The organism is Variovorax boronicumulans (genome assembly GCF_029892485.1).
Taxonomy (GTDB): Bacteria; Pseudomonadota; Gammaproteobacteria; order Burkholderiales; family Burkholderiaceae_C; genus Variovorax; species Variovorax boronicumulans_B.
Window position 1 is genome coordinate 1 of record NZ_JARXVG010000015.1, and the last position, 112961, is coordinate 112961.

The window sequence follows — 112961 nt, forward strand, 5'->3', positions numbered from 1 at the left end:
AGCGCCAGGTTGTTGCCGACGTTCAGGCGGCCCTGCTTGAGCGCGGTGCCGCCGGCGTAGCTGTTGGCGGCGGTGAGCGTCGTGGTGCCGGCGCCCTGCTTGACGAGCGAGCCGGTGCCGCTGATCGTGCCCGACAGCACGAGCGCATCCGAGCGGTTGATGGCGAGGGTCGCGTTGTTCAGAACGTTACCCACGATGCTGCCGGTGGTGCCGCCGTTGCCGAGCTGCAGCGTGCCGGCGCTGATGACGGTGCCGCCCGCGTAGCTGTTGTCGCCGGTGAGAATCGTCGTGCCCGTGCCGGCCTGTACAAGTGCGCCGGTGCCACTGATGGCGCCCGACAGCGTCAGCGCGTTCGAGCGCTGGACGGTCAACGTTGCGTTGTCGACGATGTCGCCTTGTACCGAGCCGGTGGTGCCGCCATTGCCCAACTGCAGCGTTCCGGCGCTGATGGTGGTGAGGCCGGTGAAGGCCTGGTCCTGCGTGAGCGTGAGCGTGCCCGCACCGGTCTTCTCGATGCCGCCCGTGCCGCTCACCAGGCCCGCGTAGCTTGCGTTGTCGGGCTGGGCGAAACGCACGAGTCCGTTGTCGGCGATGGCGGCCGGCGCGAACTGCGCGCTGCTCTGCAGCACACCGCCCGAGGCGACGGTCATGCTGCCCGTGTAGGCGCTGTTGTCGGCGCCCAGGATCAGCGTGCCGCCGTTGACTGTGGTGCTCTTGATGCCTGCAGGCTCCAGCGCCACATTGAAGGACCAAATCCCGGCATTGCTCTGCAGCGTCTGGAATCCGGCCAGGGAGAGCGGCGCAAAGGTCGCCGCGGCACCGTCCCCGCTTTCGAGGGTGAGAAGGTTGGCGCCGCCTCCGCCACTGATGTTGCCGGTGATCGAGGATCCCGTGTAGACATGCAGTGCATCGTTGCCGTTGGCGAACAGGAGCGATCCGATGACGCTGCCCTGGTTCGTGAAGTCGACGGCCGAGGTACCGTTCGCACCGAACACCGCCGCCGTGCCCGGATTGCTGCTGCCGGCCACATAGCCCGCTTCCATCGTGCCGGTGTTGAGAATGGTGTTGTTGCCGGAGTTGGCCTGGAACCAGATCGCCGCATGGGTCGATCGCACGGTGCCGTGATTGATGATCGTATTGCCGCTGCCGACGGGGTTGACGGCCTCCGAATTGCCGGCAGTTCCATCAGCGAAGACATTCGCGTTCTGCTCGATGGTGAGGGTGCTGTTGCTGTTGAATTCGATCGTATTGGCGCCGATGCCACCCGGGTACGGACTGTTGCCGCCGGTGGAGCTGTTCTGGACCGTGGCGCCGTTGCGAACCGTGATGGCGGCATTGTTGCCAAGGCTGATCGCGGTGCTGTTGCCCGTGCTGACCAATGCACCCGACTGGACATCCACCGAGGTGTTGTCAGCCGTGGCCGGCCCCGTTCCGACGGTCGTCTCTTGCGTTCCCCCTGCCGAACTGCAGGCGATGGCCGCACCTGTGGCCACGCAATCCGCCGCGGCCGGCATTGACACGGCGGCCAGGGCCAGTGCCACCGCTGTGCCTGCCGCGCTGGCAGTGGCGCGTGCCTTCATATGCCCGCGGCCGAGTTCGGAGGTGGCGACCCAAAGGGCGAGAGCGTCGTTCCAAACAACGCGAAATATCTTGTTCATGTCTGTCCTGGCTTCCTGGTATTCGATTGGCGCAATCAACGATTGCGTTGCGGCACTGGTGCGACCGGTGCTCTGCTGCTCCCTTGAAGGGGCGGACTCTAGTGCAACCAATTGCAATCTTTTGGTTGCGAAAGCGGAGGTTTTTGACTTTCGTGAACAATTGCAAAATCGTTCACGGTTCGCGATTTACTTGTGATATCAAAACTGAGAATGAGCATCTCGTTTTTGGCATCGGTCGCTCGCGCGAGTTCAGGATTGCAATTCAAGTTGCGCAAGCGGTGCCTTGATCGCGGCGCAAGAGGTGAGGACGTCAGCAACGACGCCACCTACAAACGGGATGGGACATGTCGCGCGAGGCCACGACATACCCAGGCGTCTTTTGTCGCGCGTGACGCTGGGGAATGCGGCGAGCGTGCCGGACAAGCCGAGCCGTCTGCCCTCGACTGCGAACGGATGGTGCTGCCACCGATGATGGCTACCAGGGAAGACGGATCCGAGCCGACCTAAGGACTTGGATCGACGTGCAGGACCCCGAATTCATCGGTTGGAATTCGTGTGGCGCTTGAATTTTCCTGAATGCGCCTTGCGATTTCCCGTTGCGAAGAGATCAGTCCGCGCACCTCCGAGGCGGGTACCGGTCGCGCGAACAAATAGCCCTGTGCTTCGTCGAAGCCCTCGAGGTTCACTGCATCCCGCTGCTCCGCTGTCTCGACGCCCTCGACGGTCGTGGTGATTCCGAGGCTCTTGCCGATCCCCGCGACGGCCCTCACGATGGCCAGCGATTCCCTTCCGTTCGGAAGGTCGGAGACGAAGCTGCGATCCACCTTGATTTTGTCGAAGGGAAAGCTGCGCAGGTAACCCAATGAGGAGTAGCCCGTTCCGAAATCGTCCATGGCGATCTTCACGCCGAGCTGGCGAATCTGCCTCAGGGTTTGCAGGTTTCTTTCGTTTTCGTCGAGGAGAACGGATTCGGTGATTTCGAGTTGCAGGCGTGACGCGCTGATCCCCGCTGCGTCGAAGGCCTGCCTGACCGCCTCGACCAGATCGGGCTTTCTGAATTGCACGGGCGACAAATTCACGGCGACGCTGACGTCGTCTGGCCAGCTTGCCGCCTGGCGACAGGCTTCATCGAGAACCCATTGGCCGATCTGCACGATCAGGCCGGTTTCCTCGGCGATCGGGATGAAGTCGTCAGGAGATATGAGTCCCCTGTCGGGATGCCTCCAGCGCAGCAGCGCCTCACAAGCAGTGACCTGGTTGGATCGGAGGCTGACAAGCGGCTGGTAGTGCACTTCGAATTCGCCTCGGGCCAGCGCATCGCGAAGAGACAGCTTCAACGCCAAGCGCGCCTGCAGCTGCGCATCCATGCCTTCGACGTACCTGAAATAGGTTCCCTTCCCAGCGGCCTTGGCTCGATACATTGCCGCATCCGATGCCTTGGTGATCTGATCGGCGCTGTTGCCGTCGTCTGGTGCGAAGGAGATTCCGACGCTGGTTCCGATGGCCACGCTCGGTCCATCCAACTCGAAAGGATGTGAGAGCGCGGCGATCAAGCGCCGTGCCGTCTCCTCGGCCTCGTCGCGTTGATGCAGCCCGGGCAAGCCGACAACGAACTCGTCGCCTCCAAGCCGCGCAACAAAATCGGTTTCCCGGACGCAATTGCGCAAACGCTCGGCGACCTGGCGCAGCAGAGTGTCGCCGGCGTGATGGCCATAGGTGTCATTGACCGCTTTGAAATCATCCAGGTCCACGGTCAGCAAGGCGAGTGCGGAGTCGCTCGTCGCGCAGCGCAAGTGTTCCTCCAGGGCCTCGAGAAAAGCCATGCGGTTGGGCAGCCCGGTCAACACGTCGTGTCGGGACATGTGAAACACCTGCTTCTGTGCCTGGAAGCGTTCTTGCTCGGCCGCTCGACGCGCCGAGGTATCGCGGAAAAATATGGAGAGCCCGTCCGGTGTCGGCGACGCATGGACTTCGAGCCACACGCCCAAGCTTGCCAAGTAGTCCTCGAAGGACACAGGCTTGCCGCTCGCCAGTGCCCGCTGGCAATTGTCCGCGAAAGGTCCGTTCAGTTCGGTGGGAAACAGATCCTGCAGCCTACATCCGAGCGCCGCTGCATTCAGCGCGTTGAACTTCCGTGCGTTCTGGTTCATGTAGGTGATTCGCGACGAGTGATCAGTCGCCAGGACGCAGTCCATGGTGGCCTCCAGGGCCGCCGACAGCCGCCCCGCCGCATCTTCGGCTTGTCGACGCGCCACGTCCGCATCATCTTGCGCCGCCTTGGCGGCGGTGATGTCGCGCCAGATGGTCACTATCCGACTCGGCGCGCCGCTGGCACTGAAGACGGGCGCTGCGATCACGTCCACGCAGCGCTGGTTGCCGTGGGCGTCGCTGACACTTGCCTCGAATCTCGATGTCCCACCTTGCCGGACACTTTCAAGTGTGGTGCGCAATTTGGGCATCTCGCCCTCGGCAAGAATTTCGTTCCATCCTCGGCTCTCTATGCTGTCCGTCGCACGCAGCCCCAGAAGCTCCCGGCCCGCCTTGTTCATGAGCAGCGGACTGCCATCCATGTCCGTCAGGCAGATGCCATCCGGGCTGCTGTCGAAGATGCTTCTTACGGATGCCTCGCTCTCCTGCAGTGCCAGTTCGGCCACTCGCCTGTCCGTGATGTCAAGGATTGAACCGGCATAGCCAAGCAACTCGCCACTGGGCGAGAGCCGGGGCGCGCCGGTGTCGATGACCCACGCCCAGCTTCCGTCCGATCGCCGCAACCTGTATTCCAGCCTGACAAAGGCATTTTGGGCCAGGTCCCTGGCGAACCGGTCCTGCACGGACGCAAGATCGTCGGGATGCACGGCGCGGCTCCAGCCCGCTCCAAGGGCCTCGGTTTCGCTCTGCCCCGTCAATTCGAGCCAACGCCTGCTGTGGTACGTGGCCTGGCCATTCTGGTCGGTGAGCCACATCATCACGGGGACACTGTCGGCGATGCCCCGGAAGAGTTCCTCGCTCTCGCGCAAGGCGTCGATGGCGAGTCGTTGCCGATGCACATCCTCCAGCAGGCCATACCACTGCACGACGTTGCCGGCTTCGTCGCGACGGGGAGCCGCGCGATTTCTGAACCATCGGTATTGACCGCCGGAAGGGCTCAATATCCTGCATTCGACATCCAGTGCCTGCCCTCCGCGCACGGATGCAATCCACGCGGCGCGAATGTGCTCCAGATCGTCCGGGTGTACGGATTTCTCCCAGCCTGAGCCGAGTGCATTCTGAGGCTGTATGCCCGAGACCTGCCGCCACTTCGGGCCTATTTCGGTCACCGAACCACGCGCATCGGCAGTCCAGGGCGTCTGGGGATGCAATTCCACGAACGAGCGGTAGTGCTCTTCGGTCGCTCGCAGAATGCGCTCGGCATGACGCAGGTCCGTGACATCGGAGACGACGACCACAAGCAGCTTGCCAGACGCAGTCCCCGAAACCACGACGCACTGCTTCTTTGTCACCAAACTTCTGACAGTGCCGTTCTTCTGAGTGACTTCTTCCTCGAAGGTGTGGCTCTGACCGCTGCCAAGCACATCCAGGTCCGCTTGCCTGAGCCGGTCGGCCTGCTCTCTCGCCAGGAAGTCGTGATCTGTCTTGCCCCTTAAATCATCAAGCGAGGTGCAAAGGAGAGCGCAGGCCGCCGCGTTCGCGTGCACGAACCGCAATGCTTCGTCCTTGACGATGACAGCCTGCCCAACCGCGTCCAGGACAAGGGCCAATGGCGGAAGGCCCTGCGCGAGATCACCGCGCGCTGTGGAGGAACTCATTTGGATCCCTTGAGGCGTTGCTCAAAAACCCGTGAAACCTGCTTGCCGGATAGCACGGACAACAACCCGGGCAGGGACCAACGTTCCAGTGCTATTTCGAACACGAGTTCGTTGCCGGCCGTGCTCAGCGCGGTCTGGGGTGGATCGCCCACTCCCACCTTGTAGGGCGGATTCTTTGTTCATGCCGACCATCATCGGTGTAGGCCGACAGCCCGAGGAGCATGATGCGCGCCTACATCCGACGCGCCAGGCAAGATGGGATGGTCAGACGCTTGCTCCGTTTTGGCGATGATTGCCAGGCTATTCGCAACAGTTTTCGATGCAGATTTTTCCGCTACTCAGCTGCATCGCCTGGGGACGGAAAGTTCACCGGCAGCGTGACATGAAATGTCGCCCCGGCATGACTGCCGCCACTTTCCACCTGGATCGTCCCGCCGTGGTGCTCGACGATATGGCGGGCAATGGAAAGACCCAGGCCCAGCCCTTGGGCGTTCGCTTTGAGCTGCTTCGTGAACGGTGTGAAAACATGAGGAAGCAGCGCCGCTTCGATGCCGCTGCCCGTGTCCGTCACCGAGACGGTGTACGTCTGCGCAGCGCACTGCAGCCGCATGTCGATGCGCCCGGCCGCCGGCGTGAACTTGACTGCGTTGGACAAAAGATTCCAGAACACCTGCTGCAGACGATGCGGGTCGGCAATGAGCGGCAACGGGCCAAGTTCGTCCAGCTCCGGAATCACGACGGAAATCTGCTTGGCTTCTGCATGCGGCACCACGGCTGAGACTGCTGCCTTGAGGATGTCGCGAAGCGACGCAGGATGCATGTCGATGCGCAGTTGGCCCGTGCGAGTTCTCGCCGCCTCGATGAGATCCTCCACCAGCCGTGCTTCGGTATTCACGTGGTGCTTCATGTCGATCAGAGAGGTCCTGATGGCCTCCGGATCGGCGAGCGCCCCGCGCAGCAAGATCTCGATTCGCATTCCGAGCACGGACAGCGGCGTTCGAAGTTCATGCGAGACGCTGGCAAGAAACACCTCACGCAGCCGGCTGAGTTCTTGAAGGCGCTCGACCGCCTCGGCATGACGGACCGTGGACTCGATCATGGTCTCGAGCAGTTCGGTGTACACCGTCATGCGCGACTCGGGAACGGGCGACTCCAGCCGGACCTCCGCCCAAAGTCGTGCACCGTCGACACCGAGCTGGCGCGCGATGCGCTCGCATCCCAGCGGCGTCCCGAAGGTGTGGAATGCCCATCCGTAAGCGATCACGCCACGCACCTGGCCTCCGATCAACAACGGGACTGCCTGCAGGCGCAGCTCGCCGCCTACGCTGGCGTTCCCGGGTGCACCCGTTTCGAGGACCTGCGCGGCGAGGTCTCGTTCGATCCTGTCGCCCAAGCGGCCCTCGTTCCATACACCTGCAGTTGCCAGCAGGCGCGCGACCTTCGAAGAGGCAAATGGCCCGGCCTGCCTTTCGCAGTTCACGTCGTAGGCGCTGACGCAAAGTCCGGTCGCCGCGGCGAAACGCGCCAAGGCGCGACGCCAGCCTTCCCAGTCCAACTCCATCGGACGGCTCTCAGGGCTCTGGCCGCCGGCGCTGGCGTTCACTTGGTCGTCTCGGGCGGCAGCTCCGGCGAATCCGGCAACGCCTTGCCATGCGCGACAGCGTCTTCGATCACCGGGCTCTTGCGCGACGGCGAGCGCGCCAGCAGCCCATAGTAGGAAGAGAAAGGCAATTGCGGCACGGGTGCAGCGTCTTCTCCCTCGGCCTGCGACTCGTCGAGCAACGAGATGCCGCCTGCGCCGATCACATACTCGCGCGTCGTCTGGATGTTCTTGCTCCCGCGCACCTTCGGCACTGCGATCGCGCGGCGCAGGCGCGTGGAGATTTCCACGTAGCTCAGCAGAATGATGTTGTCGACGAGATGCGAGCCCTTGAGCTCCTGGCTGATCTGCGAGACGCCCAGGAGCTCGGGACTTTCGTAGTTGAAGAACGCCGTCGCGAGCCGACCCTTGACGAAATCGGCCAGCGCATAGAGAAAGTCGGAAGCCTGGTCGGGACTCGCCATCTCGTAGACGGCCACCGAGTCGAAGACGATGCAGTCGATGCCCTCCTTCTCCACCAGCTTCGTCACCCGGTCGAAGTGCACGTCCAGTTCCAGTTCCAGCGGCGATTCGTAGTGGATGAAGAGCGAGCCCTGCCGCACGAGGCCCTCGAGGTCGAAGCCGAGGCTCGCAGCGTTGCGGATCAGCTGGCGCGGATGCTCATCCAGGGTCACCAGCAGCGCCCGCCGCCCGGCCTGTACGGCCGAGGTAAGAAACTGCACGCCCAGAACCGTTTTGCCGGTCCCGGAGATGCCGGTGACCATGGTGATCGAGCCCTCGTAAAGCCCGCCGGCCATCATCACGTCGAGCGCGGCGCATCCCACGGACACGCGTTCGCTCGATGTGGGTTGGTCCTCGTCGATCTTGGGGCGCGACTGGGCTCGCCGGTACACGTGAATGCCGGCGCCGGCCTCGATGCGCATCGAATGGCTTCCGCTGATGAAGTCCTGGCCGCGCGACTTGACGACCGCCAGGGTCCTGTGGACCCGTCGACGCACTTCGGTGCGGGTCAGCGAGATGATGGTGTCGAACACGAACCGCTCGTGGGCATGCGCCTCGAACTTCGTTTCGGCGCGTTCCGCGGTGACGAGTGTCGTGACGCCGAGCCGGGCGAGCCCTTCGACGAGCAAGTGAACATCCTCGCGAAACGGCTTGTCGTTGGTCTCGGCATAGAGGCGAAGCGGCGTCAGGCCATCGATCATCAACCGGCGCGCGCCGATGGAGGCCAGCTCTGCGGTGAACGCGCCGTCGGCGGAGCGGAATTCATTGAGCAGCACCGCCGGCGAGGTCTGGATGATCTTGACCTTGTGCTCGTCGATGAGCCGTTGCAAATCCCAGTTGAACCCCTTGGCATCCCGCAACAGTTTCTCGGGATCGAGCTCGAAGGAGACGATCACGCCGGGTTCGTCGTAAAGGGCCGCGCCAGCGTGAATGAAAGCCAGTCCCAGGGTGGTCTTCCCGGCGCCGGGCGCGCCTTCGACCAGGATGTTGTTGTTCCGCTGAACGCCTCCCAGAAGCACCTCGTCCAACCCTGGAATCCCGGTGCGCACGGGGTCTTGCTTCATCTAAGTCCTTTGGATCATGGTCTTGGGGATTCGAACTTTACTCTGCAGAAGCCCGTTTTCGATCTGGGGCGCGAGCCGCGCTTTGTCCTGGCGGTGGCCCATCAGTTCGCCTGCTCGAGGAGCGCGGTGCAATCGCGACCGCGCGCGCAGCCTCAGCCTCCGGCATCGGCCCCACGTAGCGTCCGCGCGGGCGGATGACTTGCGGCACGCCCAACTGCTCCAGGCTGTGCGCCAGCAGGCCGACGCTGCGCGCGGTGGCGAACAGTCCGAAGGCCGCGTCGGCGGGCATCCGATAGTGCGCCACCAGCGCAGCCAGCGCCACGTCGATGTTGGGCTGCAGCCCGGTCAGCGCCGTTACCTTCTCGATGAAGCGCACGATGACATCGGGCGGTTCGAACAGCGCCAGCAACGCGGCCGCGCGCGGATCGCCGTCGGGATAGAGGTGGTGACCGAAGCCCGCCAGGGGCAGACCGGTCGACAGGTAATGCGCGACCACCTTGTCATCGCCAAGCCGTTCCACTTCGCTGAACAACGACTGCACGCGGCCCGAGGCATCGCCGTGCAGCGGGCCGGACAGCGTGGTCAGCCCTGCGAGCAGGCAGGCAGGCAACGAGGCACCGGTCGAGGCCGCGATGCGCGCGACGAAGGCCGAGCTTGTCAGTTCGTGGTCGGCCAGCAGCACCATCGCCGTGCGAAGCAGCTCGGCCACCTCGGGCGGCTGCTTCCAGCCCTTCGCGAAGCGCAGATGCAGCGGCTGGCGCCCCGGCTGCGCACCGAAGGCCGTAGCCAGCTGTCCGACCAGGCCCTGGGCCTCGTGATGCAGTACGCGGGTCAGCCGCCCGCGGGTCGAATGCCCTCCGGCGGACAAGCTGGCCAGCACCGTGAAGCCCGCAATGCGGCCCGGTTTGCCAGAGCGCGCCGTTGGCGATGACGCCGCGTCGGAAAAGTCGGCCGGCTGCTCTGCATCCCACAGAAGCTGCGCGGCGTCTTCGAGCGTGGCCGTGCGGGCCAGGTTCACGGCGTCCTGGCCACGGTAGTGCGGGCGCCCGCGAAAGAACGAGCACAGCGCCGTCGGAATGCTCGGCTCCGACCCGAACAGGGTGTTGGCGGCCAACGTCTCGTGCTTGCGGCCGGCCTGCTTGCGCTTGGCGAGCCCGGCGACGTCTTCGGCACGGTACAGGCTGCGCCGCGTGTCGACGGGGTCGGGCATGACCTCCAGCTTGCCGCGGCTCACGTAGGCGTACACGGTCTGGGGCTGAACCCCGAGAAGGCGGCATGCCTCGTCCATTGAAATCCAGGAAGCCATGGTGGGATGCGAAGAGTTATATATTGATTTTACTAGTCAATATTGACGATTTCATCAATCCATTTCTAACATGCATCCACCCTGACGACCGACCCCGAACGAACCGACATGAAGCCCCGCGTCCTGCAACTCAATCCGATCCTGATCCCCGCGATCAACGACCAGCTCGCATCGCTCTACACCGTGCACAGGTACTTCGAGATGACAGACCGCGAGGCTTGGCTGCGCGAACATGGCGGCGCCGTCGACGCGGTGATCACCGGCGGCCACACCGGCATCTCGCAGGCGATGCTGGCGCAGTTGCCGGCGCTCAAGGTGGTGGCCGTCAACGGCGTCGGCACCGACGCGGTGGACCTCGCGTACTGCCGCGAACGCCGCCTGCCGGTGACCGCCACATTGGGCGCGCTGACCGAAGACGTGGCGGACCTGGCCATCGGCCTGCTGATCGCGGCCTGCCGCAACCTGTGCGCCGGCGATCGTTTCGTGCGCGCCGGCCAGTGGGCGCTGCACCCGCAACCCAGCGCCTTGCCGCTGGCGCGCCGGTTCAGCGGCATGCGCGTGGGCATTGTCGGCATGGGACGCGTCGGGCGCGCGGTATCGGTTCGGGCGTCGGCCTTCGGCTGCACGATCCGCTACACCGACCTGCACCGCATGGACGACCTCCCGCACACCTTCGTGCCGGACCTGGCCGAGCTCGCCCGCGACGTCGACGCGCTCGTGCTGTGCGCCGCGGCGGACAAGGCCGAGGGCATCGTCGACGCCCGGGTGCTCGATGCGCTCGGCCCGCGCGGCTTCCTGGTCAACGTCGCACGTGGCCGGCTGGTCAACGAGGCCGACCTGACGGCGGCGCTGGTCGACGGACGCATTGCTGGCGCGGGGTTGGACGTGTTCGTCGACGAGCCGCACGTGCCCGCCGCGCTGCGCCAGTCCGAGCACGCCACGCTCCAGGCCCACCGCGCCAGCGCCACCTGGGAGACGCGCACCGCAATGGGCCAGATGGTGCTCGACAGCATTGCCCAGGCGCTGGCCGGGGAGCGCCCGGCGATGAGCCTGACGACCTGAGCCCACAGCCCATCCCCACGCCATGACGGACTTCGTCGTCCCACCTCGCGCGCCGAACACCCTGCCGGTGGTCGGCAGCACTGCGCTCTTTCCCATCGGCCGCGTGTTCTGCATCGGCCGCAACTACCGATGGACCTCCGACGAGGCGCCGCCGGCAGAGATGCCCGCCTGGTTCATGAAGCCCGCCAACACGGTCCTGCTGGCGCAAGGGAGCCTGCCCTACCCGCCGGGCACCGCCGACTTCTGCCACGAGATCGAACTCGTGGTGGCGCTCGGCCGCGGCGGCCGCGACATCGACCCGGCACAGGTGGAGCCGGATCACATCTGGGGCTATGCCGCAGGCCTGGACCTCACGCGGCGCGACCTGCAGCAGCAGGCCAAGCGCGCCGGCGGCCCCTGGGAGCCCGCCAAGGCCTTCGACCATTCCGCACCGTGCACGCCACTGGTACCGGCCCGGGCATGCGGCCACCCCCCGAGAAGGCGCGCTGTGGCTCGCGGTCAATGGCGTCGAGCGGCAGCGCGCCGACGTGGCCGATCTGCTGTGGCCGGTGCCCGCGCTGGTGGCAATGCTGTCGCGATCGGTGGCGCTCGCGCCCGGCGACCTGATCTACACAGGCACGCCCGCTGGCGTGGGCGCGCTGCAGCCGGGCGACGTCGTCAGCGGCGGCGTCGCGGGCATCGGCACGTTCACGATGACCGTCAGAGGCGCTCTTTGACTACCAGCACGCAACCAAAGATCGCGCTGGTCACCGGTGCCGGAAGCGGCATCGGCCGCACGCGGCTGAGCACCAGACACGCACCCGCTGGCGCTTTGCGACGATCGATCAACAACCAAAGGAGACAAAGATGAAACTCAACCCACTGCTCAAGGCCCTCGCCGTCTCTGCCGCCCTGGCCGTGCTGCCGCACGCGGCATCGGCCCAGGCCTACCCCACCCGTGCCATCAAGATCATCGTGCCGGCCCCGCCGGGCGGCGCCATCGACACCATCGCTCGCGTGGTCGGGGACAAGCTCGCCATGTCGATGGGACAGCCGGTGGTCGTCGACAACCGGCCGGGTGCGTCCAACAACCTCGGCACCGACGTGCTCGCCAAGTCGGTGCCCGACGGCTACACCATCGGCATCGTCGGCGGCAGCCACAACACCAACAAGTTCCTGTTCAAGAACCTGGGCTGGGACCCCGAGAAGAGCTTCGAGCCGATCGTCTACACCCACGAGGTGCCGCTGGTGTTCGCGATCTACCCGCAGATTCCGGCCAGGACGCTGCCCGAATTCATCGCCTGGATGAAGGCCAACCCGGACCAGGCCAAGGTCGCCACATCGGGCCGCGGCAGCGCACAGGAAATGGCGGCCGAGATGTTCCGCATGGCGAGCGGCGCGCCGATGCTGCTGGTGCCCTACAAGGGATCGTCAGCCGCGCACTCGGACCTGCTGGCCGGACGCACCGCGCTCTTCATCGACACCATCAGCGCCATCCAGGCACAGGCCAAGGCCGGGAACGTGCGCGCCATCGCGGTGTCCACTCGCAAGCGGGCTTCGTCCCTGCCGGAAGTGCCGACCGCGGACGAGCAGGGTCTGAAGGGCTACGACGCCAACACCAACGGTGGTTTCCTGGCGCCGGCCGGCACGCCCAAGGCCATCATCGACAAGCTCAACACCGAGATCAACGCGGCACTGAAGCTGCCCGATGTGCGCGCCAAGCTGGAGGCGGCGGGCATCGATATCCGGGGCGGCACGCCGCAGGCCTACGCCGCTCTGATCAAGTCGGACCTCGCCAAGTGGGGCAAGGTCGTGAAGGACGCCGGCATTGCGGCGGAGTGACGGGCGCGAAAGCCTGAACGGAAGACGTGGAGTGACAGGTGGGCAGTGATTGGAATTTCGAGGCACACATGGGCGCGGAGACCCTGCGAGGCCGCGAGCAAGGTCCGTCCCGGCTGGCGCCAAGCGTCGCCCGTGTTCGCAGCGCGACCGGTGGAACGGGCATTACCGAGCCTTATCCGGTTCATGAGGCGTTTCTTGTCGTCCTGCGGCTCCAACCCTATCGCGTGGCAGATCTGTGGGTCGACAACAGGAGGGTGTCTCACGATGCCGTGAGCACGGGAACGCTGTCGATCTACGATCTTGATCGCCTCTGGATGGCGAACATGGATGCACCATTCGACTGCCTGCAATTTCATGTTTCGCAGGACGACGTTGATCGGGTGGCAGACGAGATCGGTGAGCGGCCGGGGCAGCGATTGCACTGCCCGCCGGAGAGCAGCGTCATCGATCCGGTGGTACATCATCTCGGCCTCGTGATGGCGCCGGCGCTCGAGGCCCCTGTCGAATTTCCGCGGCTCTTCATCGATCATCTGACGCTGGCCATTCATGCCCACCTGATCGATCGCTACGCGACGGTCGCGTCGCGCAGACGCGTCACGAACGTGCAGCTCGCACCCTGGCAGAAACGCCGCGCCGTCGACTTCCTGGGGTCCAGGCTGGCGAAAGACGTGTCCATCGAAGACGTGGCCCGTGAATGCAGGCTTTCGCGGAGTCACTTCATCAAGGCGTTCAAGGCCAGCGTAGGACTGCCGCCGCATCAGTGGGTTCTTCTGCAGCGCGTTGAACGCGCAAAGCAGCTGATGCAGGGCACCGCCATGACGCTTGCGGATATTGCCGTGGAGGTTGGGTTCAACGACCAAAGCCATTTGACCCGCCGCTTCCGCCAGGCAGTTGGTACGGCGCCGGCGGCTTGGAAAAGATCGCGGTAGTTGCGTCTAAAAGAGCGTCCTTGCGCGCGGAAAGACGGTCCCCGACAGGGGGTGCAAAGCAGCCAATTTTTCTTTGTGTTCGCTCATCATCGCCTCGAAGCGCGCGTCCGCCGCGATACGCAACGCGGAAACAACGTCCAACTCTGCCCGTAGCTCGGCAGCGCTGCCTGTGAACCCGCCTCGGCATAGGACCCGATGTGCCGATAAAGCTTTGGCCTCGGCTTCGATCCAGGCGACATAGCCATCGCTGTACACCGACATGTCAGATTCCTCATTTCGAAGATTGATCTTTTGGCCGTCATGGCAAGCGTCATCCTGCTCGGCGCAGACCACGATAGCTCATGCGGGAGGACTGCGTCGCATGTACCAGCTCAGCCTCTTCCAGGTGAACAGCGCGAGATAGACGGCCATGACGTCAGCTGAGAAACTGCGTTTCACCAACCGGGGATGCATCTTCATCGTCGCCCGCGACGCGAGGCCCGATCCGCTCGTCTGATGCGAGACGCTCCAACGCCCCCATGCCCGCCTGGAGCGCGTCGAGCCAAATGTCGTAGCCTTCGCCGGCAGATTGGAGTTCGACCCAGTGGCTCGCGTCGTCGCCTTCTTCCATGAGCACCCAATGGAAGTGCCCCGGGTCCGGCTCGTCGACGTGCACAGAAATGCGCCGGATCTTGCTCATCAGCGCCTCCCGCCCAGGTACTCGCGCACGGCTTCTGCCGAGTTGCCCACGGCCTTCACCGCATCGCGCAACTGAGTCTCCGAGCATTTGAGAGACTCGGTCCACGAACGCACCTCGTGCGGTTCGTCGATCGCAATCAGCTTCCGGTCCAGGCCGGTCTTTTTCGTATCGTCTGCCATGTCGGCCTCCAGTCTGCGCGCGGAAGAGCCCGTGCGAACCCAAGCTGACAGGATCGCAGGCACGAAGCCATGCCGGTTTGCCGCGTTTTGCTGACGGTGGTTCTCCTACGCGCAGCCCACCTTGCGGCTCACTCGCCAATCTAGCCGGCTGCATGGGTGGTGCCTTGTCGGACGGTGCCGCTCGTCTCACTTGTTGGCTCTGCGCGTTCCTACAAGACTTGGTCGACAGGTAGGTAGCCTTTGGGCAAAGGCCCCTTGGGGGTCGACAGATTGCCTGCCATGCCTGTAACCGCATTCCTCGTCGAAGACAACAAGGTCATCAGAGACAACCTCATTCCTGCCATCGAGAGCTTGTCGGCCGCCCGCGTGGAAGGCGTTGCGGAAACCGCTGACGACGCCGTCGCCTGGCTGATCTCCCATGATGGCCATTGGGACGTGGCCGTGGTGGATCTCTTCCTTCGGAAAGGATCTGGGCTCAACGTCGTCGAGCGTTGCCGAGACAGGGAGCCACACCAGCGTGTGGTGGTCCTTTCCAACTACGCGACGCCTGAAATGCGGCGTCAGGCGTTGCTGCTCGGCGCAGATGCGGTGTTCGACAAATCTACGGAGACCGATGCCTTGATCGACTTTCTGGAAACGCTCAATGGCCCACCCTAGGAGGGCCGCAATCTTTTTTCGTTCTGGCGCGACACACCCTGCGGGAGCGATCCGGATCACGATGGCGGCTTCCGGACATCGCAACGCGTACGAACTTAGGCCGCGCCAGGCAGAAGTCCCAGGTGTCCATTCGCACATTCAGCCTGCGGCTGGAGCTCACTCGCTATGCTCGCGCGCGTAGAGCCGGAGACCGTCGACGTTCAACACGTCGATGCTTCCGTAGCGGATGTGAAGCAGGCCCGCTTCCTCTAACTCGTGCAGGGCGCGATGGGCGACCTGGCGGGAAATGCCGGCCAACCGCCCAATCTCCTCCTGCGATATATGCAGCACTGGATGGGTCTGGGGATTGAGTTGGGGATTGAAGAGTTCAGCCAGGCAGCTCGCCACACGCGAATTGATGTCGTGCATCCGATAGCTCTCGGCAAGCGCAATGAACTGGCCGAGCCTTGCGTTGAGCTGGTCGATCATGAAATGGCAGAAGCTCAGGCTGTTGGCGATCAGGTAGTGGAAGGTCTGGCTCGGCATCAATGCAATGCGACTGTCGCGCAACGCGACAACACCGTAGGGACGCAGTTCCCCCTTCAGCACAGCGCCCTCCCCGAGCCACCCGCCATTGGATACGCCAGTCAAGGTGGTGCTACGGCCGTCCGCCGAAAGCACGTCGACCTTGACCATGCCTTCGACGACGCCGATCCAGTGCGTTGCGAAGCTCGATTTTTGACAGACGATTTCGCCCGCTGAATAGAAACGCTCCTGCGTTTCCAACTCGACACGCAGAAGTTGCTCTTGCGACAGGCCGCGAGCCCAAGCAGCCGCTCGCAACATTGCAATGGTCTGCACGTGGTTTGTCATTAGAAAGACTTTCTTCCTCTGCCTTACTGCCTAGCATGCGCTGCGCAGGCGCCGGTCCGAGTCGCCTGAGTTTATGTGGCACTACGAACAGGAGACAAATCATGAAAAACCCTCTCTCGATGGCAGGTTGCGCGCTTCTGAGCATCCCTATCCTGCTGTCGGCCTGCGGCGGTGGCGGTGGCGGCGGGAGCGGCTTTCCGGCGTTGTTCCCGACACCGGCGCCGACGCCAACTCAGACCCCACCACCGACACCGGCCCCGGTTGCATCGGCGCAGGAGAAGTGCACGGTTTTCGCGGGTGCTTCGCTGGCCGGTGCAACGCTGAAGGACGCCAAGCTCGTTCCAGCGGCGGCGGGGGCTGCGGAGTACTGCAAGGTGACGGGCACCCTTCACGGCACGCTCAACTTCGAAGTGCATCTCCCCTCGGAGTGGAACAACAAGCTCCTGTATTCCGGAGGCGGCGGTTGGGACGGAAGCATCAACATCACGCCCATATCGCCAAGCGGTTCAACCGCAGGCTACGTGCTCGTGGCCTCGGATGGCGGGCGCCAGGGGGATGGTCTGGACGCATCGGTCTTCCTGAACAATCCCACGGCCCAGGCGGACTTCGGCTATCTCTCCATTCACTCGGTCAATGAAGTCACAAAGGAGATCGTTCGCAAGCGCTACGGCTCGGACGCCGAGTTCAGCTATTTCGAAGGTTGCTCCAACGGCGGCAGGGAGGCGTTGATCCAGGCCACGCGCTTTCCCAACGACTTCGACGGCATCGTGGTGCGTGCGCCGGCCTATTCGTTCACCGAGTTGTTCCAGGCTTTCGTCGCAAACGGGAAGGCGCTCGCCGCGCCGGGCGGACAACTCAGCGATGCGAAGGTCTCGCTCATCGGCAAGACCATCACCGCGCAGTGCGATGCCCTGGACGGTGTTGCCGACGGCATCGTGAGCAATCAGGAAGCCTGCACGTTCAATCCGGCTGTATTGCGCTGCACGGCAGGCGACGCCGACACATGCCTGACCGACCCACAGATAGCAACCGCCGACGCGATCTACGCTGAGCTCAAACGGGCGGACGGAACAACCATCTATCCCGGCTGGGGACCTGGCGGCGAAGACCAGGGCTGGCCCCTGTGGGTAACCGGCTCCGCCATCGGCGGCACCGGACTTCAGTTCCAGTTCGGAAGCGGCCTGGTGAAGTACTGGATCACGGGCGACCCGGCCTTCAACGTGCTTGGTTTTGATCCGGAGTTCTACTCCCCGGGACTGAGGCTTGCAGCCACCACGCTCGATGCGACGCCGGACCTTCGCTCCTTCTTCGGGCAAGGCGGCAAGATGATCCTTGCCCACGGAACGAACGACTGGGCGATCAGCTACAAGGGCTCGATCAAGTACTTCAACGATGTCGCGACCACGGTCGGCGGTGCATCCACGCGGGATGCCTCGATGGAATTCTTCCTCCAGCCGGGCGTCCAGCATTGCGCCGGCGGCGTCGGTCCTGACACTGTCGACCTTGTGAACGCCGTGGCGAAGTGGCGGGAGGCAGGTGCGAAGCCCTCCACGCAAAACATCGTCGCGACGAAACTTGATTTGACGACCAAGGCGCCTGTGCTGGCGCGCCCCTTGTGCAAGTACCCGACCTTTCCGAAATACAAAGGCAGCGGCGACCTGAACTCTGCTGACAGCTTCAGCTGCCAAAGCTCCTGACCAACCAACGGCTGCATTCACGCGATCGCGGCTAGGCAGGGCGCCCGCACACGCCGTGCTGTGCCGACGCTGGAGATACACGGCCGACAGCGCGCGTGACGTCGACCAACTGAAGCATCGGCCATGAGCTTGATCACGATCGACGCATGGCAAGACTGTCGCCGTCATCTCGACACGCTTCAGGATCCCGGGCGGGCGTCGCGCCTGAGTGACTGAGGCGGCTTGCCGAAGCCCCGCATGAACGCCTCGCGAAGATGGCGCCGATCGCGAAAGCCCGTTTCGCGCGCAACCACCTCCAGCGGATGGCGGCTGCGCTCGATCATCAAGCGCGCTGCCTCCACGCGCAGACGCTCTACCGCCTTGGCTGGCGACTGGCCGGTCTCCGCCGTGAACACACGGCTGAACTGGCGCGGGCTGAGGTTCGCGGCCGCAGCGAGTTCTTCCACGCTCAGCGACTGCGCCAGGTGGCCGCGGGCATGCTCCAGCGCCCGCGCGATGCGGTCCGAGCGCGGCGCGAGATTCAGGATCTCCGAATGCTGCGACTGGCCGCCCGAACGGCGCTGATGCATGACCAGCCGGTGCGCCACCGATCGCGCCACGTCGTCGCCCAGGTCCTTCTCGACGAGACCGACTGCCAGATCCAGTTCGGCCGTCATGCCGGCCGAGGTCCAGATCGGGTCATCGGCGATGAAGATGCGGTCCGGTTCGACCTGGACATCGGGATGCCGCTGTTGCAGTGCGTCCGCATAGGCCCAGTGCGTCGTGGCGCGTCGCCCTGCCAGCAGGCCGGCCTCGGCCAGTACGAAGGCTCCGGTGCACAGCCCTACGGTCCGACGTGCCCGAGCGCTGCACTTTCGCAGCGCATGCAGCAGTTGGGATGGTGAGGGTGTGACCAACGGGTCGATCACGCCCACCACCATCCATGTGTCGGCCGTGCTGCGTGCGGTGAAGGGACGCGTCTGCAGGGCCGTGCCTAGCGATGTCTTCACGCTGCCGCCGGGCATCGAGTGGCAAGTCACCTCGTAGAACGGCTCGCCCGCCACGACGTTGGCGAACTCGAAGACCGCCTGCGTGGCCAGCGCCATCACCTGGAAGCCGGCCGGCAGGACGTAGCCGATTCTGTGCATTTTCTATCTCCGGAGCAGATGGCATAAAAAGTGACTATACGCGTCATTTACGCCATACGCCGGACGGCACAACATACGCACCATCGCAACCACAAACGGAACACCACCATGACGCAGACGAACCCGGGCACCGCCCTCATCACCGGAGCCTCCTCCGGCATCGGGGCCCTGTACGCCGACCGCCTGGCGCGGCGCGGCTACGACCTCATCCTCGTCGCCCGCGACCGCGAGCGTTTGAACCCGCTGGCGGGGGACATCAGCAGCCGGCACGGGCGCGCAGTGGAGGTCTTCCCCGCCGACCTGAACAACCCGGCGGCGCTGCGCAGTGTGGAGAACAAGCTCAAGCACGATGCCAGCATCACCCTGCTGGTCAACAACGCCGGCATCGGCACGCACACCTCGCTTCTGGAGAGCGACGTGGACCAGATGGCGCGCATGATCGACCTCAACGTCACGGCGCTGACCCGGCTGAGCTACGCGGCGGTGCCCGGCTTCGTGGCACGCGGCAACGGTGCGTTGATCAACATCGCCTCCATCGCGGCCGTCTCGCCGGAAACCTTGAATGGCGTGTATGGCGGCAGCAAGGCTTTCGTGTTGGCCTTCAGTCAATCGCTGCAGCACGAGCTGGCCGGCAAGGGCGTGCGGGTGCAAGCGGTGCTGCCGGGTGCGACGGCCACCGAGTTCTGGGCACGCGGCGGCCTTCCCGTGGAGCACCTGCCGGCGCAGATCGTGATGCGTGCCGAAGACCTGGTGGATGCCGCCTTGCAGGGCTTCGAGCGCGGCGAGTCGGTGACGCTTCCCGCGCTGCATGACGGCGCCCTCTGGGACGCCTATGAAAGCGCGCGCAAGGCGATGGCGCCCCACCTGTCGAGCAACGAAGTGGCGTCGCGCTACCAGCCCCTGCGCTGAGTGGCCGCATCGCATCCGGCCTGCGCGCCGCTCTGAAATCAGCTGAAGGCGCATCGAGTGCGCCAGCAAGCATGCATCCATCCATGGCCCCGGGCCACGCCGCCCGAAAATTCAAGGAAACCCTCCGTGCCACCAACCAGCAGTGATTCACTTTCCGCAATCAAGATCCCCGGAACCGGGGAGTACCTTCTCGATCCGCTCGGATCAAGCGAGGGAAGCCAGGGGCGATTGCGCTATCTCTCCGGTGGAATGGGGCCGCCGTTGGTCTTGCTGCACACCGTGCGCACCCAGGCCGAGCACTTCCGTCACCTCATCCCGCTGGTACGGGAGCGGTACACGGTGTATGCCCTCGATCTCCCCGGAATGGGCTACTCGCAGATCGTGCCCGGCGCCTCCTATGAGGAGCCGGCCATGCGCGAGGCGGTCAAGAGCCTCATCACCCGACTCGACCTGCGGGACGTAACACTGCTCGGCGAGTCGATGGGCGCGACGCTCGCCCTCACCACCGCGGCCGATCTGCCCGAGAGAGTGCGGCGTGTCGTGGCGATCAATGCCTATGACTACGCGGGCGGCATCGCGCGGTCCAGCCTGCTGGCCCGGTTCATCGTGACCGGCGTGCTTGCGCCGGGTATCGGCCAGACCATTGCCGGGGTCGAACCCAAGCCGATCGTGCGCGCCGTGCTCCGCGGGGGGCTCGGCAACACGGCCGCCCTGCGCGATGACTACCTCGATGAACTGTTGAAGGTCGGACGTCGGTCTGGCTATCCGGTCGTCGCCCGCGCGGTGTACGGCAACCTGCCCAGCCTCATCGCGGCCCGCGCCCGCTACCCCGAGGTCAGCGCCCCCGTTCATCTCATCTACGGAGAGAAGGATTGGTCAAGACCCTCCGACCGACAAGCCAACAAGCATCTCCTCCCCGCGGCCGGGTTTGTCCAGGTGCCTGGCGCCGGTCACTTCATGGTTCTCGAGAGGCCGGATGTGCCCGCCAAGGTATTGAACGACGCAATGCGACTCGAGAGCGTTCCGAAGGCCGCGGCCTGATGCCGCTCGACGCGAAATCCCCTTCCTCAACCCGAGACGCAAAGGAGCAGGCATGCTCGGCACTCGACCTCGGGCAGTTCAAAGACGCATACGCCGCGTCGTCGGGATCCGGGACGTTGTCGTAGCCGCGGAGAATCCTCGAATGCGCAGATTGCACCCGCCCAAACAAGTCTCGGCTTGTGCCTGAAGGGCGCCGGGTCGCGCAGCCAGCGCGCGGCCGCGCGCCCGGGCGCCCGGGCGCCACGATGTCGCCCGCCAAGATGGGCACGTCGTAGTCCAGCCCTTCGGCACTCGAAGGACTCGAACTGTGCATGCAGGAAGCTGCCCTATGCCTGGGCCGCGCCTGACCTCCCCGCCATTTAAGCCTCAAACTCCAGGCGCGTTCGCTTACCGGGACTAACTAGGATGTTTGGAGGCGGGTTTGCTAAGCTGACTGGTCATTGGTACTGCGTCGCGCGCAGCAAAACCCCAACCGGGTACAGCGCTGGGTACAAACCAAAAAACGCGATAAACGCAAAATAAATTCAATAAAATCAATAACTTACAGCATCTATGAAAATTGCCACCTGGAACGTCAACTCCCTCACGGCACGCCTGCAGCACGTGCTCGACTGGCTGATCGCCAACCCGGTCGACGTGCTCTGCCTGCAGGAGCTCAAGATGACCGACGACAAGTTCCCGCTGGAGGTGCTCAAGTCGGCCGGCTACGAGGCCGCGGTGTTCGGGCAGAAGACCTACAACGGCGTCGCCATCCTCAGCCTCGCGCCGGTGCGAGACGTGGTGAAGAACATCGGCGGCTTCACGGACGACCAGTCGCGCGTGATCGCGGCCACCGTCGAAACGCCGGCGGGCCCGCTGCGCGTGGTCAACGGCTACTTCGTGAACGGCCAGGCGCCGGGCAGCGACAAGTTCGAATACAAGATGAAGTGGCTGGACGCCCTGCGCGAATGGCTGCGGCAGGAATTGGTGGCGCACCCGAACCTGGTGCTGCTGGGCGACTTCAACATCGTGCTCGAAGACCGCGACAGCTTCGATCCGGTGGGCCTGAAGGAAACGATCCACCACACGACCGAGGAGCGCAACCACTTCAAGGCGCTTCTCGAGTTGGGCCTGACCGACAGCTTCCGCATGTTCGAGCAGCCCGAGAAGAGCTTTTCGTGGTGGGACTACCGCATGCTCGGCTACCAGAAGAACCGCGGCCTGCGCATCGACCACGTGCTGGTGAGCCAGCCGCTGGTGCCGCGCGTGAAGGGCTGCGTCATCGACCGGGTGCCGCGCAAATGGGAGAAACCGAGCGACCACGCCCCTGTGGTGCTCGACCTGGACCAGGACGCCTGAGCTTCATGACACACCACCCGCTTCTTCGCACCGGCCGCACCCTTGCGGTCCTCGCCATCGCGCTGGCCCTGGGCGCCTGCTCGATCCTCAAGCCCGCCGAGAAGACGGACGACGGCAAGGCCGCCACCGCGCCGACGGATGAAGCGGCGCCCGGCAAGAGCGACGTGCCGACGGTGCGGCTGATCACCGCGCAGACGCCCGTCGTGCGCGCCTACCGCAAGACAGGCGCGCGCCACATCTACAAGGCGTACGCGAGCCGGATCTACAAGGGGAAGATTCCGCCGCTGGTCTACGCGGTGGTGGTGGTCGAGACGGACATCGACGCGGAAGGCAAGGTCACCAACGTGAGCTTCAGCCGCGTCCCGAGCCATGCACCGGAAGTGCCGCCGATGATTGCCGAGCTGATCAAGGCGACGTCGCCGCTGCCTTCACCGGGCAAGCTGGGCGGGCATACCTACATCGATACCTGGCTCTGGGACAAGAGCGGCAAGTTCCAGCTCGATTCGCTGACGCTGGGCCAGCGAAGCCGATAGGCCGCCGAGGCATCGCTGCCTCGGGCCGGCGTTCACTCGATGCCGAGTTCCTGGATCTTCCGGGTGATGGTGTTGCGCCCGATGCCCAGCTTCTGAGCGGCCTCGATGCGGCGGCCACGGGTGTTGGCCAGCGCGGTGAGGATCAGGCGCGATTCGAAGCGGCGCGAGAGCGCATCCCAGACGTCGGTGCGGCCAGCGGCCAGCAGCGCCTGGGCTTCGAGCTCCAGGCCGCTTTCCCAGCTGCTCACGCCGACAGGCGCTTCCAAGGCCTCGGGAACAGCGGAGGCCGACACCGATTCGCGTTCGATGCCCGGCAGCGGCGCCGCCAACGGCTGCACAACGGCAGCCACCGGTGCAGCGACCTCGACCGCATGCGTGTCCAGGCCGACGGCCATCACCTCGGGCGGCAGGTCCTTGGTTTCGATCAGCTGCGCGGGCGCCATCACGGTCAGCCAGTGGCAGATGTTTTCGAGCTGGCGCACGTTGCCCGGAAAGCCGAAGGTGGCGAGCTTGGCGAGCGCCGCATCGGAAATCCGCTTGGGCTCGACGCCGAGCTGGCGCGCGCTCTGCTGCAGGAAATGGCGGGTGAGCGCGGGCACGTCCTCGCCGCGCTCGCGCAGTGCGGGCAGGCGCAGGCGGATCACGTTGAGGCGATGGAACAGGTCTTCGCGGAAGCCGCCCAGCTTGACGCGCTGCTCCAGGTCCTGGTGGGTCGCGGCGATCACGCGCACGTTGGCCTTGACCGAGTTGTGGCCGCCCACGCGGTAGAAGTGGCCGTCACTGAGCACGCGCAGGAGGCGCGTCTGCAGGTCGAAGGGCATGTCGCCGATCTCGTCGAGGAAGAGCGTGCCGCCCTCGGCCTGTTCGAAGCGGCCGCGCCGCATGGTCTGCGCGCCGGTGAAGGCGCCGCGCTCGTGGCCAAAGAGTTCGCTCTCGAGCAGGTCCTTCGGGATCGCCGCGGTGTTGATGGCCACGAAGGGCCCGTTGGCGCGCGGCGAGTGCTTGTGCAGCGCACGCGCCACCAGTTCCTTGCCCGAACCAGATTCGCCGGTGATCAGCACCGTGACATTGCTCTGCGAGAGCCGGCCGATGGCACGGAACACGTCCTGCATCGCGGGCGCCTGGCCGAGCATTTCGGGGGCGGCGACCATGCGCTCTTCGGAGACTTCCTCGCGCTGGCTTTCATCGACAGCGCGGCGGATGAGCTCGACCGCGCGCGGCAGGTCGAAGGGCTTGGGCAGATATTCGAACGCGCCGCCCTGGAAGGCCGAGACGGCGCTGTCGAGGTCGGAGAACGCCGTCATGATGATGACCGGCAGGCCGGGGTGCTTGGCCTTGATCTTGTCGAGCAGGTCGAGCCCGGAGCCGCCGGGCATGCGGATGTCGCTCACCAGGACCTGGGGACCCTGTTGCTCGTCCTCGTCGGCCTGCTCGAGCGCCGCGAGCACTTCGCGCGTGTTGGTGAAACTGCGCGTGGGCAAGTCTTCGCGCAGCAAGGCCTTCTCGAGCACGAAGCGGATCGATTGGTCGTCATCAACTATCCAGATCGGCTTCATGCATCTCCTTGTTGCCGTGCTGCGCTAGGGCAGCGGTATCAGTATCTTGAAATCGGTCCGGCCCGGGACGCTGTCGCACTCGATCACGCCGTGATGCTGTTGCACAAAAGTCTGTGCAAGGGTCAGCCCGAGGCCTGTTCCGCCTTCCCTTCCCGATACGAGCGGAAAGAAGATGCGGTCCTTGATCGTGTCCGGCACACCCGGTCCATTGTCGATGACATGCAATTCCAATGCCAATCGATACCACTGCTTGTTGAATATCACCTGGCGGGCGATGCGGGTCTTGAAAGTGATCTGCGCATCGCCTGCCGCGCGCCTTTCGGCGAGGGCCTGCGCGGCGTTGTGCACGATGTTGAGGGTGGCCTGGATCAGCTGCTCGCGGTCGCCGCGGAACTCGGGGATCGAGACGTCGAAGTCGCGCTCGATGTGCAGGTCTCGCGGAAACTCCGCGAGGATGACCGAGCGCACGCGCTCGCAGACTTCATGGATGTTCACGTCGCCCACCACGTGCGGCCGGCGGTGCGGTGCCAGGAGGCGGTCGACCAGTGTCTGCAGCCGGTCGGCCTCATGGATGATGACCTGGGTGTATTCGATGAGATCGCGCGACTCGACCTCCATCTGCAGCAGCTGCGCCGCGCCGCGGATGCCGCCGAGCGGGTTCTTGATCTCGTGCGCGAGGTTGCGGATGAGTTCCTTGTTCGCCTGCGCCTGGTCGATGAGCCGCTCTTCGCGGTCCTGTCGCACCTGGTGCTCCAGCGGCGACATCTCGATGACGAGCTCGCCCTTCTTGTCGCCGTGCGCGAGGGTGACCTGCACCGGCATGAGCTCGTGGTTGACGCGGCGCAGGAACGCCTCGTAGCGCAGCGTGGCGAAGTCGTTGCTGCTGGCGCCGTCGAGTGCGGTGCGAAGCACCTGCGGCTCATGAAAGCAGGCGCCGAACTGCGAACCCTCGAGCGTGCGGCGCGAGGTGCCCAGGGCGTCTTCGAGGCCCGCGTTGGCGAACAGCACCGACCCGTCGCTGTTGACCACCGCGATCAGCGTGGACAGCAGGTCGAAGGATTGAAAGCGCACGTTGGCGCCGACCGCCTTCTTCCCGAATGCCATGTGATGCTTGCTTATTGGGGCTGCTTGTTGGGCAGGCGGCCGATTTCACGGCGAATGCCTGCGATGTCGCTCTCGTTGCGCGCGAGTTCGGCCTTCATTTCGGCCACGCGGTCGAGGTACTTCTGGTAGTTGCGGCCTTCGCTGCCCTGCTTTTCGGGCTCGCCATTGTTGTATTCCTTCTGCAGCTCGGCCTGGCGGGCCTCAGCCTTCTTGAGCTCGGACTCGAGCACCGAGCGGGCTTCGCCGTCGCGGGCGCGCTGGTCGACGCCTTCGACACGCGGGCTGCCGGCCGGCGCACGGGCGGCGGACGAACCCGAGCCGCCGGAACTGCCCGACGACTTCGTCGTGCCACCGCCGCCCTGGACGACGGTGACATTGCCGCCCTCCATGACCTTGCAGCCCTTCTGCTGGGCGATGGTGGCGTTGTTGGTGTATTCATTGCCGCAGCGCCACACGCGCTCCTGCGAGAAAGCAGGCAGGGCCGCCAGCAATGAACCGGCCAGGAATATGAGAGAAGCAGTCTTCATGAGAATCGGTGGATGGCGCGACAAAGGCGCATTTTCCTGCAATTCGGCGCCACCGGTGACAAGATGTTGCGCGCCAAGGAAAAAGGACGGCCGGGGCCGTCCTTTTGTCTTACTTCCCCGTCAACGGGGTCGTTGTGGTCAATGCGCTTACAGCGAGTAGTACATGTCGAACTCGACCGGATGGGTCGCCATGCGGAAGCGCGTGACTTCCTGCATCTTCAGCTCGATGTACGCGTCGATGTACGAATCGGTGAACACGCCGCCCTTGGTGAGGAACGCACGGTCCTTGTCGAGATATTCCAGGGCCTGGTCGAGGCTGTGGCACACGGTCGGGATCAGCGCGTCTTCTTCCGGCGGCAGGTGGTACAGGTCCTTGCTGGCGGCTTCGCCCGGGTGGATCTTGTTTTCCACGCCGTCGAGACCGGCCATCAGCAGCGCAGCGAAACCGAGGTACGGGTTCATCAGCGGATCGGGGAAGCGCGCTTCGACGCGGCGGCCCTTCGGGTTGGCAACGAACGGGATGCGGATCGAGGCCGAGCGGTTCTTGGCCGAGTAGGCCAGCTTCACCGGGGCTTCGAAGCCGGGCACCAGGCGCTTGTAGCTGTTGGTGCCGGGGTTCGTGATGGCGTTCAGGGCACGGGCGTGCTTGATGATGCCGCCGATGTAGTGCAGCGCGAAGTCCGACAGGCCTGCATAGCCGTCGCCGGCGAACAGGTTCTTGCCGTCCTTCCAGACCGACTGGTGAACGTGCATGCCGGAGCCGTTGTCGCCGACGATGGGCTTGGGCATGAAGGTGGCGGTCTTGCCGTAGGCGTGGGCCACGTTGTGGATCACGTACTTCTGCAGCTGGACCCAGTCGGCGCGCTGGACCAGCGTGCTGAACTTGGTGCCCAGTTCCATCTGGCCGGCGTTGGCCACTTCATGGTGATGCACTTCGACCGGGATGCCCAGCGATTCGAGCACCAGGCACATTTCCGAGCGCATGTCCTGGAAGCTGTCGACCGGGGGAACCGGGAAGTAGCCGCCCTTGACCGCCGGACGGTGGCCGGTGTTGCCGTGCTCGTATTCCTTGTCGGTGTTCCAAGAGGCTTCTTCGGAATCGATCTTCACGAAGCAGCCCGACATGTCGTTCTTCCAGCGAACGCCATCGAACACGAAGAATTCAGGTTCCGGACCGAAGAAGGCGGTGTCGCCCAGGCCCGAAGCCTTCATGTACGCCTCGGCGCGCTTGGCGAGCGAACGCGGATCGCGCTCGTAGGCCTTGCCGTCTGCCGGGTCGATCACGTCGCAGGTCAGGATCAGCGTCGTTTCTTCGAAGAAGGGGTCGATGTTGGCGGTGTTGGGGTCGGGCATGAGCTGCATGTCCGAAGCTTCGATCCCCTTCCAGCCAGCGATGGAGGAACCGTCGAACGCGTGGCCCGAGGTGAATTTGTCTTCATCGAAAGCCGAGACCGGCACGGTGACGTGCTGCTCTTTGCCACGGGTGTCGGTGAAGCGGAAGTCGATGAACTTGACCTCGTTTTCCTTGACGAGCTTGAGTACATCGGCGACGGTCTTTGCCATCAGTTTCTCCTGAGTTGGATGGTGGTTTGGAATACGGGAACGAAGGATGCAGTTTCTGTGCCATTGTCGCCTCACCGAATGAGGCTTTCTTGGCGGATGCACCGCTTAAATACAACTGGAACTTCACCAATTTGGTGCAATGACTCTCAACGCACCAATTCTGGGCCCAGCTTGGCATCGAAAGTGTGCAACCCTTCGATCAGCTGGGTATAAGCCGCATCGAGCCGGCCAGGGTCGCCTTTGACGCCCAACTCGATGTGGCGGCCGTACTGGGGGTGATCCACGCTGGGCAGGCTGAACACCTTGATGCCCGCGTGGGCCTCCTCGATGGCCTGCATCAGCGGCGTGAGGGTGGCTTCCATCGCACCGAAAACGATCACCGACTTCTCGGCGATGGTGTTGCGGGCGAAGAGATCGGCGTAGCGGCTGTCGAGCACCGATTCGATCATCGGCCAGGCCATGACCGGGAAGCCCGGCACGAAATGCACATGCTCGACGCTGAAGCCGGGAATCTTGTTGTACGGGTTGCGGATGATCGACGCGCCCTGCGGGAACACGCCCATGTTCAGGCGGTGGATGTTGTCGGGCCGGTCGGGCTCGTAGACCACGCCCTGCTCCTTCGCGGTGTCCTGCATGCGCTCGCGGATCAACACTTCGGCTTCGGGATGCAGCGCGAGCGGCACGCGCAGCGCCTTGGCGGCGCATTGGCGGGTGTGGTCGTCGGGCGTGGCGCCGATGCCGCCGGTCGAGAACACGATGTCGCCCGAGGCGAAGGCGCGCATGAGCGCCGCAGTGATGCGCGTGGGCTCGTCGCCCACGTATTCCGCCCAACCCAGTTGCAGGCCGCGCGCGGCGAGCAGCTCGATGACCTTGGGCATGTGCTTGTCGGCGCGCTTGCCGGAGAGGATCTCGTCGCCGACGACGATGAGACCGAATGCGCGTGTCATGGTGAACCCCATTGAGAAAGAGCGGCCTGGTTCGCTTCGGCCGCCTCGATGGCGGGCGTGCCGCCTTCGGCCGAAGCCAGCGCCGCGGCGCGCTGCATGCGCAGCTGGGCCAGGGCATCGAGGCAATAGTGTGCGAACCAGAGCGCCGAGAAGGCGAAGACCAGCGTGTAGATCCAGATGGCGATCGGCACCAGCACGAAGAAGGCGGCGGCGAACAGCAGGCCCGAGGCCCAGACGATGCTCGGCGCGGCGCCGAGATAACCGCACAGCACGCCGATGCACAGGAGCGGCAGCCGGTGCGTGCGCAGCAGCGTGGCGCGCTCCTCGGGGCTCGCATGCTCGGCCAGCGCGTCGAAGCTCATGACCCGGTAGGTGAGCCAGCCCCAGATGAGCGGCGGAAGAATCAGCACCAGCGGCGGAATGAGCCAGAGCGGCATCGAAACCACCAGCGCCAGCAGCGCGAGGAGGGTCACGCCCAGCGAACGGGCCACGCTGCCGATGAAGGAGGCGCCCTTCTTCTGCTCCAGCGAGGGAAAGCGGCGTTCGCCCACCAGCTTGGTCAGCGCCGGGGACATCAGACCTGCGACGATGAGCAGCGACACCACGACGATCAGCGGCGTGGCCGCGAAAACCACCACCAGTGAGGCCAGCACGAAGGTCACGTCCCCCGAGAAAAGCCGCCCGATCCAGGCCCAGAAGCTCGCGAGCAACGGCCAGGCGTCGAGTGCGCCGCGCGTCCAGGTCACCGCGGAATCCCAGTAGAAATAACCAAGCCCCGCGGCCAGCAGCACCATCAGGCCCAGCGGCAGCAGCGAGAGCACGATCACGCGCGGCAGCATGCAGTAGGCGACCGCGCGCCAGAAGGAGTCGAGGAGCAGGCGCATGAGGCAGTGAGGATAACGCCTCGGATCGGCCCCGCGGCGATTCAGCCGCGGCCGACCATGCGCTTGAGGCCCAGCCACTGCTGCGCCCAGAAACCCCGGCCGTAGTCGCGCGTGCGGCCGTGCGCGTCGGGCTCGACCTGGTCGCGGATGCCGGTCGGGTCGTAGCGGTCCTCGAAGTTCGCGGTGCGGAACAGCATGTCCCACCAGGGCAGCAGCACCCCGAAGTTGTGGCCACCCAGCGTGCTCTTGCCATGCGACTCGTGGCCAAGGCCGATGCTGTGGTGCAGCCGGTGGAAGCGCGGGCTGATCCAGAGCCGCTCGCCGATGGCGCCGAAGCTGAGCTTCAGGTTCGCGTGCTGCAGGCTTTCGCTCAGCTGCGTGAAGGCGACGAAGGCGATGAACTGCCCCGGCGCCACGCCGATCAGCTGCGCCACGATGACGATGAGCGTGTCGTGGACGATGTCGTCGAGCAGGTGGTTGCGGTCGTCGCTCCACATCGTCATCTGGCGCTGCGAGTGGTGCAGGGAATGCAGGCCCCACCACCAGTTGAACTGGTGCTGGCCGCGGTGGATCCAGTAGCCGACGAAGTCGAGCACCACGAGGTAGATGGCAAAGGCCACCACCGGCACGTCGGTCACGCCGGGCCAGACTTCGTCGAGGTGGAAGGTGCCCCACCCCGCCGTGCGCAGGCTCCCGAGCGCATCGTCGAAGAAGGGCTGCAGCGTGAAGAAGAGCGCGAGGCGGAACAGCCCGAGCCGGTGGATCAGCGTGTAGAGCACGTCGATGCGGATCGCGTGGCGGTCGACCACCGGCTCCACCGAGCGCCAGCGCTGCAGCGGCCCGATCACCGCGAGCAGCACGACGATCTGGATGAAGCCGACCAGCAGCCAGCCGGTCGCGTCGAAGGCGTCTTCCGTCCAGCCGCCCAAGCCGACGGCGTACACCAGCGGCTGTACCGCCGTCTCGAAGAACCAGCCCTGCAGGGCGGAGAAAAGGTCCGTCAACCAGTCGATCACGGTAGCCGCCTCAGGAGTGAGATGCGATCCAGGCGCGGTAGTCGGGATGCTGGCGCAGGGTCTGGAAGCAGAAGCCCTTGGCCTTCAGGCCGACGATCAGCGGCTCGAGGTTGGCCGGCGCCCACGGGTCCTTGCGCGACCAGATGCCCAGGTGCGCAAGCAGGATGTCGCCGGGGCGGATGGTGTCCAGCGCCTGCGTCAAAAGCTTCTCGTTGCTGAACTTCTCGCTCGGCAGTTCGTCGCCGAGGAAGCCGGCGGGCGCCCACCCCACGTGCTCGAAGCCGCAGGCCTTGGCGGCCGCGAGGAGCTTGGGCGAGGTCTTTCCGCCCGGCGCGCGGTACAGCGGCAGCGGCTTCTTGCCGGTGATGAGCGCCAGCCGATCGGAGGCCTTGCTGATGTTGGCGCAGTACTCGGCGGCGGTCCAGGTGAACTCGCGGCCGGCGAACGCGCCCGCCGAGGGCTTCACGCGGAAGGTCGGCGTGGTGCCCTTCAGATCGGCGCGCCAGTAGGTGTGGTCGTAGGTGTGCGAGGCGAACTCGTTGCCCTCGGCCGCCCTCGCCTTCCACCAGGGTGCCCAATGGTTGTCGAGGCTGTCGCCGTCTGTGGTGGTGCGCTCGGCGGCGGCAAAGAAAGTGACGCGCACGTCCTGCCGCTTGAGCACCTCGGCCACCAGCGGGGCGATGCCCATGTGGCCGGTGTCGAAGGTCAGGTAGACCGGCTTTTCGCACGTGCCGCCCTGCGCCCAGGCGGCAGGGACGATGGCGACGGCCAGCGCCAGCGCGACGGCCCGGCTAGATGCGCTTGGCATGGTCGAGGGTCCAGACGCCGTGGGGCGAGCGGCCGACATTCACCTGGCGCACCACCTTCTGCGTCGCCAGGTCGATCACGCTGAGCTTCTTGGCCCAGCGCGAGGTGACGTACAGCGTCTTGCCATCGGCCGACACGTCCATGCAATCGGGGCCGCCGGGCACCGCGTAGGTCGCGACGACCTTCAGCGTCGCGATGTCGATGCGGCTGATGGTGTTGGCCACGCGGTTGCTCACGAACACGCTCTTGCCGTCGCTCGCGGAGCGGAAAGCGTGGGCGCCTTTGCCGGTGGGGATCTTGCCGACCAGCTTGGGCTCGGTGCCCGCCACGTCGAACACCTGCACGCCGTCGCTGCCGGTCAGGCCCACGAGCAGGGTCTTGTCGTTGTGGATGCCGAAGATGTCGGCCGGCATGGCGCCTGTGGCCACGCGCCAGCGGATGGCCTGCGTGGGCAGGTCGACGGCGATCATCTCGTCGCTGTCCTGCATGGTCACGTAGGCGATGGTGCTGGTGTTGTCGATCCAGATGTGGCTGGGCGTCTTGCCCGTCGCGATGCGCTTGGCGAGCTTGAGGTCCTTGCCGTCCCAGCGGTACACATCCACGTGGTTCAGCCGGTTGCCCGCGGTGACGAACCACTTCATGTCGCGCGAGAACTGCAGCTGGTAAGGATCGATGATGCCGTAGACCACCCGCTGCACTTCCGCCGTCTTCGGGTTCAGGAAAGTGAGTGAATCGCCCGCCGAGTTGGCCACGATGACCGACTTTTCGTCCGGCGTCATGTAGATGTGGTGCGGTTCCTTGCCGGTGGGAATGCGCAGCTTCTCGGTCCAGTCGACCGGGTTGATCACGCTGACGTTGGCGTCCAGCGAGTTGAGCACGAAGATGGGGGGAGGTTCGGCCGGCGCGGCGATGGCGGGGTGGGCCACCAGGGCGGTCAGGCAAGAGAACAGGAAGGCCGCAACGCGGCCGTTCGGGCAGGCAGGGAGTCGCAAGGGGAAGGTTCCGGGAAAGAGCTGAGGATCTTAACGGCCAGCCCTGAAGGCTGGCTGACCGTCTCGGTGCTCTTTCTCTTCCCTACTTCGGTGGTTTGGCCGGCTTGGTCGGCGCACGCAGCGCCGCGACCTCTTCGGCCGTCAGCCAGCGCCACTGTCCCGGCGCCAGCTCCTCGGGCAGCGCCAGGTCGCCGATGCGCGAACGATGCAGCCCCTCGACCCGGTTGCCCACCGCGGCCAGCATGCGCTTGACCTGGTGGTATTTGCCTTCGGTGAGCGTGAGCCGCAGGTGCAGCGGGCTGTCGGATTCGCAGGCGGCCGCGCGCACCGGCTTCGGATCGTCGTCGAGCACCACGCCGGCCAGCAGTTTCGCGATCTGCGCCTCGTCCACCGGGTGCTTGGCCGTCACCTCGTAGACCTTGGGCACGTGGTGCTTGGGCGAGCCCATCTTGTGGATGAACTGGCCGTCGTCGGTCATGAGCAACAGGCCGGTGGTGTCCTGGTCGAGCCGGCCGATGGCCTGCACGCCCTGCACCGCGCCCTTGTTGGGCCGAAGGCGCAGCGGCGACGGCAGCAGCGTGTAGATGCTCGGGTAGGTCGAGGGCTTCTGCGAGCACTCGGTGCCCGCCGGCTTGTGCAGCATCAGGTAGGCCTTCTCGTGGTAGGCCCACGGCGCGCCCTGCACGGTGTAGAGCAGGCCTTCGGGGTCGAGGTCTTCGAAGGGGTCCGTCACGGCTTTGCCGCCGATGGTGACGTGGCCTTGCTGGACCAGCCCCGCGCACACGCGTCGCGTGCCGAAGCCTTGGGTATAGAGGATGTCTTGCAGATGCATGGGAAATGAAAAAGGCGGCCGTGCCAGCGTGGCACGACCGCCCTGAGTTTGCAGGATCAGTATCCGGCTGCCAGGCCGGTGTTGCGGCGGGGGTCGTTCGCGCCGTAGAAACGGTTCGCACCGACCGGCTTGCCGCCCAGCGAAGGCGCGCCCACGATGATCGCCGCGAGGTGGTTGGCCGGCTGCGGCACACCGAGGTTGTGGCCCATGTCGGTCAGGATCTTGCGGGTGTCCGGGCTGATCGCAAAGGTCTCGACGTTGGTGACGTCAGGCAGCCATTGCTGGTGGAAGCGCGGCGCATCGACGGCCTCCTGCACGTTCATGCCGTAGTCGACCACGTTCAGGATCGTGTGCAGCACCGCCGTGATGATGCGGCTGCCGCCGGGCGTGCCGACCACGAACACCGGCTTGCCGTCCTTGGAGACGATGGTTGGGCTCATCGAGCTCAGCGGGCGCTTGCCCGGGGCGATGGCGTTGGCCTCGCCCTGCACCAGGCCGTACATGTTGGGCACGCCGATCTTGGAGGTGAAGTCGTCCATCTCGTTGTTCAGCAGCACGCCGGTCTTGTCGGCCGTGACCTTGGCGCCGAACCAGTCGTTCAGCGTGTAGGTGACCGAGACCGCATTGCCCCACTGGTCGGTGATCGAGTAGTGGGTGGTGTTGCTGCCTTCGTGCGGCGCGACGCCGGGCTTGATGTCCTTGGAGACGCCAGCCTTCTTCGGGTCGATGGCCGCGCGGATCTTCTCGGCGTAGCCCTTGTCGAGCAGGCGGTCGAGCGGGTTCTTCACGAAGTCGGGGTCGCCCAGGTAGCTGTTGCGGTCCACGTAGGCGTGGCGCATGGCTTCGATCTGGTAGTGCACCGATTGCGCCGAGCGGAAACCCAGGTCCTTGAGCGGATAGCCCTCCAGGATGTTGAGCATCTCGCAGATGATCACGCCGCCCGAGCTCGGCGGCGGCGCCGACACCACGCGGTAGCCGCGGTAGTCGCACTCGACCGGCGCGAGTTCGCGCGTCTTGTACTGGTCGAGGTCGGCCTGCGTGATGATGCCCTTGCCGGCCTGGCTCGATGCCACGATCGCCTTGCCGACCCAGCCCTTGTAGAAGCCGTCGGGGCCTTTCGCGCTGACTTCCTTCAGCGTCTTGGCCAGGTCTTTCTGCACCAGCTTCTGGCCGACCTGGAAGGGCTGGCCCTTGTTCAGGAAGATGGCGCCGGAGACGGGGTCCTTCTGGAAGTCGGCGGTGGAGGTCCACAGCATGTCGATGTCGCCCTGCTCCAGCGCGAAGCCCTTGTCGGCCAGCTGGATCGAGGGGGCGATCAGGTCGGCGCGCTTCATCGTGCCGTACTTCTCGCGCGCGTATTCCATGCCCGACACCGAGCCCGGCACGCCGACGGCGAGGTGGCCGTTGGTGCTCAGGCCCTTGATGACGTTGCCGTCCTTGTCCAGGTACATGTTGGCCGTGGCGGCCAGCGGCGCTTTCTCGCGGAAGTCGAGGAAGGTCTTGCGGCCGTCGGCCAGCTGCACGGTCATGAAGCCGCCGCCGCCGAGGTTGCCCGCCGCCGGGTACACCACCGCCAGTGCGTAGCCCACGGCCACCGCCGCATCGACCGCATTGCCGCCGCGCTTGAGCACGTCGACGCCGACCTTGGTGGCCAGGTGCTGCGCGCTCACGACCATGCCGTGCTCGGCCGCAACGGGCGCCTGCGAGGCGGCCTGCGACGCGCCCGCGGTGAGCGCGAGCGCCGCCGCGACGGCGGCGCGCAGTGTCGGGGTCCAGTGGAATTGCTGCATGGAAAGTCTCCTCTTTGAGTTGGATGAAGAAGATGGATCTGATCGATCGGGTCAGGCCGTGAGCAGCCCCTTGCGCCGCAAGTCTTTCAACGCCAGCGCCACCTGTTGCTGCGCGAAATCCTTCAGCGCCTCGGGATCGGTCAGCGGCTGTTCGTCCTTGATGAATCGAAGGCGGTCTGCACGCACTTCGGCGGCCAGGTGTTCGGCCAGCGCCTCGTACGAATGCGCGCCGTCGAGCAGCGGCAGCAGGCTGCGCTCGAGCAGCGTGAGTCCCACGGACTCGTGCCACTGGTTGCATGCGTGAGCGTTGGCGCCCGCCGTGAGCGCAAGGCCGGGCGCGCCGCGAACGCTGGCCAGGGCTTGCGGCAGGCTGGCGACTTCGGTCGCCGCCGGCACCGGCGTGCGCCGGATCCGCAAGGCACCGAGGATCACCAGCTCCTCGAGCATGGCCAGCACGATGCGCTCGACCGCATCGCGCGGATCGCCGGTGAGCCTGGTTGCAGTCTCGATCAGCGCCTCGGCAGAGGCGGACGCCGGATAGCTCGCTTCGAGCAGCTGTGCCACGGCCTTGTGCGCGGGCAGGCGCAGCGTGACCTTGAGGTTGCGCATCGCATTGCAGGGCTGCTCGCGCGCATCGAGCGTCAGCGCGCCGCCGTCCTCGGTCGCGAACATGCCGGCGAATTCAAGGGCGCGGATGCGTGCCGGATCGAGGCGGTAGCGGATGTCCCTGGCGCGCTCCTGCTTGACCAGCAGCGTCTGGCGGAAGGTGCGGTTGACCAGGAAATCGAGGTACTGCTCCATCATGATCTGGCTGCCGCCGCATTCGCGCAGCAGCGGATCGCGCACCTTCTCGCCGTAGTTCTGCACGAACATGGTCGAGGGCTCCGCATCGCACAGGTAGGCCAGGCCGCGGGCATCGGCGCGCGCGGCGAACTCCTTGAAATAGCAGGGCTCGTTGCAGGGTTCGAGAAATTCGTGCAGCAGGTAATAGCCGCTGGAGCCGCGCACGATGGGCATGGTTTCCTCGAGCGTTTTCTTGAGCACGCTGTCGGGGCGCGCCGACTGCTCGAGGAATTCGAGCATGCCGCGCGCGTAGGCCAGTTTTTCGTCGGGCGTGTCGCGCGGGCCGCCGCGCAGGATCATCGCGTCGCGCACGATCTCGCGCGCCTTCCAGCCCGGGTACACGTTGTAGCTCACGTAGGCCACGCCGTTCGGCGCGAGATTCTCCGAGCAGATGCGCAGGATCGCGTCCTGCACCGGACCCGGCACCCAGCTGTAGACGCCGTGGCAGACGATGTAGTCGAACTGGCCGAACGAGGCGTCGATGTCGGCGATGTTGAACGCCTTCAGCTCCACATTCGACAGGCCCGCATGGGCGATGGCCGCAACGCCCTGCGATACCTGCACGGTCGACAGGTCGACGCCGACGGCGCGCGCTTCGGGGTGGCGCGCCGCGAAGGGAATCAGATTGCCGCCGGCCGCGCAGCCGAGCTCGAGCACGCGGGCCGTGGCGGGAGCGGGCGCATCGAGCCCAAACAGGAAGGCCAGCGCCTCCAGGTGCTCCATCGCGGACTGCGGGAACGGGTGCGAGTCGTAGGGCACCGTGTCGTAGTAGCTGGTCAGCGTGGAAGTCAGTGAGTCCGGCACGAGCGTCCTTGGGATCGGGGAGAGGAGCTGCGGGTTGCGAGGCGCAGCGCTCGCCGACTATAGCCCCGCGATCAGGCAAAAAAAACCCAGCGGCGACGCTGGGCTCAAGCCTTTCTGCTGGCATGGCATCAAGGACCCCGCGCAGGTTGACCGGCGGGGGACGGCGAACCCGTCAAGGAGAAATCGGGCGCTGCCCAGAAGGCAGCCGATAGGGCGGAACGGCGGATGCCGGCTCCGAGATTTGGGCGACAGGTCGGTCGACAGGGCGGAGCCAGTCGACCGCGGCATCGTCGGGCCGCATGGCCCGCAGCCGCGCATCGCGCCGGAGATGGCGTGCGAGGTCTTCCAGCTCAAGGACATCGACCGTGTGCCAGCGCTGCCGCAACCGATGCGCGCAGGCGGCGATCCAGAGGGTGGCCGGAATGTTTTCCATGAGAGGATTTTACTGTATATTTGTACAGTATTTCCATCGAGGATGCCGTCATGTCCAAGACCGAAGCGACCGAAGATATAGCCCCTGCGCCCAATCACGCATTGACCGAGGCCCTGGCCTGGATTTCGAAGTTTGCGCACGCCTGGAAGGCCATCGAGCCCGCACCCGGGAGCCTCAGCATCGACGGCTTCATCATCTGGGGACCCGTGCTCTACGAGAAGCACAAGGATGAAGATCCGGTGAAGCTTGCGCAGCAGCTGTTCGGCAAGTCCGGCGCGTACTCCAGGTATCTCTATCCCGGACGCAAGCCGGGCGCGGGCGTACACCTGGCGTCTTAGAATGGCCCGATGAATTGGCGCACCACACTGCTTCCGCTTGGTTTGATCATTGCGGTCCTCACCGGCTGTTCGGCCCCGAACGAGATCGTGCCGTTCCGCGAAGGCGTCCTGCGTGCGCCGAGCTACACGCTCGCAGCGGATTATTGCAGCGCAAAGAGCCTCACTCCGAAGTGGATCGGCAGGGCGCCGGCGGAGTCGGGTGTGCTGTTCCAGTGCTACTGAAGCTCTGCGGTGGAATAAAAAACGGCAGCCATTGGTGACAATGGCTGCCGTTCTGTTGAGTGGTGGAGCTGGGGGGATTTGAACCCCCGTCCGCAAGCCTTCATCGCGCAGTTCTACATGTTTAGTGATCTGATTTGAGTCTCGCTTCCGGAGTCGCGCAGTCACACGCTAAACCGGACGCCAGCACCCTATTTTCTCGCCCCGACCCAAGGTACCCGGATCGGAGCCAGCCGATGTAATTATCTTTGCAGCCGGGAGGATTCAGATTGCTCTGTCACCCCCTTGCCCAGCCCATCGGCCTGCTGTTGCAAAGCTCACTGGCAATTAAGCAGCGAGTGCGAAACGTTCGTCGTTTGCAGTTAGTTTGTTTGAATCTGTTTTACGAGCGCATTCAGCTCGACATGCCCCGCTGCGATTCCGAACCCACGTCGAAACCAGTGCAGCCCCAAGCCTTGCATTTTAGGCGCTATCGAGCAAATGCAAGAGCTCCGTGGGCGAAGATATTGACGCATCGGCCTGCCAGAGCGTCGAATCGGCCTGCGATCCCATGTAGCCATAGGTAGCGGCCACCGTCAGCATGCCGGCGGCGCGGCCCGCGATGATGTCGCGCTCGTCGTCGCCCACATAGATGCACGCCTCCGAGGGAACACCCAGTCGCCGCGCCGCTTCGTGGAGCGGTTCGGGATGCGGCTTGGCATGCGGCGTGGTGTCACCGCTCACGATGGCGCGCGCACTGGCGAAAAGCGGGATGGCGCGGGTCAACGGATCGGTGAATCGCATCGACTTGTTGGTGACCACCCCCCACAGCAGACCGCGCGCCTGAATCGCATCGATCAGCGCCTGGACGCCGTCGAACACCTGTGTGTTGAGCAGCATGCGGCGCTCGTAAGTCACGAAGAACTCTTCGCGTAGCTCCGGGAATTCGGGGGCATCGGGCGTGATGCCGAATGCCACGCCGAGCATGCCTCGCGCGCCCGAACCGGCGAACGGGCGGTAGCGCTCCAAGGGATAGGATTCAAGGCCTCTGTCGGTCCGCATCTTGTCGGCTGCAGCGCCCAGGTCAGGCGCGCTGTCGATCAGCGTGCCGTCCAGGTCGAACAGAACAGCGCGTGTGAGTGCGCCCTTCATCCCTGCGAAGCCGGCAGTGGCGGCCTTTGCGTTGCGAACATGTAGTTGACGCTGGTGTCGGCACTGAGCCAGTAGCGACGGGTCAGCGGGTTGTGCTCCATGCCACGCGTGTGCCGCAGATCAAGGCCTGCTGCGCGGCAGTAGGCGGCGAGTTCGCTGGGACGAATCAGCTTCGCATACTCGTGGGTGCCACGCGGCAGCATCCCGAGGATGTATTCCGCACCTACGATCGCCAGCGCGAAGGACTTCAGGTTGCGGTTGATGGTTGAGAAAAACACCCACCCGCCGGGCTTGACCAGCGTGGCGCAGGCCTGGATCACCGAAGCGGGCTTCGGCACGTGTTCCAGCATTTCCATGCAGGTGACGACATCGAAGCTGCCCGGTTGCTCCTCGGCCAGCGCCTCTGCACTGATCTCGCGATACTTGACGCCGCGCGTGCCGGCCTCGAGCGCATGCAGTTGCGCGACCTTGAGCGCCTTGCCTGCGAGGTCGATCCCCAGCACGTCTGCGCCCTTGCGAGCCATCGAGTCAGCCAGGATTCCGCCGCCGCAACCGATATCGAGCACGCGATGCTGCGAAATAGGTGCAATACCGTCAATCCATTCGAGACGCAGTGGATTAATTTCGTGCAGTGGGCGGAATTCGCTCTCCAAATCCCACCACCGATGCGCCAGTTCTGAAAACTTGGCGAGTTCAGCCGGATCGGCATTCACATTTTCTGTCATAGGGCAATTATGAAGCGGGCAATGCCCGGCACGCGCAGGACGATCTTGTTGAATTCTTGCCGTCAAATTCGACGGGCATAAAAAAACCCCGCCGAGGCGGGGTTTCTATCATCGATGGAATCGATCGATTAGTTGGCGCGAGTGCCGACCACTTCGATTTCCACGCGACGGTTCTTGGCGCGGCCTTCCTTGGTGCGGTTGTCAGCCACTGGCTGCTTCTCGCCCTTGCCTTCGGTGTAGACGCGGTTGCGTTCGATGCCCTTCGAGACCAGGAAGGCCTTGACGGCTTCGGCGCGACGCACCGACAGACGCTGGTTGTAGGCGTCCGTACCGATCGAGTCGGTGTGGCCCACAGCAATGATCACTTCGAGGTTGACACCACGGATCTTCTCGACCAGGTCGGTCAGCTTGGCGCGACCTTCAGGCTTCAGAACCGACTTGTCGAAGTCGAAGAATGCGTCGGCTGCGAAGGTCACCTTCGAAGCAGCGACAGCGGGCGGTGCGCCAGGAGCAACAGGAGCTGCGCCAGGTGCTGCAGGCGCAGCAACTGCGGGAACCAGAGCGCCGTCGCAACCGGCGGCGGCGGTAGCCGGCGTCCAGTTGGCATCGCGCCAGCACAGTTCGTTCGTACCGTTCTTCCAGACCAGTTCGCCGGTGCCGTTTTGCCAGTTGTCGATCGTAGGACCGCCGTCCGCAGCGGTGACACGGGTCTGCGCGCCGGCGGCAGTGGCGAGCGCAGCGACTGCAAACATCATCGCCACTTTATTCAGTTTCTTCATGGTTCTCCTCTTGGGGAAAAAGCCGCAGCCGCGCTGCGAATCAAGGACGCTTTAAGTGACCACCACCCAAAACGTTGAGGCGATTGTGCCATAGGGTCTTTGGCAAACAGGCCGCTGGGCGCCCCCGAAGCGTAGGACGGAGGCGGAATAGCCGCCTTGTGTTGCGGCGGTGCGACACCCCTCACAGCGTAAAATTTCGCCTTCCTGCCGCCAGCCTCTTGCCCATGACCTCCTTCGCCAAAGAAACCCTGCCCATCAGTCTCGAAGAGGAAATGCGCAGCAGCTATCTCGATTACGCCATGAGCGTGATCGTGGGCCGAGCGCTACCCGACGCACGCGATGGCCTCAAGCCTGTGCATCGGCGCGTGCTCTTTGCCATGCACGAACTCAACAACGACTGGAACCGCCCGTACAAGAAGTCGGCCCGTATCGTTGGCGATGTGATCGGTAAATACCACCCGCACGGCGATCAATCGGTCTACGACACCATCGTGCGATTGGCGCAGGACTTTTCCATGCGCCACATGCTGGTCGACGGCCAGGGCAACTTCGGTTCCGTGGATGGAGACAACGCGGCCGCAATGCGCTATACGGAAATCCGGCTGGCCAAAATTGCGCATGAAATGCTGGCCGATATCGACAAGGAAACTGTCGACTTTCAGGACAATTACGACGGCTCCGAAAAAGAACCGAAAGTTTTGCCGAGCCAACTGCCGAATTTGCTGGTCAATGGCTCGGGCGGTATTGCGGTCGGCATGGCCACCAATATCCCGCCGCACAACTTGAATGAGGTCGTCGACGCCTGCCTGCATCTGCTGCGCAACCCCGAGGCCAGCATCGACGAGTTGATGGAAATCGTGCCGGCGCCCGACTTCCCCACCGCCGGCATCATCTACGGCATCAATGGCGTGAAGGACGGCTACCGCACTGGCCGCGGCAAGGTCGTGATGCGCGCCAAGTGCCACTTCGAGGACATCGACCGCGGCCAGCGCCAGGCGATCATCGTCGACGAGCTCCCCTATCAGGTCAACAAGAAGACGCTGCAGGAGCGCATGGCCGAGCTGGTCCACGAAAAGAAGATCGAAGGCATCAGCCACATCCAGGACGAGTCCGACAAGTCGGGCATGCGCCTGGTGATCGAACTCAAGCGCGGCGAAGTGCCCGAGGTTGTGCTCAACAACCTCTACAAGCAGACGCAGCTGCAGGACACCTTCGGCATCAACATGGTGGCCCTGGTCGACGGCCAGCCCAAGCTGTGCAACCTGAAGGACCTGATCCAGGTCTTCCTGCAGCACCGCCGCGAAGTGGTCACGCGCCGCACGGTCTTCACGCTGCGCAAGGCCCGCGAACGCGGCCACGTGCTCGAAGGCCTGGCGGTGGCGCTCGCCAACATCGACGAGTTCATCCGGATCATCCGCGAATCGCCGACGCCCCCGGTTGCCAAGGCCGAACTGATGACCCGCAGCTGGGACAGCAAGCTGGTGCGCGAAATGCTCACGCGTTCGCGCGCCGACGGTGGCGTGATCAACGCCGACGACTACCGTCCCGAAGGCCTGGAGCGCGAGTTCGGCATGGGCTCGGATGGTCTCTATCGCCTCTCGGACACGCAAGCCCAGGAAATCCTGCAGATGCGCCTGCAGCGCCTGACCGGCCTCGAGCAGGACAAGATCGTCGCTGAATACAAGGACGTGATGGCCGAGATCGACGATCTGCTCGACATCCTGTCCAAGCCCGAGCGCGTGTCGGTCATCATCGGCGACGAACTGGGCACCATCAAGCAGGAGTTCGGCCAGAGCAAGCTCGGCGCACGCCGCAGCCTGGTGGAGCACAGCGCGTTCGACCTCTCGACCGAAGACCTGATCACCCCGACGGACATGGTGGTGACGCTCTCGCACAGCGGCTACATCAAGAGCCAGCCGCTGGGCGAATACCGCGCGCAGAAGCGCGGCGGCCGCGGCAAGCAGGCCACCGCGACGAAGGAAGACGACTGGATCGACCAGCTCTTCATCGCCAACACGCACGATTACATCCTGTGCTTCTCCAACCGCGGCCGGCTCTACTGGCTCAAGGTGTGGGAAGTGCCGGCGGGTTCGCGCGGCTCGCGCGGCCGGCCGATCGTCAACATGTTCCCGTTGCAGGAAGGCGAGAAGATCAACGTCGCGCTCGCCCTCACCGGCGAGAAGCGCAACTTTCCGGCCGACCAGTACGTGTTCATGTCGACCTCGATGGGCACGGTCAAGAAGACCGCGCTCGACGAGTTCAACAACCCGCGCAAGGGCGGCATCATTGCCGTGAACCTCGACGATGGCGACTACCTCATCGGTGCAGCCCTCACCGACGGCAAGCATGACGTGATGCTCTTCAGCGACGGCGGCAAGGCCGTGCGCTTCGCCGAAGACGACGTCCGTCCGCTGGGCCGAAATGCGCGCGGCGTGCGCGGCATGTCGCTCGACCCGGGCCAGGGCGTGATCGCCATGCTCGTGGCCGAGGACGAGCAGCAAAGCGTGCTCACCGCCACGGAAAATGGTTACGGAAAGCGAACAAGCATTACGGAATACACGCGTCACGGCCGCGGAACCAAAGGCATGATCGCGATTCAACAGAGTGAGCGCAACGGCAAGGTCGTTGCCGCCACTCTCGTGCACGCGGACGATGAGATCATGCTCATCACCGACAAGGGTGTGCTCGTGCGCACCCGGGTTGCCGAAATTCGTGAACTGGGTCGCGCGACGCAAGGCGTCACGCTGATCGGGCTTGACGAAGGCGCCAAACTCAGCGGGCTACAGCGTATCGTCGAAAACGACGCGAACGGCGAGAGCGAGCCGGACGCAGACGATACTTCTACATCTTCAACGGAGAATCCTCAGTGAAAAAAATCAAACTCGCACTTCTGACGGTAGCTTTGGCCAGCAGCTCGATGGCCGCCATGGCACAGGACAAGGCCACGCTGATCAAGCAGTTCATCGACATCCAGCGCCCCGGCATCGAATCGCTGGCGCGCGGCCTGGTCGAGCAATCCAGCTCGCCGATCGCCCAAGCCGGGTCGCAGTACCTGCAGACGCAAGTGCCTGAAGCCAAGCGCGAATCCGCTGCCAAGGCAGCCGACGCCGAGCTCAAGAAGTACTTCGACGACGCCTACCCCCTCGTGCGCGACAAGGCCATTCAACTGGCACCGGGCGCCCTTACTCCGCTGCTCGAGCAGAACTTCAGCGAAGACGAACTCAAGCAACTGCTGGCCTGGATCAACTCGCCGCTCAGCAAGAAGTACCAGGAACTGAACCCGAAGATGCAGACTGCATTGACGGAAAAGCTGGTGGCCGAAACCCGCGCCGCCATCGAGCCCAAGATGCGCGCGCTCGACACCAATGTCGCCAAGGCCCTCGGTGCCCCGACCGACGGTGGCGCCGCCCAAGGTTCCGCACCCGCCAAGGCTCCAGCCAAGGCACCCGCCAAGAAGTAAAGCAACGTGACCCAGCAGCAGACGCCGGCCGGCAAGCGCCCCTACAACTTCTCGGCCGGTCCGGCTGCCATGCCGGAGGCGGTGCTGCAACGCGCCGCCGCCGAAATGCTCGACTGGCAGGGCAGCGGCATGAGCGTGATGGAGATGAGCCATCGCGGCAAGGAATTCGGCGCGATCTGCACGCAGGCCGAAGCCGACATCCGCACGCTGCTGGCGGTGCCCTCCCATTTCCACATCCTGTTCATGCAGGGTGGCGGTCTCGGCGAAAACGCCATCGTGCCGATGAACCTGTCGCGCGGCAAGACCGCCGACTTCGTCATCACCGGCAGCTGGAGCATCAAGTCGCACAAGGAAGCGCAGCGCTATTGCACCGCGCGCATTGCTGCGAGCAACGCCGACAACCAGCACACGAAGCTGCCCGATCCCTCGACCTGGCAGCTCACCAAGGACGCCTCGTACGTGCACCTGTGCACCAACGAGACGATCAACGGCATCGAGTTCCAGCAGTTGCCCGACCTCGCCGCGCTCGGCAGCGATGCGCCGCTCGTCATCGATTTCTCGTCGCACGTGGCTTCGCGCAGCGTCGACTGGAGCCGCGTGGGCCTTGCCTTCGGCGGCGCGCAAAAGAACCTGGGGCCGGCGGGCCTCACGATCGTTGTCGTGCGCGACGACCTCCTGGGCCACGCCCTCGAGATCTGCCCAAGCGCCTTCAACTACAAGATCGTTGCCGACAACAACTCCATGTACAACACCCCGCCGACCTGGGGCATCTACATGGCGGGGCTGACGTTCCAGTGGCTGCTGCAGCAGACCGAGGGCACGCTCAGCGGCGTGGCCGCGATGGAGCAACGCAACATCGAGAAGGCAAAGCTGCTGTACGACTTCATCGACGGCTCCGACTTCTACGCCAACCGCATCGATGCAGGCTGCCGCTCGCGCATGAACGTGCCGTTCTTCCTGGCCGACGAAAGTCGCAATGAGGCGTTCCTGGCCGGCGCACGCGAGGCCGGGCTGCTGCAGCTCAAGGGCCACAAGTCGGTTGGCGGCATGCGCGCGAGCATCTACAACGCCATGCCGCTGGCAGGGGTGCAGGCCCTCGTGGGCTACATGCGAGAATTCGAGCGATCGCATGCCTAGGCGCATGCCCTAGCTGCTCGCACCGATGACCGCCTCCGCACCCACACCGCCCTCCTCCGACTACAACTCCGAAAGCCTTGCCGATCTGCGCGTGCAGATCGACTCGCTCGACCAGCGCCTGCTGAGCCTTCTCAACGAGCGGGCCCACGTGGCCGAACTCGTCGGCGAGGTCAAGAAGCGCGAAGGCACGCCGTTCTTTCGTCCTGACCGCGTTGCCGCCGTCATCGACAAGATGCAGAAAAGCAATGGCGGTCCGCTCAAGGACCTCCATGTGGCGGCCATCTGGCGCGAGATCATGTCGGCGTGCCTCGCCCTCGAATCGCCGCAACGCGTGGCCGTGCTGGGGCCTGAAGGCACCTTCTGCGAACAGGCGGCCATCGAATACTTCGGCGGCGCCGCCGACCTGATCTACTGCGCCAGCTTCGACGAAGTGTTCCACGCCACCGCCGCGGGCAGTGCCCAGTACGGCGTGGTCGGCGTCGAGAACTCGACCGAAGGCGTGGTTACCCGCTCGCTCGACCTGTTCCTGCATTCGCCCACCCATGTGGTCGGAGAAGTCAGCCTGCTGGTGCGCCATCACCTCTTGCGCAGCGAGAACTCGCTCGAGGGCATCGAGGCCGTGCTGGCCCATCCGCAGGCGCTCGCGCAATGCCAGACTTGGCTGTCCAAGCACCTGCCCAATGCCGAGCGCCGTGCCGTGTCGAGCAATGCCGAAGGCGCACGCCTCGCGGCCACCAACCCGGCCTGGGCCGGACTCGCCGGCGAACGCGCCGCCACGCGGTTCGGCCTGCACATCGTGGCACACGCCATCCAGGACGATTCGTACAACCGCACCCGCTTCTCCGTGATCTGCCTGCCGCAGACGCTGGCCATGCCGCCGGCATCGGGCAAGGACTGCACGAGCCTGATCGTCTCGGTGCCGAACCAGCCCGGCGCGGTGCATGACCTGCTGGTGCCCCTCAAGACCAACAACGTGTCGATGACGCGCTTCGAATCGCGCCCCGCGCGCACCGGCCAGTGGGAGTACTACTTCTACATCGACCTGGACGGCCATCCCTCGCAGCCCAACGTGGCCGCGGCACTGGCCGAACTGCGCGGCCTCTGCGCGTTCTACAAGGTGCTGGGCGCCTACCCCGTCAAAGCCTGAGCCGGACAGACACGATGTTCGAGCAACTGGGATTGATCGGCTGCGGCCTCATGGGCGGCTCCTTTGCGCTCGCTCTCAAGCGCGCGAAGCTGGTGAAACGCGTGGTCGGCTACAGCAAGTCGCCGTCCACCACCGAACGGGCGCGCCAGCTCGGCGTGATCGACGTGGTGGCGCCCTCAGCGCTGCTGGCGGTGTCGGGCGCCGACCTCGTGCTGCTGGCCGTGCCGGTGGCTGCCTCGGAGGCCATGTTCAAGGCGATCCGCCACGGCATCTCCAACGAGACGCTGGTGATGGACGTCGGCTCGACCAAGGGCGACGTGATCGAGGCTGCACGCAACGGCCTGCAAAAGCAGTTCGCGAACTTCGTTCCGGCGCATCCGATCGCCGGCAAGGAAGTCTCGGGCATCGAGCACGCAGAAGCCTCGCTTTTCACCGGCCGCCAGGTCGTGCTGACGCCGGTCAAGGCCACGCTGCGATCGAATGTGCAGCGCGCCTCGCAGGTGTGGAGCGGCATCGGCGCCAACGTGGTCACGATGACGCACGAGGAACACGACGCCTCTTTCGCCGCAGTGAGCCACCTGCCCCACTTGCTGGCGTTCGCGTACACCAACGCTCTCACGGCGCAGCCGCAGGGCGACCGTTTCCTCAGTCTCGCCGGACCGGGCTTTCGCGATTTCTCGCGCATCGCCGCCAGCGACCCCGTCATGTGGCGCGACGTGCTGCTCGCCAACCGCGAGCAGGTGCTGCTGCAGTCCCAGGCTTTCCGCAAGGCGCTGGAGGACCTCGAGGCGCTCATGACCGCGGGCGACCTGCAGGGGCTGGAGCAATCCATCGCCGCCGCCAGCAAGGCGCGCGCCGCGTGGAGGCCGAACGCGAGCTCCGACGCCTCGGCCCAGCAGGACAGCTGACATGTTCTCGACCGCCTTCCTCGACCTCCCGCCTCTTGTCGGCGCCGCCGGCACGGTCCGGCTGCCGGGCTCCAAGAGCATTTCCAACCGCGTGCTGCTGCTGGCCGCGCTCGCGAGCGGCACCACCACGATCCACGACCTGCTCGACTCCGACGACACGCGCGTGATGCTCGACGCCCTGCGCGCGCTCGGCTGCGGCATCCAGCCGGCAGGCAGCACGCTGCAGATCACCGGCCTCGGCGGCCAGCTGAAACCCAGCGAGGCTTTGCTGCCCCTCTTCCTGGGCAATGCCGGCACCGCCATGCGCCCGCTGACGGCCGCGCTTTCGCTGCTGGGCGGCGAGTTCGAACTGAGCGGCGTGCCGCGCATGCACGAGCGGCCCATCGGCGACCTGGTCGATGCGCTTACCCAGCTCGGCTGCAACATCGACTACCTCGGCAACCCGGGCTATCCGCCACTGCGCATCCATCCGGTCGATCACGACGACCTGGTGCTTGACGCGCCGATCCGCGTGCGCGGCGACGTCTCGAGCCAGTTCCTCACGGCATTGCTGCTGGCGCTGCCGCTCGCAGCCCGCAACGACATCGTGATCGAGGTGGTGGGCGAGCTCATTTCCAAGCCCTACATCGAGATCACGCTGAACCTGCTGGCGCGCTTCGGCATCACGGTGCGACGCGATGGCTGGGAGCGGTTCACCATTCCGGCCGGCAGCCGCTACAGCTCGCCGGGCGACATCCACGTGGAGGCCGATGCCTCTTCTGCGAGCTATTTCATCGCACTGGGTGCCATCGCCACGGGCGTGTCCGGGAAGAACGGCATCCGGATCGAAGGCGTGGGCGCCGATTCGATCCAGGGCGACATCCGCTTCATCGACGCAGCCCGGCAGATGGGCGCCGAGGTCGACAGCGGCGCGAACTGGCTCGAAGTGCGCCGCGGCGCCTGGCCGCTCAAGGCCATCGACCTGGACGCGAACCACATCCCCGACGCTGCGATGACGCTCGCCGTCATGGCGCTCTATGCCGACGGCCCGAGCACCCTGCGCAATATCGCGAGTTGGCGCGTCAAGGAAACCGACCGCATCGATGCCATGGCCAACGAGCTCCAGAAGCTCGGCGCCACGGTCGAGGCCGGTCCGGATTTCATCCGCGTCCACCCGCTGGCACAGGCCGGCTGGAAGGCGGCGAGCATCCGCACGTACGACGACCACCGGGTGGCGATGTGCTTCTCGCTTGCGGCGTTCAACCCGGCGGGGGTGCCGGTGCGCATCCTCGAGCCGCACTGCGTCGCCAAGACCTTCCCCGATTACTTCGAAACCCTGTTCTCGGTCGCCGAGGGCGCCGAAGTGCCGGTGATCTGCATCGACGGCCCGACCGCCTCGGGCAAGGGCACGCTGGCGGCCGAAGTGGCGCGCCTGCTGGGTTACCACTACCTGGATTCGGGCTCGCTCTACCGCGTGACCGGTCTGGCCATGCGTCGCGCGGGCCTCAGCGCCGACCCGCAGCACGAGGCGCAGATCGCCGCCCTGGCAGCCGCCCTGCCCCTGCAGTTCATCGAGGGCAAGGTGATGCTGGACGGCGAGGACGTGAGCGACGAGATCCGCACCGAAGCCGCCGGCATGGACGCCTCCCGCGTCTCGACCCTGCCCTCGGTGCGAGCGGCGCTCCTGGCGCTTCAACAGCGCTTTCGCCAGCTCCCCGGACTGGTCGCCGACGGCCGCGACATGGGCACCGTGATCTTCCCGCACGCACCCCTGAAGGTCTTCCTCACGGCCAGCGCCGCCCAAAGGGCGGAACGGCGACATAAGCAGTTGATTTCAAAGGGAATTTCGACTACACTCGACAGTCTTCGCTCCGACTTGGAAGCACGTGACGCCCGGGACTCCTCCCGCAGCGTCGCCCCTCTGAAGCCGGCGCAGGATGCTCGCCACCTCGACAACTCCCAGCTGTCCATCGAAAAATCGATCGACACGGTGTTGGACTGGTGGCAGCAAGTGCAGCCCTTCAAGTCCGCTTGAAAGGCTCGCGCCCACCGGGTTGTCCGGTTGGCGCGTACCGCTCCAGCAGGCTCTTCTCGCGCGACAGCGCACCGGCCTTCTGGTTGTTCAACCAACCCGGGTTTAAAAGCCCACAAAACCGCCGTCTCCAGATCCACAGCAGCCGCACGCAATTTCGCACTGGCGCCTGCCAACCCTGCCTGACGGAAGGAACCATCAATGTCTGAATCTTTTGCCGACCTATTCGAAGAGTCCCTGAAGCGTTCCGAAATGCGCACCGGCGAGGTCATCACGGCCGAAGTCGTGCGCGTCGAACACAACCACGTCGTCGTCAACGCCGGTCTGAAGTCCGAAGCGTATGTGCCGATCGAGGAGTTCAAGAACGACAAGGGCGAACTCGAAGTCCAGGCCGGCGATTTCGTTTCCGTTGCCATCGGCAGCGTTGAAAACGGCTACGGCGACACCATCCTCTCGCGCGACACCGCCAAGCGCCTCGCTTCGTGGCTCGCCCTCGAGAAGGCCCTGGAATCGGGCGACTTCGTCACCGGCACCACCAGCGGCAAGGTCAAGGGCGGTCTGACCGTCCTGGTCAACGGCATCCGCGCATTCCTGCCCGGCTCGCTGATCGACACGCGTCCCATCAAGGACCTGACCCCGTACGAAAACAAGACCCTCGAATTCAAGGTCATCAAGCTCGACCGCAAGCGCAACAACGTCGTGCTGTCGCGCCGTGCCGTGGTCGAAGCCAGCATGGGCGAAGAACGCGCCAAGCTGATGGAAACCCTGAAGGAAGGCGCTGTTGTCCGCGGCGTAGTCAAGAACATCACCGAATACGGTGCGTTCGTGGACCTCGGCGGCATCGACGGCCTGCTGCACATCACCGACATGGCATGGCGCCGTGTTCGCCACCCGAGCGAAGTCGTTCAGGCCGGCCAGGAAATCACCGCCAAGATCCTCAAGTTCGACACCGAAAAGAACCGTGTCTCGCTGGGTCTGAAGCAAATGGGCGACGACCCGTGGATGGGCGTTTCGCGCCGCTACCCGCAATCGACCCGCCTGTTCGGCAAGGTCACGAACATTGCCGACTACGGCGCGTTCGTCGAACTCGAACCCGGCATCGAAGGCCTGGTGCACGTCTCCGAAATGGACTGGACCAACAAGAACATCGCTCCGAACAAGATCGTCTCGCTGGGCGACGAAGTCGAAGTCATGGTCCTGGAAATCGACGAAGACAAGCGCCGCATCAGCCTGGGCATGAAGCAGTGCAAGGCCAACCCGTGGCAAGAGTTCGCGCAAAACACCAAGCGTGGCGACCGCGTCAAGGGCCCGATCAAGTCGATCACCGACTTCGGCGTGTTCGTGGGTCTGGCTGCCGGTATCGACGGCCTGGTTCACCTCTCGGACCTCTCGTGGAACGAAGCCGGCGAAACCGCCGTTCGCAACTACAAGAAGGGCCAGGAAGTCGAAGCGATCGTGCTGGCTGTGGATGTCGACCGCGAGCGCATCTCGCTGGGCATCAAGCAGCTCGACAGCGACCCGTTCACCACGTTCACCACCGTGAACGACAAGGGCCAGATCGTGACCGGCAAGGTCAAGACCGTGGACGCCCGCGGCGCTGAAATCGACCTCGGCGAAGACATCCTCGGCTACCTGCGTGCTTCGGAAATCTCGCGCGACCGCGTCGAAGATGCCCGCAACGTGCTCAAGGAAGGCGACGAAGTCACCGCCATCGTCGTGAACGTGGATCGCAAGACCCGCAACATCCAGCTGTCCATCAAGCAGAAGGACATGGTCGACGAACAAGGCGCCATGGCCAACCTGAGCCAGCAGTCGGCACGCGAGAACGCGGGCACGACGAGCCTGGGCGCCCTGCTGCGCGCCAAGCTCGACAACAACGACAGCAAGTAAGCTGAGTCCGAAGACAGAGCAGGCCAGGCTTCTAGCTTGGCCGCTCTGTCTTTTTTTTCGTCCACGTTTTCTCTGCACTGGCCTCTATGACCCGCTCTGACCTCGTCGAAGAACTCGCAGCGCGCTTTGCGCAACTCACGCACCGCGATGCCGAATACGCCGTCAAGACCATCCTGGACGCGATGAGCGACGCGCTGGTTCGCGGGCACCGCATCGAGATCCGCGGGTTCGGCAGCTTCTCGGTCAACCGGCGCCCGCCGCGCCTCGGGCGCAATCCGCGCTCGGGCGAAAGCGTGCAGATCCCCGAAAAGCGGGTGCCGCACTTCAAGCCGGGCAAGGCCTTGCGCGAGGCTGTCGACGCGAAAACCGCCGAGCTCGGCGCCAAGGAAGCCAAGGGCCGCAAGGCCTGATCCGCGTGGATGCAAACGTAGAATGCCTCCGGCAACGGGAATGGCTATGAAATACCTCCTGTGGCTGCTCAAGGCGGCCATTTTTTTTACGCTCTTCGCCTTCGCGCTGAACAACCAGCACGACGCGACCGTCTACTTCTTCTTTGGCACCCACTGGCGCGCACCGCTGGTGCTGGTCGTGCTCGCAGCCTTCGCGGGCGGGCTCGTGGTGGGCGCGCTCGGCATGTTGCCGGGCTGGTGGAAACACCGTACCGCCGCAGCAGCCCAGGGACCATCGGCAGCCGAAGCCGCATCAACTACGGCACCGACGGCCACAACCGCTGCAGCAGCGGCACCGACCATCTCCGCCACCGACCTTCCCGCCGTACGTCAACATGGACTTTGATCCCAGCTGGCTGCTGATCGGCCTGCCCGTCGCCTTCGTGCTCGGGTGGCTCGCATCGCGCTTCGACATCCGCCAGCTCAAGCTCGAGAACCGGCAGGCGCCCAAGGCCTACTTCCGCGGCCTGAACTTCCTGCTCAACGAGCAACAGGACCAGGCCATCGACGCCTTCATCGAGGCCGTGCAGAACGACCCCGACACGCAGGAGCTGCATTTCGCGCTCGGCAATCTGTTCCGTCGCCGCGGCGAATACCAGCGCGCCGTGCGCGTGCACGAGCACCTGCTCGGCCGTGGCGACCTGAGCCGGGCCGACCGCGAACGCGCACAGCACGCGCTCGCACAGGACTTTCTGCGCGCCGGCCTGCTCGACCGCGCCGAAGCTGCGCTGCAGAAGCTCGAAGGCACGCGCTACGAGAACGAGGCGCGCCTCTCGCTGCTGGCCATCTACGAGCGTTCGCGCGAATGGGCGCAGGCCGCCGACGTGGCACAGAAGCTGGACGAGTCCGACCAGGCCAGCTACGCCACGCGCCGCGCACATCACCTCTGCGAGCAAGCCACCGAGCGCGTGGCAGCCGGCGAGTTGCCCGCTGCGGCGAAGCTGCTCGCGCACGCCGTCGAGCTGGCCCCCCAGGCGCCACGCCCCGCGATCGACACTGCCAACCTCCAGCTGCGCAATGGCGATGCCGTCGCGGCCTTCGACACGCTCGCGGCACTGAGCGACACCGCGCCCCTCGCGCTGCCGCTGTATGCCGCCGCATTGCAGCAGGCCGCCGTGGCAGCGCACCGCGAAGCCGAGGCGCTCGCGCTGCTGCAGCGGCGCTATGCCGAGTCGCCGTCGATCGACGTGCTCGAGGCGCTGATCGCACTCGGCGGTGCGCCGTCGGCAACAGCCGCTGCCGACGACCAGCAGCCCCCTGCGCCGCGCGACGGCTACATCGCCCACCTCGCGCACCAGCCCTCGCTGGTCGCGGCATCGCGCTGGCTGGCGGGCGAGAAGTTCGAGCACGAGCAGTTCCATCCGCAGGTGCAGCGCGCGCTCGACCATGCCACCCGCCCGCTGATGCGCTACCGCTGCGCGGCCTGCGGCTTCGAGGCGCACCAGTACTTCTGGCACTGCCCCGGCTGCCAGGCCTGGGACAGCTATCCGCCGCGCCGCGTCGAAGAACTCTGAGCAAGGTTCCGACCACGTTCCGGAACAATGGTCACCGGGGCGACGAGGTCGTCAACGCCCCTTTCCCTGGTCTCGTTGAACGCCAGCCGACGCATTTGTCGGCTGTCAGTCATACCAACAAATCAGGGAGTTTTTCAATCATGTTCAAGAAGATCCTGGCCGTCTCGGCCATGCTGTTCGCGGCCGCCTCGTTCGCCGCCGTCGATGTCAACAAGGGCACCGAAGCCGAACTCGATGGCCTCAATGGCGTCGGCCCCGCGATGTCCAAGCGCATCATCGAGGCGCGCAAGCAAGGCGAGTTCAAGGACTGGCCCGACCTCATGCAACGTGTGAAAGGCGTGAAGGAGAAGAAGGCCCAGAAGCTCTCGGCCGAAGGTCTCACGGTGAACGGCCAGGCCTTCGGCGGTGCGGCGCCCGCAGCATCGAAGGAAGCGAAGGCCCCCAAGGCCGCGAAGCCCTGACCTCGCGCATGTAGCCATGGCAAAGCCGCCCTCGAGGCGGCTTTTTCATGTGCGCTCGGTCGGCCGCGCGCACGCCACATGGCAGGGAAATGCCTCAGGAAGTGGCCCGGAATTTGCACGTATGCTTCCTTTCGTTTTGCTTTCACTACATTCCGGAGCGCGTTCATGAATCACAAGTTCGGCATTGCCCTCGCGGGCCTCACCCTCGGCGCCGCAGCGTTCGCACAGACCAAGTGGGACCTCCCTACCGCCTACCCCGCGACCAACTACCACACCGAAAACATCACGCAGTTCGCGAAGGACGTGGACGCCGCCACCGCCGGCAAGGTGAAGATCACGGTGCATGCCAACGCATCGCTCTTCAAGGCGCCCGAGATCAAGCGCGCCGTGCAGAGCGGCCAGGCGCAGGCCGGCGAGATCCTCCTGGCCAACTACGCGAACGAGAACCCGATCTACGCACTCGATGGCGTCCCCTTCCTCGCCACCACCTATCCCGAGGCCCGCAAGCTGTACGACGCCTCCAGGCCCGCCATGGAAAAGCTGCTCGCGGCGCAAGGCATCAAGGTGCTGTTCGTCGTGCCATGGGCGCCGCAGGGCATCTACTCCAAGAAGGAGATCAGCTCGGTGGCCGACCTGCGCGGCATCAAGTGGCGCGCCTACAGCCCGGCCACCGCCAAGATCGCCGAACTCATTGGTGCACAGCCGGTGCAGATCCAGCAGGCCGAACTGAGCGCCGCCATGGCCACCGGCGTGATCGAGAGCTACATGAGCTCGGGCTCCACCGGCTACGACACCAAGACCTACGAGCACATCAAGAACTTCTACGACACGCAAGCCTGGATTCCGAAGAACGCGATCCTCGTCAACGCCAAGTCGTTCGATGCGCTCGACCCCACCACCAAGGCCGCCGTCACCAAGGCCGCGGCCGATGCCGAAACCCGCGGCTGGAAGATCGCGCAGGAGAAGAACGACGAGTACAAGCGCCTGCTGGCCGAGCGCGGCATGAAGGTGCACAAGCCTTCGGCCAAGCTCGACGCCGACATGCGCCAGGTCGGCGGCATCATGCAGACCGACTGGCTGAAAGCCGCCGGTGCCGATGGCGCCGCCATCATCGACGCCTACAAAAAGAAGTAAGCCATGCGCCGGTTCCTCGACCGCCTGTACGACGGTGCAGGCGCGCTCGGCGCGTTCTGCGTGTTCCTGATCTTCGTGCTGATGATCCTGGCCGGCGTGGGCCGGCAGATGAACTGGCATGTGAGCGGGCTCAACGACATCGTCTCGTGGCTCTGCGCCGCCGCCGCGTTCTTCGCGATGGCGCACGCCTTCCGCCACGGCGACTTCGTGCGCGTGACGCTGCTGCTCGAAGCCGTGCCGCCCAAGGTGCGGCGTGCGCTCGACGTGATGTGCCTGCTGATCGCCGCGGTGTCGGTGGCCTACCTCACCTACTGGGCGACCAGCTTCACCTACGAGAGCTACGAGTTCGCCGAAATGGCGACGGGCCTCGTGGTCATTCCGATCTGGATTCCGCAATCGACCTTCGTGATTGGTTGCTGGCTGCTCCTGATCGCCATGGTCGACGAGCTGGTGGGCGTGGTGCGCGGCGAAAAGCCGAGCTACCAGCGCGCCATCGAAGAGCGCCACGCCGCGGGCGACTTCTCTTCGGACGTCTGAATCCCGACGTCTGACCGTTCGAACGACAACAACAAAGACACCCGATGCTCGAAACCCTTTTGATGGGCGCCCTGCTGCTCGGCATCATGCTGTTGCTGCTGGCAGGCGGCGTCTGGATCGCCATGACCCTGGCCATCGTCGGCTGGGTCGGCCAGGCCTTCTTCACCAACACGCTGCCGGGCAAGAACCTGTTCTCCGCCTTCTGGGAAAGCAACGCGAGCTGGGAGCTCGCGGCGCTGCCGCTGTTCATCTGGATGGGCGAGATCCTGTTCCGCACCAAGCTCAGCGAAGAGATGTTCGAGGGCCTGCGCCCCTGGCTCAACCGCGTGCCCGGCCGGCTGATGCACACCACCATCCTCGGATGCGGCGTGTTCGGCTCGGTCTCGGGCTCCTCAGCCGCCACCTGCGCGACCATCGCCAAGGTGGCGCTCCCAGAACTCAAGCGCCGCGGCTACGACGAGAAGCTGGCCATCGGCTCGTTGGCAACCGCCGGCACGCTGGGCATCCTGATCCCGCCCTCGATCACGATGGTGGTGTACGCCGTGGCGGCCGACGCCTCGATCATCCGCATCTTCCTGGCCGGCTTCCTGCCGGGCTTCCTGTTGATGCTGCTGTTCTCGGGCTACATCGCCTGGTGGAGCCTGCGCAATCCGGACAAGGTGCCGCCGGCCGATCCTCCGACCACCTTCATGCAGAAAATCCGGCTCTCGGGCAACCTCATTCCCTGCGCACTGCTGATCGTCTTCATCGTCTGGGTGCTGGTCGCGGGATGGGCCACTGCCACCGAATGCGCGGCCTTCGGCGTGCTCGGCTCGCTGGCCATTGCCGCGTACGGCAGGAGCCTCACCTGGAAGAACTTCAAGGACGGGATCATGGGTGCCACGCGCACCAGCTGCATGATCATGTTCATCCTGGCGGGCGCGGCCTTCCTCACCAAGACCATGGCCTTCACCGGCATCCCGCGCGAACTGGCCGAGTGGGTCGACAGCATGCACCTGTCGCCCTATGCGCTGATCGGCGCGCTGGTGGTGGTGTACCTGGTGCTGGGCACGGCGCTGGACGGCATCTCGATGATCGTGCTCACCAGCGCGGTGGTGCTGCCGATGATCCAGAAGGCGGGCTTCGACCTCATCTGGTTCGGCATCTTCATCGTGCTGCTGGTGGAAATCGCCGAGGTCACGCCGCCGGTGGGCTTCAACCTCTTCGTGCTGCAGAACATGACCGGCAAAGACAGCAACGTGATCGCCAGGGCGGCGATCCCGTTCTTCTTCTGCCTGGTGCTGTGCATCGCGCTGATCACGCTGTTCCCGAGCATCGTGACGATCCTGCCTGACATGATGATGGGCAAGGAGAAGTAGCCAGCGCCTGCGGATAATCGGTGCCATGCTGCTGAACGCCTTCGTCATCTGCCTTGCCGCCTGCATCGGCGCCCTCCTGCGCTGGGGCTTCGCGCTCTGGCTCAACCCCGGCAACGTCATCCCCTGGGGCACGCTGGCGGTCAACCTCATCGGCGGGTATCTCATCGGCGTGGCCATCGGCTTCTTCAACGGGCTGCCCGACATCGACCCCGCCTGGCGGCTCATGGTCATCACCGGGTTCCTGGGCACGCTCACCACCTTCTCCAGCTTCTCGGCCGAGGTCGTCGGCATGCTCGTCGGCGGCCGGTTCGGCCTCGCGCTGGGCACGATCGCGCTTCACCTGGGCGGCTCGCTCTGCATGACCTGGCTGGGCCTTCGCACCGTGCAGGCCTTCTCGGGCTGAACCTGCAGCCAAAAACGCCTTATGTCCTGCGGTTATAGATAGGGGCCGCCAGGGGGCCGGTCGATAGAATTGACCACAATGCCCCTGGTCTTTCTCGTCGCACTTCCCTTCATTGCCAGCGTGCTGGCCGCGTTGATGCCGTCCAACGCGCGCAACAGGGAATCGACCCTCGCCGGCCTCGTCGCACTGGGCTGCGCGATACAGACCGCATGGTTCTTCCCGCAGATCGCACACGGCAACGTGCTGCGGCAAGAGATCGAATGGCTCCCGGCCCTCGGCCTGAACCTCGTGTTCCGCATGGACGGCTTCGCGTGGCTCTTCTGCATGCTGGTGCTGGGCATCGGCGCGCTGGTGGTGCTCTATGCGCGCTACTACATGTCGGCCTCCGACCCGGTGCCGCGCTTCTTCTCGTTCTTCCTCGCGTTCATGGGCGCGATGATGGGCGTGGTGCTCTCGGGCAACCTCATCCAGATGGTGCTGTTCTGGGAGCTCACCAGCCTCTTCTCTTTCCTGCTGATCGGCTACTGGCACCACCGCCGCGATGCACGGCGCGGCGCGCGCATGGCGCTCACCGTCACCGGCGCGGGGGGACTGTGCCTCCTGGCCGGCGTGCTGGTGCTGGGCCGCATCACCGGCAGCTACGAGCTGGACGTGGTGCTGGCCTCGGGCGACGCGATCCGCGACCACGCGCTCTACCCGGTGGCGCTGGTGCTGATCCTGCTGGGCGCCTTCACCAAGAGTGCGCAGTTCCCGTTCCACTTCTGGCTGCCGCGCGCCATGGCCGCGCCCACGCCCGTGTCGGCCTACCTGCACTCGGCCACGATGGTGAAGCTGGGCGTGTTCCTCATGGCGCGCCTGTGGCCCGTGCTCTCGGGCACCGAGCAGTGGTTCTGGCTGGTGGGCGGCGCGGGTGCGATCACGCTGCTGCTGGGCGGCTTCATCGCGATGTTCCAGCGTGACCTGAAGGCGCTGCTGGCCTACTCGACCATCTCGCACCTCGGGCTCATCACGCTGCTGCTGGGGCTGAACAGCCCGCTCGCGGCCGTGGCTGCGGTGTTCCACGTCATGAACCACGCGACCTTCAAGGCCTCGCTCTTCATGGCCGCCGGCATCATCGACCACGAGACCGGCACGCGCGACATCCGCAAGCTGAGCGGCCTGATGCGGCTCATGCCCATCACCGGCACGCTGGCGATCATCGCAAGTGCCTCGATGGCCGGCGTGCCGCTGCTCAACGGCTTTCTCTCCAAGGAAATGTTCTTCGCCGAGACGGTGTTCATCCAGGCCACGCCGTGGATCGATTTCAGCCTGCCGGTCATCGCCACGATCGCGGGCATCTTCAGCGTGGCGTATTCGGCGCGCTTCGTGTTCGACGTGTTCTTCGGCCCCCCGTGCGGCGACGAGGTGCCCAAGCATCCGCATGAGCCGCCGCACTGGATGCGCGTGCCGGTGGAACTGCTGGTGCTGGTGTGCCTGGTGGTGGGCGTGGTGCCGGCCTGGTCCGTCGGGCCGCTGCTGGCGGCGGCCGCCACGCCGGTGGTCGGCGGCACGCTGCCCGAATACAGCCTGGCCGTGTGGCACGGCTTCAACCTGCCGCTCGTGATGAGCTTCGTCGCGCTCGCGGGCGGCGCGGCGCTCTACCTGCTGCAGCGCCGCCGCCGCGCGGGTGGCGGCCTCGAGCACACGCCGCTGCTGCACCGCTTCGACGGCCAGGTCATCTTCGAGCACCTGCTCGCGCTCTTGAGCGAAACCGGCCGCCGCAGCCGGCGCCTGTTCGGCACGCGCCGCATGCAGTCGCAACTGCTGCTGCTCGTGGCGGTGGCCGTGGCCGGCGCCGCGGCGTCGCTCTGGGCCACGCCCTCGGCCCCCGGCACGCGCGAGCTGCTGCCCTTCTCGCCGATGTTCGCGATGATGTGGCTCATCGGCGGCACCTGCGCGCTGGCTGCCGCCTGGCAGGCCAAGTTCCACCGGCTCGCCGCGCTCATGCTGGCCTCGGGCGCCGGGCTGGTCTCCTGCGTGACCTACATCTGGTTCTCCGCGCCCGACCTCGCCCTCACGCAACTGGTGGTCGAGGCCGTCACCACGGTGCTGATCCTGCTGGGCCTGCGCTGGCTGCCGATGCGCAGCAAGGACGTCATCCAGCCCGCCCGCGCACGCCTGCGCCCCTGGGGCCGACGTGGGCGCGACCTGCTGGTGGCCACCATCGCAGGCTGCGGCATGGCCGCACTGGCCTGGGCGATGATGACGCGCAACTTCCCGCAGAGCATCTCGCCCTTCTTCCTCGAACACGCGCTCACCGAGGGCGGCGGCACCAACGTGGTCAACGTGATGCTGGTCGACTTCCGCGGCTTCGACACCTTCGGCGAGATCACCGTGCTCGGCGTGGTGGCGCTCACCGTGTATGCGCTGCTGCGGCGCTTTCGTCCGGCCATCGAGTCGATGGCGCTGCCGATCCAGCAGCGCCAGCAGGTCGACGACGGCAGCAGCGACCTGCTGAACCCGCGCCTGGCCAAGGACACCGCCGTCGGCTACCTGATGGTGCCGGCCGTGCTGGTGCGCCTGTTGCTGCCGCTGGCGGCGCTGGTGTCGGTCTACTTCTTCATGCGCGGGCACAACGCGCCGGGCGGCGGATTCGTCGCGGGGCTGGTGATGTCCGTGGCGCTGGTGCTGCAGTTCATCGTCTCGGGCACCGAATGGGTCGAGGAGCACCTGCGCATCTACCCGCGCCGCTGGATCGCCATCGGCCTGCTGCTGGCCCTGGCCACGGGCGGCGGCGCATTGCTGTTCGGCTACCCGTTCCTCACCACGCACACCGCGCACCTTCACCTGCCGGTGCTGGGCGAGATCCACGTCCCCAGCGCGCTCTTCTTCGACATCGGCGTGTTCGCGCTGGTGCTCGGCGCCACCATGCTGATCCTCACCGCGCTGGCCCACCAGTCCATCCGCAGCCACCGCTGGGCCGACGAACAGGCCGAACGCGAAGCGCAGGCGCAAGCCAAAGCCGTGGAAGGAGCGCACTGATGGAAATCGTGCTCGCCCTGGCCATCGGCGTGCTCACCGGCTCGGGTGTCTACCTGCTGCTGCGCCCGCGCACCTTCCAGGTGATCATGGGCCTCACGTTGATCTCCTACGCGGTCAATCTCTTCATCTTCAGCATGGGCCGGCTCAAGGTCGACAGCGAGCCGGTGCTCATCAAGGGCATCGAGTCGACTCTCGCCAACACGGCCGACCCGATGCCGCAGGCGCTGGTGCTCACGGCCATCGTGATCGGCTTTGCGATGACGGCGCTGTTCCTCGTCGTCATGCTCGCCTCGCGCGGGCTGACGGGCACCGACCATGTGGACGGTGAAGAGCGCAAGGAGGTGGAATGAGCGCCGCACGGCCGCCCGAAGGCGCGGGCCCCCGTGAGGGGGTGGGCGCAGCACACGCAGTGGCAAGCCTGGGGGTGGACCGATGACAGAAGTCTTCCACCTGCTCGACCGGTTTCTCGAGTTCAGCATGCCGCACCTCGTGGCGGTGCCGATCCTCGTGCCAATGCTCACCGCCGCGCTCATGCTGCTGCTGGGCGAGAACCGCCGGCGCACCAAGTCCGCGCTGAGCGTGGTGTCGGGCCTGGTCGGCCTGCTGGCCGCGCTCGCGCTGCTGCGCTGGGTGAACGCGCCCGACACCGGCAGCGGCCCCGGGTCCATCGGCGTGTACCTGCCCGGCAACTGGCGCGCGCCCTTCGGCATCGTGCTGGTGGCCGACCGGCTCTCGACCATGATGGTCGCGCTCACCGGTGTCATCGCCTTCGCCGCGTCGATCTATTCCACCTCGCGCTGGGACCGCGCGGGCGTGCACTTCCATCCGCTGCTGCAGCTGCAGCTCATGGGCCTGAATGGCGCCTTCCTCACGGGCGACCTGTTCAACCTGTTCGTGTTCTTCGAGGTGATGCTCGCGGCTTCCTACGGCCTCCTGCTGCACGGCTCGGGGCGCCTGCGGGTGCAGGCGGGGCTGCACTACATCGCGATCAACCTCGCGGCGTCGTCGCTGTTCCTGATCGGCGCGGCCATCCTCTACGGCGTGACCGGCACCCTCAACATGGCCGACCTGGGCGTGCGCATCGCCGAGCTCGCGCCGGGCGACCGCGGCCTGGTGCATGCGGCAGCGGCGATTCTCGCGACCGCGTTCTTCGCCAAGGCGGGGGCATGGCCGCTCAACTTCTGGCTGGTGCCGGCCTACAGCGCGGCGGTCTCGCCGGTGGGCGCCGTGTTCGCGCTGCTCACCAAGCTGGGCGTGTACACGGTGCTGAGGCTCTGGACCGTGCTCTTCGCGCCCGACACCGGCGACTCGGCCGCCTTCGGGCAGATTGCGCTGGTGGGCATCGGCCTCGCGACGCTCTTTGTCGGCGCCATCGGCATCGTCGGCACGCAGCGGCTGTCGAACCTCGCTGGCTTCAGCGTGCTGGTGTCCGCAGGCACCTTGCTCGCGGCGATCGGCCTCGGGCACCCTGCCGTGTGGGCGGGCGCGCTCTACTACCTCTTGAGTTCGACGCTCGCGGTGAGCGCCTTCTTCCTTCTGACCGACATGATCGAGCGCTGGCGCAACGCCGGCATGAGCGTCGCGCCGCACGAGGCGGCAGGCAATGCGCCCTTCCTCGCCGAAGACCTGAGCGCCATGTCCGACGTGAACCTCGACGACGAGGCGCAGGCGCTCTACGGCCGCGCGATTCCCGCCGGCATCGCCTTCCTGGGCCTGAGCTTCATGGGCTGCACGCTGCTGCTGGCGGGGCTGCCGCCGCTGTCGGGCTTCGTGGGCAAGTTCGCGATGCTCTCGGGCCTGCTCGGCGCGAAGGGCGTGGCGACAGCCGGCTGGATCTTCCTGGCGCTCCTGATCGTTTCGGGCTTTCTTTCGCTGATCGCGCTGAGCCGCACCGGCATCCGCCATTTCTGGACCCAGCCGCATCCCACGATGCCTTCGCTGCCCGCGCTCGAAGTGCTGCCGGTCGCTGCGTTGCTCGCAGCCTGCGTGGCGCTGACCGTATGGGCCGAGCCGGTGATGCAGCATGCCAAGGCCACCGCCAACGGCCTGAAGAACCCCGAGACCTACCGCAACGCGGTGATGGGCGCCACGCAGGTGCCCAACCCGGCGGTCGCGCCCGCCAAGGTGCCGGTGAAGGGAACCGCGCCATGAAACGCTGGATTCCCTCGCCGCCGCTGTCCTTCGCGCTCTTCATCGTCTGGCTGCTGCTCAACCAGTCGCTGGACGCGGCCACGCTGCTCATGGCGCTGGTGCTGGCCATTGCTGTGCCGCTGCTCACCAAGGGCCTGCGCCCCGCCACCGTGCGCATGCGCAAGCCCGGCGTCGCGCTGCGGCTGTCGCTGGTCGTCACCTTCGACATGCTGAAGTCCGCCTGGGACGTGGCCCGGCTGATGCTCACCCGCCGCAGCACGGGCATCCGCTCGAGCTTCGTGCAGATCCCGCTCGACATGCGCGATCCCAATGGCCTGGCGGTGCTCGCCATGGTCATGTGCCTCACGCCCGGCACCGCCTGGGGCGAAGTGGCGTTCGACCGCAGCACGCTCCTGATCCACGTGTTCGACCTGGAGGACGAGGCCGCCTTCGTCGCGACGATCAAGCAGCGCTACGAACGCCCGCTCATGGAGATCTTCGAATCATGACGCCGATCCTTTTCTGGGCCCTCAAGTGCGCGCTGTTCCTGCTCGCCGTGGCCATGCTCTGCGCGCTCTTCCGGTTGCTGATCGGTCCCACCGCGCAAGACCGCGTGATGGCGCTCGATTGCCTCTACGTCAACGGCATGCTGATGATGCTGGTGCTGGGCATCAACTACGCGAGCAACGTGTACTTCGAGGCCGCACTGCTGGTGGCGATCTTCGGTTTCGTCGGCTCGACGGCGATGGCCAAGTTCCTGCTGCGCGGGGAGGTGATCGAATGACGGATTTCATCGTCGGGCCGCTGCCGCTGTGGGCCGAAATCGTCACCGCCGTGTTCGCCGTGCTGGGCGCGGCCTTCGCGGCCATCGGTTCCTTCGGCCTCGTGCGGCTGCCCACCTTCTTCCGCCGCATCCACGCGCCGACGCTGGGCGCCACGGTGGGCGTGTGGTGCATGACCATCGCCACCATCGTCTACTTTTCGGTGCAGGGCTACAGCCTGTTCCTGCACGCGATATTGATCGTGCTGTTCATCGCGCTCACCGCGCCGATCACCACCATCTTCCTGATGCGCGCGGCGCTGTTCCGCGAACGGCAAAAGGGCGGCGACGTGCCGCCGCAGGCGAAGTCGGGCTGAACCGAGCAGCCCCGCGTGCGGTCAGCTCATCGCGAGCTGCTGCATGCCCTTGGCGCGCGCCACTTCCATCTCACGCGGAAGCGTCACCGCGTTCTTCACCGCAAGGATTTCCGCCATCACGCTCACTGCGATCTCGGGCGGCGTCTTGCTGCCGATGTAGATGCCGATCGGCCCGCGCAGCCGCGCGAGCGATTCGGTGGTCTGGTCGAAGTGCTCGATCATGCGGTCGCGCCGCGCCTCGGCATTGCGGCGCGAACCGATGGCGCCCACGTAGAAGGCCTCGGTCTGCAGCGCTTCGAGCAACGCCAGGTCGTCGAGCTTGGGGTCGTGTGTGAGAGCGACCACGCAGCTGCGGCGGTCGGGCCTGAAGGCCAGCACCGCGTCGTCGGGCATCTCGGTGGTGATGTGAACGCCCGGCAGCGACCACGCCGTGCGGTACTCGGCGCGCGGGTCGCACAGCGTGACCGCGAAGCCGCTGAACTTGGCCATGGTCGCGAGGTATTCGGCCAGCTGGCCGGCGCCGATCAGCAGCATGCGGTACTCGGGGCCGAAGGTGTTGGTGAGCTCGGTGTCGTCCACCTTGAGCTCGTCGGGCGCGGTGGCTTCGGCGAGCTTCACGGCGCCGGTCGCGAGCGTTACGGTGCGCTGCATGAGCCGGCCTTTTTCGAGCTCGGCGACCAGGGAGGCCAGCGAGGCGGCGTCGGGGTCGTATTCGAGCAGCAGTTCCAGCGTGCCGCCGCAGGGCAGGCCGAAGCGATGCGCCTCGTCGGCCGTGATGCCGTACTTCGCGAGCGCGGGCGGCGCGCCCAGGGGTACGTCTTCGGCGTTGCCGTGCGCGCGGCTGTAGCGCGCAATCAGGTCGTCCTCGATGCAGCCGCCCGAGACCGAACCGACCACCGCGCCGTCGTCGGCCAGCGCCATGATCGATCCGACCGGCCGCGGCGACGAGCCCCAGGTGCGCACCACCGTGGTCAGCAGCGCGCGCTTGCCGGCCTGCCGCCAGTCGCGCAGCGTGCGCAGCACCATGACGTCGAGGTTTTCCATGGCGGATCCGTCTTCAGCCCGCGTCGCCTGGGGCGGCGGGAGCGTCCTTGTCGTCCTTCTTGCCGAGGCCGATCTTCTTCATGAAGCCCGACATGACACCGCCCTTCTCGCCGGGCGCCTCGGCCGCTTCCGGCGCGGCGGCGGGCGGCGGGCCGTAGCGGCTCTGCATCTCGGCGTCGAAGCGCTTGAAGAAATCGTCGGCCGTCGACTTGGCGGCGCCGTCGATCAGGCGCTGGCCCAGCTGGGCGATCTTGCCGCCGACCTGCGCCTGCACGGTGTAGTCGAGTTCGCAACCGGCCGGCGATGGGGAGGCGTCAACGGACACGGCTTCGGCAGGAGCCGCATCAGCTACCGCGCTCGCACCATCGGCCACCGCCGGCGCGACAGCCGTTTCGGCGGCACCGGCCAGCGGCCTGAGCGTCACGCTCGACGACCCCTTCGCAAACCCCGCCACACCGCCCTGCCCCTCGAAGGTGAGCTTGTAGCCGTCGGGCGCCACGATGTCCGACAGCACCACCTTGCCGCTGAACTTGGCCGACACCGGCCCGATCTTCAGCGCGAGCGCCACGCTGTACTGGTTCTCGCCAGTGAGCTCGAACTTGTCGCAGCCGGGAATGCACTTCTTGAGCGTCTCGGGGTCGTTGAGTGCCTCCCAGGCCTGTTGTTGGGTGACGCCGAGGCGGCGGTTTCCGAGCATTTCCATGGTGGGTCTTCCTTGTTTTATTCGGGGGTCTAACGACCGGACCGCATCAGCGCGGCGAGGCTGGCGGCCAGTTGTTCGAGGGCACTGAGATTGTGGACCGCGAGCATCGCGTCCGCATGGCGGTGCAGCACGGTGGCCCCACGCGCCAGAGGGGCGTAGCCCTCGAAGCGCAGCAGCGGGTTGAGCCACAGCAGCCGGCGCGAATGGCGCCTGAGCCAGAGCAACTCGTTCTCAAGCACGGCGGGCTCGCCGGTGTCCAGGCCATCGCTGATCACCAGCACCAGCGTGCGGCGGCCCGTGAGACGACGCGCATGGAAACGCCGGAGTTCGGCCAGCGAACTGCCCAGCCGCGTGCCGCCCGCGAAATCGTCGATGGCGAGGCTGGCCGCGCCCAGCATCGCGTCGGTGTCAGCCAGGCGGAAGGCCGGCGTCAGGTCGGTGAGGCGGGTGCCGAAGGCGAACACGTCGCGCCGCCCGGCCCGCCGGGTGGACGCATGCAGGAACGCGAGCAGCAGGCGCGCATAGCGCTCCATCGAGCCCGACACATCGACCAGCACCAGCAGCGGCAAGGGTTGCTCGCGCCGGGCCAGCCGCGGCAGGCGCAGGATCTCGCCGCCGGTGCGCGCCGCCTCCTGCAGCACGCCGGGCCAGTGCATGCGCGCATGCTGCCGGCCCGCATCGCCCGCCACGCGCAGCCGCCGCGAGGGCAGCGAAGGAATCGGCAGCGTCACGTCGCGCGCGAGCCGCTCGACCAGCCGGTATTCGGAGGCACCGAGCGCGTTGAAGTCCGCATGCTGCAGCCGCTGGCGGTCGCTCGATGTCATCGCGGCATCGAACTCGACTTCCTTGTCGGGCTTGGCGGCCACGGCGGGCTTGGCTGGATCGCGCGGTGCGGTCAGCGCCTCGCGCACGCGCGGCCGCCGTTTGGACGGCTCGGCCTTGCCTTCGGCACTGGGCAGCATCTGCGCTAGCAGCTTGTTGGCGAGCTCGGGGTCGCGAAACCATGCGTCGAAGAGTTCGCGGAACACCATGCGGTCCTGCTCGCGGCTCACCATGACGGCTTCCATCGCGGCGCTCAGGTCCAGCTTGTTTTCCACGCCCACCAGCGTGACCGCTTCGGCGGCGAGCGCGATGCGCATCGCATCGGTGCGCACGCCGGCGCGGCGCAGCGCGCGGCCGAAGGCGGTGATGTTGCCGGCCAGCTTGCCGCTGCGGACGTCGCCCAGTTGCGGGATGCCGGTCGTCGTCATGCCATGGGGCCGCAGCGGATCAGCGCGCGGCCGGCTCCTCGGGTTTGAGCAGGTCCGACGCCAGCTCGCGCGTGAGCGCGGCCACGTCGTCGCGCTGCTTGAACAGGATGCCGGCGGTGTCGACCACCACTTCGGGGTCGAGCTCCACGGTGTCCAGCGCAATCAGCGCCCTCGCCCACTCGACGCTCTCGGCGATGCCGGGTGCGCGCTGGAAGGCGTTGATGAACGGTGCATCGCGCAGCCGCGCCACAAAGGCGGCGACCTGTGCCGAAAGCTTCTCGCCGGCCTCGGGCACCTGCGCCCGCACGATCGCCAGCTCGCGCTCGCGTTCGGGGTAGTCGAGCCAGTGATAGAGGCAGCGGCGCTTGACCGCATCGTTGAGCTCGCGCGTGCGGTTGCTCGTGAGGATGGTGACCGGCGGCACGACGGCGCGCACGGTGCCGAGTTCGGGAATGCTCACCTGGTACTCGCCCAGGTATTCGAGCAGGAAGGCCTCGAAGGGCTCGTCGGCGCGGTCCACTTCGTCGATCAGCAGCACCGCGCCGGGCGCGGGCGTCTGCAGCGCCTGCAGCAACGGGCGGCGGATCAGGTAGTGCGGCTGGTAGACCTCGGCCTCTACATCGCGCGCGGCACCGGTGGCTTCGGCCGCACGCATGTGCAGCAGTTGTGCGGCGTAGTTCCATTCGTAGAGCGCCTCGCGCTGCTCCAGCCCGTCGTAACACTGCAGCCGCAGCAGCTCGCGGCCGAGCGCCTTCGACAGCGCCTTGGCCAGCTCGGTCTTGCCGACCCCCGGCTCGCCTTCGAGCAGCAGCGGACGCTGCAGCTTGAGCGCGAGAAACACGGCGGTCGCCAGGCGACGGTCGGCGAAATAGCCGGCCTGCATCAGACCTTCGGAGAGGGAATCGATGGTCGGGAAGATCATGGCAAAGCGTAGCGGAAGGCGCGAGGGCCTCGCGCCTTCCGGTGGGCGGGAGACTGCTTCAGCCCAGCGCCTTGGTGACGGCCCGTTGCGTGAGCACGCTGATCAGGTTGGCGCGGTAGGCGGCCGAGGCATGCAGGTCGCTGTTGAGATCGCTCGCATCGATCTTCACGGCCGCGGCGGCTGCCGCGGTGAAGCTCTTGTTGAGCGCATCCTCGAGCCCCGCATGGCGGAACACACCGTTGCCCGCGCCGGTGACGGCCACGCGCACGCCGCTGTCGTACTGCGCGAGGAAGATGCCGACGAGCGGAAAGTGCGAAGCCTTCTGCCGCAGCTTCTCGTACACGGCGCGCTTGGGGACCGGAAAGCGGATCGCGGTGATCAGTTCGTCTTCTTCCAGCGCCGTGGTGAAGAGGCCGACGAAGAAATCGTCGGCGGCGATCTCGCGCTTCGAGGTGATGACGGTGGCGCCGGAGCCCAGCACCGCGCTCGGGTAGCACGCCGCCGGATCGTTGTTGGCCACCGAGCCGCCGAGGGTGCCCATCGCGCGCACCTGCCGGTCGCCGATGCGCGAGGCCAGGTCGGCCAGCGCGGGGAAGGCGGCTTTCACGTCGGCGTTGTTCGCCACGTCGAGGTGACGCGACATGGCACCGATGGTGATCGTGCCGCCATCCTTCTTGATGCCGGTGAGTTCCTTGATGCCGCTCAGGTCCACCAGTTGCTCGGGCGCGGAGAGCCTGAGCTTCATGGAGGCGAGCAGTGTCTGGCCGCCGGCGAGCGGCTTGGCGCCCGCGGCAATGAGTTGGGCCGCATCGGCCACGGTGACTGGCCGTTCGAGTGTGAAGGCGTACATGGTGTGTGATTCCTTCTGTGTTGTTATGGAGCGGGACGGCCTTGGGTGCTGGCGGCGAGCGAGGGCGCTTGCACGTCCTGCGGTGTGCTGCCCTTCTGCATGGCTTCCCAGACGCGGCTGGACGAAGCGGGCATGTCGAAATCCTTGACGCCCAGCGGCGCCAGTGCGTCGAGCACCGCGTTGATCACGGCCGGCGGCGAGCCGATGGCCCCCGCCTCGCCGCAGCCCTTGGTGCCCAGCGGGTTGTGCGTGCACGGGGTGCAGACGGTATCGAGCTTGAACTGCGGAAAGTCGCCTGCGCGCGGCATGGCGTAGTCCATGAAGCTGCCGGTGAGCAGCTGGCCGGTCTCGTTGTCGTAGACGCAGTTCTCCAGCAGCGCCTGGCCGATGCCCTGCACCAGCCCGCCGTGCACCTGGCCCTCCACGATCATCGGATTGATGATGGTGCCGAAGTCGTCCACCGCGGTGAAGCGGTCGACCTTGACCTCGCCGGTCTGCCTGTCGATCTCGACCTCGCAGATGTACGTACCGCCCGGAAAGGTGAAGTTGGTCGGGTCGTAGAAGGCGGTTTCGTTCAGGCCCGGTTCGAGCTTGTCGAGCGGGTAGTTGTGCGGCACGTAGGCCGTGAGCGCCACCTGGCCGAACGGGATCTTCTTGTCGGTGCCCTTGACGGTGAACTCGCCGTTGGCGAACTCGATGTCGGCGTCACTCGCTTCCATCAGGTGCGCGGCGATCTTCTTGGCCTTGGTCTCGATCTTGTCGAGCGCCTTCATGATGGCCGCGCCGCCCACCGAGATGGAACGCGAGCCGTAGGTGCCCATGCCGAAGGGCACGCGGCCGGTGTCGCCGTGCACCACGTCGACGTTGTCGACCGGAATGCCCAACCGCGCCGCCACGACCTGCGCGAAGGTGGTCTCGTGGCCCTGCCCATGGCTGTGCGAGCCGGTGAACACCGTCACGCTGCCGGTCGGGTGCACGCGGATTTCGCCGCATTCGAACAGGCCGGCACGCGCACCGAGAGCACCCGCGATGTTCGACGGTGCGATGCCGCACGCTTCGATGTAGCTCGAGTAGCCGATGCCGCGCAGCTTGCCCTTGGCCTCGGTCGCCGACTTGCGCTGCCCATAGCCTTCGACGTCGGCGAGCACGCGGGCCTTGTCCATGCACGCATGGAAGTCGCCGGTGTCGTACTGCAGCGCCACGGGCGTCTGGTAGGGGAAGGTGGTGATGAAGTTGCGCTTGCGGATCTCGTCTTGCCCCAGGTTCATTTCCCAGGCGCAGCGCGACACCAGGCGCTCCAGCAGGTAGGTGGCCTCGGGCCGCCCTGCGCCGCGGTAGGCATCGACCGGCGCGGTGTTGGTGAACCAGGCATCGACCTCCACGTAGATCTGCGGCGTCGTGTACTGGCCCGCGAGCAGCGTCGCGTAGAGGATGGTCGGCACCGCGGTCGAGAAAGTCGAGAGGTACGCGCCCAGGTTTGCGTCGGTGTGCACGCGCATCGCGAGGAACTTGCCGTCCTTGTCCATCGCCATTTCGGCGTGGCTCACATGGTCCCGGCCATGTGCATCGGACAGGAAGCACTCCGAGCGCTCCGCCGTCCACTTGATGTTGCGGTTGAGCTGCTTGGCCGCCCAGGTGAGGCACACGTCTTCGGCGTACAGGAAGATCTTGGAGCCGAAGCCGCCGCCCACGTCGGGCGCGATCACGCGCACCTTGTGCTCGGGCAGGCCCAGCACGAAGGCCGTCATCAGCAGGCGTTCGACGTGCGGGTTCTGGTTCGACACGTAGAGCGTGTAGTCGTCGGTGCCGCGGCTGTAGCTGCCGATGGCCACGCGCGGCTCGATCGGGTTGGGAATCAGCCGGTTGTTGACCAGGTCGAGCTTGGTGATGTGCGCGGCCGTGGTGAACACGTTGTCGACCGCCGCCTTGTCGCCGAGCACCCACTTGTAGCACTGGTTGTCGGGTGCCTCGTCGTGCAGCGTGACGCCGCCGGCCTTCTTCGCCGCATCGGCCACGCTCACCAGGGCGGGCAGCACCTCGTAGTCGACCATCACGGCTTCGGCGGCGTTCTTGGCCTGCTCGACCGTCTCGGCCACCACCATGGCGACATGGTCGCCCACGTAGCGCACCTTCTTGATCGCGAGGATCGGGTGCATCGGCTCCTTCATCGGGGTGCCGTCGGGGTTGTTGATGAGCCAGCCGCAGGGCAGACCGCCCATCTTTCCCTCGATGTCCTTGCCGCTGAAGATGCCGACCACGCCGGGCATCTTGAGCGCCTCGGCAATGTCGATCGACTTGATGACGGCGTGGGCGTGCGGCGAGCGCACGAAGACCGCATGGCTCTGGTTGGCCAGCGTGATGTCGTCGGTGTAGTTGCCGGCGCCGGTCAGGAAGCGATAGTCTTCCTTGCGCCGCAGGGCCTCACCGATGTGGGGCAGGTTCGAGAAGTCGGAGGCACCCATGATGTGTTGCCTCCTTCAGGCCGTGACTGTTGCTTTGACCGGCGTGCCCGAGGCCATGGCCTCGCCGCCCATCTTCACGGCCTTCACGATGTTCTGGTAACCCGTGCAGCGGCACAGGTTGCCGTCGAGCAGTTCGCGGATCTCGGATTCGCTGGACTTGGGATGATGGGTGCACAGGTCGATGGCGCTCATGACCATGCCGGGAGTGCAGAAGCCGCACTGCAGGCCGTGGCATTCCTTGAAAGCCGCCTGCATCGGGTGCATGGTGCCGTCGGCTTCGGCAATGCCCTCGATGGTGGTGATGTCGGCGCCGGCCGCCTGTGCGACCAGCACGTTGCACGACTTGACCGCACGACCGTTCACATGGACGGTGCAGGCTCCGCATTGGGCGGTGTCGCAGCCGACGTGGGTGCCTGTGAGGTGGAGGTGCTCGCGGATCGCGTGCACAAGGAAGGTGTTTGGCGGTGCGTCGACCGTGACTGGGCGGCCGTTGACCTTGAAAGCTACCTGCATGTGGCTGTCTCCGTGAAAGGTGATGGCTGGTTGGCGAAAGGCATCTTGGATGCCCACCTTTCGCACTATCCTAGGCAAAACCCTCGACACTTGCGCAGCGCCCGCGAAATTCTCAAAATGAAACAGCTTGCCTCCCGGTGAGCCAGGAAAAAAGCGGGCCCACCCGCGCGAACCCACACGATGAATACCACGATCGTTTCGCCTCCTCCCGAGCGCTCCCTGGCCATTGCCCAAGCCCGGCGCGAGCTGCTCCACGGCGATGCGCCGCGTGCGCGCAGCGCCCTGCGCATCGATCCCTGGATCATCCGTTCGTGGCAGCGCTGCATCGAGGCCGGCCGCCGCCCGCAGCAGCGGGTGAGCTTCGATCCGGTGAGCCAGGCGGCCAGCCGCGAGGTGGCCGAGCGCAACCGGGCGCTGGTGACGGCGGCCCGGCCGGTGATCGAACGGCTCTCGCGCGCCATTGCCGACACCCGCTATTTCGCGATCCTGACCGACGCCGACGGCATCGTGGTCGACGTGGGCCGCCTGCCCGACGGCACCGATGCCGCCAGCCGCTATGCGCGGGACATCGGCCGGATCGGGGTCGATCTTTCGGAGCGCGCCATCGGCACCTCCGCCATCAGCACCGCGCTGGCCGAGCAGGAATCGGTGTGGCTGCACCGCGGCGAGCACTTCTTCGACGACACCAGCGTCTACAGCTGTGCCGGCGCACCGCTCTTCGGTCCCCGGGGCGACTGCATCGGCATGCTCGACCTGAGCGGCGTGCAGACGGTGGAGCGCCCCGAGCTGCGGCACCTGGCAGCGCTGTCGGCGCGCAGCATCGAGAACATGCTGGTCATGCAGGACCCGTGCGAGCTGCGGCTGCACCTGGCCTGGCCCGGCCATCCAGCCAACGAGGCCACCGAGGGCCTGGTCTGCATCGATGCCAGCGGCAACGTCACGGGTGCCAACGCGGCGGCGCGGCAAATGCTGCACCAGCCTCTGGCACGCGGGCAGCACGCGCTGCATTTCAACGACCTGTTCGCGCTCCCGCTGCACATGATGTTCGACGCCGCCCGGCGCGGCGATGCGGCACTCGAGGTGCCGCTGTGGTCGGGCCTGCGGGTGCAGGTGCGGCCGCAGCGCGGCGGCAGCGGCGCGGCCAATGTGCCGCCCGATGCGCGGCCCCGCCTGCGCGACGTGGAAACCGCGCTGATCCGCAAGGCCGTGGCCGACGCTCGCGGCAATGTGGCAGAGGCGGCGCGCACGCTGGGGATCAGCCGGGCGACCGTCTACCGCAAGCTCTGGCGCGGCCGGCCTGCCGGCGCGCCCGACTGAGCGCGCGCCGTTCAGCCTTCGTTCAGGCGCCGACCGGCACCTTGTCGAGAAAACCGGTCACCGACTGCAGCTTGCCCGCGTCGAGCCGCGCGAAGTCGGTGCCCTGGATCAGGTCCTCGGCACCGCTCGGGCCCAGCGTCCACGAGAAGCGCAGGTTGTCGCCGTGCGCCTCGGCCTTGCCGAACAGGTTGAAACGGAAGCCCGGATAGCGCTGGTGCACCGCGCCGACCAGCGCGCTGATCTGATCGCGGCCGCTGGCCTGTGCCATCGGATCGACATAGTGCGCATCGGCGGTCCAGCCGGCCTCGATCAAGGCGGCGCGGCGGCCGGCATCGGTTTCGTTCCAGACGGCGATGTAGCGTTGGGCAATCGTGGCGGCGTCGTGTGCGGCGGTGTTCATGATGAGCATTCCTTCTTGGAGGTTCAGACCCGCAACATCGCGGGGTGAAGGAATGGTCGCGCCGCACGCGCGCAGCGTCGATGACGTGGGAGGTTATGCCGCCAATTCGGCGTCCAGCGGGAACACCGGGCGGAGCACCTTGCTGAACGGGAACAGGCTGTAGTCCGAGCTGGTCACGCCCGGGCTGTCGCACTCCACCAGCGCGGCGGAGAGCGGCTCGAACACCGGCCGGCAGTACATGCGCGACTTGAGCAGCAGAAAGCGCTCGTTGCGCGGATCTAGCCCCGCGCATTCGAAGACGCCGATGTCCCACGGCTCCTGCGTGCGCTCGGTCACCACGATGCGCGCCGGGCCGATGTCGAACAGCACCGTGCGGCCCATGCTGGCGCGCTGCCCCGTGTAGGTGGGACCGGTGATCACGTACTCGCCGTTGCTGATGGCGCGCACCGTGCCTGTCAGCTGCACCGGCGTCTTCTTCAGCCCGATGCCTTCGAGCGAGACCTTGTTGCCGAGCGCGACCGTCACCTCGGCGCCCTCACCTGCCGCGATCAGCTGGGCCACCGCTTCGGGGTCGCACAGCGGGCCGACGCCGATGCCGTGCAGGCCCTGCGCGAGCGCTTCCTGCAGCACGTCCATCGTGTCGCAGCTGCCGCCCGACATGCAGTTGTCGCCGTGGTCCAGCAGCAGCACCGGGCGCGTTGCGCCGTCGGAGATCAGCTTCGCCCGCGCCACCGATTGCGCCAGCGGCTCGCTGCGGTAGATGAAGGCCTCGCGCTCCGCCCACATCTGACCGGCGATGCGGTCGGCCGTGGCCTGCGCGCGCTCGGGCGATGCCGCATCGACCACCACCACGCTCATGCACGGCGACTCGATGTCCGACAGCGAGAAGCCCGCAAAGATCGAGACCGCGAGCGACTCCGATCTTTCGGCAGCGCACGCCGCCTCGATGGCCCGCTGCATCGCCCCGGTGAACGATGCGCTGCGCAGCGTGTGCGCCATCAACGGCAGCGGGTGCCAGCGCATCGCCGGCCTGCTGCGCCCTGCGAGCAGGTCGAACAGCAGGCGGCCGGCATGCTCGCCAGTCTCGTACATGTCGATGTGCGGATAGGTCTTGAAGCCGACGATCACGTCCGCGTTGCCGACCATCGCGGGCGTCACGTTGGCGTGCAGGTCCAGCGCCACGCCGATGGGCACACCGGGCGCCGCGGCACGCAGCCGCACCAGCAGGTCGCCTTCGCCGTCGACGCTGTTCTGCGCCACCATCGCACCGTGCAGGTCGAGCAGGATGGCATCGCACCCCGGCACCGCATCGACGATGCATTGCGTGAGCACGGTGTAGGCCTCGGCATCCACCGGCCCGCTCGGATTGGCCGAAGCCGACACCGGCGTGACCAGCGTCGCGCCGGCCGCTTCGGCCAGGTCGATGAAGGCCGACATCGCGGTGCGCATGCCCTTGTTGTCCCTGTAGGCCTCCTCACCGAACGTGGGCCCGTCGGGTCCGAAGGCCGCGAGCGGCGTGGGCACCGGCGAGAAGGTGTTGGTCTCGTGGTTGAGACGCGCGACGAGGACTTTCATTGGGCAAACTTTCCGGCGCTTCCCAGCATGGTGATGTCGCCGAAGCTGGAGCCATTGCGGTTGTCGGGGCGGAACGCAACCTGGAAGCCGTTCAGGTTCATCGGCGGCGAGTTCTCGATGCTGCGGCGCAGCGATTCGGTGGTGATCGGCCCCTTCACGCGCTGCAGCGATTCCGCAAAGGCCTTGGCCGTGATGTAGCCCTCCAGGCCCAGGTAGGAACCTTCGCTCGCGCTGCTCGCGCCCTTGAGCGCGCGCTGGTATTCGTCGACGATGGGAAAGCGCGTCTTCCAGAACGGCGGCATCACCTGCGACAGCACGATGCCACGGCTCTTGTCGCCCAGCTCCTTGTACAAAAGGAACGAGCTCGCCACCGAGTTCGTGTAGATCTGCGGATGGATGGGCGCGGCCACCAGCGAGCGGATGATGTTGATGGCCGGCGTGCCGGCCGCGATGACGTACACCGCCTGCGCCCCGCTCGCGATCACTTGTTGCGCGATGGCGGGATGGTCCTTTTCCTTCGGGTCGAAGCGCAGCGACAGCAGCGCCGGCTGCTTGCTTTTCTCGAGCGCGACCAACGCATCCTTCTCGATGCCCTTGCCGTATGCGTCGTCGCTGGAGACGATCGCGATGCGCGTGAGGCCCACGGTCGTCAGGTGGTTCATCACGCGCGCAACCTCGTCGGCATACGACTCCCGCACGTGATAGATCGGCACCTTCGGTCCGCGCAGCACGGCCGCACCGGTCAGCCCGCCGAAGATGAAGCTGTCGTACCTGGCTGCCACCGGCACCATGGCCGCGCCGATGCCGGTGCCCATGGTCCCGAACAGGCAGACGACGCGGTCGGTGCCGAGCAGCTTCTCGGCGTTGGCGGCCGCCTTCTCGGGGATGTAGGCGTCGTCGTAGGTGATCATCTTGACGGGTCGGCCACCAATACCACCGGCCTTGTTCAGCTGGTCGAAGAAGAGCGTCTGGCCCTCCATGAACGCGAGGCTGTTGGGCGTGAACGGACCGGTGAGCACCGCAGACTGGCCGACCAGGATCGGCTCTCCGGCCGCCAGAGCGCCCGTCGATGCGGCGACCATTCCCATCGCCAGGAGGTGAAGGCCGATACGGCGAAGCGCCGCCTTCATGCGACGACTCCCGCGCTCTGCACCATCGCCTGCAGCAGCACGTTGCAGCCGGCTTCGAGGTGCGCGGGCTCCGCGTCCTCGATCTCGTTGTGGCTGATGCCATCGAGGCAGGGCACGAAGATCATTGCGGTGGGGCACACGCGGGCGAGGTACACGGCGTCGTGGCCGGCGCCGCTGATCACGTTCATCCGGGTCAGGCCTTGCGCCTCGGCAGCATCGCGCACAGCGGACACGAGTGTGGGCGTGAAGGGCTGGGGCGGGAAGTACACGACCTGCTCCACCGTCGCCTGGACCTTCGCCTTCGCTGCGAGGCGCTGCACGGCTTCTTTCAGCGCCGCGTCCATCGCCGACAGCACCACGTCGTCCGCCGCGCGCAGATCGACGCTGAGCTTCACGCGGCCCGGGATCACGTTGCGGGAGTTCGGATAGTTGTCGATCCAGCCGACCGTGCCGCGCGCATGCGGCGCATGCGCGAGCGCGATGCGGTTGACCTCGATCACCAGCTCGGCCGCGGCGAGCAGCGCGTCCTTGCGCAGCTCCATCGGCGTGGGGCCGGCATGCGCTTCCATGCCCTGCACCACCACGTCGTACCAGCGCTGGCCGAGGGCGCCCTCGACCACGCCGATGACGCGCTCGTTGGCTTCGAGCACCGGGCCCTGTTCGATGTGGGCTTCGAAGTACGCACCGACCGGCGATGCCGCCGCCGAAGCGGGCACCGTGCCGGCATAGCCGATGGCCGTGAGCGCTTCGGAGACGCTCACGCCTTCGGTATCGCGCTGGCCGAGGGCATGCTCCAGCGTGAAGGCATCGACGAACACGCCCGAGCCCATCATCACCGGCACGAAGCGCGAGCCCTCTTCATTGGTCCACACCGCGACTTCGAGCGGCGCTTCAGTCACGACCTTCGCATCGTTGAGCGCACGGATCACTTCCAGCCCCGCGAGCACGCCGTAGTTGCCGTCGAACTTGCCGCCCGTGGGCTGCGTGTCGATGTGGCTGCCGGTGGTGATGGGCGGCAGCGCGTTGTTGCGGCCGGCGCGGCGCGCAAAGATGTTGCCGATGGCGTCCACCCGCACTTCGCAGCCGGCCTCGCGTGCCCAGCGCGTGAACAGGTCGCGGCCCTGGCGGTCGAGGTCGGTAAGCGCGAGGCGACATACGCCGCCCTTCTCGGTGGCGCCGACCTGGGCCAGTTGCATCAGCGAATCCCAGAGGCGCTGGCCGTCGATGCGGAGGGCGCGCACATCGGGTGCGGAAGAAGTTTCGATGGTTGTTGTCATGGTTTTGCGAATGAGATCTTGAAGACGGGCGCGTTCAGGCAAGACCGACGCCGAGGTAGCGGTCTTTCACGTCGTGGTCGGCCATGAAGGCGGCGTTGCCCGCCTCATGCACGATCACGCCCTGCTCCACGATGTAGTGGCGGTCTGCGAGCTGCACGCACACCTCGAGGTTCTGCTCGACCAGCAGGATGGCAACGCCCGCGGCCTTGATGGTCTTCAGCTGCGCCACGATCTCCTCCACGATTACCGGCGCGAGGCCTTCGACGGGCTCGTCCAGGATCAGGAGGCGCGGATGGTTCATCAGCGCACGGCCGATGGCCAGCATCTGCTGCTCGCCGCCCGAGAGCTGGCCGCCGCCGTTGCGTCGGCGCTCCTTCAGGCGCGGAAAGATGCGGTAGATGTCCTCGAGCTGCCAGCGCGAATCGCGCCGCTGGCCGAGCAGCAGGTTCTCCTCGACCGTGAGCAGCTTGAAGATGCCGCGATGCTCGGGCACCAGGCACACGCCGCGCGTGGCGATGCGATGCGGCGGCATGCCCGCCACGTCCGCGCCCTGGAAGCGCACGCGCCCGCTGGTGGGCAAGACCGCACCGGCAATGCTCTTGAGCGTGGTTGACTTGCCCGCGCCATTGCGGCCCAGCAGCGTGACGAGTTCGGCCTCGCCCACGCGCATCGACACGCCCTGCAGCACATGGCTCTTGCCGTAATGCGCGTGCAGCGCTTCGACTTCGAGGATGTTGTTCCCCCCGCTCATGCCTTGCCCCCGGTGATCATGTTGCCGAGGTAGGCCGAGCGCACCCGCGCGTCGGAGCGGATGTCGCCCGGCAGCCCTTCGGCCAGCACGCGGCCCAGCTGCATCACGGTCACGGTGTCGGAGATGTCCATCACGATGTTCATGTTGTGTTCGATCAGCACCACCGTGTGCGCGTCGCGCAGGCTGCGGATGAGGTGCTTCATGTCGTCGAGGTCGTCGATGCCCATGCCTGAGGTCGGCTCGTCGAGAAAGATCGCCTTGGGCTTCGCAGCAAGCGCCATGCCCACTTCGAGCCGGCGCTGCTGGCCGTGCGAGAGCACGCTGGCGGGCGTGTCGGCCAGCCGTTCGAGGCCGACGCGCGCCAGCACCTCGGCCACGGTCTCGGTACAGGCCCGTTCGCCGACCGGCGCACGCCAGCAGTTCATGGCCTGTCGCGGTGCGATGCCTTGGGCCGCAACGCGCAGGTTCTCGCGCACCGAGAGGCTGGGGAACAGGCTGGTGACCTGGAACGAGCGCGCCATGCCGCGCTGCACGCGCTTGTGGTCGGGCTCGTGCGTCACGTCGTGGCCGTCGAACAGGATGCGCCCGCCCGTGGTGGTGCCGGTGCCCGTGAGCATGTGGAACAGCGTGGTCTTGCCCGCGCCGTTCGGACCGATCACCGAGTGCACGGTGTTGGGCTTGATCTTCAGGTCCACGCCACCAAGCGCCGCGAACTTGCCGTAGTGCTTGGTGACGCCAATGGCTTCGATGAGGACGGGTTGGGTCATGCTTTTTCTCCCTGCGCTTCAGGTGCGGCCGGCGCAGAAGATGTCTTGCGGAACACGCGCCGCCATATGCTTTCGCCCAGGCCCCAGAGGCCGCGCTGCATGCCGATGCTCACGCCGATCAGCAACAGCCCCAGCAGCAGCAGCCATCGCGGCCACAGCGTGGAGAGCCAGTCGGCCAGCAGCACATAGAAGGCCGAGCCCAGCACCGAGGCGAAGAGATTGCCGGTGCCGCCGATCACGGTGATGACCAGGATCATCTCGCTCGTGTGGTACTCGGCGTTCGACAGCGGTGCGATGCCGGTCATCATCGCGTGCAGCCCGCCCGCAAGGCCCGTGACGGCGCCCGAGATCACGAAGGCCAGCAGCTTGAAGCGCTTGAGGTCGTAGCCGACCGCGGCTGCACGGTCCTCGTTGTCGCGGATGGCGAGCAGCGTGCGGCCGAAGATCGAATCGGTCACGCGCAGCAGCAGGCCGAATGCGATGAGGAACATCACGGCGACGAAGGCGTAGTACTTCCACGGCGTGTCCATGAATGCGGGGCGCGGCACGTCGAGCAAGCCGTTGTCGCCGCCCGTGAGCCCCGACGCGGTGTACGCCACGAAATAGAACATCTGTGCGAAGGCCAGCGTGAGCATCACGAAGTAGGTGCCGCGCTGGCGGATGGCGACCCACCCGACCACCGCCGCGCCCACGGCGCCCATGGCGATGGCGGCGAGCAGCGCGAGCGGCATCGGCAATTGCAGCCGCGTGAGCAGGATCGCGATGGTGTAGCTGCCCAGGCCAAAGAAGATGCCCTGCCCGAACGACAGCAGCCCCGTGTAGCCCAGCAGCAGGTTGCAGCCCAGTGCGGCGAGCGCGTAGATCAGCACCTCGCTCGCGAGCGAGCCCGAGCGCATGAAGAGCGGCAGCGCGAGCGTGACGATCAGCGCGAGGAGGAAAGTGATTTTTCTTGGCATGGCGTGGTTCACCCTCTGCGGCCGAGCAGGCCATGCGGGCGCAGCAGCAGCACGGCGCCCATCGCGATGTAGATCATCAGGCTCGCCCCCGGCGGCCAGATGGTGCTCATGAGGCTCTGCACGATGCCGATCAGCACACCCCCGACGAGTGCGCCGCCGAAGCTGCCGAGCCCGCCGATCACCACCACCACGAAGGCGACGCCGAGTGCTTCGACGCCCATGAAAGGTTCGGCGCCGCGGATCGGCGCGGCCAGTACGCCGGCCAGCGCCGCAGTGGCCGCACCGAGCGCGAACACCAGACTGAACACGCGAAAGACGTTGATTCCGAGCAGCGAGACCATTTCGGTCGATTCGCTGCCCGCACGCACCGCGCTGCCCAGGCGCGTGCCTTCGAGCACCCACCACAGCAGCACCGCGAGCACGGCGGTGAAGCCGATCACGAAGAGCCGGTACTTGGGATAGACGAAGTCGCCCCACATCACCACGCCCTGCAGCAGGTCGGGCGTGGGCACGCTGTTGCCCAGCGGCCCCCAGAACACGATGACGATCTCCTGCACCGCGAGCGCGAGGCCGACGGTCACGAGGATGTGGAACTCGTGCGGCTTGGCGTACACGCGGCGCAGCAGCAGCTTTTCAGCAAGCCAGCCGAGTGCGCCGACGAACAACGGCACCAGCACCAGCGCGGCCCAGAAGTTGAGGCCCCACTGCATCGCCTGGAAGCACAGGTAGGCGCCCAGCAGATAGAAGGCGCCGTGCGCGAAATTCACGAATCGCAGCAGGCCGAACACGATGGACAAGCCAACGGCCAGCAGGAAATACAGCATGCCGATGCCGATTCCGTTGATGGTCTGGAGGAGATAGACGGTCATGGGCGCGTCGGTGTCCTTGGCGTGCTCAGGCCAGCTTGCAGCCGGTCTTGTCTGCGGCGAGGAAGGACTTGCCGGAGCTCACCACGTCCACATAGTCGGCCGCATCCTTCATCTTCGACTTGGCCTTGCCCTTGAGCAGGTAATAGTCCTTGATGACCTGGTGATCGGCCTTGCGGATTTCCTCGGTGCCCGTGAGGCCGTCGTACTTCATGCCCTCGAGCGCGGCGATGACCGCCTTCTGGTCGACTGTGCCGGCCTTCACGATGCCGTCGATCAGGATCTTGGTGCAGATGTACGAGCCGGCGAGGCTGTAGTTGGGCACGATCTTGAGCTTGTCGGCGGTGCGCTTGACCAAGTCCTTGTTGAGCGTGCTGTCGGCCGTGTGCCAGTACTGCGCGCCGAAGTAGACGCCGTCGCACAGGTCCGCGCCCAGTTCGTCGAACTGCTCCAGGCCCGAAGCCCAGGCCATGAGGATCGTCATGTTCTTGTGCATGCCGAAGCTCACCGCCTGGCGCAGCGCGGCAGACGACTGCGCGCCGAAGTTCAGGAGCAGCAGCACGTCGGGCTTGGCGGCCATCGCGTTGGTGAGGTAGCCGCTGAATTCCTTTTCATTGAGCGAGTGGTAGCTGTTGCCCACGTGCTCGATGCCCTTCTCCTGGAAGATGTTCTTGGCCGCGCTCAACAGGCCGTCGCCGAACACGTACTGCGGCGTGATGGTGTACCAGCGCTTGGCCTTCGGCATGGAGGCGATCAGCGGGCGCACCGTCTGCTCGATGGCGCCGAAGGTGGGCACCGACCAGCGGAAGGTGGCGGGGTTGCAGTCCTTGCCCGTGATCTCGTCGGCACCCGCGGTGGTGATGAAGAGGCCGCCGGCCTTCTCGGCTTCCTTGCCCATGGCCAGCGCTTCCGACGACAGGATGCCGCCCGCGAAGAACTTGGCGCCCTGCTGCTGCGAGGCTTCCTGCACCTTGCGCACGGCGGTGGCGGGCTTGCCTTCGGTGTCGAGCACCGTGTAGGCCAGCGGACGCTTGAGCACGCTGCCGTACTGCTCGATCGCCAGCTTCATGCCCAGGTCGGCGAACTTGCCATTGGCCGCGAAGGCGCCCGACATCGGAACCGGGGCGCCGAAGCGGATGGCGTCCGCCGATTGCGCGAAGACCGAGCGGCTCGCCAGGAGCGAAGCCGGGGCGGCCGACAGGGCGGCCAGCTGAAGAAGGTGTCTGCGTTGCATGGGAGTTCTCCGGTCGTGGTGTGAAGTAAGTGAAAGGGGTGCCTGCAAGTGCCGGCGAATTTAAGCGGATAAATAGGATTAATATGTTGGTAAAAACCCGCTAGCAATCGCCGTGCCAAAATCCAGCGCACTTCCCGAGGTCCAATACCTGCTACAGGCTGACATCTACTTTTCCATCGCTCTGAACGCATGAATTCGTCTCCATCTGATCGTGAAATGAACCCCAGGGCGTCGTGGTTGCCGCATGGAGCGTTTCAATGAAAGTGGGAGAGAACCGTCCCAGGCGGCAAAAGCTCTCGGACGTCATCGTCGAAGACGTCAAGCGATGGATCGTGGCCGAGCGCAAGCAGCCCGGCGACCGCCTGCCGAACGAGAAGGAACTGATCGAACTCTTCGGCTATTCGAAGAGCACGGTGCGCGAGGCGTTGAAGGCGCTGGAGGTGCGCGGCCTCATCTCGATTCGCACCGGCCCCGGCGGCGGGGCCTATCTGCAGCAGGTGTCGGTGGACCACGCATCGGAGCCGCTGCGCAACTTCCTGCACTTCCACCACCTGGACGGGCACCACATCTACCAGTTGCGCAAGGCCCTGGAGCCCGAGCTGGCGGTGAGCGTGGTCGGCAGGCTCACGCCCGAGCAGTTCGAGCGACTGGAAGACAACGTGCGCCTCTGCACCATCGAGCCCACCAGCGAAGACGAACTGCGCCTGCAGCGCGAGTCCGAACTCGCATTCCACACCATGCTGGCCGAAGCCTGCCCCAATCCGGTGCTGTCCTTCATGTGCCGCTTTCTCAACGACCTGTTGCGCGACCTCGTGGTCTACAAAAAGGCGCTGGACCATCACCACTTCGGCGAGGCCAACGTCGACTATCACACCCAGTTGCTGGCGGCCTATCGCAAGGAAGATGCGGAGGAAGTGCGCCGGCTGATGTCCGAGCACATGGTCGATGCGGAGGCGCACATGCACGAGATGGAAGCGCACATCGGGGCGAAGCACCTGCTGCTGCCGAGCGGGCAGCGATAGCCCAGAGACAGAGAACCCGCACCAACGCGCGCCGAACCCCTGCCGCTATTTAGTTATTCCGGGTCTGATGCGTTTTGGCGAGCAGAAGGCTCGCTCTTGCCGGCACAAAGGGCGATCGCGATCACCGCGCCTATCGCAAAGCCGATCCCACCGCCTGCCACCATGAGTATCAACGTGAACATGCCGCCCACTGCCGCGCCAATGCTTGGGCCACCTCCAAAGCCGCCGCCCATGGAATAGCCAACAAAAATTCCAATTGCGGTGCAGGCAAGTATCAAGAGTGTTTTCATGAGATCTGGATCAGTTGCGAATTGACGATCCAGAAATTCTGGTAGGTACCAGGAGGTAGGACTGCAAACAATGGTCGCCCCACCACGACCTCAAGAAACGAACTCGGCCGAGCGTGGGAAATTCACGCGGAGGGACGAATTGATAGAGCCGATCTACCGATGCGCCTTCTCCAGGCACGCCTGAAACGCCAGCACCGCCCGTGACGGCTTCGGCGAACGCCGCAGCAGGCTCACGAACCGGCACGCATAGTTGAACCGCGCCGGCAGCACCGCCTTCATGAGCCCGCGCTGCTCGAACACCTGCGCGTAGTGATCGGGCAGAAAGCCCAGGAAGCGCCCCGAAAGAATCAGCGTCGCGATCGCCTCCTGGTCGAAGCCCGTCGCCTTGCGCGACAGCCTCGCGCGGTGGCTCAGCTCCATGTTCGGCGAGTGATAGCCGAGGCCCGCGAAATGGTGCTCGCCCAGCTTCGACCAAGTGAGCTTCGCGTGGGGGCTGTCGAACAGCGGATGGCCTTTGCCGCAGTAGAGCAGCATCGTTTCGTCGAACAGGTCGGCATACACGAGGCTCTTCGAGCTGCGGTGCGCGGGGATGATGCCGATCTGGAAGTTGCCCTCCAGCACGCCCTGCTCGATCGCATTGATCGAACCCACATGCACTGCCAGGTTCACCTCCGGCGCGATTTCCGTGAAGCGCGCGATCGCCTCGCCGATGCGCGCCTTCGGGTTGGTCGCGGTCTTGTCGAACAGCGCCACGTCCAGTTGCCCGCCCATGCGGTTGTGGATGTCGTCGATGCTGCCGCGGAAGGCGTCGACCGAGGCCAGCAGGCGCAGCGTCTCGTCGTACACACGCTGCCCCTCGGCCGTGAGCGCGAAACCCGCACGCCCGCGCCTGCAGAGCACCAGCCCGAGCCGCGTTTCCAGATCCTTCACATGCCGGCTCACCGTCGAGGTGCCGATGTTCAGTTCCAGCTCGGCAGCCGCCATGCCGCCGCAATCGACCACGCTCTTGAACACCTTGAGCAGGCGCAGGTCCATGTCGCTGAGCTGCCCCAAAACCGCACGGTTCCGGGTGCTGGGGGCACCGTTTTGGGCTTTCGCCTTTACTTGCATGAATCGTCAAGTGAACATTGATATTGCGCCATTCTCCACACTGAAGGCCCTGCGAACAATCGGGCACATCCCATCACCCCGGAGCCCGCCCTGCGCGGGAAGCGCCATGACCCTCGCAACGCCCGCCATCGAACCGACGCCCACCGCGCGCACAGACGCCGCCTGGCTCGACGCGCACTGGATGCCCTATACCGGCAACCGCAACTTCAAGGCCGACCCGCGGATCATCGTGGAGGCCAAGGGCGCCTACTTCACCGACAACGACGGCCGCAAAATCTTCGACGGCCTCTCGGGCCTCTGGTGCTCGGGCCTGGGCCACGGCCGCCCCGAAATCACCGAGGCGGTGAGCCGCCAGATCGCCAAGCTCGACTACTCGCCCGCCTTCCAGTTCGGCCACCCGCTTTCTTTCGAGCTGGCCAACAAGATCAAAGAGCTCACGCCTGCGGGCCTGGACTACGTGTTCTTCACCGGCTCGGGCTCCGAGGCGGCCGACACCTCGCTCAAGATGGCGCGCGCCTACTGGCGCACCAAAGGCCAGGCGAGCAAGACGCGACTGATCGGCCGCGAGAAGGGCTATCACGGCGTCAACTACGGCGGCATCTCGGTGGGTGGCATCGCGGCCAACCGCAAGCTGTTCGGCCAGGGCGTCGAGGCCGACCACTTGCCGCACACCCAACTCGCGAGCAACGCCTTCACGCGCGGCATGGCCGAGAACGGCGCCGAGCTGGCCGACCGCCTGCTCGACCTGATCGCTCTGCACGACGCATCGAACATCGCGGCCGTGATCGTGGAGCCCTTCGCGGGTTCGGCCGGCGTGGTGATTCCGCCCAAGGGGTATCTCAAACGCCTGCGCGACATCTGCACCGCGAACAACATCCTGCTGATCTTCGACGAGGTCATCACCGGTTTCGGTCGCTGCGGCGCGCTCACGGGTGCGGACGCCTTCGGCGTGACGCCCGACATCATGAACATCGCCAAGCAGGTCACCAACGGTGCGCAGCCGCTGGGCGCCGTGGTCGCCAGCAAGGAGATCTACGACACCTTCATGGCGGCCGGCGGGCCCGACTACATGCTCGAGTTCCCGCATGGCTACACCTACGGCGCGCACCCGGTGGCCTGCGCCGCGGGCATTGCAGCGCTCGACGTGCTGCAGAAGGAAGACATGATCGGCCGCGTGCAGACGCTGGCCCCGCATTTCGAGAACGCGGTGCACAGCCTCAAGGGCAGCAAGCACATCACCGACATCCGCAACTTCGGCCTCGCCGCCGGCCTGACCATCGCCGCGCTGCCGGGCGAACCCGCACGCCGCCCGTACGAGATCGCGATGAACTGCTGGAAGAAGGGCTTCTACGTGCGCTACGGCGGCGACACGATCCAGCTCGCACCGCCCTTCATCGCGGAGAAGGCCGAGATCGACCGCATGGTCAATGCGCTGGCGGATGCGCTCGCCGAAACCGCCTGATCGATCCCCTGGTCGGCGCGGTCAGGCCTTGTCGGCCTTGCCCGCGGCGTTGGCCAGTTTGCTGAGCATGCGGTCCACCAGCCAAGGCTGGCGATCCTGGTCCTCTGCAAGTTCCTTGCGGCGAATCGCGTTGCGCACCACGATCGATCCCACATAGCGCATCGGCTCCGGCGGAAAGTGGCCGAGCGGTCCGTTCGTGATCGGGCTGCGCGTCCATGCGTTGTCCTGATCGAGCACCAGCGACGACAGGATCTGCCCGCCCATGTAGGTCGGCCCGACGCCATTGCCCGAATAGCCGAAGCCGTAGTAGATGTGCGGCGCGCCGTCGAGTCTTCCAAAGAACGGAAAGCCGGTGACCGAGCGGTCCGAAGGGCCGTTCCAGCTCGCGGTGATTGGCGTATTGCTCAATGCCGGGAAGAAAGAATGCAGGGCCTGCGTGAGTTCTGCTTCGTACGGCGAGCGCTCGTCGAACACCTTGGCCATGCGCCCTCCCCATGCGAAGGTGTTGCCGCCCTTGCCCAGCATGATGCGGCCGTCGACGGTGCTGCGGTAGTAATAGACAAAGGTGCGCGAGTCGAGCACCGACACGCCATCGGTCAGGCCGATCTGCTGCAACAGCTCGGGGCAGCGCTCGGTGATGATCATGTCGCTCGACACGATGGCGATGGTCCGCTCGAACTGCGGAAAGGCGCTGGCCATCCAGGCGTTCATCGCAAGCACCAGTTTCTTCGCGCGCACGCTGCCCGCGGGTGTGCGCACCACGACCGGGTGATCGGTGCTGAAGTCCAGCATCGGCGTGCGCTCGTGGATGCGGATGCCCATGGCCAGCGCCACGCGACGCAGGCCTCGCACCAGCTTGCCCGGATGCACCGTCGCTGCAATCGGCGAATACACGCCCGCCAGGTTGCGCGCGGAGCCCGAGCGCCTCGCCACCTCGTCCGGCGGCAGCGTGCGGTAGGAGTGAATGCCGCGCGCTTCCAGCGCCTGCATCATCGGGTCGAGCGTGCCGATCTGCGCCTGCGAGGTCGCGGTGTAGAGCGTGCCGTCGTGCCGCAGTTCGGCGTCGATGCCATGCGCAGCGCAGAAGTCGGCGATGTGCTGCACCGCCGCCTCCGACGCCTTCACGAGGCGCACCGCTTCGTCTTCGCCGAACAGCCGGCGCAGCGTGAGGAACTTGGCCGACCAGGTGAGGAGACAACCGCCATTGCGGCCGCTCGCGCCGGCGCCGCAGAGGTCGCTCTCGAGGATGACGATGTCCAGCGCAGGCGCCTGCAGCTTGGCCTGGATCGCGGTCCACAGGCTGGTGAAGCCGCCGCCGACGATGCAGACATCGGCGCTCTGTTCGCCTTGCAATGCAGGGGCCAGGTCGCCGTCGTTGAAGAGCGCCTGTTCGATCCAGAAGGGGCGCATCCGTGTGCCTTAAACGCCGAGGGCCTGCCGATGCTCGGCGGCGCTGATTTCGAGATGGCGCACGAAGTGCGCAAGATCGGGCATGTCCGCATCGGCCAGCTTGGCCGTGTCGTCCCATTGCCGCAGGCGGACCGCATCCATCGCATAAGGCAGGGCCTCGAAGGCTTTCGCCTGCGCCTCGTCGAAGACACCGCCCTGCAATTGCAGGCTGCGCTTCGAATCGGGAGACAGCGCCTCCAGGTAGCCCGGCACGCGCGCGCACAGGAAGCGCTTGGCGTCCACATGCAATCGGATCGGCTCCAGCGTGGCCGGGCCGAACAGCGCGCGAAGGAAAGGCAGGCAGCGGTACTGGTGCAGGTCATCGAGCCCCTGCTGCGTCGGCGTGCCGCCGAAGTCGTGCAGCAGATGGCCCAGGTCGTGCAGCAGCGAGGCCGCGATCAGCGCGCTGTCCGCGCCCTCCTGCTCGGCCAGGTGCGCCGACTGCAGGGCGTGCTCCAGTTGCGTGACGGGCTCGCCGTCGTACTGCGCATGGCCCTTCGTCTCGAAGAGGCCGACGATGTCGTCAAGGCTCAGGCTCATGATGCTTGCGACTACCAGGGCAGCGAATAGGTCTTGGTGTTGGTGAAGCTCTTCATTGCTTCGAGCACGCCTTCCTTGTAGCCCAGGCCCGAGTCCTTGACGCCGCCGAAGGGCGTGAGCTCCAGCCGGTAGCCCGGCACTTCGCGCACGTTGACGCTGCCCACGTTCAGCTCGCGAATGAAGCGCGTGATGTAGTCCAGCCGGTTGGTGCAGACCGCCGACGACAGGCCGTAGGCCGTGCCGTTGGAGATGCGGATCGCCTCGTCGATGCTCTTGAAGCGGATCACCGGCGACACGGGGCCGAAGGTTTCGTGCTTGGCCACGGTCATTTCCGGGTCGACATGGTCGAGCACCGTGGGCGAATAGAGTGCGCCGCGGCGCTCGTTGCCGTAGCGCAGCTTCGCGCCGGCGGCAATCGCTTCGTTGACCACCGCTTCGAACTGCCTGGCCGCGGCCTCGTCGATCACGGTGCCCATGTCGGTGTCGGGGTCCATCGGGTCGCCGTACTTCAGCGCGCGGGTCTTTGCGACCAGCAGCTCGACGAACTGGTCGGCCACCGACTCGTGCACCAGCATGCGCTTGACGGCTGTGCAGCGCTGGCCCGAGTTCTTGTACGAACCGTTGGCGGCGAGCGTGGCGGCCTCCTCGACGTCGGCGTCTTCCATCACGATGATCGGGTCGTTGCCGCCCAGCTCCAGGATCTGGCGCTTGTAGACGGCCTTGCCCGCGATGTACTTGCCGATGGGCACGCCGCCGGTGAAGGTGACGAGGTCGACGTCGGCATTGGTGAGCAGTTCGTCGGCGATCTCCTTCGGGTCGCCGGTGAGCACCGACAGCATCTGCGGCGGCAGGCCCGCTTCGTAGAGGATGTCGGCCAGCAGGAAGGCCGTGAGCGGCGTCTTCTCGCTGGGCTTGAGCACGATGCGGTTGTTGGTCGCAATGGCCGGCGCCACCTTGTGGATCACCTGGTTCAGCGGATGGTTGAACGGCGTGATGGCGGTGATGGCGCCCAGCAGCGGCTCGCGCATCGTGTAGACCTTGCGGCTCTTGCCGTGGTGCGTGAGGTCGCACGAGAACACCTGGCCGTCGTCCACCAGCGCCTGGTTGGCGGCGAACAGCAGCACGTCGGACGCGCGGCCCACCTCGTACAGCGAGTCCTTGCGCGAGAGGCCGGATTCGAGCGTGATGGTGCGCGACATCTCGTCCAGGCGCGAAGCGATGATCTCGCCCGCACGCATCAGGATCTTGTAGCGCTCGTAGCGCGTGAGCGTGGGCTTGTAGTCGCGTGCGATGCGCAACGCATTGCGCACGTCGTCCATCGTGGCCTTGGGCACGGTGGCGATCACTTCGCCGGTGTAGGGGTAGGTGACCTCGATCGTGCGGTCGCGATGGACCTTTTCCCCAGCGATGCGCAGGGCCTCGCGGTGGATGGTGCCTGGCTTCAGGATGGCTTGGCTCATGGAATGCTCCGAAAGGCGATTTCGTTATTGGGCGTGGTTCAGCGCGATGTCGAGCGCGTCGAAGTTGCGCAGGCGCCGGCTCGCAGCGATGCCCGTGACCGGGCGATTGCAGATCAGCGGCACGCGCTGCTCCGACACGCCGCCGTGCGAGCGCAGCGGCACTTCGAGCGCCGAGAGGTCGTGGCGGCTCGCCGCGGTGCCGATCACCGTGTTGCGCTCGCTCACGACCACGATGTCGCCGATGCGGTCGGGCGGCAGCTCGAAGCGCTGTGCGGCGTCCTTGCGCGAGAGCACGAGCTCCATGCCCGGCACGCGCTGGATGCGGTCGATCCAGCCCGGCACGCGCGCCTCGTCGGGTGCGTACACGGTTGCGAACGAGCCGAGCGCGCCGTGGTGCACCACGTACGGGTCGGTGATCGGCAGGATCACGCGGGCCACGCCGGCGCCGTACCACTCATCGAGCACGTCCTGCAGGTAGATGACGTTGGGCGAGCCGTCGGCGCCGTGCTTGTCGTTCATGCCGTGGTCGGCGGTGACCACGATGGTGGCGCCCAGCGCATCGAGCTGCGCGAGGTAGCCGTCCATCATCGCGTAGAAGGCGTTGGCCGCGGGGCTGCCCGGCGCGGCCTTGTGCTGCACGTAGTCGGTGGTCGAGAGGTACATGAGGTCGGGGCGGCGCGACTCCATCAGCTTCACGCCCGACGCGAACACGAACTCGGAGAGCTCCGCGCTGTAGACCGAGGGCACCGGCATGCCGACCATGCCGAGCACGTCATCGATGCCGTTCTCCTCCATCGTCACCTGGTCCGACTTCTCCGACGAGAAGCAGATGCCCTTCATCTTGTGGCCCAGCAGCTTGCGCAGCTTGTCCTTGGCGGTGACGACGGCGACCTTGGCGCCCGCATCGGCAAACGCGGCCAGCACGGTGCCGGCACGCAGGTACTTGGGGTCGTTCATCATCACTTCCTGGCCCAGCTCGCGGTCGAAGAAGTAGTTGCCGCAGATGCCATGCACCGCAGGCGGAACGCCGGTGACGATCGACAGGTTGTTCGGATTGGTGAACGAGGGCACCACGCAATCGCCCAGCAGGTTGGCGCCCGACTTGATCATGCGATCGAAGTACGGGGCAACGCCGGCCGCAATGGCCGCATCGAGGTAGGCCGGCTCGCTGCCGTCCACGCACACGACCACGACGGGGCGCGCCATCCAGCGATAGCTCCTGGCATTGACTTCGAGTGTCTCCGGTGTCATTTCAGACTTCCTTTTGGGGTGGGTTGTTCGATGTGGCGGCGGCGTCGGAATCGGCGCGGCCAAAGGCCTTGTGCATGCGTGCGCGGCTGCCGGCGACGTGCTCGCGCAGTGCGCGCCCGGCCGTCTCGGGATTGCCGCTGGCAATGGCTTCGACGATGTGGCTGTGCTCGTCGGCCGAGACCCGGAGGCCCCCGCCGCTGTCGAGCGCGCGCATTCTGAAGAGGTGCAGTTCCTTCACGAGGCGCTTGTAGGTTTCGGTGAGCTTCTTGCTGCCGGCGGTGTCGAGCAGGATCTCGTGGAACTGCAGGTTGAGCTGTGCGTATTGCTCCACGTCCTGCGCCTGAGCGGCCGAGCGCATCGCATCGACCATGGCGCGCAGGCGCTCGATCGCGTCGGGCGCGATGGCCAGCGCCACGCGGCGGCCGATGATTTCTTCGAGCGCCTCGCGCAGTTCGTAGATTTCGTCGGCTTCCTCGAAGGCGATTTCCCGCACGAAGACGCCGCGGTTCTTTTCGTTGCGCACGAGGCCGGCTTCTTCGAGTGCGCGCAGCGCTTCGCGAATCGGGCCGCGGCTGGTGTTGAAGCGCTGCGAGAGCTCGCTCTCGTTGATGCGGCTGCCCACGGGGAGCTCGCCCGTCATGATCAAACGCTCGATTTCTTCCTGCATCAGCATCGGCAGCGAGCTGGACTGGAGGAACGCGAGGGCGGAGGAGTGATTGCTGGTGGCCATGGGGCGTATTTTCCCGAAGAATTGAAAACTGTCAACAATCTTTTATTGACAGTCATCAATCGTCAATTTACATTGCCCTCACCGGACCTTGGCACGCCACCCGCCGGAGCCCGCCACTCACCCACCCGGTGACCAGCAAGCCCTCTCAGGAGAAACAGATGACGATGAAACAAAGCACGCGCCGTCTCACGGCGACCCTGTGTATTGCGGCCCTCGGCCTCATTGCCGGCACGGCATCGGCGCAGAAGACCCCACTCCTTGTCTACACGGCGCTCGAGACCGACGCCATGAAGCTCTACAAGGACGCTTTCGAGAAGGCCAATCCCGACATCGAGGTGAAGTGGGTGCGCGACTCCACCGGCATCGTCACCGCCAAGCTGCTCGCCGAAAAGGCCAATCCGCAGGCCGACGTGGTGGCCGGCCTGGCCGCCAGCAGCCTCGCGCTGCTGCAGCAGGAAGGCATGCTCCTTCCCTACGAGCCCAAGGGCTTCAAGGACCTGAACCCCGGCTACTCCGACACCGCCCGCCCACCCGCCTGGGTCGGCATGGACGTTTGGGCCGCGACCATCTGCTTCAACCGCGTCGAGGCACAGAAGCTCGGCCTGCCCAAGCCCGAGAGCTGGAAGGACCTGGCCAAGCCGGTCTACAAGGGCACGATCTCGATGCCGCACCCGGCCTCCAGCGGCACCGGCTACCTCGATGTGTCGTCGTGGCTGCAGAACATGGGCGACGCCGAGGGCTGGAAGTACATGGATGCGCTGCACCAGAACATCGCCCAGTACGTGCACTCGGGCTCCAAGCCCTGCAAGCAGGCGGGCGCGGGCGAGTTCCCGATCGGCATCTCGTTCGAGTTCCGCGCGCACCAGGTCAAGAAGTCGGGCGCGCCGGTCGACCTGATCTTTCCGAAGGAAGGCCTGGGCTGGGACATCGAAGCCACCAGCCTCATGAAGACCAGCACGAAGCTGGAGCAAGGCAAGCGTTTCGCCGACTGGATGGCCAGCAAGGAAGCCAACCAGATCAGCGCCCGCTGGTGGGCCGTCGTCGCCTACCCCGGCGTGGTCTCGAAGCTCGAAGGCATTCCGGACAACTACGAAAAGCTGCTTGCCAGGAACGACATCAACTGGGCCGCAAAGAACCGCGAACGCATCCTGGCCGAGTGGAGCAAGCGCTACGAAGGCAAGGCCGAACCCAAGTAGGCCCTGCGGCATTCCCGACTTTCAATCCGCGGGTGCCGGCTTCACGGTGACGCCCGCCAACGACGAGTGCGAAAAATGGATATGACCGACACCAAGTTCATTGCCAACCCGGTGCCCGCGAGCGCTCCCGCAGCGCTGGAGATCGTCGGCGTGCGCAAGGACTTCGAGACCTTCAGCGCGCTGCGCGACGTGCACCTGCGCGTGAACCCCGGCGAGATGCTGTGCTTCCTCGGCCCTTCGGGCTGCGGCAAGACCACGCTGCTGCGCATCATCGCGGGGCTGGAGACGCAGACCGCCGGGCAGATCCTGCAGAACGGCAAGGACGTCTCGTGGCTCTCGCCGGACAAGCGCGACTACGGCATCGTGTTCCAGTCGTATGCGCTCTTTCCCAACCTCTCGATTGCCGAGAACATCGGCTACGGGCTGGTCAACAGCCGTGCCAGGCGCGGGGAGATCAAGGCACGCGTCGAGGAATTGCTGAAGCTCGTCGGCCTGCCGACATCGGGCAACAAATACCCGAGCCAGCTCTCCGGCGGCCAGCAGCAGCGCGTGGCGTTGGCCCGCGCGCTCGCCACCCGCCCCGGCCTGCTGCTGCTCGACGAGCCCCTGTCCGCGCTCGATGCGCTGGAGCGCATCCGCCTGCGCGGCGAGATCCGCCGGCTGCAGAAGCAGGTCGGCATCACGACCATCATGGTCACGCACGACCAGGAAGAAGCGCTCTCGATGGCCGACCGCATCGTGGTCATGAACCACGGCGTGATCGAGCAGGTCGGCACGCCCATGGAGGTCTACGAGCAGCCAGCCACGCCCTTCGTGGCGGACTTCGTCGGCAAGGTCAACGTGCTGCGCTCGGTGGCGCTGGGCAACCACCGCTTCCAGGTCGGCGACATGGAACTCGAATGCGATGCCTGCGACGGCGCCTTCGAGCCCGGCGAGGCCGTCAACCTTTACCTGCGCCCCGAAGACCGCGCGGTCGAGCACCTGGGTGACGACACGCCCAACCGGCTGCAGGCCAAGGTGACGAAGGTCGAGTTCCTCGGCGGCCTCTGCATCGCCGAGGTGACCGCCGACGCGCTGCGCGGGCAGGTGCTGGGCCTGCACTTCTCGCTCAACCAGCTGCACGACCTGGACATCCGCGAGGGCAACACCATCGACATCGCGCTGCGCGCCAACCGCATCCGAGCTTTTTCCGCCGCACGCACGTCCAAGCCATGAACACGCTGGCCCAAGCTTCCACCCTGAAGGCTTCGTTCGCCGCGCGGCCCGGCATGCGCTGGAGCCGCGACGAGACGATCGCGCGCGCCATCCTGTTCGTGGTGATGGCGATGCTGTTCGTGTTTCTCGTTGCGCCGCTCTTCACCATCCTCGCGCACGCAGTGCAGGACAAGGACGGCCGCTTCGTGGGCCTCGCGCACTTCATCACCTACTTCCAGACGCCGAGCCTGCTGCGCGCGGCGTGGAACTCGATCTGGGTTTCGGCGGCGGTCGTGGCGATCTCGGTGCCCACGGCCTTCGTCTTCGCCTATGCGCTCACGCGCAGCCGCATGCCTGTGGCACTCAAGGCCGTGTTCCGGCTCATCGCGCTGATTCCGCTGCTCGCGCCCTCGCTGCTGTCGGCCATTTCGTTCGTGCAGTGGTTCGGCAATCAGGGGGCGCTCAAGTTCCTCTTGGGCGGCATGTCGATCTACGGCGCGCCGGGGATCATCATGGCCGAGGTCTACAACACCTTCCCGCATGCGCTGATGATCCTGGTCACCGCGCTCTCATTGGCCGATGGCAGGCTGTACGAAGCGGCGACCGCACTGCGCACGCGGCCGTTCCGCCAGTTCATGACGATCACGCTGCCCTCGTGCAAGTACGGTCTCATCAGCGCGGCCACGGTGGTCTTCACCTACGTGGTGAGCGACTTCGGCGCGCCCAAGGTCATCGGCGGCAACTTCAATGTGTTGTCGGTCGATGTGTTCAAGCAGGTGGTGGGGCAGCACAACTTCTCCATCGGCGCGGTGGTGGGCATGCTGCTGCTGCTGCCGTCCATCGTCTCGTTCGTGATCGACTACGTGGTGCGGCGCAAGCTCAAGGCACAGCTCACCGCCCGCTCGGTGCCCTACAGCCCCAAGCGCCGCAAGGTGGCCGATGCGCTGCTCACGCTGTTCTGCACAGTGGTGTGCGGCCTTTTGCTGGCCACCATCGGCATGGCGATCTACACCTCGCTCATTTCGCTGTGGCCCTACGACCTCTCGCCCACGCTCAAGCACTACCACTTCGTGCTGGTCGAGAGCGACATGGCCGAGGCCTACGGCAACAGCCTGATCGTGGCGATGGTCACTGCCGTGGCCGGTTCGCTGATCGTCTTCGTGGGCGCCTACCTCATCGAGAAGACGCGCAACCTGGGCCTGATGCGCAAGGGCATGCACCTGATGGCGGTGTTGTCGATGGCGGTGCCGGGCCTGGTGCTCGGGCTGGGCTACGTGATGTTCTTCAACCATCCGGCCAACCCGCTGAACTTTTTGTACCAGACGATGGCGATCCTGATCATCTCGATGGTGGTGCACTACTACACCTCGAGCCACCTCACGGCGGTGACGGCGCTCAAGCAGATCGACAACGAGTTCGAAGCCGTCTCGGCCTCGCTCAAGGTGCCGTTCTTCAAGACCTTCCTGCGCGTGACGGTGCCGGTGTGCCTGCCGGCCATCCTGGACATCGGACGCTATTTCTTCGTGGTATCGATGGCGAGCCTGTCGTGCGCCATCTTTCTCTACACGCCCGAGACCATCCTCGCGTCGGTCGCGATCATGCATCTGGACGACGCCGGCGACATCGGCCCGGCCGCAGCGCTCGCGAGCCTGATCGTGGTCACCTCGACGCTCGTGTGCATCGTTTATTCGCTGCTCACGCGCGTGCTGCTCTCGCGTACACAAGCCTGGCGCAACCTCAGCCGCGGCTGAACAACGAAGACGCCCTCTCTCATTCCTTTCCCCGCCTGGAGACACCATGAGTCAAGCCCCCCACCCCACGTACCCGATCCTGCTCACGCCCGGCCCCCTCACCACCTCGGACCGCACACGCCAGGCGATGCTGCGCGACTGGGGATCGTGGGACGCCGACTTCAACCAGATCACCGCGCGCATCCGCAAGAACGTGCTGGAGATCGTGCACGGCACGGGCACGCACGAATGCGTTCCGCTGCAGGGCAGCGGAACCTTCTCGGTGGAGGCAGCCATCGGCACCATCGTTCCGCGCAACGGCCATGTGCTGGTGCCGAGCAACGGCGCGTACTGCCAGCGCCTGGCCAAGATCTGCAAGGTGCTCGGCCGCAAGCTCACCACCATCGACTACACCGAAGAAAAGCAGGTCTCGCCCGCCGACGTCGACCGCGCGCTTGCAGCTGACTCCAGCATCACCCACGTCGCCGTGGTGCATTGCGAAACCGGCGCAGGCGTGCTCAACCCGCTGCACGAGATCGCGCTGGTCGTGGCCAAACACGGACGCGGCCTGATCATCGATGCGATGAGCTCCTTCGGCGCGCTGGAGATAGATGCGCGCAAGACGCCCTTCGATGCAGTGGTCGCCGCCTCGGGCAAGTGCCTCGAAGGCGTGCCGGGCATGGGCTTCGTCGTCATCAAGCGCAGCACGCTCGAGAAATGCGAAGGCAACTGCCACTCGCTGAGCATGGACCTGTACGACCAGTGGGTCTACATGGAGAAGACCACGCAGTGGCGCTTCACGCCGCCCACGCACGTGGTCGCCGCGCTCGACACGGCCATTGCGCAGTACGTCGAGGAAGGCGGCCTGGCCGCGCGCGGCGGGCGCTATGCGCGCAACTGCAAGGCGCTCATCGAGGGGCTGGCCACACTGGGCTTTCGCAGCTTTCTCGACCCGGCGATCCAGGCGCCGATCATCGTCACCTTCCACGCGCCCGACGACGCGAATTACAACTTCAAGACCTTCTACCAGGAGGTGAAGAAGCGCGGCTACATCCTCTACCCGGGCAAGCTCACGCAGGTGGAAACCTTCCGCGTGGGCTGCATGGGGCACTTTGGCGATGCGGGCATTCCGGGGGCGGTCGCGGCGATTGCGGACACGCTGAAAGCCATGGGCATCCGGCAGGTGTCGGCGCCGGTCGCGGCCTGATCCGCACAGGCTCCGGCCGAGCGTGGCCAGGGGCGCGCCGCCGTACGCATTGCAGCGCCGGTCCTACACCGCGGGCCATGCCGCGCTTCGCATAATTCCCCGCATGACGGTGCTCAGCAGCGACATCCCCGCCCGCCTGGATCGCCTGCCATGGTCGCGCTGGCACTGGCGCGTGGTCATCGCCTTGGGCGTGGCGTGGATCCTGGACGGCCTGGAGGTCACGCTGGTGGGCTCCATCGGCGCGGTGCTGGAGCGGCCCGACACGCTCGGCCTCACGGCCGCCGAGATCGGCTGGTCCGGCTCCATCTACATCGCGGGTGCGGTCATCGGCGCGCTCGTCTTCGGGCGGCTCACCGACCGGCTGGGGCGCAAGAAGCTCTTTCTCATCACGCTGCTGGTCTACACGGTCGGCACGCTGGCCACGGCCTTCTCGCCCGACTTCGCGTTCTTCGCCCTGTGCCGCTTCGTCACCGGCCTGGGCATCGGCGGGGAGTACGCGGCCATCAATTCGGCCATCGACGAACTCATTCCGGCGCGGGTGCGCGGGCGCGTCAACCTCGCGATCAATGGCAGCTTCTGGATCGGCGCGGCGCTCGGTGCGGCGCTCAGCCTGGTGCTGCTCGATGCGCGCGCGATCGGCCCCGTGTGGGGCTGGCGCGCGGGCTTCGCGCTGGGCGCGGTGCTGGCCGTGGCGATCCTGCTGGTGCGGCGCCATGTGCCCGAGAGCCCGCGCTGGCTCATCGCGCATGGGCGCGTCGAGGAGGCCGAACGCATCGTGGCGGACATCGAGCGCGAAATCCAGGCGCAGCACGGACCGCTGCCGGCGTCCAGAGGCCGGGTGAACTACACGGCCGCGCGAGCCGAAAGCCCCTCGATGCGCGAGGTGGCACGCGTGCTGCTGCGGCGGTACAGGGCGCGCAGCGTGGTGGCCGCGGCGCTGATGATCGCGCAGGCCTTCTTCTACAACGCGATCTTCTTCACCTACGCGCTGGTGCTCACCCGCTTCTACGGCGTGTCCGAGGGCCGCGTGGCGCTCTACATCTTTCCGTTCGCGCTGGGCAACGTGCTCGGGCCGTTGCTGCTGGGGCCACTGTTCGACAGCGTGGGCCGGCGCCGGATGATCGCGCTGACCTATGTGCTTGCGGGCGTCGGACTCGCGCTCACCGGATGGGCCTTCATGATGGGCTGGCTCGATGCGCGCAGCCAGGCGCTGTGCTGGTCGGCGGTGTTCTTCCTCGCCTCCGCCGCGGCGAGCTCGGCCTACCTGACGGTCAGCGAGGTGTTCCCGCTCGAGATGCGCGCCATGGCCATCGCGATCTTCTATGCCATCGGCATGGGCGCAGGCGGCTTCGTGGCGCCGGTGCTGTTCGGCGCGCTGATCGAGACCGGCAGTCGCGGCGCGGTGATGGTGGGCTACCTGATCGGTGCGGTGCTGGTCATCGTCGCTGGGCTGCTGGCGCTGCGCCATGCGGCCGATGCAGAACGCAAGCCGCTGGAGGAAGTGGCGCCGCCGCTGTCGTCGGAAGCCGGCGGCGAGCGCTGAGCGCCGCTACAGCGCGCAGGTCCTGAAGCCGAAGAAGCCGTCGTCGCGTTCGGGCAATGCGAAGCCGCGACGACGCGGCGAACGAAGCCGCGCACGTGTCGCGAACGACGCGCCACGCAATACGCGCGCCCTGCCGAATGCGGCCACCGGATCGAACTCGCCCCCCGCGCTCCATGGGTCGGCCCGGAAGCCCGGCCAGGGCTGGAGCGTGCCGGCCGTCCACTCGTGCACGTCGGCCCAGCGGAAGCCGCGCCGCGCTGCCGTGTGCGCTGCGATCTCCCACTCGACCTCGGTCGCGACGCGGCGCCCCGCCCAGCGCGCCCAGGCATCGGCCTCCCACCAGCTCAGGTGCACGGCGCTGTGGTGCCCCGCCGCGCGCACGGTGACGCCGAAGCGGTGCTGCAGCACCGAGCCGCCCGTGCCGTGGCGCGCCGCGCCGATCTGCTCCACATGGCGCGGACCGCGCCGTCCCTCGACCTGCGCGGCCAGCCAGCGCCAGCCTTCGGGATGCCACAGTTCCTGGCGGTCGTAGCCGCCGTCGTCGACGAATTCGATGTACTGGTTCCAGGTGACCGGTTGCGCGTCGATCTCGAACTCGGGCACGTCGACCCGGTGCGCGGCGCGCTCCTGCGCGAAGGCGAAGCCGCTCTCGGGCAGGCCCAGTTCCCAGCGCGTGGCGGGCACCAGCAGCGGCTCGCGCGTGACGGCAATGGGTGCCTGCTCGATGCCCAGGGGCAGCCCGAGCGATTGCGCCATCACCACGAACTGCTCGCCGCGCAGGTCTTCGTGAAAGAGCGCGAGGCGATAGAAGTAGAGGCCCGCATCGGTCTCGGCCGCATGCTCGAGCAACTCGAGCGTGCTCTCCAGCGTCTCGAGCAGGTAGGCCTTGGTCTGTCCAAGGTAAGGCAGGTCGGCCGACCAGCGGCGGCCGGGCACGCTCTGCGCCGGGTTCCACCAGTCGTCGGCGCTCGGCTCGATGGCCGCCAGCCGCGTGGGCCGCACCGGGCAATCGATGCCGAAGGCGCGCTGCGTGTTGCGGCCGATCCACCATTCGGCAAACCAGCCGATGTGCCCGGCCAGCCACACCGGGGGCACCACGCCCTCTTCCTCGGGCACGGGCGGCACGGCAAGGGCTTCGGAGCCCAGCGCCTCTTCGTACAGGGTCAGCAGGTGCAGCGTGTGGTTACGCGCATCGATCAGGGCCAGCGAGAGCAGGTCGCGGCCAGCGCGGCACATGTCGGGCGAATCGATGGAATGCGGCAGGTTCGCCGCGCCGAAGGGCGCCGAGGGCGACGGACTCGAAGACATGGGCAATTATGGCGACCGGCCGGCCCGCCTGCGATCCACCCGCGAGATGCGGCTTTGGGGTAAACCCGGGTTCCCGGCAAAGCAATACGAAGGTTCGCCGGGATACCATTGCGGGCTTTGCGCAGCCCCCACCAGGGGCCGGCGTTTCACCTTGGGCTTCGTGGGAGACACCCCCTTGTCTGCATTCCTCAAATTCGCGACCGGCATGGACTGGATCAGCGAAAAACTCGGCAAGTTCGCCGGTTATGCCGTACTGGCCGCCTCGCTCATCTCGGCGGCCAATGCCATCGTCCGGTACGGCCTGGACTTCAGCAACAACGCGTTCCTCGAAATCCAGTGGTACCTGTTCGCCGCCACGGTGATGCTGGGCGCACCTGTGGTGCTTCGCTTCAACGAGCATGTGCGCGTGGACATCATCTACGGCAAGCTCAAGGGCTACGGGCCGGTGTATGTCGACCTGTTCGGCCTCATCTTCTTCCTGCTGCCGGTGATGGCGCTCTTCACCTATCTCACGTGGCCGTATTTCTGGAACACCTGGGTCACCGGCGAGATGTCCGGCAACATCGGCGGCCTCATCCGCTGGCCTGCGGCGCTGCTGATGCCCGTGGGCTTCGCCGCGATGTTCCTGCAGGGCGTCTCGGAAATCATCAAGCGCATCGCCTACCTGCGCGGCCTGATCCAGATGGACACGCACTACGAGAAGCCGGTGCAGTGATGGGCGCCCTTCGCGCTCCCTCATCAGGCCCCCTCCTCTCCCGCACGCACCGCAGGTAAGTCGCAATGCACATGGAAAATTTCGCCCCGATCATGTTCGCGGGGCTCGTGGTGATCATGCTGATCGGATTCCCGGTCGCGTTCTCGCTCTCCGCCCTCGGCCTCCTGTCGGGCTTCATCGCCATCGAGATGGGCTGGTTCCCGGCCGGCTTCATGGCCAACCTGCCGCTGAACGTCTTCGGCATCCTGTCGAACGAGACGCTGCTCGCGATCCCGTTCTTCACATTGATGGGAGCCGTGCTCGAGAAATGCGGGTTGGCCGAGGACATGCTCGACTCCATGGGCCAGCTCTTCGGCCCGATCCGCGGCGGCCTGGGCTACTCGGTGATCATCGTGGGCTTCATCCTCGGTGCCATCACCGGCACGGTGGCCGGCCAGGTGATCGCGATGGCGATGATCTCGCTGCCGATCATGATGCGCTACGGCTACAACATGCGCTATTCGACCGGCGTGCTCGCCGCCTCGGGAACCATCACGCAGCTGGTGCCGCCCTCGCTGGTGCTCATCGTCATGGCCGACCAGCTCGGCACCGACGTCGGCCAGATGTACAAGGGCGCCTGGGGTCCGTCGATCCTGCAGGTGGTGATCTTCGCGATCTACACCTTCCTGGTCTCGCGCATCCGCCCGCACTACGTGCCGGGCCTGCCCATCACCGCGCGCACGCTCAACGGCTGGGCGCTGTGGGGCAAGTGCCTGCGCGGCATCATCCCCTCCGCCATCCTGATCTTCGCGGTGCTCGGCTCGATGGGCGGCCTGCCCTTCATGGACCGCGCCATCGCCACGCCGACCGAGGCCGGCGCCATGGGCGCGGTGGGTGCGCTGATCCTCGCGCTCGTCCATCGCCGTCTGAACTGGCAGCTGATGAAGGACGCCATGGAAGGCACCATGCGCCTGACGGCCATGGTGGTGTTCATCCTGATCGGCTCGCGCGTGTTCTCGCTGGTCTTCCAGGGCGTGGACGGCGCCAAGTGGATCGAGCACATGCTCTCGGGCCTGCCGGGCGGCCAGGTCGGCTTCCTGATCGCGGTCAACATCTTCGTGTTCTTCCTCGCGTTCTTCCTCGACTTCTTCGAGATCGCCTTCATCATCCTGCCGCTGCTCGGCCCTGTGGCGCACAAGCTGGGCATCGACATGGTGTGGTTCGGCGTGCTGCTGTGCGTGAACATGCAGACCTCGTTCATGCATCCACCGTTCGGTTTTGCGCTGTTCTATTTACGGGGCATCGCCGACACCCTCTTCAAGAACGGGGCGTTACCCCGAAAGGTGGAGTCGCGCGACATCTACCTGGGTGCCATCCCGTGGGTGGGGATGCAGCTGTTGCTGGTGGCCATCGTGATCTTCTTCCCGCAGACGGTGACCGTGTTCCTCGACAAGGAAAAGGTCGTGGACATCGACAAGGTCAACCTCGACATGCCGGCCGACGCCATGCCGCCGCCCGAACCCGACAGCAACGGCGTGAACATGGAAGACCCGTTCGGCAACGGGAAGAAGACGGAAGAAACGCCTGCACCGGCGCTGGAAACGCCGCCGGCCTCCGGCGACGCCCCCAAGCAGTGACCGGCGAAAGCGAAGGCAACGCCGCCGGCCCACTCGAGAGCGCCGCCTTCCCGCCGCTCTTGCGCACGCTGGCGGTGGTGCTCGTGGTGGATCTTTTCGCGTTCGCGCTCTGGAGCCTGCCGTCGCTGCGCACGACCAGCTGGTCGGCCACCAGCCTCTTCGTGTTCGGTGTGGCGGGGCTGTGCGTGGCGTGGGTCGGCTACTGGATCGTCTACAGCCGCACCCGCCTCGAAGGCGACGTGCTCACGCAGACCTGGCTCTGGAACAAGCGCGTGCGGGCTGAGGACGTGGCGCAGCTCAAGCTGGTGCACATCCGCATGCTCGAACGCGTGATCGCGCCGCGGCTGCTGGTGCGCCGGCGCTTCGGCGGCATCACCTGGTTCCATGCCTACGATCCGCAGGTGCTAGTCGCCTTCGGTCAACGTGTGGCGGCGCGCGCCATGCCCTCGTCGCCGCCGCCCGAGAAATGAAAAAAAGCCCCGCCGAAACCGGCGGGGCTTTTTGCTGTCACAGGCGAAGCGGGTGACGCTTACAGCTTCTGCTGCTGCATGAAGCGGTCGAACGTGCCTTCGGTGTAGCGGAACCAGGCGTTCTGGTCGGCCAGGAACTTGGACCAGTCGCCGTAGATCTTCTTCCACTCGGGGTTGCTGTTGTTCAGGTCCGAGTAGATCTGCTGGGCCGACTTGAAGGCCGCGTTCATCACGTCCTGCGAGAACGGACGCAGCTTGGTGCCCGAGCCCACGAGCTGCTTGAGCGCGATCGGGTTCTTGGCGTCGTACTTGGCGGTCATCGTGATGTTGGCGTGCGCTGCAGCCGCTTCGACGATGGCCTTGTAGTCGGCCGACAGGCCTTCCCACGCCTTGGTGTTGATGTAGAAGTCCAGCTCGGGGCCGCCTTCCCACCAGCCGGGGTAGTAGTAGAACGGCGCGATCTTGTTGAAGCCGAGCTTCTGGTCGTCGTACGGGCCGACCCATTCCAGGCCGTCCAGCGTGCCCTTTTCGAGCGCCGGGTACAGGTCTGCACCGGGGATCGATTGCGGGATCACGCCGAAGGGTTCGAGCACCTTGCCCGCGAACGGATTGGTGCGGAACTTCAGGCCCTTCAGGTCGGCGACCGACTTGATTTCCTTGCGGAACCAGCCGCCCATCTGCGCGCCCGTGTTGCCGCCCGGCAGGTTGATGATGTTGTACTTGGCGTAGAACGCGCGCATCAGCTTCAGGCCGTTGCCTTCGTACATCCATGCGTTCTGCTGGCGGGTGTTCATGCCGAAGGGCACTGCGCAACCGAGGCAGAAGGTCGGGTCCTTGCCGTAGAAGTAGTAAGGCGCCGTGTGGGCCATTTCGACCGATGCGTTCTGCACGCCATCGACCACGCCGAAGGCGGGCATCAGTTCGCCGCCTGCGTGCACGGAAATCTGGAACTTGCCGCCGGTCATGTCGCTGACGCTCTTGGCGAACACCTCGGCGGTGCCGAAGATGGTGTCCAGCGACTTGGGGAAGCTCGACGCCAGGCGCCAGCGAACGGTGGCCTGCGCGTGGACCGCGGGCGCAATGCCGGCGGCCAAAACGCCGGCGATGCCAGCGTTTTTGATGAGGGAACGACGATCCATTGATTCTCTCCGGGTTCTTTGAAAAAAACGAAACGCGGCTTGTGACCGCGTTGGGGACTTTTGTCTAAGTCTTCTTGATTGTAAAAACCGGCCTACAGCGGCCGGCCGGGGTTTACCCTGCGACGGCGCCGAAGCGTTGCGCGATCGATGCCGCAATGCCCGGTGCATCGAGTCCGATCGATGCGAGCAGCCTGGCCGGATCGCCGTGTTCGATGAAGCGGTCGGGCAGGCCGAGCTGCAGCACCGGCTTCTGCACGTTGGCCGCCTGCAATGCCTCGAGCACCGCGCTGCCCGCGCCGCCCATGGTGGCGCCCTCTTCGAGCGTGACGATGGCATCGTGCGTGCCCGCCACCTCCAGCAGCAGTTCGACGTCCAGCGGCTTGGCCCAGCGCATGTTGACCACCGTGGCATCGAGCGACTCGGCGGCAGCGAGCGCGGGATACAGCAGCGAGCCGAACGCGAGGATCGCGATGCGCTTGCCCTCGCGGCGCACTTCGCCCTTGCCGAAAGGCAGCGACTTGAGCGTGAGGTGCGGCGCAACGCCGGCACCCGCACCGCGCGGATAGCGCACGGCCACCGGGTGGTTCTGTTCGTAGGCGCTCGTGAGCAACTGGCGCAACTCGCGCTCGTCGGCCGGGCAGGCGATGCTCATGTTGGGAATGCAGCGCAGGAACGGGATGTCGTAGGCGCCCGCGTGCGTGGCGCCATCGGCGCCCACGAGGCCCGCGCGGTCGAGTGCGAACACCACCGGCAGGTTCTGGATCGCGACGTCGTGGATCAGTTGGTCGTACGCGCGCTGCAGAAAGGTCGAATAGATCGCGACCACCGGCTTGAGGCCCTCGCAAGCCAGTCCGGCCGCGAAGGTGACCGCATGCTGCTCGGCGATGCCAACGTCGTAGTAGCGATCAGGAAAGCGCTGCTCGAACTCGACGAGCCCCGAGCCTTCGCGCATCGCGGGCGTGATGCCCACGAGCCGGCCGTCGTGCGCGGCCGTGTCGCACAGCCACTGGCCGAACACCTGCGTGAAGGTCTGCTTGGCCACCGCGGTCGACTTGACGAGCCCCACTTGCGGATCGAACTTGCCCGGGCCGTGATAGGCCACCGGGTCGGCTTCGGCCAGCTTGTAGCCCTGGCCCTTCTTCGTGACCACATGCAGGAACTGCGGGCCGCTCAGGTGCTTGAGGTTCTCGAGCGTAGGCACCAGCGAATCGAGGTCGTGCCCGTCGATCGGGCCGACGTAGTTGAAGCCGAACTGCTCGAACAGCGTGGCCGGCACCACCATGCCCTTGGCATGCTGCTCGAAGCGCTTGGCGAGTTCGAAAAGCGGCGGCGCGGCGCGCAGCACGCTCTTGCCGACGTTCTTGGCGGCGGCGTAGAAATTGCCGCTCATCAACTGCGCGAGGTAGCGGTTGAGCGCGCCCACGGGCGGGCTGATCGACATGTCGTTGTCGTTCAGGATCACGAGCAACTTGCAGTCGCACACGCCCGCGTTGTTGAGCGCCTCGAAGGCCATGCCGGCCGTCAATGCGCCGTCGCCGATGATGGCCACGGTGTAGCGGTCTTCGCCCTTCTGCTTGGCCGCCATCGCCATGCCGAGCGCGGCCGAGATGCTGGTGGACGAGTGCGCGGTGCCGAAGGTGTCGTACTCGCTCTCGCTCCTCTGCGGAAAGCCCGAGATGCCACCGATCTGCCTGAGCGTGGGCATGCGCTCGCGCCGGCCGGTGAGGATCTTGTGCGGATAGGTCTGGTGGCCCACGTCCCACACCAGCCGGTCGTGCGGCGTGTTGAACACGTGGTGCAGCGCGACCGTGAGCTCGACCGTGCCGAGGTTGGAGCTCAGGTGGCCGCCGGTGCGCGAGACGTTGTCGAGCACGCAGGCGCGCACCTCGTCGGACAGTTGCCGCAGCTGTGCGCGGTCGTACTGGCGGATCGGCGAGGGGTCGTGGAGAGTGGGAAGCAGCGGAGCCATGTGGGGGTTTGTTCTTTTCTCAGCGGTCGCGGTCGACCACCATGTGGGCCAGCGCGCGCAACGCGGCGGTGTCGGCCAGGCCGCTCCTGGTCAGGGCGGCGAGCGCATCGGCCAGCAGTTGGCGGGCCTGCGTGCGCGCGCCGTCGAGGCCGAGCAGCGACACGTAGGTGGGCTTGTCGGCAGCGGCATCCTTGCCGGCGGTCTTGCCCAGGGTTTGCGAATCGGCAGTGACATCAAGGATGTCGTCCACCACCTGGAAGGCCAGGCCGATGGCCGCGCCGTATTCGCACAACGCCTTCAGCGCGTCGCCTGACACGTTGCCGCAGGCGGCGCCCATCTCGACACTGCCCTGCAGCAGCGCGCCGGTCTTGAGGCGGTGCATTTCGCGCAGTTGCGTTTCGTCGAGCGCGATGCCGACGCTGGCCAAATCGATCGCCTGGCCGCCCGCCATGCCCTGGCTGCCGGCGGCGCGCGCAAGCAGGCGGCACAGCGTGGCCTGCGTGGCCGCGGGAATCTCGTCGCCTTCGGGCGTCAGCAGCTCGAAGGCCAGGGCTTGAAGCGCATCGCCGGCGAGCAGCGCGTCGGCCTCGCCGAACTTCACATGCACCGTGGGCTTGCCGCGGCGCAGCACGTCGTTGTCCATGCAGGGCAGGTCGTCGTGCACGAGCGAATAGGCGTGGATCAGTTCCGTGGCGCAGGCCGCGCGCAGCGCAGCGGCTTCATTGCCGCCGACCGCCTCGCTGGCCGCGAGCACCAGGAGCGGCCGCAGCCGCTTGCCGCCGTCGAGCACCGCATAGCGCATGGCGTCGCCCAGCAGCACCGGCGCATCGACGCCGACCCAGCGCGACAGTGCCGCTTCGACGCGGGCCAGATGCGGTTCGCTCCAGCCGGCGAGCCGCGCGGCAGTCCAGTCGGTCATCGTGGCCGCGCTCATTCGGCCGTCCAGGCCTTCAGGCTGCCCGCATCGAGCACCTTGATCTGGTCTTCGACCGCCTGCAGCTTGTCGCGGCAGAACGCGAGCAATGCGGCGCCGCGCTGGTAGCTGCCGAGCAGTTGATCGAGCGGCAGCTGGCCCGATTCGAGTTCTGCAACCAGTTGTTCCAGTTCCTGAAGCCCCGCTTCGTAACTGACGGGCAACGGCCCCGTATCGGGCATGGCCGCCGGGCTGGAAGAAGAAGAAGGGGAAGGCACCTTGGGCATGCAACGGAACGTGGGTGAAACAGGGCATTTTAGGGCGGGGGGACAAATGGGGCCCCCCGGGTACAATGCGAACTCTTCTTGTTGGCAAACCAACACACTCTTCGGGCCGTTGAACCTTCTAGACGGCGCCTTCCGTTATTTCCTTTTTTTCTCCCTGTGGGGAGCTTGGTCAGGTCCTCCATGTCTGATTTAAGTCTTCAACTGCAGCAGGCCGCGAGCCAACTTCCAGTTTCCGCGTATTTCGACGAGGCCCTGTACGCCCGCGAAATGCAGAACCTTTTTGCGCGAGGGCCCCGCTATGTCGGCCATCGCCTCGCCGTGCCCGAAATGGGCAACTTCCACACCCTGCCGCAGGAGCACCAGGGTCGCGCGCTGGTCCACACGCCCAAGGGCGTGGAGCTGATCTCCAACGTGTGCCGCCACCGCCAGGCGCTGATCCTGCAGGGCCGCGGCCAGCTGGACAACCAGGCTGGCGGCAACATCGTCTGCCCGCTGCACCGCTGGACCTACGCCGCGAGCGACCCGCGCACCACGGGCACGCTGATCGGCGCGCCGCATTTCGAGCAGGACCCCTGCCTGCACCTGCACAACTACCCGCTCACCGAGTGGAACGGCCTCCTGTTCGAGAAAAACGCCGACGGCACGGGCCGCGACGTGGCCGCCGACATGCGCGGCCTGGGCCCACAGGCCGACCTCGATTTCTCGGGCTACACGCTCGATCGCGTCGAGCTGCACGAGTGCAACTACAACTGGAAGACCTTCATCGAGGTCTACCTGGAGGACTACCACGTCGGCCCGTTCCACCCGGGCCTGGGCAGCTTCGTCACCTGCGACGACCTGCGCTGGGAGTTCAACTCCAACTACTCGGTGCAGACGGTGGGCGTGGCCAACCGCCTGGGCCGGGCGGGCAGCCCCATCTACCAGAAGTGGCAGGAGCAACTGCTCAAGTACCGCGACGGCAAGCCGCCGAAGTACGGCGCGATCTGGCTGACCTACTACCCGCACGTGATGATCGAGTGGTATCCGCACGTGCTCACCGTGTCGACGCTGCACCCGGTGAGCCCGACCCGGACGCTCAACATGGTCGAGTTCTTCTACCCCGAGGAAATCGTCGCCTTCGAGCGCGAATTCGTCGAGGCCCAGCAGGCCGCCTACATGGAAACCTGCGTGGAAGACGACGAGATCGCCGAGCGCATGGACGCCGGCCGCCGCGCGCTGATGCTGCGCGGCGACAACGAGACCGGCCCGTACCAGAGCCCGATGGAAGACGGCATGCAGCAGTTCCACGAGTGGTATCGAACGGCCATGCAGCAAACCGCGTGACATCGCCCCGCCCCGCACCTGCCGGGGCACCCTTTTCCCTTACTTAGAGTCGAGACGATGCAAGCGCTCTGGATGGTGCTCGGCGCCTTTTTGTTCGCGACGATGAGCGTCGTGGTCAAGGTGGCCTCGCAGTGGTTCAACAGCGGCGAGATGGTGTTGGGCCGCGGCCTCATCGGCATCGTTTTTCTCTGGCTGCTGTCACGCAAACTCCGCGTCTCGCTGGCCACCAGCTACCCCGGCATGCACGCCTGGCGCAGCACCATCGGCGTGATCTCGCTGGGCGCATGGTTCTACGCCATCGCCCACCTGCCGCTGGCCACCGCCGTCACGCTCAACTACATGAGCAGCGTCTGGGTCGCGGCCTTCCTCATCGGCGGCACGCTGCTGGCCTGGGTGCCGGTGCCCGGGCGCGACGGGCGCGTCGAAAAGCCGCCCCTGCAGGGCGCGCTGGCGATGACCGTGCTCGCGGGCTTCATCGGCGTGGTGCTGATGCTCAAGCCCACGGTCAACGGCAACGAGGGCTTCGCGGGCATGCTGGGCCTGCTCTCGGGCCTCACGGCCGCCTTCGCCTACATGCAGGTGGTGGCGCTGTCGCGCATCGGCGAGCCGGAGCTGCGCACGGTGTTCTATTTCGCGGTCGGCTCCGCCGTGGCCGGGGCCTTCGCCACCGCCGCCACCGGTTTCTCGGGCGGCAGTTCGTGGACCTGGCAGCATGCGCTGTGGCTGCTGCCCATCGGACTGCTCGCCGCCCTCGGGCAGCTCTGCATGACGCGCGCCTACGCCACCGCCAAGACCCAGGCCGGCACCCTGGTGGTGGCCAACCTGCAGTACTCGGGCATTGTCTTTGCGGCCTTCTACAGCGTGGTGCTGTTCGACGACCGCATCGACGCCGCCGGCTGGGGCGGCATGGCGCTCATCGTGGTGAGCGGCATCGCGGCCACCATACTGCGCCAGCGGGCGGTGCCCAAGGCGCCGGCCGAAGAACACTGAAGAACCATCCCGTCGAAGGAGAACACGCCATGTACACCACCCTCATCAGCGTCGAACAGCTCCAGCAACTGCAGAACAGCGATACGCCCCACATGGTGTTCGACTGCAGCTTCGAACTCATGAAACCCGAGGCCGGCCCGCAGCTCTACGCGGCCGCGCACATTCCCGGCGCGCAGTACGCCAACCTCGACACCGACCTCAGCGCAAAGCACGGCATGCCCGGCGCCCATGGCGATGTGGTGGTGGCGCAGGAAGACGGCGTGCCCGCCTCGGGTGGCCGCCACCCGCTGCCCAGCCGCGAGAAGTTCGCGGCCTGGCTCTCGAGCGTCGGCTTCTCCAACGACATGCAGGCCGTGGTGTACGACCGCAACGGCGCCAACTACTGCGGGCGCCTGTGGTGGATGCTCAAGTGGATGGGCCACGACGCGGTGGCCGTTCTCGACGGCGGCCTGCAGGCCTGGCAGGCCGCGGGCGGCGAAGTGACCGACCACGAAGAACCCGCGCGTTTCCAGTCGAATTTCGTACCGGACGAGCCGCTGGCCAGGCTGGTGACTACCGCCACCGTGTTGCATAGTCTCGGCCAACCTGACCAGCAGCTGATCGACGCACGGGCCGGTGCACGATATCGCGGCGAGGTGGAACCTCTGGACCCGATTGCCGGTCACATCCCCGGGGCCCTGAACCGGCCCTTCGCCGACAACCTCGGCCCCGACGGCAAGTTCAAGCCGGCATCGCGATTGCGTGCCGAGTTCGAAGCGCTGCTCGCGGGACGCGATGCGGCGACGGTCGTCCACCAATGCGGCAGCGGCGTGAGCGCGGTGCCCAACCTGCTTGCGATGCAGATCGCCGGGCTCGGGACGACCGCGCTCTATGCCGGCAGCTGGAGCGAATGGAGCAACACGCCGGGGCTGCCGACCCGGCAAGGCGCAGAACCATGAAACACATCCGACTCCGACGCAACTCCGGTCTCGCAATCGCTGCAGCGCTTTTCGCAGCAGCCCCGTTCCTCTCCGCGCAAGCCCAGCAGCAGCATGCGCATGTGCACGGCCAGATGAAGCTGGACGTGGCCATCGACGGTCCCACGGTGGTGATCGACATGGAATCCCCGCTCGACAACATCGTCGGCTTCGAACGCGCACCGAAGACCGATGCCGAGAAGAAAACCGTGGCCGACGCCATCGCCCAATTGCGCGCGGCCGACAAGCTCTTTGCCATCGACCCCGCTGCCAACTGCAAGCTCGGCCCGGTCGACCTGCGCTCCGGCGCGCTCGGCCTCGGCAACCCCGACCCGAACGAGCCCGTGGGTCATGCGGACCTCGACGCCACCTTCTCCTTCAACTGCACCAATGCAGCGGCTGCGAAGTTCATCGACCTGAACCTGTTCAGCGTGTTCAAGGGCCTGCGCCAGATCGATTCGCAGATCGCTTCGTCGCAAGGCCAGTTCAAGCGCCAGCTCAAGCGCCCCACAGGTGCGCAGGCGGCCCAGCCCGCACGCCTTGGCTGGGGCAAGTAAGACTGTGAACACCGCCTTGCAGGCCGACCCGACGCCCCTGCGCGTCGTGCTTGCGGCCGAATCGCTGCGCTTTGCGTGGCCCGGCGTGAAGACGCCGTGCATCGACATCGAGGCCTTCCGCATCACCGCCGGTGAATCGGTGTTCCTGCATGGCCCGAGCGGCTGCGGCAAGAGCACGCTGCTGTCGCTGCTGGCGGGCGTGCTGGTGGCCGACGAGGGCCGCGTCACGCTGCTGGGACACGACTGGTCCAAGCTCTCGGGCGCCGCGCGCGACCGCTGCCGCGTGGCGCACGTGGGCTACATCTTCCAGCAGTTCAACCTGCTGCCTTACCTGAGCGTGCTCGACAACGTGCTGCTGCCCTGCCGCTTCTCGGCCCGGCGCGAGGCGCAGGCCGCGCGCAGCGGCAGCTCGCGCGAAGAAGCCGAACACCTGCTCGACCAGATGGGCCTGGACCGCAACCTCTGGAAGCGCCAGGCACTGCAGCTCTCCGTGGGCCAGCAGCAGCGCGTGGCCGCGGCGCGCGCGCTCATCGGCCAGCCCGAGGTGGTGATTGCCGACGAGCCGACCTCCGCGCTCGACGAAGACCGGCGCGAAGCCTTTCTCGACGTGTTGCTCACGGCCTGCGCGGTGAACCACAGCGCGCTCGTGTTCGTGAGCCATGACCAGCGCATTGCGCAGCGCTTTGCGCGGCATGTGCTGCTGCCTGAGATCAATCGCGCGGCATCCAGCGCAATGGCGGTGGATGCATGAACGCACTCTTCTCGATTGCGTGGCGCAGCGCCTGGAACCGCCGCTTCACGCTCGCGCTTACCGTGTTCTCGATTGCGCTCTCGACCTTCCTGCTGCTCGGCGTGGAACGCATCCGCACCGAACTGCGCGAGAACTTCGCGTCGTCCGTCTCGGGCACCGACCTCATCGTCGGCGCGCGCACCGGCTCCACGCAGCTCTTGCTGTACTCGGTGTTCCGCATCGGTGCGGCCACCAACAACATCTCGTGGAAGAGCGTGCAGGCGCTGGCCGCGCACCAGGGCGTCGACTGGGTCGTGCCGTTGTCGCTGGGCGATTCGCACCGCGGCTTCGCGGTGCTGGCCACCTCGCCCGAGTACTTCGCGCGCTTTCGCTACGGCGACAAGCAGTTGTTGAAGCTGCGCGAGGGCAAGCCCTTCAGCGAACTCTTCGATGCGGTGGTCGGTGCGGAAGTGGCCGACAAGCTCGGCTACCACTTGGGCCAGAAGATCACGCTCGCCCACGGCAGCGGCGAACTCAACGTGGCCGAGCATGCCGACAAGCCCTTCACCGTGGTCGGCGTGCTCGCGCGCACCGGCACGCCGGTCGACCGCACGGTGCACATCGGCCTGGAGGCCATGGAAGCCATCCACCTCGAATGGGTGGGCGGCGCGCCGATGCCGGGCGTGAAGATTCCCGCCGAGCAGGTGCGCAAGTTCGACCTCACGCCCAAGAACGTGACGGCCGCGCTCGTGGGCCTGAAGAACCGCGCCGCGGTGTTCGGCGTGCAGCGCTGGATTTCGACCTACAACGGCGAACCGCTGATGGCTATCCTTCCCGGCGTGGCGCTCGACGAACTCTGGAGCGTGATCGGCATCGGCGAGAACGCGCTCTTGCTGATGTCGGCCCTGGTCGCGCTCGTCAGCCTCGCGGGCCTGGTCTCGGTGGTGATGGCAGGCCTGAACGAGCGGCGGCGCGAACTGGCCGTGCTGCGCGCCGTGGGCGCGGGTTTGCGCCATGTGCTGGCGCTGCTCGCGCTCGAAGGCGCCATGGTCACCGTGCTGGGCGTGGCCTTCGGCGTGGTGATGGCGGTGCTCGGCATCGCCCTGCTGTCGCCGTGGCTGCAGTCGCAGTTCGGGCTGACACTGAGCCTCTCGGAACCTACACTCAACGAATGGCTGCTGATGGCGAGCCTGCTGGTCGCAGGTTGGCTGGCAAGCCTCTTGCCTGGCATCCGTGCCTACCGACTCTCACTGGCGGACGGCCTCTCACCGAGGATTTGAACCATGAAGACCTCCACGATCCAAGCTTTCACTCGCCTTTCAATGCTGCTCGCCGGTGCCGGCCTCGCAGCGGCCGCGTGGGCCGCCGAGCCCGCGCCCAAGGACACCACCGCATCGAACCCGCTCGGCGGCAAGGCGGCAGCACCCGTCGTCGCCAAGGGCACGCCGGGCCAGCCGCGCCAGATCACCTGGGAAGAGCTGGTGCCCAAGGACTGGGACCCGGCCAAGGAGTTCAAGGGCATGGACCTGAGCGCGCTGGACGACGGCGACCCGCGCGCCAACGAGATGCTCATGAAGATGCAGGAGGTGTCGAACAACGCGCCGACCAACCCCGCGATGAATGGCGCCGAGATCAAGATCCCGGGCTTCATCGTGCCGCTCGAAGAGGCCAAGGGCGAAGTCACCGAGTTCCTGCTCGTGCCCTACTTCGGCGCCTGCATCCACACGCCGCCGCCGCCGGCCAACCAGATCCTGCACGTCATTCCGCAGAAGGGCGCCAAGTTCCGCGCCATGGACACGGTGTGGGTCACCGGCAAGCTGCAGACACAGCGCAACGATTCCATGATGGGCGTGAGCGGCTACCACGTGAGCGCCACCAGCGTCACCAAGTACTCCGGCGGCGCCAAGTAGGCGACGGTTGCCCGCGTGTGGGCGGTGCCCCACACCGGCAGCAGGGCCCGGACGACACAGACGGTTGCATCACAGGCGCAGGATCGGTCATCGCAGACCGTCAGGGACCGTTGAGAGAGTCAGGCGTGACGTCGGCGCCTTGATGGAACTCCTATGAACATCCAACGTCCCCCCTTCTCCCGCGCCCCTCGCCTTCTCGCGGTTTCGCTGTGCATTGGCGCGCTCGCCCTCGCGGGCTGCGACAAAGCCGCACCACCCGCCGCCGCGCCACCGAGCGCTACCGCGGACCCGGCCATCTCGATGCCTCCGCCCACGGTGCCGCAAGCCCCTGCCGCGGCGCCCGCGGCACCGGTGCCGGTCGCCTACACGCCGCCATCGGCAGAGCAGCTCTACCAACTGGTCGCGCCCATCGCGCTCTATCCCGACAAGCTGGTCGCACAGATCCTGGCCGGCGCCACCTACCCCGAGCAGATCACCGCCGCGCACGACTGGCTCGGACAGAACAGCAGGCTCAAGGCCGGCCCACTCGCCGACGCAGCCAACCAGCAGCCGTGGGACCCGAGCGTGAAATCGCTCACCGCCTTCCGCCCCGTGCTCGACCAGCTCGCAGGCAACATCACCTGGACAGAATCGCTCGGCAAGGCCTACTACAACGACCCGGCCGACGTGATGAACGCGATCCAGGTCATGCGGCAGCGCGCATCGAAGGCGGGCCGGCTGAAGAACAACGACAAGCTGCGAGTGGCCAGCGCCGCCGCGCCGCGCGACTACGTGCCGGCGCCGGACATGCAGCCGGTCTACGGCGGGCCCGCCGTGATCGAGCCGCCGCAGCAACTGATCACCATCGAACCCGTGCAGTCCGACGTGGTGTACGTGCCGCGCTACGACCCGCAGGTGATCTACGGCGAGCCTTTGCCCGTGTACCCCGGCTATGCCTATGCACCGCCACCCATGGAGGTCGCGCCCGGCTACAGCCGCGGCCAGGTTGCAGCGGCCGGTGCGCTGGCATTCGGCACGGGCGTGATCGTCGGCGCCGCGCTGGAGCGCCACGGCTGGGGCTGGAACGCATGGAACATGAACTGGGGCGCGCCGCGCGATCGCGGTCGTGACCGCGGCCCCGACCGCATGGTG

Annotated in this window: 105 protein-coding genes, 1 other RNA gene and 1 pseudogene (1 of these 107 running past the window's edge); 52 read left to right on the plus strand and 55 right to left on the minus strand. The window is 66.0% G+C overall.

Annotated elements, in window-relative coordinates; all coding sequences use genetic code 11:
* The 5 genes from M2282_RS26695 to M2282_RS26715 all read right to left on the minus strand — a co-directional run.
* The coding region (locus M2282_RS26695) for an ESPR domain-containing protein (RefSeq protein WP_280811805.1) at nt 1-1658 on the minus strand (1658 nt) is incomplete at its 3' end.
* Nucleotides 1659-2161: 503 nt separating this feature from the next.
* Nucleotides 2162-5464, minus strand: a complete 3303-nt coding sequence (locus tag M2282_RS26700) for a sensor domain-containing protein (protein WP_280811806.1) — start codon at nt 5462-5464, stop codon at nt 2162-2164.
* 334 nt (nt 5465-5798) lie between these two features.
* Nucleotides 5799-7067: a sensor histidine kinase gene (locus M2282_RS26705; protein ID WP_280811807.1), complete on the minus strand. Its 1269-nt coding sequence runs from the start codon at nt 7065-7067 to the stop codon at nt 5799-5801.
* Complete coding sequence (locus M2282_RS26710; RefSeq protein WP_280811808.1) at nt 7064-8614, minus strand: ATPase domain-containing protein; 1551 nt, start codon at nt 8612-8614, stop codon at nt 7064-7066. The genes M2282_RS26705 and M2282_RS26710 overlap by 4 nt, the downstream gene beginning before the upstream one ends.
* A 52-nt stretch (nt 8615-8666) precedes the next feature.
* Nucleotides 8667-9935, minus strand: coding sequence for a citrate synthase family protein (locus M2282_RS26715; protein WP_280811809.1), 1269 nt, complete (start codon nt 9933-9935; stop codon nt 8667-8669).
* A gap of 108 nt (nt 9936-10043) precedes the next feature.
* Between M2282_RS26715 and M2282_RS26720 the strand changes: the two genes are divergently transcribed.
* From M2282_RS26720 to M2282_RS26735, 4 genes and pseudogenes are all read left to right on the plus strand, one after another.
* Nucleotides 10044-10997, plus strand: coding sequence for a 2-hydroxyacid dehydrogenase (locus M2282_RS26720; RefSeq protein WP_280811810.1), 954 nt, complete (start codon nt 10044-10046; stop codon nt 10995-10997).
* 22 nt (nt 10998-11019) lie between these two features.
* Nucleotides 11020-11713, plus strand: a pseudogene (locus M2282_RS26725) (fumarylacetoacetate hydrolase family protein).
* Nucleotides 11714-11843: 130 nt separating this feature from the next.
* A complete protein-coding gene (locus M2282_RS26730; RefSeq protein ID WP_280811811.1) occupies nt 11844-12818 on the plus strand; it encodes a Bug family tripartite tricarboxylate transporter substrate binding protein in 975 nt (324 codons plus the stop codon).
* A 68-nt stretch (nt 12819-12886) separates the two neighbouring features.
* The gene (locus M2282_RS26735; RefSeq protein WP_280811812.1) at nt 12887-13747 is read left to right on the plus strand and encodes a helix-turn-helix domain-containing protein; all 861 of its coding nucleotides are present in this window, start codon (nt 12887-12889) and stop codon (nt 13745-13747) included.
* Nucleotides 13748-13753: 6 nt separating this feature from the next.
* On the opposite strand, the gene M2282_RS26740 is transcribed toward M2282_RS26735, so the two are convergent.
* The 3 genes from M2282_RS26740 to M2282_RS26750 form a co-directional block, all read right to left on the minus strand.
* Nucleotides 13754-14008: a hypothetical protein gene (locus M2282_RS26740; RefSeq protein ID WP_280811813.1), complete on the minus strand. Its 255-nt coding sequence runs from the start codon at nt 14006-14008 to the stop codon at nt 13754-13756.
* 154 nt (nt 14009-14162) lie between these two features.
* Nucleotides 14163-14426, minus strand: coding sequence for a hypothetical protein (locus tag M2282_RS26745; RefSeq protein WP_280811814.1), 264 nt, complete (start codon nt 14424-14426; stop codon nt 14163-14165).
* Nucleotides 14426-14605 (minus strand): DUF3606 domain-containing protein, encoded by a 180-nt coding sequence (locus M2282_RS26750; protein WP_280811815.1) that lies wholly within the window; start codon nt 14603-14605, stop codon nt 14426-14428. The genes M2282_RS26745 and M2282_RS26750 overlap by 1 nt, the downstream gene beginning before the upstream one ends.
* Before the next feature lie 279 nt (nt 14606-14884).
* On the opposite strand from M2282_RS26750, the gene M2282_RS26755 reads away from it, so the two are divergent.
* Nucleotides 14885-15262 carry a response regulator transcription factor gene (locus M2282_RS26755; RefSeq protein ID WP_280811816.1) on the plus strand — a complete coding sequence of 126 codons (378 nt, stop codon included), beginning with the start codon at nt 14885-14887 and terminating at the stop codon, nt 15260-15262.
* A gap of 156 nt (nt 15263-15418) precedes the next feature.
* On the opposite strand, the gene M2282_RS26760 is transcribed toward M2282_RS26755, so the two are convergent.
* A complete protein-coding gene (locus M2282_RS26760) occupies nt 15419-16114 on the minus strand; it encodes a Crp/Fnr family transcriptional regulator (RefSeq protein ID WP_280811817.1) in 696 nt (231 codons plus the stop codon).
* A gap of 101 nt (nt 16115-16215) precedes the next feature.
* On the opposite strand from M2282_RS26760, the gene M2282_RS26765 reads away from it, so the two are divergent.
* Entirely contained in the window at nt 16216-17811 is a 1596-nt protein-coding gene (locus tag M2282_RS26765) for a tannase/feruloyl esterase family alpha/beta hydrolase (RefSeq protein WP_280811818.1), read from the plus strand.
* A 179-nt stretch (nt 17812-17990) separates the two neighbouring features.
* On the opposite strand, the gene M2282_RS26770 is transcribed toward M2282_RS26765, so the two are convergent.
* Nucleotides 17991-18938, minus strand: a complete 948-nt coding sequence (locus M2282_RS26770; RefSeq protein ID WP_280811819.1) for a GlxA family transcriptional regulator — start codon at nt 18936-18938, stop codon at nt 17991-17993.
* 108 nt (nt 18939-19046) lie between these two features.
* Here M2282_RS26770 and M2282_RS26775 point away from each other — a divergent pair, with 108 nt between their 5' ends.
* The 4 genes from M2282_RS26775 (at nt 19047) to M2282_RS26790 (ending at nt 22759) form a co-directional block, all read left to right on the plus strand.
* Entirely contained in the window at nt 19047-19847 is an 801-nt protein-coding gene (locus tag M2282_RS26775) for an SDR family NAD(P)-dependent oxidoreductase (protein ID WP_280811820.1), read from the plus strand.
* A gap of 126 nt (nt 19848-19973) precedes the next feature.
* Nucleotides 19974-20888, plus strand: coding sequence for an alpha/beta fold hydrolase (locus tag M2282_RS26780; RefSeq protein ID WP_280811821.1), 915 nt, complete (start codon nt 19974-19976; stop codon nt 20886-20888).
* Nucleotides 20889-21440: 552 nt separating this feature from the next.
* Nucleotides 21441-22226, plus strand: coding sequence for an exodeoxyribonuclease III (xth, locus tag M2282_RS26785; RefSeq protein WP_280811822.1), 786 nt, complete (start codon nt 21441-21443; stop codon nt 22224-22226).
* Between the two features lie 5 nt (nt 22227-22231).
* Nucleotides 22232-22759 carry a hypothetical protein gene (locus M2282_RS26790; protein WP_280811823.1) on the plus strand — a complete coding sequence of 176 codons (528 nt, stop codon included), beginning with the start codon at nt 22232-22234 and terminating at the stop codon, nt 22757-22759.
* Between the two features lie 32 nt (nt 22760-22791).
* Here the strand turns inward: M2282_RS26790 and ntrC are convergent, their stop codons facing one another.
* The 13 genes from ntrC to M2282_RS26855 form a co-directional block, all read right to left on the minus strand.
* The gene (gene ntrC, locus M2282_RS26795) at nt 22792-24315 is read right to left on the minus strand and encodes a nitrogen regulation protein NR(I) (RefSeq protein ID WP_280811824.1); all 1524 of its coding nucleotides are present in this window, start codon (nt 24313-24315) and stop codon (nt 22792-22794) included.
* A gap of 24 nt (nt 24316-24339) precedes the next feature.
* Nucleotides 24340-25419: a nitrogen regulation protein NR(II) gene (glnL, locus tag M2282_RS26800; protein WP_280811825.1), complete on the minus strand. Its 1080-nt coding sequence runs from the start codon at nt 25417-25419 to the stop codon at nt 24340-24342.
* An 11-nt stretch (nt 25420-25430) separates the two neighbouring features.
* Nucleotides 25431-25946: a hypothetical protein gene (locus M2282_RS26805; protein ID WP_280811826.1), complete on the minus strand. Its 516-nt coding sequence runs from the start codon at nt 25944-25946 to the stop codon at nt 25431-25433.
* Between the two features lie 147 nt (nt 25947-26093).
* Nucleotides 26094-27509 carry a type I glutamate--ammonia ligase gene (gene glnA / locus M2282_RS26810; RefSeq protein ID WP_013540245.1) on the minus strand — a complete coding sequence of 472 codons (1416 nt, stop codon included), beginning with the start codon at nt 27507-27509 and terminating at the stop codon, nt 26094-26096.
* Between the two features lie 146 nt (nt 27510-27655).
* Nucleotides 27656-28456 carry a competence/damage-inducible protein A gene (locus M2282_RS26815; RefSeq protein ID WP_280811827.1) on the minus strand — a complete coding sequence of 267 codons (801 nt, stop codon included), beginning with the start codon at nt 28454-28456 and terminating at the stop codon, nt 27656-27658.
* The gene (locus tag M2282_RS26820; protein ID WP_280811828.1) at nt 28453-29340 is read right to left on the minus strand and encodes an EI24 domain-containing protein; all 888 of its coding nucleotides are present in this window, start codon (nt 29338-29340) and stop codon (nt 28453-28455) included. The genes M2282_RS26815 and M2282_RS26820 overlap by 4 nt, the downstream gene beginning before the upstream one ends.
* 41 nt (nt 29341-29381) lie before the next feature.
* A complete protein-coding gene (locus M2282_RS26825) occupies nt 29382-30356 on the minus strand; it encodes a sterol desaturase family protein (RefSeq protein WP_280811829.1) in 975 nt (324 codons plus the stop codon).
* Nucleotides 30357-30366: 10 nt separating this feature from the next.
* A complete protein-coding gene (locus M2282_RS26830; protein WP_280811830.1) occupies nt 30367-31164 on the minus strand; it encodes a polysaccharide deacetylase family protein in 798 nt (265 codons plus the stop codon).
* Nucleotides 31148-32155: a YncE family protein gene (locus M2282_RS26835; RefSeq protein ID WP_280811831.1), complete on the minus strand. Its 1008-nt coding sequence runs from the start codon at nt 32153-32155 to the stop codon at nt 31148-31150. The genes M2282_RS26830 and M2282_RS26835 overlap by 17 nt, the downstream gene beginning before the upstream one ends.
* Nucleotides 32156-32237: 82 nt before the next feature.
* Complete coding sequence (locus tag M2282_RS26840; RefSeq protein WP_280811832.1) at nt 32238-32987, minus strand: pseudouridine synthase; 750 nt, start codon at nt 32985-32987, stop codon at nt 32238-32240.
* 56 nt (nt 32988-33043) lie between these two features.
* Nucleotides 33044-34777 (minus strand): gamma-glutamyltransferase, encoded by a 1734-nt coding sequence (gene ggt, locus M2282_RS26845; protein ID WP_280811833.1) that lies wholly within the window; start codon nt 34775-34777, stop codon nt 33044-33046.
* A 51-nt stretch (nt 34778-34828) separates the two neighbouring features.
* The gene (locus M2282_RS26850; protein ID WP_280811834.1) at nt 34829-36424 is read right to left on the minus strand and encodes a class I SAM-dependent methyltransferase; all 1596 of its coding nucleotides are present in this window, start codon (nt 36422-36424) and stop codon (nt 34829-34831) included.
* A gap of 172 nt (nt 36425-36596) precedes the next feature.
* A complete protein-coding gene (locus M2282_RS26855) occupies nt 36597-36857 on the minus strand; it encodes a hypothetical protein (RefSeq protein ID WP_280811835.1) in 261 nt (86 codons plus the stop codon).
* A 50-nt stretch (nt 36858-36907) separates the two neighbouring features.
* Here M2282_RS26855 and M2282_RS26860 point away from each other — a divergent pair, with 50 nt between their 5' ends.
* Together M2282_RS26860 and M2282_RS26865 are read left to right on the plus strand one after the other, a co-directional pair.
* Nucleotides 36908-37195 carry a hypothetical protein gene (locus M2282_RS26860; RefSeq protein ID WP_280811836.1) on the plus strand — a complete coding sequence of 96 codons (288 nt, stop codon included), beginning with the start codon at nt 36908-36910 and terminating at the stop codon, nt 37193-37195.
* 9 nt (nt 37196-37204) lie between these two features.
* Entirely contained in the window at nt 37205-37417 is a 213-nt protein-coding gene (locus M2282_RS26865; protein WP_280811837.1) for a hypothetical protein, read from the plus strand.
* Nucleotides 37418-37477: 60 nt separating this feature from the next.
* Here M2282_RS26865 and ssrA read toward each other — a convergent pair.
* From ssrA to ompA, 4 genes are all read right to left on the minus strand, one after another.
* Nucleotides 37478-37864, minus strand: a transfer-messenger RNA (tmRNA) gene (ssrA, locus tag M2282_RS26870).
* Nucleotides 37865-37876: 12 nt separating this feature from the next.
* Entirely contained in the window at nt 37877-38545 is a 669-nt protein-coding gene (gph, locus tag M2282_RS26875) for a phosphoglycolate phosphatase (RefSeq protein WP_280811838.1), read from the minus strand.
* Entirely contained in the window at nt 38542-39270 is a 729-nt protein-coding gene (gene ubiG / locus M2282_RS26880; protein WP_280811839.1) for a bifunctional 2-polyprenyl-6-hydroxyphenol methylase/3-demethylubiquinol 3-O-methyltransferase UbiG, read from the minus strand. Before ubiG ends, gph begins: the two co-directional genes overlap by 4 nt.
* A gap of 128 nt (nt 39271-39398) precedes the next feature.
* A complete protein-coding gene (gene ompA, locus M2282_RS26885) occupies nt 39399-40049 on the minus strand; it encodes an outer membrane protein OmpA (protein ID WP_198787779.1) in 651 nt (216 codons plus the stop codon).
* 224 nt (nt 40050-40273) lie between these two features.
* On the opposite strand from ompA, the gene gyrA reads away from it, so the two are divergent.
* The 21 genes from gyrA (at nt 40274) to mnhG (ending at nt 62746) form a co-directional block, all read left to right on the plus strand.
* Entirely contained in the window at nt 40274-42919 is a 2646-nt protein-coding gene (gene gyrA, locus M2282_RS26890) for a DNA gyrase subunit A (protein ID WP_198787778.1), read from the plus strand.
* On the plus strand, nt 42916-43509 hold the full coding sequence (locus M2282_RS26895; RefSeq protein ID WP_280811840.1) for a DUF2059 domain-containing protein: 594 nt from the start codon (nt 42916-42918) through the stop codon (nt 43507-43509). Before gyrA ends, M2282_RS26895 begins: the two co-directional genes overlap by 4 nt.
* A 69-nt stretch (nt 43510-43578) precedes the next feature.
* Nucleotides 43579-44646, plus strand: coding sequence for a 3-phosphoserine/phosphohydroxythreonine transaminase (gene serC / locus M2282_RS26900; protein ID WP_432422947.1), 1068 nt, complete (start codon nt 43579-43581; stop codon nt 44644-44646).
* 25 nt (nt 44647-44671) lie between these two features.
* Nucleotides 44672-45793 carry a prephenate dehydratase gene (pheA, locus tag M2282_RS26905; protein WP_280811842.1) on the plus strand — a complete coding sequence of 374 codons (1122 nt, stop codon included), beginning with the start codon at nt 44672-44674 and terminating at the stop codon, nt 45791-45793.
* A gap of 14 nt (nt 45794-45807) precedes the next feature.
* A complete protein-coding gene (locus tag M2282_RS26910; RefSeq protein WP_280811843.1) occupies nt 45808-46701 on the plus strand; it encodes a prephenate dehydrogenase in 894 nt (297 codons plus the stop codon).
* Nucleotide 46702: 1 nt separating this feature from the next.
* Nucleotides 46703-48715 (plus strand): bifunctional 3-phosphoshikimate 1-carboxyvinyltransferase/cytidylate kinase, encoded by a 2013-nt coding sequence (locus tag M2282_RS26915; RefSeq protein ID WP_280811844.1) that lies wholly within the window; start codon nt 46703-46705, stop codon nt 48713-48715.
* Nucleotides 48716-48913: 198 nt separating this feature from the next.
* A complete protein-coding gene (gene rpsA, locus M2282_RS26920) occupies nt 48914-50602 on the plus strand; it encodes a 30S ribosomal protein S1 (RefSeq protein ID WP_013540225.1) in 1689 nt (562 codons plus the stop codon).
* Between the two features lie 86 nt (nt 50603-50688).
* Nucleotides 50689-51012, plus strand: coding sequence for an integration host factor subunit beta (locus M2282_RS26925; RefSeq protein ID WP_280811845.1), 324 nt, complete (start codon nt 50689-50691; stop codon nt 51010-51012).
* Nucleotides 51013-51058: 46 nt separating this feature from the next.
* Nucleotides 51059-51397, plus strand: coding sequence for a LapA family protein (locus M2282_RS26930; protein WP_280811846.1), 339 nt, complete (start codon nt 51059-51061; stop codon nt 51395-51397).
* Nucleotides 51387-52565, plus strand: coding sequence for a lipopolysaccharide assembly protein LapB (gene lapB / locus M2282_RS26935; RefSeq protein ID WP_280811847.1), 1179 nt, complete (start codon nt 51387-51389; stop codon nt 52563-52565). Before M2282_RS26930 ends, lapB begins: the two co-directional genes overlap by 11 nt.
* Before the next feature lie 140 nt (nt 52566-52705).
* Entirely contained in the window at nt 52706-53026 is a 321-nt protein-coding gene (locus tag M2282_RS26940) for a ComEA family DNA-binding protein (RefSeq protein WP_280811848.1), read from the plus strand.
* A 165-nt stretch (nt 53027-53191) separates the two neighbouring features.
* Nucleotides 53192-54160 carry a TRAP transporter substrate-binding protein gene (locus M2282_RS26945; protein ID WP_280811849.1) on the plus strand — a complete coding sequence of 323 codons (969 nt, stop codon included), beginning with the start codon at nt 53192-53194 and terminating at the stop codon, nt 54158-54160.
* A gap of 3 nt (nt 54161-54163) precedes the next feature.
* A complete protein-coding gene (locus M2282_RS26950; RefSeq protein WP_280811850.1) occupies nt 54164-54697 on the plus strand; it encodes a TRAP transporter small permease in 534 nt (177 codons plus the stop codon).
* A gap of 44 nt (nt 54698-54741) precedes the next feature.
* Entirely contained in the window at nt 54742-56055 is a 1314-nt protein-coding gene (locus M2282_RS26955) for a TRAP transporter large permease (protein WP_280811851.1), read from the plus strand.
* Nucleotides 56056-56080: 25 nt separating this feature from the next.
* Nucleotides 56081-56458: a fluoride efflux transporter CrcB gene (gene crcB, locus M2282_RS26960; protein WP_280811852.1), complete on the plus strand. Its 378-nt coding sequence runs from the start codon at nt 56081-56083 to the stop codon at nt 56456-56458.
* A 78-nt stretch (nt 56459-56536) separates the two neighbouring features.
* Entirely contained in the window at nt 56537-59479 is a 2943-nt protein-coding gene (locus M2282_RS26965) for a monovalent cation/H+ antiporter subunit A (RefSeq protein ID WP_280811853.1), read from the plus strand.
* Nucleotides 59479-59829: a Na+/H+ antiporter subunit C gene (locus M2282_RS26970; RefSeq protein WP_280811854.1), complete on the plus strand. Its 351-nt coding sequence runs from the start codon at nt 59479-59481 to the stop codon at nt 59827-59829. The genes M2282_RS26965 and M2282_RS26970 overlap by 1 nt, the downstream gene beginning before the upstream one ends.
* 82 nt (nt 59830-59911) lie before the next feature.
* Nucleotides 59912-61630, plus strand: a complete 1719-nt coding sequence (locus M2282_RS26975) for a monovalent cation/H+ antiporter subunit D (protein WP_280811855.1) — start codon at nt 59912-59914, stop codon at nt 61628-61630.
* Nucleotides 61627-62118, plus strand: a complete 492-nt coding sequence (locus M2282_RS26980) for a Na+/H+ antiporter subunit E (RefSeq protein ID WP_280811856.1) — start codon at nt 61627-61629, stop codon at nt 62116-62118. The genes M2282_RS26975 and M2282_RS26980 overlap by 4 nt, the downstream gene beginning before the upstream one ends.
* The gene (locus M2282_RS26985; RefSeq protein WP_280811857.1) at nt 62115-62393 is read left to right on the plus strand and encodes a K+/H+ antiporter subunit F; all 279 of its coding nucleotides are present in this window, start codon (nt 62115-62117) and stop codon (nt 62391-62393) included. Before M2282_RS26980 ends, M2282_RS26985 begins: the two co-directional genes overlap by 4 nt.
* Entirely contained in the window at nt 62390-62746 is a 357-nt protein-coding gene (mnhG, locus tag M2282_RS26990) for a monovalent cation/H(+) antiporter subunit G (protein ID WP_280811858.1), read from the plus strand. The genes M2282_RS26985 and mnhG overlap by 4 nt, the downstream gene beginning before the upstream one ends.
* 21 nt (nt 62747-62767) lie before the next feature.
* On the opposite strand, the gene M2282_RS26995 is transcribed toward mnhG, so the two are convergent.
* The 7 genes from M2282_RS26995 to M2282_RS27025 are packed head-to-tail and all read right to left on the minus strand — an operon-like array spanning nt 62768 to nt 70490.
* Complete coding sequence (locus M2282_RS26995; RefSeq protein ID WP_280811859.1) at nt 62768-63790, minus strand: XdhC family protein; 1023 nt, start codon at nt 63788-63790, stop codon at nt 62768-62770.
* Between the two features lie 13 nt (nt 63791-63803).
* Nucleotides 63804-64493 (minus strand): CoxG family protein, encoded by a 690-nt coding sequence (locus M2282_RS27000; protein ID WP_280811860.1) that lies wholly within the window; start codon nt 64491-64493, stop codon nt 63804-63806.
* A gap of 29 nt (nt 64494-64522) precedes the next feature.
* Nucleotides 64523-65743, minus strand: a complete 1221-nt coding sequence (locus tag M2282_RS27005; protein ID WP_280811861.1) for a vWA domain-containing protein — start codon at nt 65741-65743, stop codon at nt 64523-64525.
* Nucleotides 65744-65762: 19 nt separating this feature from the next.
* Nucleotides 65763-66665 (minus strand): AAA family ATPase, encoded by a 903-nt coding sequence (locus M2282_RS27010; RefSeq protein WP_280811862.1) that lies wholly within the window; start codon nt 66663-66665, stop codon nt 65763-65765.
* A 58-nt stretch (nt 66666-66723) separates the two neighbouring features.
* The gene (locus tag M2282_RS27015) at nt 66724-67515 is read right to left on the minus strand and encodes an FAD binding domain-containing protein (protein WP_280811863.1); all 792 of its coding nucleotides are present in this window, start codon (nt 67513-67515) and stop codon (nt 66724-66726) included.
* Between the two features lie 23 nt (nt 67516-67538).
* On the minus strand, nt 67539-69977 hold the full coding sequence (locus M2282_RS27020; RefSeq protein ID WP_280811864.1) for a xanthine dehydrogenase family protein molybdopterin-binding subunit: 2439 nt from the start codon (nt 69975-69977) through the stop codon (nt 67539-67541).
* A 15-nt stretch (nt 69978-69992) separates the two neighbouring features.
* Nucleotides 69993-70490: a (2Fe-2S)-binding protein gene (locus M2282_RS27025; RefSeq protein WP_042582408.1), complete on the minus strand. Its 498-nt coding sequence runs from the start codon at nt 70488-70490 to the stop codon at nt 69993-69995.
* 180 nt (nt 70491-70670) lie between these two features.
* Between M2282_RS27025 and M2282_RS27030 the strand changes: the two genes are divergently transcribed.
* The gene (locus M2282_RS27030; protein ID WP_280811865.1) at nt 70671-71807 is read left to right on the plus strand and encodes a helix-turn-helix domain-containing protein; all 1137 of its coding nucleotides are present in this window, start codon (nt 70671-70673) and stop codon (nt 71805-71807) included.
* A gap of 22 nt (nt 71808-71829) precedes the next feature.
* Here the strand turns inward: M2282_RS27030 and M2282_RS27035 are convergent, their stop codons facing one another.
* From M2282_RS27035 to M2282_RS27075, 9 genes are all read right to left on the minus strand, one after another.
* Nucleotides 71830-72207 (minus strand): nuclear transport factor 2 family protein, encoded by a 378-nt coding sequence (locus tag M2282_RS27035; RefSeq protein WP_280811866.1) that lies wholly within the window; start codon nt 72205-72207, stop codon nt 71830-71832.
* A 93-nt stretch (nt 72208-72300) separates the two neighbouring features.
* Nucleotides 72301-73782 carry a M81 family metallopeptidase gene (locus M2282_RS27040; protein ID WP_280811867.1) on the minus strand — a complete coding sequence of 494 codons (1482 nt, stop codon included), beginning with the start codon at nt 73780-73782 and terminating at the stop codon, nt 72301-72303.
* Nucleotides 73779-74912: an ABC transporter substrate-binding protein gene (locus tag M2282_RS27045; RefSeq protein WP_280811868.1), complete on the minus strand. Its 1134-nt coding sequence runs from the start codon at nt 74910-74912 to the stop codon at nt 73779-73781. The genes M2282_RS27040 and M2282_RS27045 overlap by 4 nt, the downstream gene beginning before the upstream one ends.
* Nucleotides 74909-76189, minus strand: coding sequence for a Zn-dependent hydrolase (locus M2282_RS27050; protein ID WP_280811869.1), 1281 nt, complete (start codon nt 76187-76189; stop codon nt 74909-74911). Before M2282_RS27050 ends, M2282_RS27045 begins: the two co-directional genes overlap by 4 nt.
* Nucleotides 76190-76223: 34 nt before the next feature.
* The gene (locus M2282_RS27055) at nt 76224-76940 is read right to left on the minus strand and encodes an ABC transporter ATP-binding protein (RefSeq protein ID WP_280811870.1); all 717 of its coding nucleotides are present in this window, start codon (nt 76938-76940) and stop codon (nt 76224-76226) included.
* Nucleotides 76937-77707 carry an ABC transporter ATP-binding protein gene (locus tag M2282_RS27060; RefSeq protein ID WP_280811871.1) on the minus strand — a complete coding sequence of 257 codons (771 nt, stop codon included), beginning with the start codon at nt 77705-77707 and terminating at the stop codon, nt 76937-76939. Before M2282_RS27060 ends, M2282_RS27055 begins: the two co-directional genes overlap by 4 nt.
* The gene (locus M2282_RS27065; protein WP_280811872.1) at nt 77704-78663 is read right to left on the minus strand and encodes a branched-chain amino acid ABC transporter permease; all 960 of its coding nucleotides are present in this window, start codon (nt 78661-78663) and stop codon (nt 77704-77706) included. Before M2282_RS27065 ends, M2282_RS27060 begins: the two co-directional genes overlap by 4 nt.
* A gap of 8 nt (nt 78664-78671) precedes the next feature.
* Complete coding sequence (locus M2282_RS27070; protein ID WP_206177980.1) at nt 78672-79532, minus strand: branched-chain amino acid ABC transporter permease; 861 nt, start codon at nt 79530-79532, stop codon at nt 78672-78674.
* Between the two features lie 25 nt (nt 79533-79557).
* Nucleotides 79558-80763 (minus strand): ABC transporter substrate-binding protein, encoded by a 1206-nt coding sequence (locus tag M2282_RS27075; RefSeq protein ID WP_280811873.1) that lies wholly within the window; start codon nt 80761-80763, stop codon nt 79558-79560.
* Nucleotides 80764-81020: 257 nt separating this feature from the next.
* Between M2282_RS27075 and M2282_RS27080 the strand changes: the two genes are divergently transcribed.
* Entirely contained in the window at nt 81021-81785 is a 765-nt protein-coding gene (locus M2282_RS27080; RefSeq protein ID WP_280811874.1) for a FadR/GntR family transcriptional regulator, read from the plus strand.
* Nucleotides 81786-81838: 53 nt separating this feature from the next.
* On the opposite strand, the gene M2282_RS27085 is transcribed toward M2282_RS27080, so the two are convergent.
* Nucleotides 81839-82075 (minus strand): hypothetical protein, encoded by a 237-nt coding sequence (locus M2282_RS27085; RefSeq protein ID WP_280811875.1) that lies wholly within the window; start codon nt 82073-82075, stop codon nt 81839-81841.
* A 153-nt stretch (nt 82076-82228) separates the two neighbouring features.
* Nucleotides 82229-83185: a LysR family transcriptional regulator gene (locus tag M2282_RS27090; protein WP_280811876.1), complete on the minus strand. Its 957-nt coding sequence runs from the start codon at nt 83183-83185 to the stop codon at nt 82229-82231.
* A 106-nt stretch (nt 83186-83291) separates the two neighbouring features.
* On the opposite strand from M2282_RS27090, the gene M2282_RS27095 reads away from it, so the two are divergent.
* A complete protein-coding gene (locus M2282_RS27095) occupies nt 83292-84647 on the plus strand; it encodes an aspartate aminotransferase family protein (RefSeq protein WP_280811877.1) in 1356 nt (451 codons plus the stop codon).
* A gap of 21 nt (nt 84648-84668) precedes the next feature.
* Here M2282_RS27095 and M2282_RS27100 read toward each other — a convergent pair whose 3' ends face one another.
* From M2282_RS27100 to M2282_RS27120, 5 genes are read right to left on the minus strand one after another with little or no spacing between them, the layout of a single operon-like run.
* Nucleotides 84669-86057, minus strand: a complete 1389-nt coding sequence (locus M2282_RS27100) for an FAD-dependent oxidoreductase (RefSeq protein ID WP_280811878.1) — start codon at nt 86055-86057, stop codon at nt 84669-84671.
* Nucleotides 86058-86066: 9 nt separating this feature from the next.
* Nucleotides 86067-86636: a phosphonate degradation HD-domain oxygenase gene (locus M2282_RS27105; protein ID WP_280811879.1), complete on the minus strand. Its 570-nt coding sequence runs from the start codon at nt 86634-86636 to the stop codon at nt 86067-86069.
* An 11-nt stretch (nt 86637-86647) separates the two neighbouring features.
* Nucleotides 86648-88096, minus strand: coding sequence for a phosphonoacetaldehyde dehydrogenase (gene phnY / locus M2282_RS27110; RefSeq protein WP_280811880.1), 1449 nt, complete (start codon nt 88094-88096; stop codon nt 86648-86650).
* 24 nt (nt 88097-88120) lie between these two features.
* Nucleotides 88121-89347 carry a phosphonoacetate hydrolase gene (phnA, locus tag M2282_RS27115; protein WP_280811881.1) on the minus strand — a complete coding sequence of 409 codons (1227 nt, stop codon included), beginning with the start codon at nt 89345-89347 and terminating at the stop codon, nt 88121-88123.
* A 1-nt stretch (nt 89348) separates the two neighbouring features.
* On the minus strand, nt 89349-90077 hold the full coding sequence (locus M2282_RS27120) for a phosphonate utilization associated transcriptional regulator (protein ID WP_280811882.1): 729 nt from the start codon (nt 90075-90077) through the stop codon (nt 89349-89351).
* A 158-nt stretch (nt 90078-90235) separates the two neighbouring features.
* Here M2282_RS27120 and M2282_RS27125 point away from each other — a divergent pair, with 158 nt between their 5' ends.
* The 5 genes from M2282_RS27125 to M2282_RS27145 all read left to right on the plus strand — a co-directional run bounded on the left by M2282_RS27125 (nt 90236) and on the right by M2282_RS27145 (nt 96947).
* A complete protein-coding gene (locus tag M2282_RS27125) occupies nt 90236-91273 on the plus strand; it encodes a putative 2-aminoethylphosphonate ABC transporter substrate-binding protein (RefSeq protein WP_432422946.1) in 1038 nt (345 codons plus the stop codon).
* A 75-nt stretch (nt 91274-91348) separates the two neighbouring features.
* The gene (locus M2282_RS27130; RefSeq protein WP_280811883.1) at nt 91349-92488 is read left to right on the plus strand and encodes a putative 2-aminoethylphosphonate ABC transporter ATP-binding protein; all 1140 of its coding nucleotides are present in this window, start codon (nt 91349-91351) and stop codon (nt 92486-92488) included.
* Nucleotides 92485-94218: a putative 2-aminoethylphosphonate ABC transporter permease subunit gene (locus M2282_RS27135; protein WP_280811884.1), complete on the plus strand. Its 1734-nt coding sequence runs from the start codon at nt 92485-92487 to the stop codon at nt 94216-94218. Before M2282_RS27130 ends, M2282_RS27135 begins: the two co-directional genes overlap by 4 nt.
* Before the next feature lie 46 nt (nt 94219-94264).
* Nucleotides 94265-95404, plus strand: coding sequence for a 2-aminoethylphosphonate--pyruvate transaminase (locus tag M2282_RS27140; RefSeq protein ID WP_280811885.1), 1140 nt, complete (start codon nt 94265-94267; stop codon nt 95402-95404).
* 103 nt (nt 95405-95507) lie between these two features.
* Nucleotides 95508-96947 carry an MFS transporter gene (locus M2282_RS27145; protein ID WP_280811886.1) on the plus strand — a complete coding sequence of 480 codons (1440 nt, stop codon included), beginning with the start codon at nt 95508-95510 and terminating at the stop codon, nt 96945-96947.
* A gap of 6 nt (nt 96948-96953) precedes the next feature.
* Here the strand turns inward: M2282_RS27145 and M2282_RS27150 are convergent, their stop codons facing one another.
* On the minus strand, nt 96954-98255 hold the full coding sequence (locus M2282_RS27150) for an SUMF1/EgtB/PvdO family nonheme iron enzyme (protein ID WP_280811887.1): 1302 nt from the start codon (nt 98253-98255) through the stop codon (nt 96954-96956).
* A gap of 175 nt (nt 98256-98430) precedes the next feature.
* On the opposite strand from M2282_RS27150, the gene M2282_RS27155 reads away from it, so the two are divergent.
* From M2282_RS27155 to M2282_RS27165, 3 genes are all read left to right on the plus strand, one after another.
* A complete protein-coding gene (locus tag M2282_RS27155; protein WP_280811888.1) occupies nt 98431-98970 on the plus strand; it encodes a TRAP transporter small permease subunit in 540 nt (179 codons plus the stop codon).
* A 65-nt stretch (nt 98971-99035) separates the two neighbouring features.
* A complete protein-coding gene (locus tag M2282_RS27160; protein ID WP_280811889.1) occupies nt 99036-100586 on the plus strand; it encodes a TRAP transporter large permease in 1551 nt (516 codons plus the stop codon).
* Nucleotides 100583-101056, plus strand: coding sequence for a hypothetical protein (locus M2282_RS27165; protein WP_280811890.1), 474 nt, complete (start codon nt 100583-100585; stop codon nt 101054-101056). Before M2282_RS27160 ends, M2282_RS27165 begins: the two co-directional genes overlap by 4 nt.
* A 59-nt stretch (nt 101057-101115) precedes the next feature.
* Here M2282_RS27165 and M2282_RS27170 read toward each other — a convergent pair whose 3' ends face one another.
* From M2282_RS27170 to xseB, 4 genes are all read right to left on the minus strand, one after another.
* The gene (locus tag M2282_RS27170) at nt 101116-102195 is read right to left on the minus strand and encodes a TRAP transporter substrate-binding protein (RefSeq protein WP_042582434.1); all 1080 of its coding nucleotides are present in this window, start codon (nt 102193-102195) and stop codon (nt 101116-101118) included.
* Between the two features lie 112 nt (nt 102196-102307).
* On the minus strand, nt 102308-104164 hold the full coding sequence (gene dxs, locus M2282_RS27175; RefSeq protein WP_280811891.1) for a 1-deoxy-D-xylulose-5-phosphate synthase: 1857 nt from the start codon (nt 104162-104164) through the stop codon (nt 102308-102310).
* A gap of 19 nt (nt 104165-104183) precedes the next feature.
* Nucleotides 104184-105098: a polyprenyl synthetase family protein gene (locus M2282_RS27180; protein ID WP_280811892.1), complete on the minus strand. Its 915-nt coding sequence runs from the start codon at nt 105096-105098 to the stop codon at nt 104184-104186.
* Entirely contained in the window at nt 105095-105364 is a 270-nt protein-coding gene (xseB, locus tag M2282_RS27185) for an exodeoxyribonuclease VII small subunit (protein ID WP_280811893.1), read from the minus strand. Before xseB ends, M2282_RS27180 begins: the two co-directional genes overlap by 4 nt.
* Before the next feature lie 180 nt (nt 105365-105544).
* Between xseB and M2282_RS27190 the strand changes: the two genes are divergently transcribed.
* The 8 genes from M2282_RS27190 to M2282_RS27225 form a co-directional block, all read left to right on the plus strand.
* Nucleotides 105545-106687, plus strand: a complete 1143-nt coding sequence (locus M2282_RS27190; RefSeq protein WP_280811894.1) for an aromatic ring-hydroxylating oxygenase subunit alpha — start codon at nt 105545-105547, stop codon at nt 106685-106687.
* 57 nt (nt 106688-106744) lie between these two features.
* Nucleotides 106745-107677: a DMT family transporter gene (locus tag M2282_RS27195; protein WP_280811895.1), complete on the plus strand. Its 933-nt coding sequence runs from the start codon at nt 106745-106747 to the stop codon at nt 107675-107677.
* A gap of 29 nt (nt 107678-107706) precedes the next feature.
* Entirely contained in the window at nt 107707-108615 is a 909-nt protein-coding gene (locus M2282_RS27200; protein WP_280811896.1) for a sulfurtransferase, read from the plus strand.
* Complete coding sequence (locus M2282_RS27205; protein WP_280811897.1) at nt 108612-109190, plus strand: DUF2796 domain-containing protein; 579 nt, start codon at nt 108612-108614, stop codon at nt 109188-109190. The genes M2282_RS27200 and M2282_RS27205 overlap by 4 nt, the downstream gene beginning before the upstream one ends.
* Nucleotides 109191-109194: 4 nt before the next feature.
* The gene (locus M2282_RS27210; RefSeq protein ID WP_280811898.1) at nt 109195-109941 is read left to right on the plus strand and encodes an ABC transporter ATP-binding protein; all 747 of its coding nucleotides are present in this window, start codon (nt 109195-109197) and stop codon (nt 109939-109941) included.
* Nucleotides 109938-111200 (plus strand): ABC transporter permease, encoded by a 1263-nt coding sequence (locus tag M2282_RS27215; RefSeq protein WP_280811899.1) that lies wholly within the window; start codon nt 109938-109940, stop codon nt 111198-111200. The genes M2282_RS27210 and M2282_RS27215 overlap by 4 nt, the downstream gene beginning before the upstream one ends.
* Nucleotides 111201-111203: 3 nt before the next feature.
* The gene (locus M2282_RS27220) at nt 111204-111830 is read left to right on the plus strand and encodes a DUF3299 domain-containing protein (protein WP_280811900.1); all 627 of its coding nucleotides are present in this window, start codon (nt 111204-111206) and stop codon (nt 111828-111830) included.
* Nucleotides 111831-111983: 153 nt separating this feature from the next.
* Nucleotides 111984-112961, plus strand: the beginning of a protein-coding gene (locus M2282_RS27225; protein WP_280811901.1) for a DUF3300 domain-containing protein. Its footprint extends 1122 nt past the window's final position; the window shows 978 of its 2100 coding nt (coding positions 1-978); the start codon lies at nt 111984-111986; its stop codon lies off the right edge, out of view.

What these genes read in the sequence shown, in the direction of transcription:
- M2282_RS26700 (WP_280811806.1), bottom strand. Translation starts at nt 5,464, where the DNA reads ATGAGTTCCTCCACAGCGCGCGGTGATCTCGCGCAGGGCCTTCCGCCA.
- M2282_RS26715 (WP_280811809.1), bottom strand. Translation starts at nt 9,935, where the DNA reads ATGGCTTCCTGGATTTCAATGGACGAGGCATGCCGCCTTCTCGGGGTT.
- M2282_RS26720 (WP_280811810.1), top strand. Translation starts at nt 10,044, where the DNA reads ATGAAGCCCCGCGTCCTGCAACTCAATCCGATCCTGATCCCCGCGATC.
- M2282_RS26730 (WP_280811811.1), top strand. Translation starts at nt 11,844, where the DNA reads ATGAAACTCAACCCACTGCTCAAGGCCCTCGCCGTCTCTGCCGCCCTG.
- M2282_RS26735 (WP_280811812.1), top strand. Translation starts at nt 12,887, where the DNA reads ATGGGCGCGGAGACCCTGCGAGGCCGCGAGCAAGGTCCGTCCCGGCTG.
- M2282_RS26740 (WP_280811813.1), bottom strand. Translation starts at nt 14,008, where the DNA reads ATGTCGGTGTACAGCGATGGCTATGTCGCCTGGATCGAAGCCGAGGCC.
- M2282_RS26745 (WP_280811814.1), bottom strand. Translation starts at nt 14,426, where the DNA reads ATGAGCAAGATCCGGCGCATTTCTGTGCACGTCGACGAGCCGGACCCG.
- M2282_RS26750 (WP_280811815.1), bottom strand. Translation starts at nt 14,605, where the DNA reads ATGGCAGACGATACGAAAAAGACCGGCCTGGACCGGAAGCTGATTGCG.
- M2282_RS26755 (WP_280811816.1), top strand. Translation starts at nt 14,885, where the DNA reads ATGCCTGTAACCGCATTCCTCGTCGAAGACAACAAGGTCATCAGAGAC.
- M2282_RS26760 (WP_280811817.1), bottom strand. Translation starts at nt 16,114, where the DNA reads ATGACAAACCACGTGCAGACCATTGCAATGTTGCGAGCGGCTGCTTGG.
- M2282_RS26765 (WP_280811818.1), top strand. Translation starts at nt 16,216, where the DNA reads ATGAAAAACCCTCTCTCGATGGCAGGTTGCGCGCTTCTGAGCATCCCT.
- M2282_RS26770 (WP_280811819.1), bottom strand. Translation starts at nt 18,938, where the DNA reads ATGCACAGAATCGGCTACGTCCTGCCGGCCGGCTTCCAGGTGATGGCG.
- M2282_RS26775 (WP_280811820.1), top strand. Translation starts at nt 19,047, where the DNA reads ATGACGCAGACGAACCCGGGCACCGCCCTCATCACCGGAGCCTCCTCC.
- xth (WP_280811822.1), top strand. Translation starts at nt 21,441, where the DNA reads ATGAAAATTGCCACCTGGAACGTCAACTCCCTCACGGCACGCCTGCAG.
- M2282_RS26790 (WP_280811823.1), top strand. Translation starts at nt 22,232, where the DNA reads ATGACACACCACCCGCTTCTTCGCACCGGCCGCACCCTTGCGGTCCTC.
- ntrC (WP_280811824.1), bottom strand. Translation starts at nt 24,315, where the DNA reads ATGAAGCCGATCTGGATAGTTGATGACGACCAATCGATCCGCTTCGTG.
- glnL (WP_280811825.1), bottom strand. Translation starts at nt 25,419, where the DNA reads ATGGCATTCGGGAAGAAGGCGGTCGGCGCCAACGTGCGCTTTCAATCC.
- M2282_RS26805 (WP_280811826.1), bottom strand. Translation starts at nt 25,946, where the DNA reads ATGAAGACTGCTTCTCTCATATTCCTGGCCGGTTCATTGCTGGCGGCC.
- glnA (WP_013540245.1), bottom strand. Translation starts at nt 27,509, where the DNA reads ATGGCAAAGACCGTCGCCGATGTACTCAAGCTCGTCAAGGAAAACGAG.
- M2282_RS26815 (WP_280811827.1), bottom strand. Translation starts at nt 28,456, where the DNA reads ATGACACGCGCATTCGGTCTCATCGTCGTCGGCGACGAGATCCTCTCC.
- M2282_RS26820 (WP_280811828.1), bottom strand. Translation starts at nt 29,340, where the DNA reads ATGCGCCTGCTCCTCGACTCCTTCTGGCGCGCGGTCGCCTACTGCATG.
- M2282_RS26830 (WP_280811830.1), bottom strand. Translation starts at nt 31,164, where the DNA reads ATGCCAAGCGCATCTAGCCGGGCCGTCGCGCTGGCGCTGGCCGTCGCC.
- M2282_RS26840 (WP_280811832.1), bottom strand. Translation starts at nt 32,987, where the DNA reads ATGCATCTGCAAGACATCCTCTATACCCAAGGCTTCGGCACGCGACGC.
- ggt (WP_280811833.1), bottom strand. Translation starts at nt 34,777, where the DNA reads ATGCAGCAATTCCACTGGACCCCGACACTGCGCGCCGCCGTCGCGGCG.
- M2282_RS26855 (WP_280811835.1), bottom strand. Translation starts at nt 36,857, where the DNA reads ATGGAAAACATTCCGGCCACCCTCTGGATCGCCGCCTGCGCGCATCGG.
- M2282_RS26860 (WP_280811836.1), top strand. Translation starts at nt 36,908, where the DNA reads ATGTCCAAGACCGAAGCGACCGAAGATATAGCCCCTGCGCCCAATCAC.
- M2282_RS26865 (WP_280811837.1), top strand. Translation starts at nt 37,205, where the DNA reads ATGAATTGGCGCACCACACTGCTTCCGCTTGGTTTGATCATTGCGGTC.
- gph (WP_280811838.1), bottom strand. Translation starts at nt 38,545, where the DNA reads ATGAAGGGCGCACTCACACGCGCTGTTCTGTTCGACCTGGACGGCACG.
- ubiG (WP_280811839.1), bottom strand. Translation starts at nt 39,270, where the DNA reads ATGACAGAAAATGTGAATGCCGATCCGGCTGAACTCGCCAAGTTTTCA.
- ompA (WP_198787779.1), bottom strand. Translation starts at nt 40,049, where the DNA reads ATGAAGAAACTGAATAAAGTGGCGATGATGTTTGCAGTCGCTGCGCTC.
- gyrA (WP_198787778.1), top strand. Translation starts at nt 40,274, where the DNA reads ATGACCTCCTTCGCCAAAGAAACCCTGCCCATCAGTCTCGAAGAGGAA.
- serC (WP_432422947.1), top strand. Translation starts at nt 43,579, where the DNA reads ATGCCGGAGGCGGTGCTGCAACGCGCCGCCGCCGAAATGCTCGACTGG.
- pheA (WP_280811842.1), top strand. Translation starts at nt 44,672, where the DNA reads ATGACCGCCTCCGCACCCACACCGCCCTCCTCCGACTACAACTCCGAA.
- M2282_RS26910 (WP_280811843.1), top strand. Translation starts at nt 45,808, where the DNA reads ATGTTCGAGCAACTGGGATTGATCGGCTGCGGCCTCATGGGCGGCTCC.
- M2282_RS26915 (WP_280811844.1), top strand. Translation starts at nt 46,703, where the DNA reads ATGTTCTCGACCGCCTTCCTCGACCTCCCGCCTCTTGTCGGCGCCGCC.
- rpsA (WP_013540225.1), top strand. Translation starts at nt 48,914, where the DNA reads ATGTCTGAATCTTTTGCCGACCTATTCGAAGAGTCCCTGAAGCGTTCC.
- M2282_RS26925 (WP_280811845.1), top strand. Translation starts at nt 50,689, where the DNA reads ATGACCCGCTCTGACCTCGTCGAAGAACTCGCAGCGCGCTTTGCGCAA.
- M2282_RS26930 (WP_280811846.1), top strand. Translation starts at nt 51,059, where the DNA reads ATGAAATACCTCCTGTGGCTGCTCAAGGCGGCCATTTTTTTTACGCTC.
- lapB (WP_280811847.1), top strand. Translation starts at nt 51,387, where the DNA reads ATGGACTTTGATCCCAGCTGGCTGCTGATCGGCCTGCCCGTCGCCTTC.
- M2282_RS26940 (WP_280811848.1), top strand. Translation starts at nt 52,706, where the DNA reads ATGTTCAAGAAGATCCTGGCCGTCTCGGCCATGCTGTTCGCGGCCGCC.
- M2282_RS26945 (WP_280811849.1), top strand. Translation starts at nt 53,192, where the DNA reads ATGAATCACAAGTTCGGCATTGCCCTCGCGGGCCTCACCCTCGGCGCC.
- M2282_RS26950 (WP_280811850.1), top strand. Translation starts at nt 54,164, where the DNA reads ATGCGCCGGTTCCTCGACCGCCTGTACGACGGTGCAGGCGCGCTCGGC.
- M2282_RS26955 (WP_280811851.1), top strand. Translation starts at nt 54,742, where the DNA reads ATGCTCGAAACCCTTTTGATGGGCGCCCTGCTGCTCGGCATCATGCTG.
- crcB (WP_280811852.1), top strand. Translation starts at nt 56,081, where the DNA reads ATGCTGCTGAACGCCTTCGTCATCTGCCTTGCCGCCTGCATCGGCGCC.
- M2282_RS26965 (WP_280811853.1), top strand. Translation starts at nt 56,537, where the DNA reads ATGCCCCTGGTCTTTCTCGTCGCACTTCCCTTCATTGCCAGCGTGCTG.
- M2282_RS26970 (WP_280811854.1), top strand. Translation starts at nt 59,479, where the DNA reads ATGGAAATCGTGCTCGCCCTGGCCATCGGCGTGCTCACCGGCTCGGGT.
- M2282_RS26975 (WP_280811855.1), top strand. Translation starts at nt 59,912, where the DNA reads ATGACAGAAGTCTTCCACCTGCTCGACCGGTTTCTCGAGTTCAGCATG.
- M2282_RS26980 (WP_280811856.1), top strand. Translation starts at nt 61,627, where the DNA reads ATGAAACGCTGGATTCCCTCGCCGCCGCTGTCCTTCGCGCTCTTCATC.
- M2282_RS26985 (WP_280811857.1), top strand. Translation starts at nt 62,115, where the DNA reads ATGACGCCGATCCTTTTCTGGGCCCTCAAGTGCGCGCTGTTCCTGCTC.
- mnhG (WP_280811858.1), top strand. Translation starts at nt 62,390, where the DNA reads ATGACGGATTTCATCGTCGGGCCGCTGCCGCTGTGGGCCGAAATCGTC.
- M2282_RS26995 (WP_280811859.1), bottom strand. Translation starts at nt 63,790, where the DNA reads ATGGAAAACCTCGACGTCATGGTGCTGCGCACGCTGCGCGACTGGCGG.
- M2282_RS27000 (WP_280811860.1), bottom strand. Translation starts at nt 64,493, where the DNA reads ATGGAAATGCTCGGAAACCGCCGCCTCGGCGTCACCCAACAACAGGCC.
- M2282_RS27005 (WP_280811861.1), bottom strand. Translation starts at nt 65,743, where the DNA reads ATGACGACGACCGGCATCCCGCAACTGGGCGACGTCCGCAGCGGCAAG.
- M2282_RS27010 (WP_280811862.1), bottom strand. Translation starts at nt 66,665, where the DNA reads ATGATCTTCCCGACCATCGATTCCCTCTCCGAAGGTCTGATGCAGGCC.
- M2282_RS27015 (WP_280811863.1), bottom strand. Translation starts at nt 67,515, where the DNA reads ATGTACGCCTTCACACTCGAACGGCCAGTCACCGTGGCCGATGCGGCC.
- M2282_RS27020 (WP_280811864.1), bottom strand. Translation starts at nt 69,977, where the DNA reads ATGGGTGCCTCCGACTTCTCGAACCTGCCCCACATCGGTGAGGCCCTG.
- M2282_RS27025 (WP_042582408.1), bottom strand. Translation starts at nt 70,490, where the DNA reads ATGCAGGTAGCTTTCAAGGTCAACGGCCGCCCAGTCACGGTCGACGCA.
- M2282_RS27030 (WP_280811865.1), top strand. Translation starts at nt 70,671, where the DNA reads ATGAATACCACGATCGTTTCGCCTCCTCCCGAGCGCTCCCTGGCCATT.
- M2282_RS27035 (WP_280811866.1), bottom strand. Translation starts at nt 72,207, where the DNA reads ATGAACACCGCCGCACACGACGCCGCCACGATTGCCCAACGCTACATC.
- M2282_RS27040 (WP_280811867.1), bottom strand. Translation starts at nt 73,782, where the DNA reads ATGAAAGTCCTCGTCGCGCGTCTCAACCACGAGACCAACACCTTCTCG.
- M2282_RS27045 (WP_280811868.1), bottom strand. Translation starts at nt 74,912, where the DNA reads ATGAAGGCGGCGCTTCGCCGTATCGGCCTTCACCTCCTGGCGATGGGA.
- M2282_RS27050 (WP_280811869.1), bottom strand. Translation starts at nt 76,189, where the DNA reads ATGACAACAACCATCGAAACTTCTTCCGCACCCGATGTGCGCGCCCTC.
- M2282_RS27055 (WP_280811870.1), bottom strand. Translation starts at nt 76,940, where the DNA reads ATGAGCGGGGGGAACAACATCCTCGAAGTCGAAGCGCTGCACGCGCAT.
- M2282_RS27060 (WP_280811871.1), bottom strand. Translation starts at nt 77,707, where the DNA reads ATGACCCAACCCGTCCTCATCGAAGCCATTGGCGTCACCAAGCACTAC.
- M2282_RS27065 (WP_280811872.1), bottom strand. Translation starts at nt 78,663, where the DNA reads ATGCCAAGAAAAATCACTTTCCTCCTCGCGCTGATCGTCACGCTCGCG.
- M2282_RS27070 (WP_206177980.1), bottom strand. Translation starts at nt 79,532, where the DNA reads ATGACCGTCTATCTCCTCCAGACCATCAACGGAATCGGCATCGGCATG.
- M2282_RS27075 (WP_280811873.1), bottom strand. Translation starts at nt 80,763, where the DNA reads ATGCAACGCAGACACCTTCTTCAGCTGGCCGCCCTGTCGGCCGCCCCG.
- M2282_RS27080 (WP_280811874.1), top strand. Translation starts at nt 81,021, where the DNA reads ATGAAAGTGGGAGAGAACCGTCCCAGGCGGCAAAAGCTCTCGGACGTC.
- M2282_RS27085 (WP_280811875.1), bottom strand. Translation starts at nt 82,075, where the DNA reads ATGAAAACACTCTTGATACTTGCCTGCACCGCAATTGGAATTTTTGTT.
- M2282_RS27090 (WP_280811876.1), bottom strand. Translation starts at nt 83,185, where the DNA reads ATGCAAGTAAAGGCGAAAGCCCAAAACGGTGCCCCCAGCACCCGGAAC.
- M2282_RS27095 (WP_280811877.1), top strand. Translation starts at nt 83,292, where the DNA reads ATGACCCTCGCAACGCCCGCCATCGAACCGACGCCCACCGCGCGCACA.
- M2282_RS27100 (WP_280811878.1), bottom strand. Translation starts at nt 86,057, where the DNA reads ATGCGCCCCTTCTGGATCGAACAGGCGCTCTTCAACGACGGCGACCTG.
- M2282_RS27105 (WP_280811879.1), bottom strand. Translation starts at nt 86,636, where the DNA reads ATGAGCCTGAGCCTTGACGACATCGTCGGCCTCTTCGAGACGAAGGGC.
- phnY (WP_280811880.1), bottom strand. Translation starts at nt 88,096, where the DNA reads ATGAGCCAAGCCATCCTGAAGCCAGGCACCATCCACCGCGAGGCCCTG.
- phnA (WP_280811881.1), bottom strand. Translation starts at nt 89,347, where the DNA reads ATGACACCGGAGACACTCGAAGTCAATGCCAGGAGCTATCGCTGGATG.
- M2282_RS27120 (WP_280811882.1), bottom strand. Translation starts at nt 90,077, where the DNA reads ATGGCCACCAGCAATCACTCCTCCGCCCTCGCGTTCCTCCAGTCCAGC.
- M2282_RS27125 (WP_432422946.1), top strand. Translation starts at nt 90,236, where the DNA reads ATGACGATGAAACAAAGCACGCGCCGTCTCACGGCGACCCTGTGTATT.
- M2282_RS27130 (WP_280811883.1), top strand. Translation starts at nt 91,349, where the DNA reads ATGGATATGACCGACACCAAGTTCATTGCCAACCCGGTGCCCGCGAGC.
- M2282_RS27135 (WP_280811884.1), top strand. Translation starts at nt 92,485, where the DNA reads ATGAACACGCTGGCCCAAGCTTCCACCCTGAAGGCTTCGTTCGCCGCG.
- M2282_RS27140 (WP_280811885.1), top strand. Translation starts at nt 94,265, where the DNA reads ATGAGTCAAGCCCCCCACCCCACGTACCCGATCCTGCTCACGCCCGGC.
- M2282_RS27145 (WP_280811886.1), top strand. Translation starts at nt 95,508, where the DNA reads ATGACGGTGCTCAGCAGCGACATCCCCGCCCGCCTGGATCGCCTGCCA.
- M2282_RS27150 (WP_280811887.1), bottom strand. Translation starts at nt 98,255, where the DNA reads ATGTCTTCGAGTCCGTCGCCCTCGGCGCCCTTCGGCGCGGCGAACCTG.
- M2282_RS27160 (WP_280811889.1), top strand. Translation starts at nt 99,036, where the DNA reads ATGCACATGGAAAATTTCGCCCCGATCATGTTCGCGGGGCTCGTGGTG.
- M2282_RS27170 (WP_042582434.1), bottom strand. Translation starts at nt 102,195, where the DNA reads ATGGATCGTCGTTCCCTCATCAAAAACGCTGGCATCGCCGGCGTTTTG.
- dxs (WP_280811891.1), bottom strand. Translation starts at nt 104,164, where the DNA reads ATGGCTCCGCTGCTTCCCACTCTCCACGACCCCTCGCCGATCCGCCAG.
- M2282_RS27180 (WP_280811892.1), bottom strand. Translation starts at nt 105,098, where the DNA reads ATGAGCGCGGCCACGATGACCGACTGGACTGCCGCGCGGCTCGCCGGC.
- xseB (WP_280811893.1), bottom strand. Translation starts at nt 105,364, where the DNA reads ATGCCCAAGGTGCCTTCCCCTTCTTCTTCTTCCAGCCCGGCGGCCATG.
- M2282_RS27190 (WP_280811894.1), top strand. Translation starts at nt 105,545, where the DNA reads ATGTCTGATTTAAGTCTTCAACTGCAGCAGGCCGCGAGCCAACTTCCA.
- M2282_RS27195 (WP_280811895.1), top strand. Translation starts at nt 106,745, where the DNA reads ATGCAAGCGCTCTGGATGGTGCTCGGCGCCTTTTTGTTCGCGACGATG.
- M2282_RS27200 (WP_280811896.1), top strand. Translation starts at nt 107,707, where the DNA reads ATGTACACCACCCTCATCAGCGTCGAACAGCTCCAGCAACTGCAGAAC.
- M2282_RS27205 (WP_280811897.1), top strand. Translation starts at nt 108,612, where the DNA reads ATGAAACACATCCGACTCCGACGCAACTCCGGTCTCGCAATCGCTGCA.
- M2282_RS27215 (WP_280811899.1), top strand. Translation starts at nt 109,938, where the DNA reads ATGAACGCACTCTTCTCGATTGCGTGGCGCAGCGCCTGGAACCGCCGC.
- M2282_RS27220 (WP_280811900.1), top strand. Translation starts at nt 111,204, where the DNA reads ATGAAGACCTCCACGATCCAAGCTTTCACTCGCCTTTCAATGCTGCTC.